General features: G+C 67.2%; 110 protein-coding genes, 1 tRNA gene, 1 other RNA gene and 1 riboswitch (2 of these 113 running past the window's edge). Of the genes, 60 read left to right on the top strand and 52 right to left on the bottom strand.

Annotated features, from left to right (window positions below):
- Together LGM56_RS26625 and plsY are read left to right on the top strand one after the other, a co-directional pair.
- On the top strand, positions 1–187 hold the 3' portion of the coding sequence (locus tag LGM56_RS26625; RefSeq protein ID WP_089495507.1) for an aminoacyl-tRNA deacylase. It extends 305 nt beyond the left edge of the window; 187 of the gene's 492 nt are visible here — the last part of the coding sequence; its start codon lies beyond the left edge, outside the window; the stop codon is at positions 185–187.
- A 108-nt stretch (positions 188–295) separates the two neighbouring features.
- Entirely contained in the window at positions 296–934 is a 639-nt protein-coding gene (gene plsY / locus LGM56_RS26620; RefSeq protein WP_027789279.1) for a glycerol-3-phosphate 1-O-acyltransferase PlsY, read from the top strand.
- 79 nt (positions 935–1,013) lie between these two features.
- Here plsY and LGM56_RS26615 read toward each other — a convergent pair whose 3' ends face one another.
- On the bottom strand, positions 1,014–1,499 hold the full coding sequence (locus LGM56_RS26615) for a YajQ family cyclic di-GMP-binding protein (RefSeq protein ID WP_039368282.1): 486 nt from the start codon (positions 1,497–1,499) through the stop codon (positions 1,014–1,016).
- A gap of 136 nt (positions 1,500–1,635) precedes the next feature.
- On the opposite strand from LGM56_RS26615, the gene murB reads away from it, so the two are divergent.
- On the top strand, positions 1,636–2,685 hold the full coding sequence (gene murB, locus LGM56_RS26610) for a UDP-N-acetylmuramate dehydrogenase (RefSeq protein ID WP_226207156.1): 1,050 nt from the start codon (positions 1,636–1,638) through the stop codon (positions 2,683–2,685).
- A 90-nt stretch (positions 2,686–2,775) separates the two neighbouring features.
- Here murB and argF read toward each other — a convergent pair whose 3' ends face one another.
- A complete protein-coding gene (gene argF, locus LGM56_RS26605) occupies positions 2,776–3,705 on the bottom strand; it encodes an ornithine carbamoyltransferase (protein WP_226207155.1) in 930 nt (309 codons plus the stop codon).
- Positions 3,706–4,119: 414 nt separating this feature from the next.
- Here argF and LGM56_RS26600 point away from each other — a divergent pair, with 414 nt between their 5' ends.
- Positions 4,120–4,440 (top strand): DUF3579 domain-containing protein, encoded by a 321-nt coding sequence (locus tag LGM56_RS26600; RefSeq protein ID WP_021162567.1) that lies wholly within the window; start codon positions 4,120–4,122, stop codon positions 4,438–4,440.
- A 157-nt stretch (positions 4,441–4,597) separates the two neighbouring features.
- Here LGM56_RS26600 and rpsT read toward each other — a convergent pair whose 3' ends face one another.
- Complete coding sequence (gene rpsT, locus LGM56_RS26595; RefSeq protein WP_039368270.1) at positions 4,598–4,870, bottom strand: 30S ribosomal protein S20; 273 nt, start codon at positions 4,868–4,870, stop codon at positions 4,598–4,600.
- A gap of 305 nt (positions 4,871–5,175) precedes the next feature.
- On the opposite strand from rpsT, the gene murJ reads away from it, so the two are divergent.
- Positions 5,176–6,726: a murein biosynthesis integral membrane protein MurJ gene (murJ, locus tag LGM56_RS26590; protein ID WP_046544567.1), complete on the top strand. Its 1,551-nt coding sequence runs from the start codon at positions 5,176–5,178 to the stop codon at positions 6,724–6,726.
- A gap of 8 nt (positions 6,727–6,734) precedes the next feature.
- On the top strand, positions 6,735–7,577 hold the full coding sequence (locus LGM56_RS26585) for a SirB1 family protein (RefSeq protein WP_089426643.1): 843 nt from the start codon (positions 6,735–6,737) through the stop codon (positions 7,575–7,577).
- Between the two features lie 64 nt (positions 7,578–7,641).
- Here LGM56_RS26585 and LGM56_RS26580 read toward each other — a convergent pair whose 3' ends face one another.
- The 5 genes from LGM56_RS26580 to lpxK form a co-directional block, all read right to left on the bottom strand.
- Entirely contained in the window at positions 7,642–8,400 is a 759-nt protein-coding gene (locus LGM56_RS26580) for an SDR family NAD(P)-dependent oxidoreductase (RefSeq protein ID WP_226207154.1), read from the bottom strand.
- A gap of 294 nt (positions 8,401–8,694) precedes the next feature.
- Entirely contained in the window at positions 8,695–9,357 is a 663-nt protein-coding gene (gene adk / locus LGM56_RS26575) for an adenylate kinase (protein ID WP_011352990.1), read from the bottom strand.
- A 208-nt stretch (positions 9,358–9,565) separates the two neighbouring features.
- Positions 9,566–10,351: a 3-deoxy-manno-octulosonate cytidylyltransferase gene (kdsB, locus tag LGM56_RS26570; protein WP_206140182.1), complete on the bottom strand. Its 786-nt coding sequence runs from the start codon at positions 10,349–10,351 to the stop codon at positions 9,566–9,568.
- Positions 10,352–10,461: 110 nt separating this feature from the next.
- On the bottom strand, positions 10,462–10,656 hold the full coding sequence (locus LGM56_RS26565) for a Trm112 family protein (protein WP_010090898.1): 195 nt from the start codon (positions 10,654–10,656) through the stop codon (positions 10,462–10,464).
- Positions 10,637–11,665, bottom strand: a complete 1,029-nt coding sequence (gene lpxK / locus LGM56_RS26560) for a tetraacyldisaccharide 4'-kinase (RefSeq protein WP_174975969.1) — start codon at positions 11,663–11,665, stop codon at positions 10,637–10,639. The genes LGM56_RS26565 and lpxK overlap by 20 nt, the downstream gene beginning before the upstream one ends.
- A gap of 450 nt (positions 11,666–12,115) precedes the next feature.
- Here lpxK and xseA point away from each other — a divergent pair, with 450 nt between their 5' ends.
- Both xseA and sodB read left to right on the top strand, forming a co-directional pair.
- A complete protein-coding gene (gene xseA, locus LGM56_RS26555; RefSeq protein WP_046544571.1) occupies positions 12,116–13,498 on the top strand; it encodes an exodeoxyribonuclease VII large subunit in 1,383 nt (460 codons plus the stop codon).
- Positions 13,499–13,725: 227 nt separating this feature from the next.
- On the top strand, positions 13,726–14,304 hold the full coding sequence (gene sodB, locus LGM56_RS26550) for a superoxide dismutase [Fe] (RefSeq protein ID WP_011352986.1): 579 nt from the start codon (positions 13,726–13,728) through the stop codon (positions 14,302–14,304).
- 107 nt (positions 14,305–14,411) lie between these two features.
- Here sodB and chrA read toward each other — a convergent pair whose 3' ends face one another.
- On the bottom strand, positions 14,412–15,623 hold the full coding sequence (gene chrA / locus LGM56_RS26545; RefSeq protein ID WP_226207153.1) for a chromate efflux transporter: 1,212 nt from the start codon (positions 15,621–15,623) through the stop codon (positions 14,412–14,414).
- A gap of 86 nt (positions 15,624–15,709) precedes the next feature.
- Entirely contained in the window at positions 15,710–16,417 is a 708-nt protein-coding gene (locus LGM56_RS26540) for a Crp/Fnr family transcriptional regulator (protein ID WP_027789289.1), read from the bottom strand.
- Between the two features lie 81 nt (positions 16,418–16,498).
- Here LGM56_RS26540 and LGM56_RS26535 point away from each other — a divergent pair, with 81 nt between their 5' ends.
- The 3 genes from LGM56_RS26535 to LGM56_RS26525 all read left to right on the top strand — a co-directional run bounded on the left by LGM56_RS26535 (position 16,499) and on the right by LGM56_RS26525 (position 18,766).
- Entirely contained in the window at positions 16,499–17,023 is a 525-nt protein-coding gene (locus LGM56_RS26535; RefSeq protein WP_226207152.1) for a DUF962 domain-containing protein, read from the top strand.
- Positions 17,016–18,062: a 2-dehydropantoate 2-reductase gene (locus tag LGM56_RS26530; RefSeq protein WP_226207151.1), complete on the top strand. Its 1,047-nt coding sequence runs from the start codon at positions 17,016–17,018 to the stop codon at positions 18,060–18,062. The genes LGM56_RS26535 and LGM56_RS26530 overlap by 8 nt, the downstream gene beginning before the upstream one ends.
- Before the next feature lie 101 nt (positions 18,063–18,163).
- Positions 18,164–18,766 (top strand): class I SAM-dependent methyltransferase, encoded by a 603-nt coding sequence (locus tag LGM56_RS26525; RefSeq protein ID WP_089495496.1) that lies wholly within the window; start codon positions 18,164–18,166, stop codon positions 18,764–18,766.
- Between the two features lie 22 nt (positions 18,767–18,788).
- Here LGM56_RS26525 and LGM56_RS26520 read toward each other — a convergent pair whose 3' ends face one another.
- Positions 18,789–20,063, bottom strand: a complete 1,275-nt coding sequence (locus LGM56_RS26520; RefSeq protein ID WP_226207150.1) for an EAL domain-containing protein — start codon at positions 20,061–20,063, stop codon at positions 18,789–18,791.
- A gap of 192 nt (positions 20,064–20,255) precedes the next feature.
- On the bottom strand, positions 20,256–21,692 hold the full coding sequence (gene mdtD / locus LGM56_RS26515; protein ID WP_089495495.1) for a multidrug transporter subunit MdtD: 1,437 nt from the start codon (positions 21,690–21,692) through the stop codon (positions 20,256–20,258).
- A 220-nt stretch (positions 21,693–21,912) separates the two neighbouring features.
- Here mdtD and LGM56_RS26510 point away from each other — a divergent pair, with 220 nt between their 5' ends.
- Positions 21,913–22,236 (top strand): DUF2917 domain-containing protein, encoded by a 324-nt coding sequence (locus LGM56_RS26510; RefSeq protein WP_089495494.1) that lies wholly within the window; start codon positions 21,913–21,915, stop codon positions 22,234–22,236.
- Between the two features lie 449 nt (positions 22,237–22,685).
- Positions 22,686–24,077, top strand: coding sequence for a CoA transferase (locus LGM56_RS26505; protein WP_089495493.1), 1,392 nt, complete (start codon positions 22,686–22,688; stop codon positions 24,075–24,077).
- 28 nt (positions 24,078–24,105) lie between these two features.
- On the opposite strand, the gene LGM56_RS26500 is transcribed toward LGM56_RS26505, so the two are convergent.
- Positions 24,106–24,852, bottom strand: coding sequence for a GntR family transcriptional regulator (locus LGM56_RS26500; RefSeq protein WP_089440857.1), 747 nt, complete (start codon positions 24,850–24,852; stop codon positions 24,106–24,108).
- A gap of 166 nt (positions 24,853–25,018) precedes the next feature.
- Here LGM56_RS26500 and LGM56_RS26495 point away from each other — a divergent pair, with 166 nt between their 5' ends.
- Positions 25,019–25,864 carry an aldo/keto reductase gene (locus LGM56_RS26495; protein ID WP_089495492.1) on the top strand — a complete coding sequence of 282 codons (846 nt, stop codon included), beginning with the start codon at positions 25,019–25,021 and terminating at the stop codon, positions 25,862–25,864.
- Positions 25,865–25,924: 60 nt separating this feature from the next.
- A complete protein-coding gene (locus LGM56_RS37045) occupies positions 25,925–27,523 on the top strand; it encodes a hypothetical protein (RefSeq protein WP_413226802.1) in 1,599 nt (532 codons plus the stop codon).
- Between the two features lie 478 nt (positions 27,524–28,001).
- Here LGM56_RS37045 and LGM56_RS26485 read toward each other — a convergent pair whose 3' ends face one another.
- The 5 genes from LGM56_RS26485 to LGM56_RS26465 all read right to left on the bottom strand — a co-directional run bounded on the left by LGM56_RS26485 (position 28,002) and on the right by LGM56_RS26465 (position 33,246).
- Positions 28,002–29,012, bottom strand: a complete 1,011-nt coding sequence (locus LGM56_RS26485; protein ID WP_226207148.1) for a HoxN/HupN/NixA family nickel/cobalt transporter — start codon at positions 29,010–29,012, stop codon at positions 28,002–28,004.
- A 165-nt stretch (positions 29,013–29,177) separates the two neighbouring features.
- A complete protein-coding gene (fusA, locus tag LGM56_RS26480) occupies positions 29,178–31,289 on the bottom strand; it encodes an elongation factor G (protein WP_089495490.1) in 2,112 nt (703 codons plus the stop codon).
- A 217-nt stretch (positions 31,290–31,506) separates the two neighbouring features.
- Positions 31,507–32,007 carry a DUF192 domain-containing protein gene (locus LGM56_RS26475; protein ID WP_089473431.1) on the bottom strand — a complete coding sequence of 167 codons (501 nt, stop codon included), beginning with the start codon at positions 32,005–32,007 and terminating at the stop codon, positions 31,507–31,509.
- Between the two features lie 163 nt (positions 32,008–32,170).
- Positions 32,171–32,386, bottom strand: coding sequence for a hypothetical protein (locus LGM56_RS26470; protein ID WP_011352970.1), 216 nt, complete (start codon positions 32,384–32,386; stop codon positions 32,171–32,173).
- Positions 32,387–32,667: 281 nt separating this feature from the next.
- Positions 32,668–33,246: a pseudouridine synthase gene (locus tag LGM56_RS26465; protein WP_089495489.1), complete on the bottom strand. Its 579-nt coding sequence runs from the start codon at positions 33,244–33,246 to the stop codon at positions 32,668–32,670.
- A gap of 277 nt (positions 33,247–33,523) precedes the next feature.
- Here LGM56_RS26465 and icd point away from each other — a divergent pair, with 277 nt between their 5' ends.
- Both icd and LGM56_RS26455 read left to right on the top strand, forming a co-directional pair.
- Positions 33,524–34,780: an NADP-dependent isocitrate dehydrogenase gene (gene icd / locus LGM56_RS26460; RefSeq protein WP_006478026.1), complete on the top strand. Its 1,257-nt coding sequence runs from the start codon at positions 33,524–33,526 to the stop codon at positions 34,778–34,780.
- Between the two features lie 282 nt (positions 34,781–35,062).
- Entirely contained in the window at positions 35,063–37,291 is a 2,229-nt protein-coding gene (locus LGM56_RS26455; protein WP_089495488.1) for an NADP-dependent isocitrate dehydrogenase, read from the top strand.
- Between the two features lie 123 nt (positions 37,292–37,414).
- Here LGM56_RS26455 and LGM56_RS26450 read toward each other — a convergent pair whose 3' ends face one another.
- Positions 37,415–37,639 carry a hypothetical protein gene (locus tag LGM56_RS26450; protein WP_006490888.1) on the bottom strand — a complete coding sequence of 75 codons (225 nt, stop codon included), beginning with the start codon at positions 37,637–37,639 and terminating at the stop codon, positions 37,415–37,417.
- A gap of 679 nt (positions 37,640–38,318) precedes the next feature.
- On the opposite strand from LGM56_RS26450, the gene LGM56_RS26445 reads away from it, so the two are divergent.
- Positions 38,319–39,926: a multicopper oxidase family protein gene (locus tag LGM56_RS26445; protein ID WP_226207147.1), complete on the top strand. Its 1,608-nt coding sequence runs from the start codon at positions 38,319–38,321 to the stop codon at positions 39,924–39,926.
- Positions 39,927–40,110: 184 nt separating this feature from the next.
- On the opposite strand, the gene LGM56_RS26440 is transcribed toward LGM56_RS26445, so the two are convergent.
- Entirely contained in the window at positions 40,111–40,314 is a 204-nt protein-coding gene (locus LGM56_RS26440; RefSeq protein WP_006478030.1) for a cold-shock protein, read from the bottom strand.
- Positions 40,315–40,860: 546 nt separating this feature from the next.
- Between LGM56_RS26440 and clpS the strand changes: the two genes are divergently transcribed.
- The 4 genes from clpS (at position 40,861) to LGM56_RS26420 (ending at position 45,863) form a co-directional block, all read left to right on the top strand.
- Positions 40,861–41,175: an ATP-dependent Clp protease adapter ClpS gene (clpS, locus tag LGM56_RS26435; RefSeq protein WP_006398529.1), complete on the top strand. Its 315-nt coding sequence runs from the start codon at positions 40,861–40,863 to the stop codon at positions 41,173–41,175.
- Positions 41,172–43,472 carry an ATP-dependent Clp protease ATP-binding subunit ClpA gene (clpA, locus tag LGM56_RS26430; RefSeq protein WP_089495486.1) on the top strand — a complete coding sequence of 767 codons (2,301 nt, stop codon included), beginning with the start codon at positions 41,172–41,174 and terminating at the stop codon, positions 43,470–43,472. Before clpS ends, clpA begins: the two co-directional genes overlap by 4 nt.
- 104 nt (positions 43,473–43,576) lie before the next feature.
- Positions 43,577–44,956 (top strand): amino acid permease, encoded by a 1,380-nt coding sequence (locus LGM56_RS26425; RefSeq protein WP_089495485.1) that lies wholly within the window; start codon positions 43,577–43,579, stop codon positions 44,954–44,956.
- Positions 44,957–45,092: 136 nt separating this feature from the next.
- On the top strand, positions 45,093–45,863 hold the full coding sequence (locus tag LGM56_RS26420; RefSeq protein WP_226207146.1) for a hypothetical protein: 771 nt from the start codon (positions 45,093–45,095) through the stop codon (positions 45,861–45,863).
- 51 nt (positions 45,864–45,914) lie between these two features.
- Here LGM56_RS26420 and dut read toward each other — a convergent pair whose 3' ends face one another.
- The 5 genes from dut to LGM56_RS26395 form a co-directional block, all read right to left on the bottom strand.
- Positions 45,915–46,361, bottom strand: a complete 447-nt coding sequence (gene dut / locus LGM56_RS26415; protein ID WP_057926079.1) for a dUTP diphosphatase — start codon at positions 46,359–46,361, stop codon at positions 45,915–45,917.
- A gap of 55 nt (positions 46,362–46,416) precedes the next feature.
- Positions 46,417–47,628 (bottom strand): bifunctional phosphopantothenoylcysteine decarboxylase/phosphopantothenate--cysteine ligase CoaBC, encoded by a 1,212-nt coding sequence (gene coaBC / locus LGM56_RS26410; protein WP_089495483.1) that lies wholly within the window; start codon positions 47,626–47,628, stop codon positions 46,417–46,419.
- 67 nt (positions 47,629–47,695) lie between these two features.
- Positions 47,696–48,196 carry a signal peptidase II gene (gene lspA, locus LGM56_RS26405; protein WP_069248662.1) on the bottom strand — a complete coding sequence of 167 codons (501 nt, stop codon included), beginning with the start codon at positions 48,194–48,196 and terminating at the stop codon, positions 47,696–47,698.
- Between the two features lie 2 nt (positions 48,197–48,198).
- Positions 48,199–51,036: an isoleucine--tRNA ligase gene (gene ileS / locus LGM56_RS26400; protein WP_089495482.1), complete on the bottom strand. Its 2,838-nt coding sequence runs from the start codon at positions 51,034–51,036 to the stop codon at positions 48,199–48,201.
- 104 nt (positions 51,037–51,140) lie between these two features.
- A complete protein-coding gene (locus LGM56_RS26395; RefSeq protein WP_089440845.1) occupies positions 51,141–52,133 on the bottom strand; it encodes a bifunctional riboflavin kinase/FAD synthetase in 993 nt (330 codons plus the stop codon).
- A gap of 123 nt (positions 52,134–52,256) precedes the next feature.
- On the opposite strand from LGM56_RS26395, the gene purN reads away from it, so the two are divergent.
- The 6 genes from purN to nadC all read left to right on the top strand — a co-directional run bounded on the left by purN (position 52,257) and on the right by nadC (position 59,434).
- On the top strand, positions 52,257–52,919 hold the full coding sequence (gene purN, locus LGM56_RS26390) for a phosphoribosylglycinamide formyltransferase (protein WP_039368183.1): 663 nt from the start codon (positions 52,257–52,259) through the stop codon (positions 52,917–52,919).
- Entirely contained in the window at positions 52,916–54,181 is a 1,266-nt protein-coding gene (locus LGM56_RS26385; protein ID WP_089495481.1) for an RsmB/NOP family class I SAM-dependent RNA methyltransferase, read from the top strand. Before purN ends, LGM56_RS26385 begins: the two co-directional genes overlap by 4 nt.
- 18 nt (positions 54,182–54,199) lie before the next feature.
- Positions 54,200–55,564 carry a mechanosensitive ion channel family protein gene (locus tag LGM56_RS26380; RefSeq protein ID WP_226207145.1) on the top strand — a complete coding sequence of 455 codons (1,365 nt, stop codon included), beginning with the start codon at positions 54,200–54,202 and terminating at the stop codon, positions 55,562–55,564.
- 221 nt (positions 55,565–55,785) lie between these two features.
- Positions 55,786–56,979 (top strand): acyl-CoA desaturase, encoded by a 1,194-nt coding sequence (locus LGM56_RS26375; RefSeq protein WP_089426146.1) that lies wholly within the window; start codon positions 55,786–55,788, stop codon positions 56,977–56,979.
- A 353-nt stretch (positions 56,980–57,332) separates the two neighbouring features.
- Entirely contained in the window at positions 57,333–58,469 is a 1,137-nt protein-coding gene (nadA, locus tag LGM56_RS26370) for a quinolinate synthase NadA (RefSeq protein WP_226207144.1), read from the top strand.
- The gene (gene nadC, locus LGM56_RS26365) at positions 58,469–59,434 is read left to right on the top strand and encodes a carboxylating nicotinate-nucleotide diphosphorylase (protein WP_226207143.1); all 966 of its coding nucleotides are present in this window, start codon (positions 58,469–58,471) and stop codon (positions 59,432–59,434) included. The genes nadA and nadC overlap by 1 nt, the downstream gene beginning before the upstream one ends.
- A gap of 91 nt (positions 59,435–59,525) precedes the next feature.
- On the opposite strand, the gene nadB is transcribed toward nadC, so the two are convergent.
- The 4 genes from nadB to radC all read right to left on the bottom strand — a co-directional run bounded on the left by nadB (position 59,526) and on the right by radC (position 62,702).
- Positions 59,526–61,112 (bottom strand): L-aspartate oxidase, encoded by a 1,587-nt coding sequence (gene nadB / locus LGM56_RS26360; RefSeq protein WP_226207142.1) that lies wholly within the window; start codon positions 61,110–61,112, stop codon positions 59,526–59,528.
- Between the two features lie 160 nt (positions 61,113–61,272).
- Positions 61,273–61,440 carry a 50S ribosomal protein L33 gene (rpmG, locus tag LGM56_RS26355; RefSeq protein WP_006478046.1) on the bottom strand — a complete coding sequence of 56 codons (168 nt, stop codon included), beginning with the start codon at positions 61,438–61,440 and terminating at the stop codon, positions 61,273–61,275.
- A gap of 17 nt (positions 61,441–61,457) precedes the next feature.
- The gene (rpmB, locus tag LGM56_RS26350; RefSeq protein ID WP_004186391.1) at positions 61,458–61,691 is read right to left on the bottom strand and encodes a 50S ribosomal protein L28; all 234 of its coding nucleotides are present in this window, start codon (positions 61,689–61,691) and stop codon (positions 61,458–61,460) included.
- A gap of 237 nt (positions 61,692–61,928) precedes the next feature.
- Positions 61,929–62,702, bottom strand: coding sequence for a RadC family protein (radC, locus tag LGM56_RS26345; RefSeq protein ID WP_089495479.1), 774 nt, complete (start codon positions 62,700–62,702; stop codon positions 61,929–61,931).
- On the opposite strand from radC, the gene LGM56_RS36845 reads away from it, so the two are divergent.
- The 9 genes from LGM56_RS36845 (at position 62,701) to LGM56_RS26305 (ending at position 70,037) form a co-directional block, all read left to right on the top strand.
- Complete coding sequence (locus LGM56_RS36845) at positions 62,701–62,826, top strand: hypothetical protein (protein ID WP_256989988.1); 126 nt, start codon at positions 62,701–62,703, stop codon at positions 62,824–62,826. The genes radC and LGM56_RS36845 overlap by 2 nt on opposite strands.
- An 11-nt stretch (positions 62,827–62,837) precedes the next feature.
- Positions 62,838–63,293, top strand: coding sequence for an FKBP-type peptidyl-prolyl cis-trans isomerase (locus LGM56_RS26340; RefSeq protein ID WP_089495478.1), 456 nt, complete (start codon positions 62,838–62,840; stop codon positions 63,291–63,293).
- A 2-nt stretch (positions 63,294–63,295) separates the two neighbouring features.
- Positions 63,296–64,276 (top strand): 4-hydroxy-3-methylbut-2-enyl diphosphate reductase, encoded by a 981-nt coding sequence (gene ispH / locus LGM56_RS26335; protein WP_011352949.1) that lies wholly within the window; start codon positions 63,296–63,298, stop codon positions 64,274–64,276.
- Positions 64,277–64,547: 271 nt separating this feature from the next.
- Positions 64,548–65,225, top strand: a complete 678-nt coding sequence (locus LGM56_RS26330) for an amino acid-binding protein (RefSeq protein WP_226207141.1) — start codon at positions 64,548–64,550, stop codon at positions 65,223–65,225.
- 211 nt (positions 65,226–65,436) lie between these two features.
- Complete coding sequence (locus LGM56_RS26325) at positions 65,437–66,387, top strand: branched-chain amino acid ABC transporter permease (protein WP_006488946.1); 951 nt, start codon at positions 65,437–65,439, stop codon at positions 66,385–66,387.
- An 18-nt stretch (positions 66,388–66,405) separates the two neighbouring features.
- Positions 66,406–67,575, top strand: coding sequence for an ABC transporter permease subunit (locus LGM56_RS26320; RefSeq protein ID WP_047852538.1), 1,170 nt, complete (start codon positions 66,406–66,408; stop codon positions 67,573–67,575).
- A 23-nt stretch (positions 67,576–67,598) separates the two neighbouring features.
- On the top strand, positions 67,599–68,375 hold the full coding sequence (locus LGM56_RS26315) for an ABC transporter ATP-binding protein (RefSeq protein ID WP_069248652.1): 777 nt from the start codon (positions 67,599–67,601) through the stop codon (positions 68,373–68,375).
- The gene (locus tag LGM56_RS26310) at positions 68,375–69,091 is read left to right on the top strand and encodes an ABC transporter ATP-binding protein (protein WP_089426143.1); all 717 of its coding nucleotides are present in this window, start codon (positions 68,375–68,377) and stop codon (positions 69,089–69,091) included. The genes LGM56_RS26315 and LGM56_RS26310 overlap by 1 nt, the downstream gene beginning before the upstream one ends.
- A gap of 274 nt (positions 69,092–69,365) precedes the next feature.
- On the top strand, positions 69,366–70,037 hold the full coding sequence (locus LGM56_RS26305) for a DUF2278 family protein (RefSeq protein ID WP_089495476.1): 672 nt from the start codon (positions 69,366–69,368) through the stop codon (positions 70,035–70,037).
- A gap of 24 nt (positions 70,038–70,061) precedes the next feature.
- Here the strand turns inward: LGM56_RS26305 and LGM56_RS26300 are convergent, their stop codons facing one another.
- From LGM56_RS26300 to LGM56_RS26290, 3 genes are all read right to left on the bottom strand, one after another.
- Positions 70,062–70,517 carry a GNAT family acetyltransferase gene (locus tag LGM56_RS26300; RefSeq protein WP_089495475.1) on the bottom strand — a complete coding sequence of 152 codons (456 nt, stop codon included), beginning with the start codon at positions 70,515–70,517 and terminating at the stop codon, positions 70,062–70,064.
- Positions 70,518–70,530: 13 nt separating this feature from the next.
- Complete coding sequence (locus LGM56_RS26295) at positions 70,531–71,715, bottom strand: acetylornithine transaminase (RefSeq protein ID WP_069248649.1); 1,185 nt, start codon at positions 71,713–71,715, stop codon at positions 70,531–70,533.
- Between the two features lie 291 nt (positions 71,716–72,006).
- A complete protein-coding gene (locus LGM56_RS26290; protein ID WP_089495474.1) occupies positions 72,007–73,038 on the bottom strand; it encodes a CDP-6-deoxy-delta-3,4-glucoseen reductase in 1,032 nt (343 codons plus the stop codon).
- 107 nt (positions 73,039–73,145) lie between these two features.
- On the opposite strand from LGM56_RS26290, the gene LGM56_RS26285 reads away from it, so the two are divergent.
- On the top strand, positions 73,146–74,183 hold the full coding sequence (locus LGM56_RS26285) for an NAD-dependent epimerase/dehydratase family protein (protein ID WP_089495473.1): 1,038 nt from the start codon (positions 73,146–73,148) through the stop codon (positions 74,181–74,183).
- Here the strand turns inward: LGM56_RS26285 and LGM56_RS26280 are convergent.
- Positions 74,166–74,354: a hypothetical protein gene (locus tag LGM56_RS26280; RefSeq protein ID WP_089495472.1), complete on the bottom strand. Its 189-nt coding sequence runs from the start codon at positions 74,352–74,354 to the stop codon at positions 74,166–74,168. The two genes, LGM56_RS26285 and LGM56_RS26280, sit on opposite strands and share 18 nt — an antisense overlap.
- Positions 74,355–74,456: 102 nt before the next feature.
- Positions 74,457–75,173, bottom strand: coding sequence for a pseudouridine synthase (locus tag LGM56_RS26275; RefSeq protein ID WP_089495471.1), 717 nt, complete (start codon positions 75,171–75,173; stop codon positions 74,457–74,459).
- A gap of 114 nt (positions 75,174–75,287) precedes the next feature.
- Between LGM56_RS26275 and copC the strand changes: the two genes are divergently transcribed.
- The 4 genes from copC (at position 75,288) to LGM56_RS26255 (ending at position 78,282) form a co-directional block, all read left to right on the top strand.
- On the top strand, positions 75,288–75,662 hold the full coding sequence (copC, locus tag LGM56_RS26270) for a copper homeostasis periplasmic binding protein CopC (RefSeq protein WP_226207140.1): 375 nt from the start codon (positions 75,288–75,290) through the stop codon (positions 75,660–75,662).
- Between the two features lie 63 nt (positions 75,663–75,725).
- The gene (locus tag LGM56_RS26265; RefSeq protein ID WP_124583108.1) at positions 75,726–76,226 is read left to right on the top strand and encodes a DinB family protein; all 501 of its coding nucleotides are present in this window, start codon (positions 75,726–75,728) and stop codon (positions 76,224–76,226) included.
- 186 nt (positions 76,227–76,412) lie between these two features.
- Complete coding sequence (locus LGM56_RS26260) at positions 76,413–77,186, top strand: SDR family oxidoreductase (protein WP_039368119.1); 774 nt, start codon at positions 76,413–76,415, stop codon at positions 77,184–77,186.
- 166 nt (positions 77,187–77,352) lie between these two features.
- Positions 77,353–78,282, top strand: a complete 930-nt coding sequence (locus LGM56_RS26255; protein ID WP_226207139.1) for a LysR family transcriptional regulator — start codon at positions 77,353–77,355, stop codon at positions 78,280–78,282.
- Positions 78,283–78,322: 40 nt separating this feature from the next.
- Here LGM56_RS26255 and LGM56_RS26250 read toward each other — a convergent pair whose 3' ends face one another.
- The gene (locus LGM56_RS26250; protein ID WP_226207138.1) at positions 78,323–79,219 is read right to left on the bottom strand and encodes a LysR family transcriptional regulator; all 897 of its coding nucleotides are present in this window, start codon (positions 79,217–79,219) and stop codon (positions 78,323–78,325) included.
- Positions 79,220–79,325: 106 nt separating this feature from the next.
- Here LGM56_RS26250 and LGM56_RS26245 point away from each other — a divergent pair, with 106 nt between their 5' ends.
- Positions 79,326–80,216, top strand: coding sequence for an alpha/beta fold hydrolase (locus tag LGM56_RS26245; protein WP_226207136.1), 891 nt, complete (start codon positions 79,326–79,328; stop codon positions 80,214–80,216).
- A gap of 30 nt (positions 80,217–80,246) precedes the next feature.
- Here LGM56_RS26245 and LGM56_RS26240 read toward each other — a convergent pair whose 3' ends face one another.
- On the bottom strand, positions 80,247–81,146 hold the full coding sequence (locus tag LGM56_RS26240; RefSeq protein ID WP_089495465.1) for an SDR family oxidoreductase: 900 nt from the start codon (positions 81,144–81,146) through the stop codon (positions 80,247–80,249).
- 40 nt (positions 81,147–81,186) lie between these two features.
- Positions 81,187–81,924, bottom strand: a complete 738-nt coding sequence (locus LGM56_RS26235; protein WP_089495464.1) for an SDR family oxidoreductase — start codon at positions 81,922–81,924, stop codon at positions 81,187–81,189.
- A gap of 117 nt (positions 81,925–82,041) precedes the next feature.
- On the opposite strand from LGM56_RS26235, the gene LGM56_RS26230 reads away from it, so the two are divergent.
- The gene (locus LGM56_RS26230; protein ID WP_226207135.1) at positions 82,042–82,944 is read left to right on the top strand and encodes a LysR family transcriptional regulator; all 903 of its coding nucleotides are present in this window, start codon (positions 82,042–82,044) and stop codon (positions 82,942–82,944) included.
- A 50-nt stretch (positions 82,945–82,994) separates the two neighbouring features.
- Here the strand turns inward: LGM56_RS26230 and LGM56_RS26225 are convergent, their stop codons facing one another.
- The 4 genes from LGM56_RS26225 to LGM56_RS26210 form a co-directional block, all read right to left on the bottom strand.
- Positions 82,995–83,162, bottom strand: coding sequence for a hypothetical protein (locus LGM56_RS26225; RefSeq protein ID WP_226207134.1), 168 nt, complete (start codon positions 83,160–83,162; stop codon positions 82,995–82,997).
- 147 nt (positions 83,163–83,309) lie between these two features.
- A tRNA-Leu gene (locus LGM56_RS26220) sits at positions 83,310–83,394 on the bottom strand.
- A 96-nt stretch (positions 83,395–83,490) separates the two neighbouring features.
- Positions 83,491–84,648: an ABC transporter substrate-binding protein gene (locus LGM56_RS26215; RefSeq protein ID WP_089440826.1), complete on the bottom strand. Its 1,158-nt coding sequence runs from the start codon at positions 84,646–84,648 to the stop codon at positions 83,491–83,493.
- 64 nt (positions 84,649–84,712) lie between these two features.
- Positions 84,713–85,654, bottom strand: a complete 942-nt coding sequence (locus LGM56_RS26210; RefSeq protein WP_027785173.1) for a CysB family HTH-type transcriptional regulator — start codon at positions 85,652–85,654, stop codon at positions 84,713–84,715.
- A gap of 216 nt (positions 85,655–85,870) precedes the next feature.
- On the opposite strand from LGM56_RS26210, the gene LGM56_RS26205 reads away from it, so the two are divergent.
- The 6 genes from LGM56_RS26205 to cobA all read left to right on the top strand — a co-directional run bounded on the left by LGM56_RS26205 (position 85,871) and on the right by cobA (position 92,065).
- Positions 85,871–87,550: a nitrite/sulfite reductase gene (locus LGM56_RS26205; RefSeq protein WP_089495450.1), complete on the top strand. Its 1,680-nt coding sequence runs from the start codon at positions 85,871–85,873 to the stop codon at positions 87,548–87,550.
- Between the two features lie 25 nt (positions 87,551–87,575).
- Positions 87,576–88,118, top strand: coding sequence for a DUF934 domain-containing protein (locus LGM56_RS26200; RefSeq protein WP_089495449.1), 543 nt, complete (start codon positions 87,576–87,578; stop codon positions 88,116–88,118).
- The gene (locus tag LGM56_RS26195; protein WP_226207133.1) at positions 88,115–88,867 is read left to right on the top strand and encodes a phosphoadenylyl-sulfate reductase; all 753 of its coding nucleotides are present in this window, start codon (positions 88,115–88,117) and stop codon (positions 88,865–88,867) included. The genes LGM56_RS26200 and LGM56_RS26195 overlap by 4 nt, the downstream gene beginning before the upstream one ends.
- 76 nt (positions 88,868–88,943) lie before the next feature.
- Positions 88,944–89,906 carry a sulfate adenylyltransferase subunit CysD gene (gene cysD / locus LGM56_RS26190; RefSeq protein WP_034192618.1) on the top strand — a complete coding sequence of 321 codons (963 nt, stop codon included), beginning with the start codon at positions 88,944–88,946 and terminating at the stop codon, positions 89,904–89,906.
- Between the two features lie 22 nt (positions 89,907–89,928).
- Positions 89,929–91,245 (top strand): sulfate adenylyltransferase subunit 1, encoded by a 1,317-nt coding sequence (locus tag LGM56_RS26185; RefSeq protein WP_226207132.1) that lies wholly within the window; start codon positions 89,929–89,931, stop codon positions 91,243–91,245.
- Between the two features lie 70 nt (positions 91,246–91,315).
- A complete protein-coding gene (gene cobA, locus LGM56_RS26180; RefSeq protein ID WP_226207131.1) occupies positions 91,316–92,065 on the top strand; it encodes a uroporphyrinogen-III C-methyltransferase in 750 nt (249 codons plus the stop codon).
- 81 nt (positions 92,066–92,146) lie between these two features.
- On the opposite strand, the gene LGM56_RS26175 is transcribed toward cobA, so the two are convergent.
- From LGM56_RS26175 to lptF, 3 genes are read right to left on the bottom strand one after another with little or no spacing between them, the layout of a single operon-like run.
- On the bottom strand, positions 92,147–92,530 hold the full coding sequence (locus LGM56_RS26175) for a sirohydrochlorin chelatase (RefSeq protein ID WP_226207130.1): 384 nt from the start codon (positions 92,528–92,530) through the stop codon (positions 92,147–92,149).
- Between the two features lie 27 nt (positions 92,531–92,557).
- A complete protein-coding gene (gene lptG / locus LGM56_RS26170; RefSeq protein WP_124583051.1) occupies positions 92,558–93,706 on the bottom strand; it encodes an LPS export ABC transporter permease LptG in 1,149 nt (382 codons plus the stop codon).
- Between the two features lie 3 nt (positions 93,707–93,709).
- Complete coding sequence (gene lptF / locus LGM56_RS26165; protein ID WP_226207129.1) at positions 93,710–94,801, bottom strand: LPS export ABC transporter permease LptF; 1,092 nt, start codon at positions 94,799–94,801, stop codon at positions 93,710–93,712.
- A gap of 122 nt (positions 94,802–94,923) precedes the next feature.
- On the opposite strand from lptF, the gene LGM56_RS26160 reads away from it, so the two are divergent.
- From LGM56_RS26160 to LGM56_RS26150, 3 genes are read left to right on the top strand one after another with little or no spacing between them, the layout of a single operon-like run.
- Positions 94,924–96,435: a leucyl aminopeptidase gene (locus tag LGM56_RS26160; protein WP_226207128.1), complete on the top strand. Its 1,512-nt coding sequence runs from the start codon at positions 94,924–94,926 to the stop codon at positions 96,433–96,435.
- Positions 96,436–96,469: 34 nt separating this feature from the next.
- Positions 96,470–96,886 (top strand): DNA polymerase III subunit chi, encoded by a 417-nt coding sequence (locus tag LGM56_RS26155; protein ID WP_039368072.1) that lies wholly within the window; start codon positions 96,470–96,472, stop codon positions 96,884–96,886.
- 25 nt (positions 96,887–96,911) lie between these two features.
- Positions 96,912–97,673: a DUF2486 family protein gene (locus tag LGM56_RS26150; protein WP_226207127.1), complete on the top strand. Its 762-nt coding sequence runs from the start codon at positions 96,912–96,914 to the stop codon at positions 97,671–97,673.
- Between the two features lie 142 nt (positions 97,674–97,815).
- Here the strand turns inward: LGM56_RS26150 and LGM56_RS26145 are convergent, their stop codons facing one another.
- Complete coding sequence (locus LGM56_RS26145) at positions 97,816–98,142, bottom strand: c-type cytochrome (protein WP_089426118.1); 327 nt, start codon at positions 98,140–98,142, stop codon at positions 97,816–97,818.
- 126 nt (positions 98,143–98,268) lie between these two features.
- Positions 98,269–99,942 carry a dihydroxy-acid dehydratase gene (gene ilvD, locus LGM56_RS26140; RefSeq protein ID WP_226207126.1) on the bottom strand — a complete coding sequence of 558 codons (1,674 nt, stop codon included), beginning with the start codon at positions 99,940–99,942 and terminating at the stop codon, positions 98,269–98,271.
- Between the two features lie 135 nt (positions 99,943–100,077).
- On the opposite strand from ilvD, the gene LGM56_RS26135 reads away from it, so the two are divergent.
- Both LGM56_RS26135 and lgt read left to right on the top strand, forming a co-directional pair.
- Positions 100,078–100,992: a LysR substrate-binding domain-containing protein gene (locus LGM56_RS26135; protein WP_089495442.1), complete on the top strand. Its 915-nt coding sequence runs from the start codon at positions 100,078–100,080 to the stop codon at positions 100,990–100,992.
- Positions 100,993–101,081: 89 nt separating this feature from the next.
- Positions 101,082–101,972, top strand: a complete 891-nt coding sequence (gene lgt, locus LGM56_RS26130; RefSeq protein WP_069248621.1) for a prolipoprotein diacylglyceryl transferase — start codon at positions 101,082–101,084, stop codon at positions 101,970–101,972.
- 111 nt (positions 101,973–102,083) lie between these two features.
- Here the strand turns inward: lgt and LGM56_RS26125 are convergent, their stop codons facing one another.
- The 5 genes from LGM56_RS26125 to LGM56_RS26105 form a co-directional block, all read right to left on the bottom strand.
- Positions 102,084–102,824, bottom strand: coding sequence for an SIMPL domain-containing protein (locus LGM56_RS26125; protein ID WP_089426114.1), 741 nt, complete (start codon positions 102,822–102,824; stop codon positions 102,084–102,086).
- Positions 102,825–103,005: 181 nt separating this feature from the next.
- The gene (locus tag LGM56_RS26120; RefSeq protein ID WP_089495441.1) at positions 103,006–103,467 is read right to left on the bottom strand and encodes an EVE domain-containing protein; all 462 of its coding nucleotides are present in this window, start codon (positions 103,465–103,467) and stop codon (positions 103,006–103,008) included.
- A 71-nt stretch (positions 103,468–103,538) separates the two neighbouring features.
- A non-coding RNA gene (gene ssrS, locus LGM56_RS26115) (6S RNA) lies at positions 103,539–103,720 on the bottom strand.
- 81 nt (positions 103,721–103,801) lie between these two features.
- The gene (locus tag LGM56_RS26110) at positions 103,802–104,116 is read right to left on the bottom strand and encodes a cell division protein ZapA (RefSeq protein WP_011352906.1); all 315 of its coding nucleotides are present in this window, start codon (positions 104,114–104,116) and stop codon (positions 103,802–103,804) included.
- Entirely contained in the window at positions 104,113–104,463 is a 351-nt protein-coding gene (locus LGM56_RS26105; RefSeq protein WP_089440812.1) for an ATPase, read from the bottom strand. Before LGM56_RS26105 ends, LGM56_RS26110 begins: the two co-directional genes overlap by 4 nt.
- Before the next feature lie 154 nt (positions 104,464–104,617).
- A riboswitch (cobalamin riboswitch) is annotated at positions 104,618–104,869 on the top strand.
- Between the two features lie 41 nt (positions 104,870–104,910).
- Here LGM56_RS26105 and LGM56_RS26100 point away from each other — a divergent pair.
- From LGM56_RS26100 to cobC, 5 genes are read left to right on the top strand one after another with little or no spacing between them, the layout of a single operon-like run.
- Positions 104,911–106,026, top strand: coding sequence for a FecCD family ABC transporter permease (locus tag LGM56_RS26100; RefSeq protein ID WP_226207125.1), 1,116 nt, complete (start codon positions 104,911–104,913; stop codon positions 106,024–106,026).
- Positions 106,023–106,838, top strand: a complete 816-nt coding sequence (locus LGM56_RS26095; RefSeq protein WP_226207124.1) for an ABC transporter ATP-binding protein — start codon at positions 106,023–106,025, stop codon at positions 106,836–106,838. The genes LGM56_RS26100 and LGM56_RS26095 overlap by 4 nt, the downstream gene beginning before the upstream one ends.
- A gap of 52 nt (positions 106,839–106,890) precedes the next feature.
- Entirely contained in the window at positions 106,891–107,946 is a 1,056-nt protein-coding gene (cobT, locus tag LGM56_RS26090; protein WP_089495438.1) for a nicotinate-nucleotide--dimethylbenzimidazole phosphoribosyltransferase, read from the top strand.
- The gene (locus LGM56_RS26085; RefSeq protein WP_089495437.1) at positions 107,936–108,712 is read left to right on the top strand and encodes an adenosylcobinamide-GDP ribazoletransferase; all 777 of its coding nucleotides are present in this window, start codon (positions 107,936–107,938) and stop codon (positions 108,710–108,712) included. Before cobT ends, LGM56_RS26085 begins: the two co-directional genes overlap by 11 nt.
- The gene (gene cobC, locus LGM56_RS26080; protein WP_226207123.1) at positions 108,697–109,281 is read left to right on the top strand and encodes an alpha-ribazole phosphatase; all 585 of its coding nucleotides are present in this window, start codon (positions 108,697–108,699) and stop codon (positions 109,279–109,281) included. Before LGM56_RS26085 ends, cobC begins: the two co-directional genes overlap by 16 nt.
- A gap of 89 nt (positions 109,282–109,370) precedes the next feature.
- Here cobC and LGM56_RS26075 read toward each other — a convergent pair whose 3' ends face one another.
- Positions 109,371–109,809 carry the end of a cobalamin-binding protein gene (locus LGM56_RS26075; protein WP_226207122.1) on the bottom strand. Its footprint extends 479 nt past the window's final position, so 439 of the gene's 918 nt are visible here — the last part of the coding sequence; the start codon falls outside the window, past its right edge — the gene reads right to left on this strand; the stop codon is at positions 109,371–109,373.

Genomic DNA, 109,809 nt, shown 5'->3' with positions numbered 1-109,809 from the left:
TCTCGTCGGCGGCACGTCGCCGTTCGGCACGCGCAAGACGATGCCCGTCTACGTCGAGGCGACGATCCTCGAACTGCCGACGATCTACCTGAACGGCGGGCGTCGCGGCTACCTCGTCAGCCTCGCGCCGGCCGTGCTCACGTCGCTGCTCGGCGCGCAGCCCGTGCAGTGCGCCAGTGTCGACTGAGGGTTTCACCTTCGTGGCAGGCGGCGCGCGTTCGGTAGAATGGGCGCCGTTTCGGCGTGCCGCGCGCAGCCGTCCCTTTACCGATACGTTGAAAGAAGAGTCCTCCGCATGCAGATCCTGCTCGCCGCCCTCGTTGCCTACCTGATCGGTTCGGTGTCGTTCGCCGTCGTCGTCAGCGGCGCGATGGGCCTGGCCGACCCGCGTTCGTACGGGTCGAAGAATCCCGGCGCGACCAACGTGCTGCGCAGCGGCAACAAGAAGGCCGCGATCCTGACGCTCGTCGGCGATGCATTCAAGGGCTGGATTGCCGTCTGGCTCGCCCGGCGCTTCGGCCTGCCGGACGTCGCGGTCGCATGGGTCGCGATCGCCGTGTTCCTTGGCCACCTGTATCCGGTGTTCTTCCGCTTCCAGGGCGGCAAGGGCGTCGCGACCGCGGCCGGCGTGCTGCTCGCGGTGCACCCGGTGCTCGGGCTCGCGACCGCGCTGACCTGGCTGATCGTCGCGTTCTTCTTCCGCTATTCGTCGCTCGCGGCGCTGGTGGCGGCCGTGTTCGCGCCGGTGTTCGACGTGTTCCTGTTCGGCACGGGCCACAACCCGGTCGCATGGGCCGTGCTCGCGATGAGCGTGCTGCTCGTATGGCGCCACCGCGGCAATATATCGAAGCTGCTGGCGGGGCAAGAAAGCCGGATCGGCGACAAGAAGAAGGCGGCCGCGGACGGCGGCGCGCAGGACGGCGGGAAAGCCTGAGAAAGTGCGGCGCTTGGCCGCAGCCGGGCGCGCCGCGTGTGCGGGGCCCGGCGGGATGACGTGACGTATCGTCCGGCGATCAGTCGCGGAAGTTGTTGAAGTCGAGCGGCGTGTCGGTCACGTCCTTGCGCAGCATCGCGATCACGCTCTGCAGATCATCGCGCTTCGTGCCGTTCACGCGCACGGCATCGCCCTGGATGCTCGCCTGCACCTTGATCTTGCTGTCCTTCACGAGGCGCACGATCTTCTTCGCGAGATCGCCGGTCACGCCTTTCTTCACGGTGACGATCTGCTTGACCTTGTCGCCGCCGATCTTCTCGACCTTGCCGTAGTCGAGGAAGCGCACGTCGACGTTGCGCTTGGCCAGCTTGCCGATCAGCACGTCCTTGACCTGGCCGAGCTTGAAATCGTCATCGGCGAACAGCGTCAGCTCGCGTTCCTTCTGCTCGACGCGCGCGTCGGAGCCCTTGAAGTCGAAGCGCGTCGAAATTTCCTTGTTCGACTGCTCGATGGCGTTCTTCACTTCGATCATGTTCGCTTCGGAAACGACGTCGAACGATGGCATGGCATTCCTCCCTTGAGATGCGGGACCCGGCTCGCGCGCGGGCACTCGCTATAATTGCGGACTGTTTGCCATTTTACCGATGCCCCTCCGTTTGCCCAAGGCCGGCCATGCGCCGCCCGGGCGGACGTGACCGCGAATGCCGATGCCTCCTGACGATTCCGCCCTGTCGCTGCTTCCCGACCATCCGCTCGCCGCGCACAACACTTTCGGCATCGCCGCGACCGCGCGCTTTGCCGCGCGCATCACGCATGCGTCGCAGTTCGAGGCGCTCCATCGCGACCCGCGCGTCGCGAACCTGCCGCAGCTCGTGCTCGGCGGCGGCAGCAACGTCGTGTTCACGCGCGATTTCGACGGCGTCGTGCTGCTCGACGAGATCGCGGGCCGCCGCGTCGTGCGCGAGGACGACGACGCGTGGTACGTCGAGGCCGGCGGCGGCGAGAACTGGCACGCATTCGTCGCATGGACGCTCGAGCACGGGATGGCGGGCCTCGAGAACCTCGCGCTGATTCCGGGCACGGTCGGCGCCGCGCCGATCCAGAACATCGGCGCTTACGGCCTCGAGATGAAGGCATATTTCGACTCGCTGGTCGCGGTGGAGCTGGCGACGGGGCGCAGCGAGCGTTTCGACGCCGCGCGGTGCGCGTTCGGCTATCGCGACAGCTTCTTCAAGCGGGAAGGGCGCGGCCGGTTCGCGATCGTGTCGGTGACGTTCCGGCTGCCGAAGCAGTGGGCGCCGCGGCTCGGCTACGCGGACGTCACGCGCGAACTCGACGCACGCGGCATGGCAGCCGACGCGGCCACGGCGCGCGACGTGTTCGACGCGGTCGTCGCGATCCGCCGCGCAAAGCTGCCCGATCCGCTCGTCCTCGGCAACGCGGGCAGTTTCTTCAAGAATCCGGTGATCGATGCCGCGCAGTTCGATGTGCTGCGCGCCCGCGCGCCGGAAGTCGTGTCATATCCGCAGCCGGACGGGCAGGTCAAGCTCGCGGCCGGCTGGCTGATCGACCGCTGCGGCTGGAAGGGGCGCGCGCTGGGCGCGGCGGCCGTGCACGACCGCCAGGCGCTCGTGCTCGTCAATCGTGGCGGCGCGACGGGGGCCGACGTGCTCGCGCTGGCACAGGCGATCCAGGCCGACGTGCGCGAACGTTTCGGCGTCGAACTCGAGCCCGAACCGGTCTGCCTGTAACGCGGGCTCGGCACCGCTTTTCCCGCGCCCAAACAAAAAGCGCCGATCGTCGATCGGCGCTTTTTTCATGGATGGCCAGTTGCCGGCGCGTCAGTGCTTGAGGCGGCCGAGCAGCAGGAATTCCATCAGCGCCTTCTGCACGTGCAGGCGGTTTTCCGCTTCGTCCCACACGACGCTCTGCGGGCCGTCGATCACGCCGGCCGTCACTTCCTCGCCGCGGTGCGCGGGCAGGCAGTGCATGAAGAGGGCGTCCGGGTTCGCGTGCCCCATCATTTCCTCGTCGACGCACCAGTCGGCGAACGCCTGCTTGCGGGCCTCGTTCTCGGCCTCGAAGCCCATGCTCGTCCACACGTCGGTGGTGACGAGGTCGGCGCCCTTGCATGCTTCGTTCGGATCCTCGAACACCTCGTAGAACGGTGCGCTGTCGGGCGACACGAGCTTCATGTCGAGCGCGTAGCCGGGCGGCGTGGACAGGCGCAGCTTGAAGCCGAGGATCTGCGCGGCTTCGATCCACGTGTAGAGCATGTTGTTCGCATCGCCGACCCAGGCAACGGTCTTGCCGGCGATCGGGCCGCGGTGCTCGTAGTACGTGAAGATATCGGCGAGCACCTGGCACGGGTGGTACTCGTTCGTCAGGCCGTTGATCACCGGCACGCGGGAATTGTCCGCGAAGCGCTTGATGACCTCCTGTTCGAACGTGCGGATCATGATGATGTCGACCATGCGCGAGATGACCTGCGCGGAATCCTCGACGGGTTCGCCGCGGCCGAGCTGCGTGTCGCGCGTGCTCATGAAGACGGCGTGGCCGCCGAGCTGGAAGATCCCGGCTTCGAACGACAGGCGCGTGCGCGTCGAGCTCTTCTCGAAGATCATCGCGAGCGTGCGGTCGTGCAGCGGGTGATAGGTCTCGTAGTTCTTGAACTTGCGCTTCAGGATACCCGTGCGCTCGAGCACGTACTCGTAGTCTTCCAGCGAGAAATCCTTGAACTGCAGGTAGTGACGAATGGTTTTGGCGGTCATGAAGCGAAATACGGCGGGTTGCACCCGGCAGCAAGGCCGGACGGCGCCGCCGTCGGGTGTGGATAACTCAAAGCAGCATAAAGGATTTTCTGTGCTTTGACGAGCCGCCGAGAGAAGCGGGGCACGATCGCCGCGCGCGTCAAGCGACGCAAGGAGGCGGGGTGTCGGGACGGCGCGCGATGGCGCGCTGCGGTATAATTCAAAAGTTTTCTCCAGCCCGGCAGGCAAGCCTCTTCGCGCTCTGCCGGACACAAGCCGTGCGCTGCACAAATCCGGTGCAGTCCGCCGGTGGCGCGCACCGACGTCCCGTTTTCGGGATATCGGAATGCTTGTGCCGCCGTCCGTTTCAGCTTTGTGTTCGCGTATCCAGGCGCCGTTGCCTGGACATCGCCGGGCCGTCACTTGGGTAACCACATGGCTGAAACCCCTCCGACCGAATTCTTCATCCAGGGCATCACGAAAGACGGGAAAAAGTTTCGCCCGAGCGACTGGTCGGAACGTCTGGCCGGTGTGATGGCCTGCTTCGGGCCGGGGGCGAGCGGGCCGAACGCGCGCCTCAAGTATTCGCTCTACGTGCGTCCGACGATGCTCGGCGACCTGAAATGCGTGATCCTCGATTCCCGGCTGCGCGACGTCGAGCCGATGGCGTTCGATTTCGTGCTGAATTTCGCGAAGGACAACAACCTCGTCGTGACCGAGGCGTGCGAACTGCCGGACTACGACGCGAAGAAGTGATGCCGGCGCGGGCGAGGGCGCTTGCCGCGCCCGCCCTCGTGGCAACTGTCACCGGCACGCAGGATGCGCCGGCGACAGGCAACAAAAAAGCCCGCCTAGGCGGGCTTTTTTGCGATCGCAGGAAACAGGAACGCCCGCGTGAGCGGGCGCACCGGATTTACGCTGCTGCCTGCAGACCCTTGACGGCTGCGGCCAGGCGGCTCTTGCTGCGAGCGGCCTTGTTCTTGTGAACGATCTTCTTGTCGGCGATCGTGTCGATCGTCTTGACGGCAGACTTGAACAGCTCTGCAGCCTTTGCTTGATCGCCGGCGTCGACAGCCTTGCGAACAGCCTTGATCGCGGTACGGAATTTCGAGCGCAGCGCCGAGTTGTGCGAATTTGCCTTCGCGGCCTGGCGGGCGCGCTTGCGTGCTTGTGCGGAGTTAGCCATGACGGTTCCTTATCCTGTCCTGTTTCCAGAGCTTGGAGCCTAGACGGCCAAGCGCTGCTTTTCGATCCGTCCCCTGAGAGCGATTGCCCAGGGGCGCATAAAAAACGGTGATTTTAACCGAGGCAGGGACATGAAAACGGCAGTTGCCGTGCATGTACGAGCCTAGAAACCGGCGATTATAGCAACGAAATCAAGCGCGTGGCAAGTTCAACGTGACACCCGCCAAGGACGGCGCCCGAACGCGTGCGCGCTTTTCGGCATCGGCCGCTGGCCGGGCCACGCAACGTCCGTATAATAAGCGCCCCATGAATCTATTCCGAGCCCTGCTGACGGTCAGCGGCTTCACGCTGCTGTCGCGCGTGACCGGACTGGCCCGCGAGACACTGATCGCCCGTGCGTTCGGTGCCAGTCAATACACCGACGCGTTCTACGTCGCCTTCCGTATCCCGAACCTGCTGCGCCGCCTGTCCGCCGAAGGCGCGTTCTCGCAGGCGTTCGTGCCGATCCTTGCCGAGTTCAAGAACCAGCAAGGGCACGATGCAACGAAAGCGCTCGTCGACGCGATGTCGACCGTGCTCGCGTGGGCGCTTGCCGTGCTGTCGGTGGTCGGGATCGCCGGCGCATCGTGGGTCGTGTTCGCCGTCGCGTCCGGCCTGCACACCGACGGGCAGGCGTTCCCGCTCGCGGTCACGATGACGCAGATCATGTTCCCGTACATCGTGTTCATCTCGCTGACGACGCTCGCCTCCGGCGTGCTGAACACGTACAAGAGCTTCTCGCTGCCCGCGTTCGCGCCGGTGCTGCTCAACGTCGCGTTCATCGCCGCGGCCGTGTTCGTCGCGCCGCACCTGAAGGTGCCGGTGTTCGCGCTCGCGTGGGCCGTCATCGTCGGCGGCGTGCTGCAGTTCCTCGTGCAGCTGCCGGGCCTGAAGAAGATCGACATGGTGCCGCTGATCGGACTCAACCCGCTGCGCGCGCTGCGCCACCCGGGCGTGAAGCGCGTGCTCGCGAAGATGGTGCCCGCGACGTTCGCGGTGTCGGTCGCGCAACTGTCGCTGATCATCAACACCAACATCGCGTCGCGGCTCGGGCAGGGCGCCGTGTCGTGGATCAACTACGCCGACCGCCTGATGGAATTCCCGACGGCGCTGCTCGGCGTCGCGCTCGGCACGATCCTGCTGCCGAGCCTGTCGAAGGCGCACGTCGATGCCGATTCGCACGAGTATTCGGCGCTGCTCGACTGGGGCCTGCGCGTCACGTTCCTGCTCGCGGCACCGAGCGCGCTCGCGCTGTTCTTCTTCGCGACGCCGCTCACCGCGACCCTGTTCAACTACGGCAAGTTCGACGCGCACACCGTCACGATGGTCGCGCGCGCGCTGGCGACCTACGGGATCGGTCTCGTCGGCATCATCCTGATCAAGATCCTCGCGCCGGGCTTCTATGCGAAGCAGGACATCAAGACGCCCGTGAAGATCGCGATCGGCGTGCTGATCGTCACGCAGATCTCGAACTACGTGTTCGTGCCGCTGATCGGCCACGCGGGCCTGACGCTGAGCATCGGCGTCGGCGCGTGCCTGAACTCGCTGCTGCTGTTCATCGGGCTGCGCAAGCGCGGCATCTACCAGCCGTCGCCGGGCTGGCTGCGCTTCTTCGTGCAGCTGATCGGCGCGGCGCTCGTGCTCGCCGGCCTGATGCACTGGCTGTCGATCAGCTTCGACTGGACCGGGATGCGTACGCAGCCGCTCGATCGCATCGCGCTGATGGCCGCGTGCCTCGTGCTGTTCGCTGCACTATATTTCGGTATGTTGTGGGTGATGGGCTTCAAATACGCTTATTTCAGAAGGCGCGCCAAGTGACGACCGCAATGACCCGCGTCCTCGACTACTTCAGCACGCTCGTGGCAGACGACGACAGTCTGCCCGTCACGGAAGCGGCGCTGTCGCTGGCGCAGGACGCGTATCCCGACCTCGACCTGCAGGGCACGCTGGCCGAACTCGACATGCTGGCGGCGCGGCTGCGCCGGCGGCTCACGGACGATGCGGACCTGAAGGGCCGCGTCGCCGCACTGAACGATTTCTTCTTCCGCGAGCTCGGCTTCGCGTGCAATCACAACGACTACTACGACCCCGATAACAGCCACCTGAATGCCGTGCTGAAGCGGCGGCGCGGGATCCCGATCTCGCTGTCGGTGCTGTACCTGGAGCTCGCCGAGCAGATCGGCGTGCCGGCGCGCGGCGTGTCGTTCCCCGGCCATTTCCTGCTGCGCGTCACGCTGCCGGACGGCGACCTGATCATCGATCCGGCCAACGGCCATTCGCTGTCCGAAGCCGAGATGGTCGAGATGCTCGAGCCGTACGTGGCGCGCGCGGCCGGCGCGGTCGACAGCGCATTGCGCGCGCTGCTGCAGCCGGCGACGAGCCGCGAGATCATCGCGCGGATGCTGCGCAACCTGAAGACGATCTATCTTCAGACGGAACGCTGGCAGCGGCTGCTCGCGGTGCAGCAGCGGCTCGTGATCCTGTTGCCCGAGCACCTCGACGAAGTCCGCGACCGCGGGTTCGCGTATGCGCGGCTCGATTACCTGCGGCCCGCGCTCGAGGATCTCGAACTGTATCTCGGCGAGCGGCCGGACGCGGACGACGCCACCGTCGTCGAGTCGCAGGTGACCGAATTGCGGCAGCGGATGCAGCGCGACGGCGAGGACTGAGCCGCCGCCACGCTGCCGGAACCCTGAATGAAACGACGCCCGCATCGCGGGCGTTTTTTTGTGCCTATTTCGGCTGCATCCGGATCGCGCCGTCGAGGCGGATCACTTCGCCGTTGAGCATCGGATTCTCGACGATCTGGCGCACCAGCAGCGCGTATTCGGCCGGTTTGCCGAGCCGCGGCGGGAACGGCACCATCGCGCCGAGCGCGTCCTGTACGTCCTGCGGCATGCCGAGCAGCATCGGCGTCTCGAACAGGCCGGGCGCGATCGTCATCACGCGGATGCCGCTGCGCGACAGGTCGCGCGCGATCGGCAGCGTCATGCCCGCGACGCCGGCTTTCGACGCCGCGTACGCGGCCTGGCCGATCTGCCCGTCGAACGCGGCGACCGACGCGGTGCTGACGATCACGCCGCGCTCGCCGTCCGCGGTCGGCGCGGTGGCCGCCATCGCGGCGGCCGCGAGCCGGATCATGTTGAACGTGCCCACGAGGTTCACGTTGATCGTCTTCGCGAACACGTCGAGCGGATGCGCGCCGTCCTTGCCGACGGTCTTCGCGGCGGGCGCGATGCCCGCGCAGTTCACGAGGCCGCGCAGCGTGCCGGCTTGCGTTGCCGCGCTGACGGCCGCCTGCGCGTCGGCTTCGCTCGACACGTCGCAGTGCACGAAGCGGCCGCCCAGCTCGGTCGCGAGCGCGGTGCCCGCCGCGTCGTTGAGGTCGGCGAGCACGACCGTGCCGCCTGCCTGCGCGAGCATCCGCGCGGTGCCGGCGCCGAGGCCCGATGCACCGCCCGTGATCAGAAACACGTTGCCGCGAATTTCCATGGTTGTCTCCGTTGTTGAGCGCCTCTGGCGCGACAGCGCTCAGGGCGCGGCCGTCCAAGGTGGTCACCGCTATCGGCGCTTCGGCGCGGGTTGCGGTTCCGCGCAAAGCGGTTGCCTGGCTCAATGCCGCGCGATGGGCTGAAATGCCGGCGCCCGGGTCACGCGAGCGCCCGCACCCGACCGATTGTACGGGGCGCGCTCGCGCGACGGCGGGACCAGAACGGTCGTGCCAATTCCGCCCGGGCAAAAAAAAGCCGCCCGGAAAGGGCGGCTTGCGGGTGCGCGGTGCGCTGCTTACTTCAGTGCGCCAAACGCGCGCTCGCGGATTTCCTCGACGCTGCCGAGGCCCGAGATCTTGCGGTACTGCGGTGCCTTCAGGCCGTTTTCCTCGCCGCGCTGCGCCCAGTCGCCGTAGTACGTGATCAGCGGCTTGGTCTGCGCTTCGTACACTTCGAGGCGCTTCTTGACGGTTTCTTCCTTGTCGTCGTCACGCTGGATCAGCGGCTCGCCCGTCACGTCGTCATGGCCTTCGACCTTCGGCGGGTTGAACTTGACGTGGTACGTGCGGCCCGATGCCGGGTGCGTGCGGCGGCCGCTCATGCGCTCGATGATTTCCGAGAACGGCACGTCGATCTCGAGCACGTAGTCGATCGCGACGCCGGCTTCCTTCATCGCGTCAGCCTGCGCGATCGTGCGCGGGAAACCGTCGAACAGATAGCCGTTCGCGCAGTCGGATTCCTTCAGGCGCTCCTTGACGAGGCCGATGATCAGCGCGTCCGGCACGAGCTTGCCGGCGTCCATGTAGCCCTTCGCCTCGACGCCGAGCGGCGTGCCGGCCTTCACGGCCGCGCGCAGCATGTCGCCCGTCGAGATTTGCGGGATGCCGAATTTTTCCTTGATGAAGTTTGCCTGGGTGCCCTTTCCCGCGCCGGGCGCGCCCAACAGGATCAAACGCATGGTGATATCTCCAGTATGTAGATTCGTGTGGCGAGACGAAAAAAGCGCCGGCGACGGTGTGCGCGGGGCTTGCCTGGCGCGTGGCGGACCGGTCTGATGCGGCGCGTCGGGTTGGGCGACGCGCGGCTGCCGGCAGGGCCGCGGGCGGGGTCAAGCGAGGACGCGCTGGTCGCGGACGGCTCGCACAATCGCCTGATTATGCCACGGGTTATTTTGATGACGGCTGAAAAAGGGCCTGCACGCGTGCGAGATCGGCCGGCGTGTCGATGCCGGCTTCCGGCGCGGACTCGGTGATCAGCACTGCGATGCGCTCGCCGTGCCAGAGCGCGCGCAGCTGTTCGAGCTGCTCGGCCTGTTCGATCGGCGCCTGCGCCAACGTCGGATAGGTGCGCAGGAAACGCGCGCGATATGCATAGAGGCCGATGTGCCGGTAGACCGGGAAGGCCGGTGCAGGCATGGCCGCGACGTCGGGCCAGTGCGGCTGGTACGCGTCCCGGCTCCATGGAATCGGCGCGCGCGAGAAGTACAGCGCGACGCTCTGCGCGTCGAGCGCGACCTTCACCACGTTCGGGTTGAACACGTCGGCCGCGTCGTGGATCGGGTGGGCGGCCGTCGCAATCGCGCAGGCCGGATGCGCGGCGAGGTGCGACGCTACGTCGCGCACGAGCACGGGGTCGATCAGCGGCTCGTCGCCCTGTACGTTGACGACGACGGTGTCGTCGCGCCACCCGAACGTCGCCGCGACTTCCGCGAGCCGGTCGGTGCCGGACGGATGGTCGGCGCGTGTCAGCACCGCTTCGAAGCCGTGATCGCGGGCCGCATCGAGCACGCTTTGCGCGTCGGACGCGACCAGCACCTGCTGCGCGCCCGCTTCGCGCGCGCGTTCGGCGACGCGCACGACCATCGGCTTGCCGCCGAGATCGGCGAGCGGCTTGTTCGGGAGCCGCGTCGACGCGAGCCGGGCGGGAATGACGGCGATGAAGGGTTGAGTCATCGGGGAGGACGGTGAGGAAAGCGGAGCGGGCGGCGTGTCGGGGGCGGGCCGCCCGGCGGGTCCGGCGCCCTCGCAGCGGACACGCCGCGGCGAGGGCCGGGTCGGGCGGCTTAGCGGCCGGCCGGGTCGACCGGCGTGCCTTCGACGGTCTGGCGCGCCTCGTCGACCAGCATCACGGGGATGCCGTCGCGGATCGGGTAGGCGAGCTTGTCCGCGTTGCAGATCAGTTCCTGCGCGGCACGGTCATAGTGGAGCGGGCCTTTGCAGATAGGGCACACAAGGATTTCAAGCAGGCGAGCGTCCACGGAGTTTCTCCACAACGAGGGCAATGAGGCGAGGGTCGAGCGCGGCTTCGACGGGGACAACCCACAGTCGGGCGTCGCGCCAGGAAGCGCCCAATTTTACTGCATCCTTCTCGGTGATCAGGATCGCATCGACGGCGTCGTCGACGAACGGATTGTCGGCGAACGCGTAGTGGTCGGGCAGCGCGCGCGTCGCGGGCGCGAGACCGGCCGCGCGCAGCGTCGCGAAGAAGCGTTCCGGCGCGCCGATGCCGGCCGCGGCGAGCACGCGCTCGTTCGCGAATTGCGACAGCGGGCGGCGCAGCGCGGGCTGGTCGAGGTGCCACGCGGCGCCCGGCGTGAGCGCGAGCGAATAGGTGTCGGGCCACGGCGGCAGCGCGCCGCTGTACGGATCGTTGACGAGCGTGGCGTCGCGGTGCCGCGACAGCGGCTCGCGCAACGGTCCGGCCGGCAGCAGGAAGCCGTTGCCGCCGAGCCGGTGGTCGAACACGACGAGTTCGACCGTGCGCGCGAGGCGGTAGTGCTGCAGGCCGTCGTCGCTGACGATCACGTCGACGTCCGGATGCGCGGCGCGCAGCGCCTGCGCGGCCGCGACGCGATCCGGGCAGACCCAGACGGGCGCACCGGTGCGGCGGGCGATCAGGAGCGGTTCGTCGCCGCCCGCGCCGGCGCGCGACGCGGGTGTGACGGCGGTCGGCGCCTTCACGTTCGCGCCGTAGCCGCGCGACACGATGCCGGGCGTGAAGCCGGCCGCGCGCAACGCGTCGACGAGTGCGATCACGGTCGGCGTCTTGCCGGTGCCGCCGACGGTCACGTTGCCGACCACCACGACGGGCACGCCGACGTCGACCGGCTTCTTCCAGCCCTGCGCGTAGGCGGTGCGCCGCAGCGCCGCGCACAGGCCGAACACGCAGGCGAACGGCGTGAGCGCCCACGCGAGCGCGCCGCGGCGCTGCCATTCGCGCGTCAGGCGGGCTTCGAGCCGGGCGAGCGGGCCGTCGGGCGCGCTCATCGGGCCGGGCGCGGCATCTCGTGCGCCGCGGCGTGGGACGGATTCGTCAAGGCGGATTCTCCGTTGGGCGGCGCATGCCGCGGGGTCTGCGGAAGGCGGCACTCTAGCGCGCCGCGGGCGGGCGCGGCAAGCGCGACCGGCCGCCGCGACTCGCGGGGCCGGATCGCGGCGGCTTGTGGATAACTCTGTGAAGAACTCCCTGCTCGATGGCGCCAAACGCCCGCCGGGTGGGCTTCGAATCGGATGAGAATCATTCAGAAAGATTTAAAAATATATAAATATCAATGGGTTAGGGTGAATCGTCTGGATTTTTCAGCGGTTTTCGCGCGTTTTAGGCCGATGATTGCCAAAGTGTGGACACCTTCCGAACGTCACGGTACATGCGCCGGGCGCTGGACGTCGCGTGCGTGTCGGACTATCGTGTCGCCGCCAGCATTCATTCGACCGTCCATGCCTTCCGACTCCCCATTTGCCGCACCGGGCGCGACCCGCGGCGGCGACGAAGTGATTCCCGTTTCGGCGCTCAATCGCGCGATTTCGACGATGCTCGAGCGCTCGTTTCCGCTGCTGTGGATTTCGGGCGAAGTGTCGAATTTCACGCGCGCCGCGAGCGGCCACTGGTATTTCTCGATCAAGGACCAGCAGGCGCAGATGCGCTGCGTGATGTTCCGCGGTCGCGCGCAGTACGCGGAGTTCACACCGCGCGAAGGTGACCGGATCGAGGTGCGCGCGGTCGTCACGATGTACGAGCCGCGCGGCGAAGTGCAGCTCAACGTCGAGGCGGTGCGGCGCACCGGGCAGGGGCGCCTGTACGAGGCGTTCCTGCGGCTGAAGGCGCAGCTCGAGAGCGAAGGACTGTTCGCGCCCGAGCGCAAGCGGCCGCTGCCGGCCCATCCGCGCGCGATCGGTATCGTCACGTCGCTGCAGGCGGCGGCGCTGCGCGACGTGCTGACCACGCTCGCGCGCCGCGCGCCGCACATTCCGGTGATCGTCTATCCGGCGCCCGTGCAGGGCGCGGGTTCCGCCGAAAAGCTCGTCGCGGCCGTCGAGACCGCGAATGCGCGCCGCGAGGTCGACGTGCTGCTGGTCTGTCGCGGCGGCGGCTCGATCGAGGATCTGTGGTCGTTCAACGACGAGGCGCTGGCACGCGCGATCGCGGCGAGCGAACTGCCGGTCGTCAGCGGCGTCGGGCACGAAACCGATTTCACGATCGCGGACTTCGCGGCCGACGTGCGTGCGCCGACGCCGACCGGCGCGGCCGAACTCGCGAGCCCGCAGCGCGCGCTGCTGCTGCGCGAGGTCGGCGAGCGCCAGCGGGCGCTCGCGCGCGGCATGGAACGCCGGCTCGAACAGCGCGCGCAGCAGCTCGACTGGCTCGCGCGCCGGCTGGTGAGCCCGGCCGAGCGGCTGCAGCGGCAGCGCACGCACGTCGAGCAGCTTGCGGTGCGGCTGGCGTCGGCGGCGTCGCGGCCGGTGCGCGACGCGCGCGCGCGGTTCGCGCTCGCGCAGCTGCGCTGGCAGCGCGCACGGCCTGATCCTTCGCAGGCGCGCCAGGCGCTCGCGGGGCTGTCGCAGCGTCTTGCGCTGGCCTTGCAGCGCCGTCATGAACGCGACACGGCTCGCGTGTCAGCCTGTGCGGCACGGCTCGAGGTGCTGAGCCCGCAGCGCACGCTCGAGCGCGGCTATGCGGCGCTGATCGATGCGCAGACGGGCCGCGCGGTGCGCACGCCGAACGCGCTGAAGCCGCAGCGCCGCCTGACCGTGCATCTCGCGGAAGGCTCGGCCGACGTGTCGATCGCCGACGTGCAGCCGCGGCTGACCGATACGATCTGACGTAACGGGTGCGAGTGGCGCGAAGGTTGTCGCAACGGACGCATCGTGCACGGGAACGGATGCTGCTCATCGTCGGGTTCGTCCTGCCGGACGTTGCGCAAACATCGCTTTTCCGCATACCGCGGATAAATGGCCCGTGAGTTTGCGGGGTTATTCGTCCTCGCCTACAATCGGACGCTCGGCAGCATCCAACACAGCCTCCCTACATACTCAACGAAGGAATCGCCATGGCTCATACGCTCCCGCCGCTCCCGTACGCTGAAGACGCACTCGCGCCGACCATCTCGCTCGAGACGATCCAGTACCACTACGGCAAGCACCATCAGGCTTATGTGACGAACCTGAACAATCTGATCCCGGGCACGGAATTCGAAAACCTGTCGCTGGAAGAGATCGTGAAGAAGTCGTCGGGCGGCATCTTCAACAACGCCGCGCAAATCTGGAACCACACGTTCTTCTGGAACAGCCTGTCGCCGAACGGCGGCGGCGCACCGACGGGCGCGCTGGGCGACGCGATCAACGCGAAGTGGGGTTCGTACGACGCATTCAAGGAAGCGTTCACGAAGGCTGCAGTCGGCACGTTCGGCTCGGGCTGGGCATGGCTCGTGAAGAAGGCTGACGGTTCGCTCGACATCGTGTCGACGAGCAACGCAGCAACGCCGCTGACGACCGCCGACAAGGCACTGCTGACGATCGACGTGTGGGAACACGCGTACTACATCGACTACCGCAACGCACGTCCGAAGTTCGTCGAAGCGTTCTGGAACATCGTGAACTGGGACTTCGCAGCGAAGAACTTCGCGTAAGGTCCGGCGCCTGCGTGCCGCTACGGCGCGCGGCACCCAGCAAGAAAAGCCCTCGAAACGAGGGCTTTTTTGTTTTTGACGCGCTGGAACGTGCCGCGCGTACCGGGTCAGGCCAGGAGGCCGAGCCCCCAGCCGAGCGCGGCGCTCGCGATCACGACGGCCCACGGCGGCACGCGCCAGAACACCAGCGCGACGAACGCGACGAGCGCGGCGGCCAGATCGCGCGGCGCCGCGATCGTGTCGGTCCAGACCGGGTGATAGAGCGCGGCGAGCAGCAGCCCGACGACGGCCGCGTTCACGCCGGCGAGCGCGGCCTGCATGCGCGTGCTGCGGCGCAGGCGTTCCCAGAACGGCGCGGTGCCGGCCACCAGCAGGAACGACGGCGCGAAGATCGACACCAGCGCGATCGTGCCGCCGAGCCAGCCGTTCGGCGCGTTGCGCAGCGACGCGCCGAGGAACGCCGAGAACGTGAACAGCGGCCCCGGCACGGCCTGCGCGACGCCATATCCGGCCAGGAACGCCGCATCGCCGACCCAGCCGGGCGCGACCACGGCCGCCTGCAGCAGCGGCAGCACCACGTGACCGCCGCCGAACACGAGCGCGCCGGTGCGGAAGAACGCATCGATGACGGCGAGCGTATCGGCGCGCAGCGTACGGGCCGCGAACGGCAGGACGACGAGCAGCGCCGCGAACAGCGCGAGCCACAGCACGCCCGCGCGAGGCGACACGTGCAGCGGCAGTGGATCATGCGCGCCACGCGGCGGCTGCGGTAGCAGCACGAGGCCGGCCAACCCGGCCGCGACGATCACCGCAACCTGGGTCCACGCGGCCGGTGCGAGCAACGCGACGCAGGCGGCCGCGGCCATCAGCGTGACGCGGCGCGCATCCGGGCACAGCGTGCGCGCCATGCCCCACACGGCTTGCGCGATCACGGCGACCGACACGATGCGCAGCCCGTGCAGCGCACCGGCTTCGATCGGCGCGCCCGTTGCATGCACGCCGAGCGCGAACAGCATCATCAGCAACGCCGACGGCAGCGTGAAGCCGAGCCACGCGGCGAACATGCCCGCGTAGCCGGCGCGCGCGAGGCCGATCGCCATTCCGACCTGGCTGCTCGCGGGCCCTGGCAGGAACTGGCACAGCCCGACGAGATCCGCGTACGTGCGCTCGGTGAGCCAGCCGCGCCGCGTGACGAATTCGGTGCGGAAGTAGCCGAGATGCGCGACCGGGCCGCCGAACGACGTGAGGCCGAGCCGCAGGAACGCGATGAACACAGGCCACGGATGGCGCGAGGGGGCGGAGGCGGTCGATGTGCTCAAGGCGAGGCGGGCGGATGAACGGACGAGCCGCCACGATAGCGCAACGCGGTCACGGCGGGGAGGTCGCGTGGCGGTGGTGCCGAACCTCAGCGCATGCCGTCGGGCAACCCGCTCGCGCGCCGCAGCGCATCGACGTCGACGAGCTCGATCTCGCCGACGTGCAGCCGCACGACGCCGTCGGCCTGCAGCGCCTTCAGCAACTGGTTGGTGGTCTGCCGCGTCAGCGACAGCATCGCCGCGAGCTTTTCCTGCGACAGCCGGATGCGGGTGCGGCCGGCGCTGATCCCGCCGTAGCCGTCGGCGATCATCAGCAGCCGGGCGGCGAGCCGCTGCGCGGCCGGCATCACGCTCATCGATTCGACGGTCAGGAAGCTCAGACGCAGTTTCTGCGCCATCAGCAGCGCGAATTGCCGCCAGTATTGCGGCGTCGCATCGAGGATCGCAAGCAGCGCGGCCTGCGGGACGTGCAGCAGCAGCGCGTCGTCGAGTGCGATCGCGTCGTGGGTGCGAGGCTGGCCGTCGAACAGCGCGATTTCGCCGAACCAGGTGACGGGCTCGGCCACCGTCAGCAGCGCTTCCTTGCCCTGCGGGTCGACCGCACCTATCGTGAGTGAACCGGCCAGTACCGCGTACAGCCCGCACGGCGGGTCGCCGCGCCGGAACAGCGCATGGCCGGCCGGCAGCCGGCGCAGCGCCGCGCGGGCGAGCAGGTCCGCGCGCAACGCGGGCGGCAGCGCGGCGAACCACGGGTTCGCTTCGATCTGCGGCAGGTAGGGGGCGAGCGAAGAGGGCATGGGCACGCGATGTCGGGTAGCTGACAGAGGTTCTCGGGCGTGACGCGCATCATAGCGCTCAACCATCGACCAGGAGACGCGATGAAGACGCTCGAAGACCATCTTGCCCAGTATGCGGCCTACCATCGCGACGCGCGCAACATCGCGACGCATCTGGTCGGCATTCCGATGATCGTGTTCGCGGTCGAGGTGCTGCTGTCGCGGCCGGCGCTCGGGATGCTGGCCGGCATCGCGCTGTCGCCGGCGCTGCTGCTGGCGTTCGCGTTCGCGCTGTTCTACCTGCGTCTCGACCTGCGGTTCGGGATCGTGATGACCGCGCTGTTCGCGCTCGGCCTGTGGGCCGCGCAGGCGCTCGCGTTGCTGCCGACCGCGCAATGGCTCGCGATCGGTATAGGCGCGTTCGTCGTCGGCTGGATCGTGCAGTTCGTCGGACACTGGTTCGAGGGGCGCAAGCCCGCGTTCGTCGACGATCTGATCGGCCTGATGGTCGGGCCGCTGTTCGTCGTCGCCGAGGTCGCGTTCTTCGCGGGGCTGCGCGGCGACGTGCGCCGCGAAGTCGAGCGGCGGGCCGGCCCCGTGCACGGCGGCGCGCATTCGCATGTCTGACGCCCCGGTCTGCGTGTTCGGCGCGGGCGCGGTCGGCTGCTATCTCGGTGGACGGCTGGCGGCGGCCGGCGCGAATGTGACGCTCGTCGGCCGCGCGCGGATCGGCGACGCGATTCATCGGCACGGGCTGACGCTGACCGACCAGCGTGGCTACCGCGCGACGCTCGCGCCGGCGGACGTCGTGTTCGAGACCGATCCGGCGGCTGCGGCCGCCGCGCGGCTCGTGCTCGTGGCGGTGAAATCGGCCGCGACGCGCGAGGCCGCGGCGCAGCTTGCCGGTGTGCTGCGGCCCGGCACGGTTGTGGTCAGTTTCCAGAACGGCCTGCACAACGCCGACGTGCTGCGCGAAGCGCTACCGCAAGCCACCGTGCTGGCCGGCATGGTGCCGTTCAACGTGATCGAGCGCACGCCCGGTGCGTTTCACCAGGGTTCGGCCGGCGCGCTGGCGGCCGAAGCCTCCCCCGCGTTGACGCCGTTCGCCGGCGCATTCGCGCGTGCCGGGCTGCCGCTCGCGCTGCATCGCGACATGCGGGCCGTGCAATGGGCGAAGCTGCTGCTCAACCTGAACAACGCGGTCAACGCGCTCGCGAACCTGCCGCTGCGAGACGAACTCGCGCAACGTGCGTACCGGCGCTGCGTCGCGCTTGCGCAGCGCGAAGCGCTGCACTGGCTGGCGCAGGCCGCGATCCGGCCCGCGCGGCTGACGCCGTTGCCGGCCGGATGGCTCCCGGCCGTGCTCGATTTGCCCGATCCGGCGTTTCGCGTGTTCGGCGGCCGGATGCTCGCGATCGACCCGCTCGCGCGTTCGTCGATGTCCGACGATCTTGCGGCGGGGCGGGCGACGGAAGTCGAGTGGATCAACGGCGAGGTCGTGCGGCTGGCCGCGCGCTTCGGCGGGCAGGCGCCCGTCAATGCGCGACTGTGCGCGCTCGTGCACGACGCGGAACGTGCGGCGGCGCGCCCGGCCTGGCTCGGCGATGCGCTGTGGGCCGAGCTGAGCGCGCAAGCGCCGCACGCGGGCGACGTGCGGGCTGCGTAGGGGCTGCACGACTCGCGGCATGGGCGTGCGTGATGCCGCACGGAGTGTGCAACGGCTAAGATGCGGGGTGCGTCATACGACGCCTATGCGGAGCCGTCACCATGGTGGATCGTCCGACTCTCGATGCCTACGACGCCCATGCCGCGCAATACGCGCAGGACTGGCTCGACCAGGCTGCGCCCGACGACATGTACACGCTGCTGGAGCAGCATTTCTCGCCGGGGCCGACCGCGGACGTCGGCTGCGGGGCCGGGCGCGATACGGCCTGGCTTGCGTCGCGCGGCTTCGACGTGCGCGGCTACGACGCGAGCGCCGCGCTGCTCGACGAGGCGCGGCGCCGCCATCCGGATCTCACCTTCGAGCTGGCCGCGCTGCCGGCGCTGGCCGGCGTGCCGTCCGGCGCGTTTCGCAACGTGCTGTGCGAAACGGTCGTCATGCATCTCGAACAGGCGGAGGCGGCCGCTGCCGCCGCGCGACTGGCCGAGCTGCTGATGCCGGGCGGCACGTTGTACATGAGCTGGCGGGTGGCCGGAAACGGCGCGTTGCGCGACGAGCGCGGCCGCCTCTACACCCCGCTCGATTCGGCGCGGATGCGGGCGGCGCTCGGTGCCGGTACGCAAGTGATCGACGAGCACGAGGTCGTCAGCGCATCGTCCGGCAAGCGCGTGCACCGGCTGATCGTACGCAAGGCTGCCGCGGCCTAGGTAGGGCGGCGCGGCGGCGCGCTCATTCGCGGTTGAGTGCCGCGTCCCAGTTGATGTCGACGCAGAGCACCTGCATGCCGGTCGCGACCGGCGCGGCGATCGACGCGGTCACGCACAGGTGCGCCTCGTTGATCGACAGGTAGGGCGCCGTCAGGTGCACACGGCCCGGCGCGCGCATCGCGTCGATGAAGTACGGGCGGCGTTCCCAGCTTGCCCCTTCGGAATGCAGCAGCGGCCGGAAACGCTTCGCGCGCTGCGAGACGCTGCCGCGTGCGAGCACGTTGTCGCCGATCTGGCGCCCCGAGGCGTCGAGCAGGAAGCAGCGTGCGGTCTCGGGCAGCCCGAGCACGGCTGCGGCCGCGTCGGTCAGCGATTCCCCCGCGACGAGCTTCTGGCTCGCTTCCTCGAGCGCCGCGACGTACGGCGCGAGCCGTTCCGCCTGCGTGCGCTCGCGTTTCGCCACGCGCAGCCGCAACGCGGCCGACAGCGTATCCATGCAGCCCGCGGCGGCCTGCGGCTGCACCGGTTCGACGCTTGGCCCCGCGAAGTACTGGCCCTGCACGAAATCGACGTCGCACTCCAGTGCGATCAACGCGTCGCGTTCGGTCGCGAGCCCGCCCATCAGCACGAGCTGACCGGATTCGTGCAGCAACGACACCAGCCCCGGCAGCACGCGTTCGAGATGTGAGTGCTCGCTCGCCTGCGCGAGGATGCCGCGGTCGAGCGTGACGATGTCGGGATGCAGGTGCCACACGCGGTCGATGTTCGAATGCTTCGCGCCGAACCCGACCAGCGCGATCAGGAAGCCGGCCTTGCGCAGCCCGTCGACGATCGCCGCGTAGCGCGGCGTCTCGCCGCCCGCCTGTTCGGGCACCTCGAGCACGACGCGATGCGGCGGCAGCCCGAGCGCCTTCAGGTTCGCGAGCAGCGCGTCGCTGTAGACGGTGTCCATCAGCGCGGCCGGATGCAGGCTCAGGAAGAGCCATTCGTCGTGGCTGTCGAAGGCGTGGAAGTTGCCGAGATGCAGCGATTCGGCGAGCCGGCCGAGCTCGAGCAGGTCACCGCGCCGCGCCGCCTGCGTGAATACCTCGTGCGACGCCACCTGGCGGCTTTCCTCGTCGTGCGCACGCAGCGACGCGTGATAGCCGATCGCGCGGCGGTGCGACACCGAGAAAACGGGCTGGAACACGCTGAACACGGTGTAGCCGCCGTACAGCACGGTGCGCCGGTTCCCGTCGTCGCCGGCGACGGGGCGGGGCGGCTGAAAGCCGGGGGGATCGATTTCGATCATGCTCATGATGTCGGCCGAAGGAGGACTGCCAGTTTACCTAGAGAATAGGCGAGCAAGAAGCGTGCACGGCATCGTACCCCGTGCGGCGGCGCGTCGCGGCCGAGCCCCGCGGGGCATGGCCGGTGTTTCAGATGCGCCTCGCAGGGCCGCGCTGCACCGTGATGGTGCGCGCCGACCCGGTTCGGCGCGCGCCACGCATCACGCGCGCTCGGACGGGTCGGTCTTGCGCGCGGTGCTGCGGATCTCGGGCGCGAGCTGCGCGAAGATCCACGCGGAAGCCGCCGTGATGATGCCGACACAGATGAACGTCGCATGGAACGCCGGCAGCGTGTTGCTCGGCGTCACGGTGCGCAGCATGCCCGTGAACGTCGCGAGGAGCGCCCCCGCGACCGTGACGCCGAGGCTCATCGACAGCATCTGCACGAGCGAGAACAGGCTGTTGCCGCTGCTCGCGCCGCCCGTGCCGAGATCCTTCAGCGTCAGCGTGTTCATCGCGGTGAACTGCATCGAGTTGAAGCCGCCGAACAGCGCGAGATGCACGACCTTCACCCAGACGGGCACCGTGTCGCGCATCAGCGCGAAGCTCGCCATCATCACGCCGACCATGATCGTGTTCGCGAGCAGCACCTTGCGGTAGCCGTGCCGCTCGATCAGGCGCGTGATGATCCGCTTCGAGAACATCCCGGCTGCGGCCACCGGCAGCATCATCAGCCCGGCCTCGAACGCCGAGTAGCCGAGGCTCACCTGCAGCAGCAGCGGGATCAGGTACGGCATCGCGCCGCTGCCGATTCGCGCGAACAGGTTGCCGAGCAGCCCGACGCTGAAGGTATGGATCCGGAACAGCTCCAATGAAAAGATCGGTTGCGGCGCGCGCACCGCATACAGGCCGTACGCGACGAAGCACGCGAGGCTCAGGATCAGCAGCACGAGCACGGCCGCGTGCTGCATCCCGAGATCGGCGAGCCCGTCGAGCGACAGCGAGATCGCGACCATGCCGATCGTCAGCAGCAGATAGCCCTTCAGGTCGAAGCGGCCGACGGCCGGGTTGCGTGAATCGGGCATCGAATAGAAGGTCGCGATGCAGCCCGCGACGCCGACCGGCACGTTGATCAGGAAGATCCAGTGCCACGACGCGATCTTCACGAGCCAGCCGCCGAGCGTCGGCCCGATCAGCGGGCCGATCAGGCCGGGAATCGCGACGAACGACAGCGCGGCCAGGTAGCGCTCGGCCGGAAAGGTACGCAGCACCGCGAGCCGTCCGACCGGCAGCAGCATCGCGCCGCCGACCCCCTGCACGACGCGGAACGCGACAAGTTGCGTGAGCGTATGCGCATTCGCGCACAGCAGCGAGCCGAGCGAGAACACCAGGATCGCGCTGAAGAACACACGCCGCGTGCCGAAGGTGTCGGCGAGCCAGCCCGAGACCGGGATCATCACCGCCATCGTCAGCGAGTACGCGATCACGACCGACTGCATCCGCAGCGGCGATTCGCCGAGGCTCGCGGCCATCGACGGCAGCGCCGTGTTCACGATGGTCGCATCGAGCGTCTGCATGAAGAAGCCCGTTGCGACGAGCCAGAGCATCACGGTGAGATTCTTTTCGCCGGGGGCGGCGGCAGGCGGACGCTGGAACATGGGGGCGGGAGGGTGGCGCGGGACAGCCGACATTGTAGGGAAAGCCGTCCCGTCGTGCCGGTTCGGCGCAAGGAAGGCGCGAAGTCCGCCGACAGGCGCCTCCCGTCCCTGTCGATCGACCAGTACAGTTCGGCCAAAAGTGTCTGCAGCCGTATCTGTCCGTGTGCTGCCACTGTCCGAAATACTGATGCCATCGGATCCGTGCGACCAGGAGGCTGCCATGCGCGAACTGCGACTTTATGTGATCGATGGCGACGAGCCGGCCGGTCGGTGGCGGATCGTCGATCGCACCTCGCTGGAGGTGGCCGACGGCGAGGTCTGGGTGACGATCGAGGGCTTGCCCGACGATCACTGGCTTGGCGCCGGGGCTGCGCTGATGCTGACGCCCGGCATGCGCGTATGGGTCAGCGCGGGGTCGCAGGGCGCGACGTTCGCGTTCGGTCCGCTCGAGGTGCCGGCGAGGCGCGCCGCGCAGGCGTGGTGGAGGCCGCTCGTCGCGTGGCGAGACGGCCGGCGCCATGCGCCCGCGTCGTTGCCGACGTAGCGCGCCCGGGGCGGGATCGGCGCTCCGTGCGTGCCGTGTTCGAGCGCATGTGTGATCCAGCCGGCCGTGTGGTCATGCGGCGATCTAAGTGATCTGCGGGTCTGGCTTCGGTACGTCCCGGTCGAGCGAACGTTCGACGCTGGCGCGCGAGCGTTTCGCGTCGGCACGGCAGCGTGCCGACAGCCGCATTCGATTCGCGTGATGGTAGCGGCACCCGGTTGCGCGATCCGGTAGTAAGCGCAGCAGGTCGCGGTTCACGCGTGCAGCGGGCACGCCGGTATCGAGGGTACCGGCAGGTTTCCAGCGCACTGAAAGGCGTGAGGTCGGCCGTTTCTGCCGGAACGCAGGGAATACGACCGTATGTGCTGTGCGGATTCGTGCAATCAGGATTGCTCGCGACTGCCGCCGATCCTAGACTCGATGTTGTCTTTCTCACCGCCCATTCCGCCATGACACCCGAACTTGCTTTGGCGCATCTATGGCGACTCGCACACGGCGACCCCGGCGCGTTGGCCCGTGCGACCGTAACGGGGCAGGACCCGACGTTGCCTTCGACCTTCCGGGTCGGCACGCTGGCCGCGGCGACAATCGCGGCAGCCGGGCTCGCGGCGGCCGAATGCCACCGGCTTCGCACGGGTGTTGCGCAATCCGTCGACGTGTCGGTGCGCGACGCGCTCGTCGCATTCCGCAGCGAACGCTACCTGCGCGTGGACGATGGTCCGCCGCCGGAGTTGCGTCATCCGGTGACGGGCTTCTTCGAGACGGGCGACGGCCGCTGGATCCAGCTGCACGCGAACTTCCCGCATCACCTGAGCGGCATTCTCGACGTGCTTGGCTGTAGCGCGCAGCGGGACGATGTCGCCGCGGCGATCCGCACGTGGGACGGCGCGGCACTCGATACCGCGCTGGCCGACGCCGGGCTGTGTGCCGCATTGATCAGAACACCTGACGAGTGGGCGTCGCTCGAGCAAGCGCGCGCGATCGCGTCGCTGCCGCTGTTCGAGATCGAGCGGATCGGCGATGCACCGGTCGAGCCGATCGGTCGAGGCGAAGCCGGCCAGCCGCTCACGGGTGTGCGTGTGCTCGATCTCACGCGCATCATCGCGGGGCCGGTCGCGGGCCGCACGCTGGCGTCACATGGCGCGCAGACGCTGCTCGTCAACGGCCCGCACCTGCCGAACATCGCGCCGCTCGTGATCGACAACGGGCGCGGCAAGCGTTCGACGTGGATTGACCTGCGTGATGCCGCGGGCATCGATACGCTGCACGCGCTCGTACACGACGCGGATGTGTTCCTGCAGTCGTACCGGCCCGGCGCGCTCGCGGCGCGCGGCTTCGCGCCGCACGCACTGGCGATGCGGCGGCCCGGCATCGTGTACGTGTCGATATCCGCGTACGGGCATGCGGGGCCGTGGGCGCAGCGGCGCGGCTTCGACAGCCTCGTGCAGTCGGCGAGCGGGATCGCATGGCAGGAGCAGCAGGCCGCGCACGCGGACGCGCCGCGCCACCTGCCGTGCCAGGCGCTCGATCACGCGACGGGGTATCTCGCGGCGTTCGGCGCGATGATCGCGCTCGCGCGGCGGGCGAGCGAAGGCGGAAGCTGGCACGTGCGGATGTCGCTCGCGCAGACGGGACGCTGGCTGCAGTCGTTCGGCAACGTGCCGGACGGCCTGGGTGCGCCCGATCTCGCGGCCGCCGACGTGCGCGACCGGTTCGATCGCATCGCATCGCCGTTCGGCATGCTCGATAGCGTGCGGCCGGCCGAGCGCCTGTCGGCCACGCCGCCGGCGTTCGAACGGCCGCCCGTGCCGCCCGGCACCGACGTCGCGCGCTGGCTGTAAGCGGAAAGCGGCGGCCGCGCGGCCGGCGTTACTTGCGCAGCTCGACGACGAAGTCGTAGTAATCGTTGCGGCAGTAGGTATCGGTCAGTTCGATCGCGCGCTGGTCCGACGTATAGCCGATCCGCGTGATCAGCAGCAGCGCGTCGTGCGGCGCGATGCCCATCTGCTCGGCGATCTCGTCGGTCGCGTTGACCGCGCGGAAATGCTGCAGCGCGCGCACGATCGGCGTGCCGCGCGCTTCGAGATAGCTGTACAGCGAGCCGCCGATCGCCTGCGGATCGGGAATCAGCGTCGCGGGGAACGTCGAGTTCTCGACGGCCATCACGATGCCGTCGGCGAGGCGCAGGCGTTTCAGGCGTGTAACGGATGCGGCCGGCGACAGCCCGAGCTGGATCACTTCGTCGCGGTTCGCCGGCTGGATCTCGCGCGCGAGCCATTGCGAGCTCGGCTTGAAGCCGCGCCGTTCGAGCATTTCGCTGAAGCTCGACAGTCGCGACAGCGGATCCTCGTAGCGCGGCTGGATGAAATTGCCCGCGCCCTGCGTGCGACGGATCAAACCCTGCTCGACGAGCAGCGCGATCGCCTTGCGTGCGGTGATGCGCGACACGCCGAGCGCATCGGACAGCACGCGCTCGGAGGGCAATGCCTCGCCGGCTGTCCAGCGGTTGTCGTGGATCGCGTCGCCGAGCTTGCGGGCGAGCTGCAGGTACAGCGGCGTGTCGTTGTCCGGGTCGGGGCGCAGGTCCTGCCACCGGTCGTCCGTGGGTGCCTTCATGGAATGGGTATCGATCAGGTTGCGGCCATTCTAAGTCATCATGCGGTGCCGTTATAGCCGGTTTTTGCCGTGCAATAGGCCGTCAGCGTGCCGATTGACTACACTGACACGTCGTATTCCATGCTTTGGCCGCGCTGCGCGGCCACGAACCCGCAACGAGGAACGCATGACAGACACGATCGCCACGGTCGTCCTGCCGGACGGCGAGACGATTCCGAAGCTCGGTCAGGGCACCTGGGAAATGGGTGAGCGGCCCGCCCGCCGAGCGGACGAGATCGCCGCGCTGCGCGAAGGCATCGAACTCGGGATGACGCTGGTCGATACGGCCGAGATGTACGGCGACGGCGCGACCGAGGAACTGGTCGGAGAAGCACTCGCGGGCCTGCGCGACGACGTGTTCCTCGTCAGCAAGGTCTATCCGCACCATGCGAGCCGGCGCGGCGTCGTTGCCGCGTGCGACGCGAGCCTCAAGCGCTTGCGCACCGATCGTCTCGATCTGTACCTGCTGCACTGGCGCGGCTCGGTGCCGCTCGAGGAAACGGTCGAGGGCTTCGAGGCGCTGCAGCGCGCGGGCAAGATTCGTCGTTGGGGCGTGAGCAACTTCGATACGGCCGATATGGAGGAACTCGTCGAAGACGCGGGCGGCGGTGCCTGCGCGACCAACCAGATCCTCTACAACATCGCGCGGCGCGGCCCGGAATTCGACCTGCTGCCCTGGCTCGCCGATCACCGGATGCCGGCGATGGCGTACAGCCCGGTCGACCATGGGCGGTTACCGAAGCGTTCGCCGCTCGACGAGATCGCGCGGCTGCGCGGCGTGTCGGTGATGCGCGTCGCGCTGGCATGGGTGCTCGCGCAGCCGGGCGTATTCGCGATCCCGAAGGCATCGAGGATCGAGCACGTGCGCGACAATCGCGCCGCGCTCGATTTCGAATTGAGCGATGACGAGCGCGCGCAGCTTGACGCGTATTTCCGTCCGCCGCGCAGCAAGCGCGCGCTCGAGATGCTCTGACGGCACCCGGTCAGGCAACGTGTCCGGTCAGTGATTGCCGCCGGACGAGCCGCCGTTGCCGTGACCGCCGCCATTGCCGTTGCCGGTGCCGTGGCCATTGCCGACACCGTTGGGCCCGCCATTGCCGGCGCCACCACTGCCGTTGCCATTGCCGTTGCCGCCGCCATTGCCGTGGCCACCGTTGCCGTTGCCTTCACCGTTGCCCGAGCCGCCGTTGCCGTTGCCACCGCCATTGCCATTGCCATTGCCGTGACCACCGTTGCCGTGGCCGCCACCGTCGCCACGGCCACCGCCATTGCCATGGCCACCGCCGTCGCCACCGCCGTTGCCACCGCCGTTGCCGTGACCGCCGCCGTCGCCATGGCCACCGCCGTTGCCGTGGCCGCCACCGTCGCCGTTGCCACCGCCGTTGCCGTGACCGCCGCCGTCGCCATGGCCACCGCCGTTGCCGTGGCCGCCACCGTCGCCATGGCCACCGCCATTGCCATGGCCACCGCCGTCGCCGTTGCCACCGCCGTTGCCGTGACCGCCGCCGTCGCCGTTGCCACCGCCGTTGCCGTGACCGCCGCCGTCGCCATGGCCACCGCCGTTGCCGTGACCGCCGCCGTCGCCATGGCCACCGCCGTTGCCGTGACCGCCGCCGTCGCCGTGGCCACCGCCGTTGCCGTGGCCACCGCCGTCGCCATGGCCACCGCCGTCGCCATGGCCACCACCATTGCCATGGCCGCCACCGTCGCCGTGGCTACCGCCGTCGCCATGGCCGCCGCCGTCGCCGTGGCCACCGCCGTCGCCGTGGCCACCGCCGTCGCCGTGGCCGCCACCATCGCCATGGCCGCCACCGTCGCCGTGGCCACCGCCATCGCCGTGACCACCGCCGTCACCATGGCCGCCACCGTCGCCGTGGCCACCGCCATCGCCATGGCCGCCACCGTCGCCGTGGCCACCGCCATCGCCGTGACCACCGCCATCGCCGTGACCACCGCCGTCACCATCGCCACCGCCTCCGTGTCCGCCATGGCCTCCGCCACCGGAAGTACCGCCACCGGAAGTACCGCCACCGGAAGTACCGCCACCGGAAGTACCGCCACCGGAAGTACCGCCACCGGAAGTACCACCGCCGGAAGTACCACCGCCGGAAGTACCGCCACCGGAAGTACCGCCTCCCGACGTACCACCACCAGAAGTGCCACCGCCGGAAGTACCGCCACCGGAAGTACCGCCACCGGAAGTGCCACCACCGGAAGTGCCACCACCGGAAGTGCCACCACCGGAAGTGCCACCACCGGAAGTGCCGCCACCGGAAGTGCCGCCACCGGAAGTACCGCCACCGGAAGTACCGCCACCGGAAGTACCACCACCGGAAGTACCACCACCGGAAGTGCCGCCACCACCGGAACTACCGTTACCACCGTTGCCGGACGAGTTGCCTCCGCGACCCGTGCCGCTCGTCCCGCCGGACGTTCCGCCTGTCGTTCCACCGACACCGGCAGGTCCGACGGCACCGTTGCCGTTATTTCCCCCGCTACCGTTGCCGCTGCCACTACCGTTGGCCGGCCCAGGGCTGCCGCTACCACTGCCGCTCGGGCCGGCCCCGTTCCCGCCGATACCATGACCGGCATAGACCTGCACCGCACACCCAGCCGGATTGGCTGCGCATGACGTAGCGTCCGCGACCAGCGTCATGATGGTGTCCGAGCCGGCGTTCGCGCCGGGCGCGGAATCAGGCGTGGTGGTTTGTGCGACGGCATACGAGCAGCAGCACGCAAACGCGGCCGCGGCCAGCAAGGTTGCACGAGGGCGCCGTCCCGCCGGGCGGGACGGTTGTTTCGTCTTATGCATCATGGCCTCCCCATGCGCGCGACGCCTCGTTGCCGCGCGGCTAGCTACGTGTAGTGCAGGGAGCCATAAAAGATTCGTTATCCTATCGGTGGCCGATTGCCTTAGGGCCGGCGCTTGACGCCAGCCGCGAACGCGAATCGGCACGCGGGCCCGCCGTGCGAATCCCTATGTGCGAGATTCGTGCCATCGGCCGCTTGTGCCCGTCGCGCAAGGCGCGTGCGGACACGCGACGCACGCACGCGGCATCGTCGGGGGGATTTTGTTTCCGGAATGAAACGTCCGACCGTTCGCGCGTCGCTCAGCGCGCAGGCGCATCGGCCGCACGCTGCCAGCGGTGGAACAGGATCGACGCGATCCAGCACACGAGGAACAGCGCGACGATGCCGTAGCCGATCGAGCCGAAGCGTTCGCCGAGCGCATCGAGCGTGTCGCGCACGGGGCCCGTCAGCGCCAGCTTGTCGGCCAGCAGGCCGGCTGCCTCGATCCCGCCGATCGCCAGTGCGACGGCCGCCGACACGAACGTGATGCTCGCGTTGTAGAGCAGCTTGCGCCGCGGATCGTCCATCGCCCAGCCGTACGCATGAATCATCAGCACGTTGTCGGTCGAGTCGATCAGCGTCATGCCGGCGGTGAACAGCGCGGGAAACAGCATGACCGTATAGACCGGCAGCCCCTGGCTCGCCTGCGCGGCGGCGATCGCGAGCAGGCCGATTTCGGTTGCAGTATCGAAACCGAGCCCGAACAGCACGCCGACCGGATACATGTGCCAGCTCTTCGACACGAACCGGAACAGCGGACGCAGCAGCCGGGACACGAGCCCGGCAGGGCGATGCACATGCGCGGCGCCGTGCGCATGCCCGTGCGTGCCGCGATAGCGTCGCCACACGTCGCGCAGGATCACCAGGTTCACGCACGCGAGCACGAGCAGGAAGGTGGCCGACACCGCCGTGCCGATCGTGCCGCCGATCTCGCGGAATGCATCGAACCGGTCGCGCAGCGCGAACGCCGTCAGCGCGATGCCGAGCGTCGCGACGATCACGATCGTCGAATGGCCGAGCGAGAAGAACAGCCCGACGCTCACCGGACGCTGGCCTTCCTGCATCAGCTTGCGCGTCGCAACGTCGATCGCGGCGATGTGATCGGCGTCGACCGCATGACGCAGCCCGAGTCCGTATGCGATCGCCGCGGTGCCGAGCAGCAGCGGATGATCGCGCAACACGGCGAGCGCCCACAGCCACACGGCGACGTTCGCGGCGATCAGGCCGGCATAGAGGATCAGCAGGCGGCGCAGGGCAGGGGTGGGCGGCATCGGGATGGTTCCATCTGATGAATCGCGATGCATTGTGGCACGCGAAAAAAAACCGGGTCGTGCCGATCAAAAAGGGCGGCGTGCATGGTGCGCGCGAATGAAAAAAGGCCCGTCCGGAACCGGACGGGCCTTGCCTGCAAGCAGCCGCGCGCGAGCGCGCCGCGCTTACTTCACTTTCGCGTTGATCACGCCTTCCGATACGTTGGCCGGCGTTTCCGCGTACTGCTTGAACTCCATCGTGTAGGTCGCGCGGCCCTGCGTGGCCGAACGCAGCGACGTCGAGTAGCCGAACATTTCCGCGAGCGGCACTTCGGCGCGCACGAGCTTGCCGCCGCCACCCGCGATGTCCTCCATCCCCTGCACGATGCCGCGACGGCTCGACAGGTCGCCCATTACGTTGCCCATGAATTCCTCGGGCGTCTCGACCTCGACGGCCATCATCGGCTCGAGCAGCACGGGCTTCGCGCGGCGCATCGCTTCCTTGAATGCCATCGAGCCGGCCATCCGGAACGCGTTTTCGTTCGAGTCGACGTCGTGGTACGAGCCGAACGTCAGGTGCACCTTCACGTCGACGACCGGGTAGCCCGCGAGCACGCCGCTCTTCAGCGTCTCGGTGATGCCCTTGTCGACGGCCGGGATGAATTCGCGCGGAATCACGCCGCCCTTGATCTCGTCGAGGAACTCGTAGCCCTTGCCGGGGTTCGGCTCGAGCGTGATCACCGCGTGGCCGTACTGGCCGCGACCACCCGACTGCTTGACGAACTTGCCCTCGACGTCGGACGCCGTCGTGCGCACCGTCTCGCGATACGCGACCTGCGGCTTGCCGACCGTCGCCTCGACGCCGAATTCGCGCTTCATCCGGTCGACCAGGATTTCGAGGTGAAGCTCGCCCATCCCCGAAATGATCGTCTGGCCGGATTCTTCGTCGGTCTGCACGCGGAACGACGGATCTTCCTGCGCGAGGCGGTTCAGCGCCAGGCCCATCTTTTCCTGGTCGGCCTTCGTCTTCGGCTCGACGGCCTGCGAGATCACCGGTTCCGGGAATTCCATCTTCTCGAGGATGATCGGCTTCGCCGGATCGCACAGCGTGTCGCCGGTGGTCGCTTCCTTCAGGCCGACGGCCGCCGCGATGTCGCCCGCACGCACTTCCTTGATTTCCTTGCGCTCGTTCGCGTGCATTTGCAGGATCCGGCCGAGCCGTTCCTTCTTGTCCTTGGTCGCGTTGAGCACCGTGTCGCCCGATTCGACGACGCCCGAATACACGCGGAAGAAGATCAGCTGGCCGACGAACGGGTCGGTCATGATCTTGAACGCGAGCGACGAGAACGGTTCGTCATCGCTCGGATGGCGTTCCGCCGGTTTTTCCGGATCGGCGAAGTCGTGGCCGAGGATAGCCGGCACGTCGACCGGCGACGGCAGGTAGTCGATCACCGCGTCGAGCATCGCCTGCACGCCCTTGTTCTTGAACGCGCTGCCGCACAGCATCGGCACGATCTCGTTCGCGATCGTGCGCTTGCGCAGCGCCGCCTTGATCTCGTCCTCGGTCAGCGATTCATGGTCGTGCAGATACTTCTCGAGCAGTTCCTCGCTCGCTTCCGCCGCGGCCTCGACCATCTTTTCGCGCCATTCGTGCGCGAGCTCGACGAGGTTTGCCGGGATGTCCTCGTACGAGAACTTCACGCCCTGGCTTTCGTCGTCCCACACGATCGCCTTCATCTTCACGAGATCGACGACGCCCTGGAAATGATCTTCCGCGCCGATCGGAATCTGGATCGGCACGGCGACGCCTTTCAGGCGCTCGCCGATCTGCTTCTGCACGCGGAAGAAATCGGCGCCGATGCGGTCCATCTTGTTGACGAACGCGATGCGCGGCACCTTGTACTTGTTGGCCTGGCGCCAGACGGTCTCGGACTGCGGCTGCACGCCGCCGACCGAGTCGTAGACCATGCACGCGCCGTCGAGCACGCGCATCGAGCGCTCGACTTCAATGGTGAAGTCGACGTGCCCGGGCGTGTCGATGATGTTGATCCGGTGCTCGGGATAGTTGCCGGCCATGCCCTTCCAGAACGCCGTGGTCGCGGCCGACGTGATCGTGATGCCGCGTTCCTGCTCCTGCTCCATCCAGTCCATCGTGGCCGCGCCGTCGTGCACTTCACCGATCTTGTGGCTCACGCCGGTGTAAAACAGGATGCGCTCGGTCGTCGTGGTTTTGCCGGCATCGATGTGAGCGCTGATCCCGATATTGCGATAGCGCTCGATGGGGGTTTTGCGGGGCACGTGAACCTCCTTAGGTTCGGATGTAAGCGGGCCGACGGTGGCGGCCCGGACTGGACAAGCGAGACTTAAAGCATAGCGCTTGCGCGTGGCTTTTGCAGATGCGGCCGGCGGCGGCGGAATCAAGCCGGGCGCCCCCGCCGGCGGGCGAAAAAAAAGCCGGCGCGCAACGGGCGGCCGGCTTCGGTCGGTGCGCGGCACGGTGCCGCGGCAATGGCCGTTACTGGGCCTTCGGCAGGCCTTCGAGCTTCATGCCGGGCTTGATGCCCTTCGCCGCGAACCAGCCCTTGCTCATTTCGAGCGCATAGACGCCGTTGTTGCGCGGGCAGTGGTTGTCGGTCGTCTCGGCCTTCATCTCGTCGATGTCGGTGATCGTGCCGTCCGCGCGGATGAACGCGATCGACAGCGGAATCAGCGTGTTCTTCATCCAGAAGCAATGCACCGCGTTCTCGTTGAACACGAACAGCATGCCTTCGTTCGGCGCGAGCTGCGAACGGTACATCAGCCCCTGTTCGCGGTCGGGGTCGTTCGCGGCGACGGCCGCGTCGATCACGTACATGCCGGCGCGCAGCTTCACGCGCGGGAATTCGCTCGGCTGCTTGGCGCCGGGCGGCACTTGCGCGCCGGCGGCCTGCATGCCGAACGCCATGACGGCGAGCGCGGCGGGAAACACGGCGGCGCGCGCAAGGCGGCCGAGCGACGAGCGCAGGGAGAATTGCACAGCAAGGCTCCTATCTGGAAAACGAGACCCGCATGGTACGCGATGCGTGTCGTCGGGCACAAAAAGAAAAAGGCAGATCGCCTTGCGGTGATCTGCCTTTCAACGCCGTAAGAACGGCAAGACTGCGTGTTCTTGACTGCGTTATTTATTACAGCAGGCTTACTTAGTTCGAAGCAGCTGCCGGTGCTGCTGCGTCGCTCGCTGCAGCCTTCTTCGATGCCTTGTGGTGCTTCTTAGCTGCGTGGTGCTTCTTGGCAGCGTGCTTAGCCGGTGCCGAAGCAGCTTCAGCAGCAGCCGGAGCAGCTTCCGGAGCCGATGCTTGTGCGAAAGCAGCCGTTGCGAAGAGACCAGCGACCAGAGCAGCGATCAGTTTGTTCATGTTGTGTTCCTCAGCTTTAGTTAATTAACCAAATGACCCGGCAATAGGAGTCATGTCGTCTAACGGTGCCATCCACCTTTCGGTTGACAGACGCTTCGAGAAATTTCTCATTGCGCTGCGGGCGCCGAATCGTATTCGATAAAAACGTCGCTTTCGTGACGCAAACACGGGTTCGGCTGCCAATGCCGGATAGCTAAGGTTGGCATCTGCGTGATTTAACGCGCGATCTTCGCAGCCGGTTGACGAAAAAGATGACGAAAAATTCGCCCATCCCGAATTCGTCATCCGGCGGGCGCGAAACCCTCCCACGGCGCGCGTGGCGACAGCGCGATTGTTTCTCCCGGTGCAATGCCGAGCGCGAATATATCCAGTGCGCCGATGCCGACACGCACCAGGCGCAACGTCGGGAAGCCGACGGCCGCCGTCATCCGGCGCACCTGCCGGTTCTTGCCCTCGGTGATCGCAAGCTCGATCCACGTCGTCGGGATCGCGGCGCGGTAGCGGATCGGCGGATTGCGCGGCCACAGCGTGTCGGGCGGTTCGATGAACTCGGCGCGGCATGGACGCGTCACGTAGTCGCCGAGGTCGACGCCGCGCGCGAGCGCCTTCAGGTCGGCGGGGCCGGGCGCGCCCTCGACCTGCGCCCAGTAGCGCTTGACGAGCTTGTGGCGCGGCTCGGCGATGCGCGCCTGCAGCGCGCCGTCGTCGGTGAGCAGCAGCAGCCCCTCGCTGTCCGCGTCCAGCCGGCCGGCCGCGTAGACGCCGGGCGTTTTGACCCAGTCGCCGAGCGACGGGCGCGTCTCGTGCGCGGAAAACTGGCAAATCGTGCCGAACGGCTTGTTGAGGGCGATCAGGTTCATGGCGGGGCGTCCGCCCGGCGGGCCGCGGGAAGCGGGGGCGGGCGGTCTATGGCAAATGGCGGAATCTTAATGCATAATACGGAACGGCAAGTCCTCTGTCTTATATAAGACATAAGTGGGGTCTTGATACGCAGTGCCGCGCTTCATGCCGAAGTGCCCGGTTGGGGCGCTAGAATAGCGGCTCGCTGTTGCCGTCACGGGGTGGCCATGCCGCGCCCCCGCCGCGCGCGCAGCTTCGACCAGCATCACCTGCTCAGCCACGTCACTGGAGTCGATCATGCCGTATCAGCACATCAAGGTTCCGGAAGGCGGTGACAAGATCACCGTCAACAAGGACTTCTCGCTCAACGTTTCCGATCAGCCGATCATTCCCTATATCGAAGGCGACGGTACGGGCTTCGATATCACGCCGGTCATGATCAAGGTCGTCGACGCGGCGGTCGCGCATGCGTACAAGGGCAAGCGCAAGATCCACTGGATGGAGATTTTCGCGGGCGAGAAGGCGACGAAGGTGTACGGTCCGGACGTGTGGCTCCCGGACGAAACGCTGCAGGTGCTGAAGGAATACGTGGTGTCGATCAAGGGGCCGCTCACGACCCCGGTCGGCGGCGGCATCCGTTCGTTGAACGTCGCGCTGCGCCAGGAACTCGACCTGTACGTGTGCCTGCGCCCGGTGCAGTACTTCAAGGGCGTGCCGTCGCCGGTGCGCGAGCCGCAAAAGATCGACATGGTGATCTTCCGCGAGAACTCGGAAGACATCTACGCGGGCATCGAATGGGCCGCGGGCTCCGAGCAGGCGAAGAAGGTGATCAAGTTCCTGCAGGACGAGATGGGCGTGAAGAAGATCCGCTTCCCGGAAACCTCGGGGATCGGCGTCAAGCCCGTGTCGACCGAAGGCACCGAGCGTCTCGTGCGCAAGGCGATCCAGTATGCGATCGACAACGATCGCAAGTCGGTCACGCTGGTGCACAAGGGCAACATCATGAAGTTCACGGAAGGCCTGTTCCGTGACGCCGGCTACGCGCTCGCGCAGAAGGAATTCGGCGGCGAGCTGATCGACGGCGGCCCGTGGATGCGCGTGAAGAACCCGAAGACGGGCAACGAGATCGTGATCAAGGATTCGATCGCCGATGCGTTCCTGCAGCAGATCCTGCTGCGCCCGGCCGAATACGACGTGATCGCCACGCTGAACCTGAACGGCGACTACATCTCCGACGCGCTGGCCGCGCAGGTCGGCGGCATCGGGATCGCGCCGGGCGCGAACCTGTCGGATTCGGTCGCGATGTTCGAAGCGACGCACGGCACCGCGCCGAAGTACGCAGGCAAGGATTACGTGAACCCCGGTTCCGAGATCCTGTCCGCGGAAATGATGCTGCGCCATCTCGGCTGGACGGAAGCAGCCGACACGATCATCGCCGCGATGGAGAAGTCGATCCTGCAGAAGCGCGTCACGTACGACTTCGCGCGCCTGATGGAAGGTGCGACGCAGGTGTCGTGCTCGGGCTTCGGCGAAGTGCTGATCGAGAACATGTAAGACCCCATCCGGGGTGGGCCGGCAGGTTGCCGGCCGCCCCGGCGCCTACTGCCGGCGCCGGAGCGTTTCGTGGATGGCAGGTTTGTTGGCAGGGCGGTCCGGCATGCGGGCCGCGGCGCCGCGATGCGGCCCGGAGCCCCTGCAAGGTAGAACATGACGGCCCTCGCAACACCACTGCCCGGCTGAGCCGGCGCGCCCCTTTCGCGACCGACCCGGTCGCTCCCCGCCGGTTACCCGCCGGCGCTCCCTGTTCAACAATCACGTAGCAATGCTTTGACCACCATGTCCACTTCGCCCAAGATCATCTACACCCTCACCGACGAAGCGCCCGCGCTCGCGACCTATTCGCTGCTGCCGATCGTCAAGGCCTTCACGCGCTCGTCCGGCGTCGCCGTCGAAACGCGCGACATCTCGCTCGCCGGCCGCATCATCGCCGCATTCGCGGACGTCCTGCCGCCCGAGCAGAAGGGTTCCGACGATCTGGCCGAACTGGGCCAGCTCACGCTGAAGCCGGAAGCGAACATCATCAAGCTGCCGAACATCAGCGCATCGGTGCCGCAGCTGAAGGCCGCGATCGCCGAACTGCAGGCGCAGGGCTACAAGCTGCCGGCCTACCCGGAAGATCCGTCGACGGACGAAGAAAAGTCGGTCAAGGCGCGCTACGACAAGATCAAGGGCAGCGCGGTGAACCCGGTGCTGCGCGAAGGCAACTCCGACCGTCGCGCGCCGCTGTCGGTCAAGAACTACGCACGCAAGCATCCGCACAAGATGGGCGCGTGGAAGGCCACGTCGAAGGCCCACGTCGCGCACATGACCGAAGGCGACTTCTACGGCAGCGAGAAGTCGGCGCTGATCGCCGATGCCGGCAGCGTGAAGATCGAACTCACGACGACCGACGGCGCGAAGAAGGTGCTGAAGGAAAAGACGGCCGTGAAGGCCGGTGAAGTGATCGACGCATCGGTGATGAGCCGCAACGCGCTGCGCAGCTTCATCGAAGCGCAGATTGCCGATGCGAAGGCGCAGGACGTGCTGTTCTCGGTGCACCTGAAAGCGACCATGATGAAGGTCTCGGACCCGATCCTGTTCGGTCACTTCGTGTCGGTGTTCTACCGCGACGCGCTCGCGAAGCACGCAGACGTGCTGGCGCAGGTCGGCTTCAACCCGAACAACGGGATCGGCGACCTGTACGCGCGCCTGAAGGACCTGCCGGCCGACACGCGCGAAGCGATCGAAGCCGATGTCAAGGCCGAATACGCAGTGCGTCCGCGCCTGGCGATGGTCAACTCGGACAAGGGCATCACGAACCTGCACGTGCCGAGCGACGTGATCGTCGACGCATCGATGCCGGCGATGATCCGCGATTCGGGCGGCATGTGGGGCCCGGACGGCCAGCTGTACGACGCGAAGGCCGTGATTCCGGACCGCTGCTACGCCGGTGTCTACCAGGCTGTGATCGAGGACTGCAAGCAGCATGGCGCGTTCGATCCGGTCACGATGGGCAGCGTGCCGAACGTCGGCCTGATGGCGCAGGCGGCTGAAGAATACGGTTCGCACGACAAGACGTTCCAGATCCCGGCGGACGGCGTCGTGCGCGTCACCGATGAAGCGGGCAACGTGCTGCTCGAGCATGCCGTGGAAGCGGGCGACATCTGGCGCATGTGCCAGACGAAGGACGCACCGGTGCAGGACTGGGTCAAGCTCGCTGTCAACCGCGCGCGCGCGACCGGCGCACCGGCCGTGTTCTGGCTCGATCCGGCGCGTGCACACGACGCGCAGATCATCGCGAAGGTCGAGCGTTACCTGAAGGATCACGACACGAACGGCCTCGATATCCGCGTGATGACGCCGGTCGAAGCCACGCGTTTCTCGCTCGAGCGCATCCGGGCGGGCAAGGACACGATCTCGGTCACCGGCAACGTGCTGCGCGACTACCTGACCGACCTGTTCCCGATCATGGAACTCGGCACCAGCGCGAAGATGCTGTCGATCGTGCCGTTGATGGCCGGCGGCGGGATGTTCGAAACGGGTGCGGGCGGCTCCGCGCCGAAGCACGTGCAGCAGTTCGTCGAGGAAGGCTTCCTGCGCTGGGATTCGCTCGGTGAATTCCTCGCGCTGGCCGCGTCGCTCGAACACCTCGGCAACGCGTACCAGAACCCCAAGGCGGTCGTGCTCGCGAAGACGCTTGACCAGGCGACCGGCAAGTTCCTGGACGAGAACAAGTCGCCGGCGCGCAAGGTCGGCGGCCTCGACAACCGCGGCAGCCACTTCTACCTGTGCCTGTACTGGGCGCAGGCGCTGGCCGAGCAGACCGAGGACGCGGCGCTGAAGGCGCAGTTCGAAGGCGTGGCGAAGGCGCTGTCCGACAACGAGGCGCGCATCCTGGAAGAGCTGGCGGCCGCGCAGGGCAAGGCGCAAGCCATCGGCGGCTACTACCGTCCGAACGTCGACCTGACGAGCCAGGCCATGCGCCCGAGCGTGACGCTGAACGGCATCGTCGACGCGGTCGCCTGACGCAGGCCGCGCGATCGCGCGGGCCGATGCGTGTGCCGGCGCGGCGGGCATTGCTGCCTGCCACCGGCAACAAAAGAAAAACGCCCCGGACGCCCGGGGCGTTTTTCGTTGCGGGTTTGTCATTCAGACGTGAACGATTTCCCATTCGGCGATTTCGTGCGGCACTTCGAGCGTTGCCGTGTCCAGTTCGGACAGTTGCTCGCAGTCGCCGCGGGAGATGTGGTCGGCTGCCACTTCGGGGCACGAGAATGCGCCGAGCAGGGCGTTGCCGAACGTCGCTTCCCAGCCGCCGTTACCCGGCAGGATGTAGAACGACCCGAGCGCTGAACCAAAGCGAAATCCCTTCATTTCCGTTCTCCCTTTCTGATCACACGCGATTCTGGTGTGCCGCCCGCCGGCTTGGCCGGCTGTGGCCCGACTGGCTGCTTGCGCCCGGTTCCGTATCGAACGTCGTGGCGAAGCGTCAGTGCTTGGAACAAAGTCTACGTCCGCGGCCCGCTCGGATGGTGCATGTAGAACGCCTTCACTAAACAAAATTTCCCTTTTAAAAACAAATAATTATTTTCATCATTTTGTATTGCGGAACGTTTTTTGGCATCGCGAAACGGGGATTTTGTGCCCTGCACCACGAATTTTTATAACGCAGAGACTTGTTCCGCATCGTGAAATATTGGCGGGTTTGCGGATCGGTGAAGTGGCCCGCGTCGTGGTGGGGCCGAACGGCAGGCGCGAGGCGACTGCCTGGGAACTGCCAGGGGCAGGGTTGAAGGGCGCTTCGGCCGTGAGCGAAGCGCCGTGCATCGCCGATCGACGATGCGGGCCGATGCGTGCCATTCGGGTGCGGCGTGGTCGAACCCTGCGGCGTATCGCCGCCCGGCCGGCCGCGGCGCGTCTCGATTTGGCCCTGCGGTTATGATGACGCGGGCATCAGGATTTGCGTCGCGCACCGGCGCTTCGGCCGGCCGGCGCGGGCGTCGCGGGCGTCGCGGCGGCCGCGCGACCCAGCATGGATAACGAGGAACGATTGATGATACGGAGAACCTTCCTGTCGCGCGCCATCGGTGTCGCGGCTGCGTCGCTGTTCGCGCGCGCCGCGTGGGCGCAGCATGCAGGTCACGCCGGCATGGCCGGCATGGCCGGCATGGACTCGATGGACGACATGCCCGGCATGTCAGGGATGGCGGGGCACGGGCAGCACGGCAAGTCCGCACCGGCCGCGCTCGCGGCCGCCGACGCGTTGCCGGCCGGCGCGCCGCTCGCGGCGCTGCGCACGCTCGCGAACGAAAGCCGCGAGCCCGGCACGTTCCGGGCCACGCTGGTGGCGCAGCCCGTGGCGCGCCCGATGCTGCACGGTGCACGGCCGACCACGTTCTGGCAGTTCGGTGCGGGCACGCAGGGCCCCGTCGTCGGTCCGCTGATCGACGTGCGCGAGGGCGACACGGTCGAGATCAAGTTCGTGAACAAGCTGCCGCAGCCGTCGACCATCCACTGGCACGGCCTGCCGGTGCCGCCCGACCAGGACGGCAATCCTTCCGATCCGGTCGCGCCCGGCGCGTCGCGCGTGTACCGCTTCACGTTGCCGAAGGGGAGTGCCGGCACCTACTGGTACCACCCGCATCCGCACATGATGACGGCCGAACAGGTCTTCCGCGGGCTCGCAGGTCCGTTCGTCGTGCGCGCCGTGGACGATCCGCTGGCGGGCTGGCCCGAGCGCAACCTGTTCGTGTCGGACCTGAAGCTTGCGCGCGACGGCACGATTGCACCGAACGACATGATGGACTGGATGAACGGTCGCGAGGGCCAGTTCGTGCTGGTCAACGGCGCCCGCCGGCCGCGGATCGATGTCGCGGGCGACGAGCGCTGGCGCGTGTGGAACGCGTGCAGCGCGCGCTATTTGCGCGTCGCGTTCGACGACGGCCGCGCGTTCGAGCATGCGGGCACCGACGGCGGCCTGTTCGACGCGCCGCGCCGCGTCAAGTCGCTGTTGATCGCGCCGGGCGAACGGGCGGAGCTGCTGGTCCGCGCCGGCGACCGGGCGTCGCGCGCCGTGCTGCAGGCGGCCGAATACGACCGCCGCAAGATGTCGATGTCGCACGATGACGGACACGGCAGCCTGCCGCCCGATCCGGCGCTGGCACTGGCCGACGTCGCATTCGCGCCGGCCGCCGCACGTGCGCTGCCGGCGACCCTGCGTACGGTGCCGTCGCTCGGCGAACCGGTCGCGCACAAGACGGTCGCGTTCGGCGAGGAGATGGACATGGACGCGATGATGAAGGGGGCCGCGCACGGCCGTCCGGCGGGCATGCGCTTCACGATCAACGGCGACACCTACGCGCCGCATCGCGCGACGCTGACGAGCCGCCGTGGCGACGTCGAGCGCTGGACGATCCGCAACGGCACCGACATGGATCACCCGTTCCACCTGCATGGCACGCAGTTCCAGGTGATCGAGCGCGAGTCGGGCGGTGCGCGCACGAGCGAACCGTTCCGTGCATGGCGCGATACGGTGAACGTGCGCAGCGGCGAAACCGTGACGATTCTCGTCACGCAAGACATGCCTGGAGAGCGCATGTTTCATTGTCACATTCTCGAACACGAGGATCTCGGCATGATGGGCACGCTGAAGGTCGTGTAACGAGGTGGAGATTATGTTTCACGCGCGGGATGAGTATCCGATCTGCGCGCGCGACAAGACAATGTGTGTTCAATTATCGGGATTGAACGAAAAGGCCGGCCAATCGATTATCGATTGGCCGGCCTCAAATAAAGAAACCCGGCGCAAACCATGCGCCGGGTTTCTTCGTCTGATATCCGGTGCCTTATGCGGCCTGGATGTTCGACGCTTGCTTGCCCTTCGGTCCTTGAACGACGTCAAAGCTCACCTTCTGGCCTTCCTTCAGCGTCTTGAAGCCATTCATGGTGATAGCCGAGAAGTGCGCAAACAGATCCTCACCGCCCTCGTCGGGAGTGATGAAACCGAAGCCCTTCGCGTCGTTGAACCACTTAACGATACCAGTTGCCATTTCCTACTTCCCCTGTCACACAGTCGCTGCTACTTACCACGAGCACGCTCGAAAAGCTAAACGACCGGAAAACACAGCCGTTCCCCCCTCACAAGCTCACCTTCGGCCTCTTTCATTTTGCCAACCGGCAAATTGAAAAAAGTGCCAGCTTGATTGTTGGCGCTCTTTATTGGAGTGTCAAGTGGAATTTTTAGACGTTTAGAGGGACGTTGTAAAGAACCCATTTTCAGGGTTTTTCCGGCTTTGCTTGGCAGCACGCGGCCAAGCGCGCGGTCTTGAAAAGCCGCATAATCGGCTCATATACCAGGCTCGAGTGACACGCGTTCGAGTCGTCCCGGCTTGTGGGATACTGGATGCGGACACGACGTTCCGGTGCGGTTCCCCCTGACGGTTCGTGTTCCGCGCCACGCGTGAAAGCCGGCACCGCAGCCGGCTTTCGTATGGCACGAAGAAGATCGCGTGTTCCGGGATTCCGGGGAGGGCGCCGGCCGGTCGGTCGGGTAATGGCAGGATTGCGGGCCTGTCCGAGTTGTTTAGAATGGGTGTATGGCGATTATCCCGGACAAGCAGGACAGCACCGTCCTGGAACGCAAGCAGCAGAAGCTCAAGCCGCCTTCGATGTACAAGGTGGTGCTGCTGAACGACGACTTCACGCCGATGGAATTCGTCGTGATGGTGGTCCAGGAGTATTTCAAGAAGGATCGCGAGACGGCCACTCAGATCATGCTGAAGGTCCATCGTGAAGGGCGAGGGGTTTGTGGGGTCTATACGCGGGACATCGCGTCGACCAAGGTTGAGCAAGTCGTTACCCATGCGCGGCAGGCCGGGCATCCGCTGCAGTGCGTGATGGAGGAAGCATGATTGCCCAGGAATTGGAAGTCAGCCTGCACATGGCGTTCATGGAAGCACGCCAGGCGCGCCATGAGTTCATCACGGTCGAGCATTTGCTGCTGGCCCTGCTGGATAATCCGACGGCGGCCGAGGTGTTGCGCGCGTGCGCGGCAAACATCGAGGACTTGCGTCAGAACCTGCGCAATTTCATCCACGACAACACACCTACCGTCCCGGGTACCGACGATGTCGATACCCAGCCGACGCTCGGTTTCCAGCGCGTGATCCAGCGCGCGATCATGCACGTCCAGTCTACGTCGAACGGCAAGAAGGAAGTAACCGGCGCGAACGTGCTGGTCGCGATCTTCGGCGAGAAGGATTCGCATGCCGTGTACTACCTGCAGCAGCAGGGTGTCACGCGCCTCGACGTCGTGAACTTCATTTCGCACGGCATCGCGAAGACGAACAGCGGCGAAGCCGCGAAGTCGTCCGACGCGAATGCGGAAAGCGAAGACGCGAATGCGCAGAAGGAAACGCCGCTCGCGCAATTCACGCAGAACCTGAACCAGATGGCGAAGGACGGCCGCATCGATCCGCTGATCGGTCGCGAGCCCGAGGTCGAGCGCGTGGTCCAGGTGCTGTGCCGCCGCCGCAAGAACAATCCGCTGCTCGTCGGCGAGGCCGGCGTCGGCAAGACCGCGATCGCGGAAGGGCTCGCCTATCGCATCACGCGCGGCGAAGTGCCGGACATCCTCGCGAACGCGCAGGTCTACTCGCTCGACATGGGCGCGTTGCTCGCGGGCACCAAGTACCGCGGCGACTTCGAGCAACGGCTGAAGACGGTGCTGAAGGAGCTGAAGGAGCGTCCGCACGCGATCCTGTTCATCGACGAAATCCACACGCTGATTGGCGCGGGCGCCGCGTCGGGCGGCACGCTCGATGCGTCGAACCTGTTGAAGCCGGCGCTGTCGTCGGGCGTGCTCAAGTGCATCGGCGCAACCACGTTCACCGAGTATCGCGGCATCTTCGAGAAGGATGCGGCGCTGTCGCGGCGCTTCCAGAAGGTCGACGTGACGGAGCCGAGCGTCGAGCAGACGGTCGCGATCCTGCGCGGGCTGAAGTCGCGCTTCGAGGAGCATCACGGCGTCAAGTATTCGTCGGGTGCGCTGTCGGCCGCGGCCGAACTGTCGGCGCGCTTCATCACCGACCGTCACCTGCCGGACAAGGCGATCGACGTGATCGACGAAGCGGGCGCGGCCCAGCGCATCCTGCCGAAGTCGAAGCAGAAGAAGACGATCGGCAAGAGCGAGATCGAGGAAATCATCTCGAAGATCGCGCGCGTGCCGCCGCAGAGCGTGTCGCAGGACGATCGCAGCAAGCTGCAGACGCTCGACCGCGACCTGAAGAGCGTCGTGTTCGGCCAGGATCCGGCGATCGACGCACTGGCTGCCTCGATCAAGATGGCGCGCGCGGGTCTCGGCAAGATGGACAAGCCGATCGGCGCGTTCCTGTTCTCCGGCCCGACGGGCGTCGGCAAGACCGAAGTGGCGCGCCAGCTCGCGTTCACGCTCGGCATTGAGCTGATCCGCTTCGACATGTCGGAATACATGGAGCGTCACGCGGTGAGCCGCCTGATCGGCGCGCCGCCGGGCTACGTCGGGTTCGACCAGGGCGGCCTGCTGACCGAAGCCGTCACGAAGAAGCCGCACTGCGTGCTGCTGCTCGACGAAATCGAGAAGGCGCATCCGGACATCTTCAACGTGCTGCTGCAGGTGATGGACCACGGCACGCTGACGGACAACAACGGCCGCAAGGCGGATTTCCGCAACGTCATCATCATCATGACGACGAACGCGGGCGCCGAGTCGATGCAGAAGGCGACCATCGGGTTCACGACGCGCCGTGAAACGGGCGACGAGATGACCGACATCAAGCGCCTGTTCACGCCGGAGTTCCGCAACCGCCTGGATTCGATCATCAGCTTCCGCTCGCTCGATGAGGAAATCATCATGCGCGTGGTCGACAAGTTCCTGATCCAGCTCGAGGAACAGCTGCACGAGAAGAAGGTCGACGCGCTCTTCACCGACGCGTTGCGCAAGCATCTCGCGAAGCACGGCTTCGATCCGCTGATGGGCGCGCGACCGATGCAGCGGCTGATCCAGGACACGATCCGCCGTGCGCTGGCCGACGAACTGCTGTTCGGCAAGCTGCTGAACGGCGGTCACGTGACGGTCGACGTCGACGAAGGCGACAAGGTGCAGTTGTCGTTCGACAAGCTCGGGAACCCGCCGCACAAGCCGAACGAAGAGGCGGTCGAAGTCGAGTAGGCGATAATCGGGTAGTTCATGCGAACGGCGCGGGATGTTTTCCGCGCCGTTTCGTTTTATCTGGCGCCGGCGGCGCGGTGGTGGTGCAGGGGAGTGGCAACGCAGTGACACAACAACAACGGACGTTCGACGACATCGTCGCGCGCGAACAGGGTTTGCGCCATGCGCTGACGTCTGGGCAGATGGCGATGATCGCGATCGGCGGCGCGATCGGCACGGGGCTGTTTCTCGGCAGCGGATTCGCGATCGGGCTCGCCGGCCCGAGCGTGCTGGTCTCGTATGCGATCGGCGCACTGATCGCGCTGCTGCTGATGGGCGCGCTCGCGGAAATGACGGTCGCCCATCCGACGGCCGGCTCGTTCGGCGCGTATGCCGAGCACTATGTCGGCCCGCTGGCGGGTTTCCTGGTGCGCTATGCGTACTGGTTCGCGGTCGTGTTCGCGATCGGCACCGAGATCAGCGCGATCGCCGTGTTCATGAAGTACTGGTTCCCGGCGGTGCCCGGCTGGTACTGGGTGATCGGCTTCTCCGCGCTGCTGATCGCCGTGAACCTCGCGAGCGTCACGCTGTACGGCACGGTCGAATACGCGTTCTCGCTGCTGAAGATCGCGGCGATCGTCGTGTTCATCGTGCTCGGCGCCTATCTCGTGTGGTCGGCGCCGGCCGCATCGGGCGTCGGTTTCGCGAACTACACCGCGCACGGCGGCTTCATGCCGAAGGGGCCGTGGGGCACCTGGGTCGCGGTGATCGTCGCGATCTTCAGCTACATGAGCATCGAAGCGGTCGCGATCGCGGCCGGCGAGGCGCGCGATCCGCAGCACGCGGTCACGCGCGCGTTCCGCTCGACCGTGTTCCGGCTCGTGCTGTTCTACCTGCTGACGCTGTCGCTGATGCTCGCGATCGTGCCGTGGACGCAGGCCGGCACCGACGAAAGCCCGTTCGTGAAGGTGATGGCCGCGACTCATGTGCCGTATGCGGCAGGCGTGATCAACTTCGTGCTGTTGATCGCGGCGCTGTCGGCGATGAACAGCCAGCTTTACGTGACGACGCGGATGATGTTCAGCCTGTCGCGCGCGCGGCTCGCGCCCGCGGTGTTCGGCCGGCTCGGCACGAACGGCGTGCCGCGCGCGGCGCTGTGGATCTCGACGAGCGGCGTCGCGGTGGCGGCCGTGCTGGTTGCGCTGGCGCCCGACACCGCGTTCACCGTGATGATGGCGATCGCGATGTTCGGCGCCCTGTTCACGTGGCTGATGATCTTCGTCACGCACCTGCGCTTCCGTTCGCAGTATCGCGGCCCCGCGCTCGCGTTCCGGATGTGGGGGCATCCGTTCGGCAGCCTGCTCGGCGCGGGGCTCGTCGCGGCGATCCTGTTCACGACCGCGTTCACGCGCGAATTCCGGATGACGATGGTGGTCGGCGTCGTGTTCGTCGTGCTGCTCACGCTTGCGTACGCGCTGCATTACCGCCACCAGCACGCGCGTTGAGGGGCGCGGCGCGGCCCGCACGCGCCGATTTCCCGTTCGCTAAGGTTGCGTTAAGCCCGCGGCGATTAAATTCGATCCTGTCTGCACGGCCGGCCGGCATGCGCCGGCTTGCCGCTTTCCTGCAAAAGGGGTTCGAATGAACAAACTTCCCGAAATTACGCTCGCGTTCTGGATCATGAAGATCTGCGCGACGACGCTCGGCGAAACTGGCGGCGACCTGCTGTCGATGACGCTGAACGTCGGCTACGCGGTGAGCTCCATCCTGCTGTTCGGCTTCTTTCTCGTGACGCTGGGCGCGCAGATCAGGACGACACGCTATCGCCCGGCGATCTACTGGGCCGTGATCGTCGCGACGAGCACGGCCGGCACGACGATGTCCGACTTCATGGACCGCACGCTCGGCCTCGGCTATGCGGCCGGCTCGTCGATTCTCGTCGCGATCCTGCTGGCGATCTTCGCTGTGTGGCGCCTCAGCGGCGAATCGCTGTCGGTCGACCTGATCCGCACGCGCAAGGTCGAACTGCTGTACTGGATCGCGATCCTGTTCTCGAACACGCTCGGCACTGCGCTCGGTGACTTTCTCGCGGACAGCTCGGGGCTCGGCTTCGGTGGCGGCGCGCTGCTGATCGGCGGGCTGCTCGCGGTGATCGTGCTGGCGCACTATTTCACGCGGATCTCCGGCGTGCTGCTGTTCTGGGCCGCGTTCGTGCTCACGCGCCCGTTCGGCGCGACGGTCGGCGACCTGTTGACGAAGCCGGTGGCGAAGGGCGGCCTCGCGCTCGGCACGATCGGCTCGTCGGCCGTGCTGCTCGGCGTGCTGGTCGCGATGGTGATCTACGCGATCGTGGCTCATTCGCGGCAGCGCGACCTGACGCCCGCGCGGATCGCACAACCCGTCGAGGAATGACGGCGAAGGATTGAAAAAAAGGGGCCGCGGCCCCTTTTTTCGTTGCGTCGTTCAGTGACGGCCGGTGCTGCCGAAGCCGCCCTCGCCACGATCGCTTTGCGCGAAGTCGTCGACGATGTTGAACTGCGCCTGCACGACCGGCACGATCACGAGCTGGGCGAGCCGCTCGAACGGATTCAGCACGAACTCGGTCTGGCCGCGGTTCCACGTCGAGACCATCAGCTGGCCCTGGTAGTCGGAATCGATCAGGCCGACGAGGTTGCCGAGCACGATGCCGTGCTTGTGGCCGAGGCCCGAGCGCGGCAGGATCAGCGCCGCGTAGCCGGGATCGGCGAGATGGATCGCGAGGCCGGTCGGCACGAGCGTCGTCTCGCCCGGCTGCAGCGTGACCGGTGCATCGAGGCACGCACGCAGGTCGAGGCCCGCGCTGCCGGTGGTTGCGTAGGCGGGCAGGTAGTCGCGCATGCGCGCGTCGAGGATCTTCAGGTCGAGTTTCATGCGGTCGTCGGATGAGTCGGGAAGGGCGCGGCGGCAACGGCCGCCGCGCGGGAGATCAGATCAGGCGGTTGTCGGGCAGGCGCTTCGCGATTTCCGCGACGAGCGTGTGCGCGAGTTCGTCCTTTGGTGCGCGCGGCAGGCGCGTGAGGCCGGCGGCCTCGAACAGCACGACTTCGTTGTCGTCGCGGCCGAACGTCAGCGGGCCGAGGTTGCCGACCAGCAGCGGCACGTTCTTGCGCTTGCGCTTCTCGTCGCCGTGCACGTCGAGGTCGCCGCTTTCGGCCGCGAAGCCGACGCAGAACGGCGGATCGGGCAGCGCCGCGACCGATGCGAGGATGTCGGGGTTCTCGACGAACGCGAGCTCGGGCATCTTGCGGTCGGCCGTCTTCTTCATCTTGTGCTCGGCCGGCTGGGCGACGCGCCAGTCGGCGACGGCAGCCACCGCGATGAAGATGTCGGCATCGGCGACCGCATGCATGACCGCGTCGTACATCTGCTGCGCAGTCTGCACGTCCTGGCGGTAGACGCCCCACGGCGTGTCGAGCGCCACCGGCCCCGCGACGAGATGCACGTCGGCGCCGGCCTGCTGCGCGGCGCGCGCGAGCGCGAAGCCCATCTTGCCGCTCGAGCGGTTCGTGAGGCCGCGCACCGGGTCGAGCGGTTCGAACGTCGGGCCGGCCGTGATCAGCACGCGCCGGTGCGCGAGCACCTTCGGCGCGAAGTGCGCGACGATCGCTTCGTAGATCGCCTCGGGCTCGAGCATGCGGCCGTCGCCGACTTCGCCGCACGCCTGCGCGCCCGAATCCGGGCCGAGTACCGACACGCCGTCCGCGCGCAGTTGCGCTGCGTTGCGCTGCGTGGCCGGGTTCTGCCACATCTGGCGGTTCATCGCGGGAACGACGAGCAGCGGGCAGTCGCGCGCGACGCACAGCGTCGACAGCAGATCGTCCGCGAACCCGTGCGCGAGCTTCGCGAGGAAATCCGTCGACGCGGGCGCGATCACGATCGCATCGGCTTCGCGCGACAGGTCGATGTGCGCCATGTTGTTGCCGACGCGCGCGTCCCACTGGCTCGTGTAGACGGGCCGGCCCGACAGCGCCTGCATCGTGACGGGCGTGATGAACTGGGTGGCGGCTTCGGTCATCGCGACCTGCACGGTCGCGCCGGCCTTCACGAGCAGCCGCGTGAGCTCGGCGATCTTGTAGCAGGCGATGCCGCCGGTCAGGCCGAGAACGAGGTGTTTTCCTGCGAGTTCTGCGTGTGCCAACTCAGGCCTCCAAGGGTCAAACGGAACGGCCGGCGCGAAGCCGGCCGTCGACGCCGAGTATGCGCGCTTAGCGCGAGCCGCGCACGCGACGCAGTTCGTCGTAGATCAGCAGCACCGCGCCGACCGTGATCGCGGAATCGGCGAGGTTGAACGCCGGGAAGTGCCAGGCGCCGAGATGGAAATCGAGGAAGTCGATCACATGGCCGTAGACGAGCCGGTCGATCACGTTGCCGAGTGCACCGCCGAGGATCATCGCGAGCGACAGGCTGAACAACCGCTGCTGGCCGTGACGCTTCAGCAGGAAGCAGATCACGAGCGTCGCGGCGATGCCGAGCGCGGTGAACGCCCAGCGCTGCCAGCCGCCCGCGGTCGACAGGAAGCCGAACGCGGCGCCGCGGTTGTACACCAGCACGAGGTTGAAGAACGACGTCAGCTCGTGCTGCGCGCCGTACGCGAACGTCTTCAGGATCGCGATCTTCGACAGCTGGTCGAACAGGATCACGATCAGCGAAATGCCGAGCCAGGGCGCAAGCGCGCCGCTGGCCGGTTTCGACAGGGTCTTCGCCATGGTTAAGCAGCGCTCCGGATTTCGCCGTTTTCGAACAGGTTGGAGAAGCAGCGGCCGCACAGCGTCGGATGATCGGCATGCGCGCCGACATCTTCACGGTAGTGCCAGCAGCGCTCGCACTTCTGGTACGTCGACGCAGCCACGTCGACGCTTTCCTGTGCTTCGTCATCGACCCTGACGACCGTCGCGGCCGACGTGATCAGCACGAACTTCAGATCGTCGCCGAGGCTCGTGAGCGCGTCGTAGCGTGCGCCGCTCGCGTGCACCGCGACTTCGGCCTGCAGCGACGAACCGATGCGGTTCGCGGTGCGTGCTTCCTCGAGCGCCTTCGTCACGTTGCCGCGCACCTCGCGCAGCAGCGCCCACTTCTCGATCAGCGCGGCCGAGCCGTCGACTTCCGGATACGCGTAGTAGGTTTCCGTGAAGATCGTGTCGCTGGCCGGCTGGAACACCTTCCACGCTTCTTCCGCCGTGAACGACAGGAACGGTGCGAGCACGCGCAGCAGGCCGTGCGTCAGGTGGTACAGCGCCGTCTGCGCGGAACGGCGTGCGCGCGAATCGGCCGCGCTCGTGTACAGGCGGTCCTTCAGCACGTCGAGGTAGAAGCCGCCGAGATCTTCCGAGCAGTACGTCTGCAGCTTCGCGACGACCGGGTGGAATTCGTACTTCTCGTAGTGGCCGAGCAGCTCAGTCTGAAGCTGCTGCGAGAACGCGACCGCATAGCGATCGATCTCGAGCCATTCGTCGACCGGCACGGCGTGCTGCGCGAAGTCGAAGTCCGACAGGTTCGCGAGCAGGAAGCGCAGCGTGTTGCGGATGCGGCGGTAGCCTTCGGTCACGCGCTTCAGGATCTCCTCGGAGATCGCGAGCTCGCCCGAGTAGTCGGTCGACGCGATCCACAGGCGGATGATTTCCGCGCCGAGACGGTTCGCGACTTCATGCGGGTCGATGCCGTTGCCGAGCGACTTGCTCATTTTGCGGCCTTCGCCGTCGACCGTGAAGCCGTGCGTCAGCAGGCCCTTGTACGGCGCGCGGCCGTCGATCATCGACGCCGTGAGCAGCGACGAGTGGAACCAGCCGCGGTGCTGGTCCGAGCCCTCGAGGTAGAGGTCGGCCGGGAACTGCAGCTGATCCTTGTGCGAGCCGCGCAGCACGTGCCAGTGCGTCGTGCCCGAATCGAACCACACGTCGAGCGTGTCGCGGTTCTTTTCGTACAGGTTCGCGTCGTCGCCGATCAGCTCGCGCGGGTCGAGCGTCTGCCACGCCTCGATGCCCGACTGCTCGACGCGCTTCGCGACTTCCTCGAGCAGCTCGAGCGTGCGCGGATGCAGCTCGCCGGTTTCCTTGTGCACGAAGAACGCCATCGGCACGCCCCACTGGCGCTGGCGCGACAGCGTCCAGTCGGGACGGTTCGCGATCATGCTGAACAGGCGCTGCTTGCCCCACGACGGGTAGAACGCGGTCGCGTCGATGCCTTCCAGCGCGGTTTCGCGCAGCGTCTTGCCGCCGTCGCGCGGCGTCACGTCCATGCCGGCGAACCACTGCGACGTCGCGCGGTAGATGATCGCCGTCTTGTGGCGCCAGCAGTGCATGTAGCTGTGCTTGTAGTGCTCGCTGCGCAGCAGCGAGCCAGCCGCGTTCAGCGCGTCGACGACCTTCGGGTTCGCGTCCCAGATCGACAGGCCGCCGAACAGCGGCAGCGATTCGATGTAGCGGCCGTCGCCCATCACCGGGTTGATGATGTCCGAGTCGGTCATCCCGTGTGCCTTGCAGGACACGAAGTCCTCGATACCGTATGCGGGCGACGAGTGCACGACGCCGGTACCCGTGTCGGTCGTCACGTAATCGCCGAGGTACACGGGTGCGGTGCGCTTGTAGCCGGGGTGAGCCGACGCGAGCGGGTGGTGGAAGCGCAGGCCCGCGAGCTTCACGCCCGGCGCGGTCGCCACGACGCGGCCCGTCAGCTTGAAGTCGGTCATGCAGGCTTCGACGCGTTCTTCCGCGATGATCAGCAGCCCGCGCTCGGTGTCGACCAGCGCGTAGACGATTTCCGGATGGAGGTTCAGCGCCTGGTTCGCCGGGATCGTCCACGGCGTGGTGGTCCAGATCACGATGCCGCCTTCGGCGCGCGGCAGCGCCGGCAGGCCGAACGCCTGCGCGGTCTTTTCCGGCTCCGCGAACGCGAACATCACGTCGATCGTCGGATCGGTGCGGTCCTTGTACTCGACTTCCGCTTCCGCGAGCGCCGAGCCGCAGTCGAAGCACCAGTTCACCGGCTTCAGCCCGCGATACACGTAGCCCTTCTCGATGATCTTGCCGAGCGCGCGGAGCTCTTCCGCCTCGTTCACGAAGTTCATCGTCTTGTACGGGTTGGCCCAGTCGCCGAGCACGCCCAGGCGCTTGAAGCCGACCTTCTGCTTCTCGATCTGCTCGGTCGCGTACGTGCGCGCCTTGCTCATCACTTCGGCCGCCGGCAGCGACTTGCCGAACTGCTTCTCGATCTGGATTTCGATCGGCATCCCGTGGCAATCCCAGCCCGGCACGTACGGCGCGTCGAAGCCGGCCATGTTGCGCGACTTGACGACGATGTCCTTCAGGATCTTGTTGACGGCGTGGCCGAGGTGGATGTCGCCGTTCGCATACGGCGGGCCGTCGTGCAGGATGAACTTCGGCCGGCCGGCGCTGGCCGCGCGGATCTTCTCGTAGATGCCGCGCTCTTCCCATTCCTTGACCCACTGCGGCTCGCGCTTGGGCAGGTCGCCGCGCATCGGGAACGGCGTGTCGAGCAGGTTGACCGGATACTTGGCCTGCGGTTTCGAATCGGCTTTCTTGTTGCTCATGATGGAATCGCTATCTCAATCTCGGGGGACGCGCGAGCGTCGTGAATCGGGTATGCGCGCGACTGGGCGGCGCGAGGGTGCGGCGCGGGGCGCCGCCGTCCGGATCAGCTAATTCGGTCGGTGGCCGACGTCGCGAAGCCCGTGGCGCGGCTGCCCGGCGCACGGTCGCGCTCGATGAAGTACGCACGCGCATTCGCGACGTCCAGCGCGATCGCGCGCGACAGCGTCTCGAGATCGTCGAATTTCGCCTCGTCGCGCAGCTTCTTCAGGAATTCGACGCGGATGAGCTTGCCATAGGCATCGCCGTGCCAGTCGAGCAGGTGGACTTCGAGCAGCACGCGGCCCGAATCGTCGACGGTCGGGCGCAGGCCGAGGCTCGCGACGCCCGGCAGCGGGGCGGGGCCGAGGCCGTGCACCTGCACGACGAAGATGCCCGCGAGCGCCGGCCGCTTGTGTGCGATCGGCAGGTTCAGCGTCGGGAAGCCGAGGTCGCGGCCGAGCTTCAGCCCGTGCGCGACGTGGCCGCTGATCGCATAGCCATGGCCGAGCGCCTGCGCGGCCGCGTCGAGATCGCCGGCCGTGAGCGCGGCGCGCACGCCCGAGCTCGAGATGCGCGTGCCGTCGCTGCCGGCCACCGTACCCATCTGCTCGACCTCGAAGCCGTATTGCGCGCCGGCTGCCTGCAGCGTGTCGAAGGTGCCCGCGCGTTTCGCGCCGTAGCAGAAATCGTCGCCGACCATCATCCAGCGCGTGTGCAGCCCGTTCACCAGCGTGCGTTCGACGAACGCCTGCGGCGACTGGCTCGCGAACGTGTGGTTGAAGTGCTCGACGACCACGCGGTCGACGCCGTGATCGCGCAGCGCCTCGAGCTTGTCGCGCAGCATCGCGATGCGCGGCGGCGCGCCGGCCGGGTTGAAGAATTCGCGCGGGTGCGGTTCGAACGTCATCACGCACACGGGCAGGCCGCGCGCGTCCGCTGCCGCGCGCACGCGCGCGAGCAGGGCCTGGTGGCCGCGATGGACACCGTCGAAGTTGCCGATCGTCAGCGCGCACGGGGCGCGGCTCTCGGCGTTGGGCAGGCCGCGGAAGACTTTCACGATAGCGGATGCAGCGTCGGGGGAATGGGCGGTGGGATGCCGCAAAGCAGAAGATTATAAACGTTCGGGCGGGCCGGCGGCCGAGAAGGGGGGAAACGCGGGGGCGAATGGTAAAATTCGCGGATGAAAAAACTCGTGATCCTGATTTCCGGTCGCGGCAGCAACATGGAGGCCATCGTCCGCGCGTGCGCGCAGGAACGCTGGCCGGCCGAGGTTGCGGCCGTGATCGCCAACCGGCCCGACGCGGCCGGCCTGGCATTTGCCGCGTCGCACGGGGTGGCGACGGCGGTGGTCGACCACCGGTCGTTCGACGGCCGCGACAGCTTCGACGCGGCGCTCGCCGCCGAGATCGACCGATTCGCGCCCGATCTCGTGGTCCTCGCCGGCTTCATGCGCATTCTCACGCCCGCATTCGTCAGACGATATGAAGGCCGGCTGCTGAACATCCATCCGTCGCTGCTGCCGAGCTTCAAGGGCATCCACACGCACCAGCAGGCGCTCGACGCAGGGGTCGCGCTACATGGCGCGAGCGTGCATTTCGTCATTCCCGAACTCGACAGCGGCGCGATCGTCGCGCAGGGCGCGGTGCCCGTGCGCGCGGGCGACGACGCGGCCGCGCTCGCGCAGCGTGTGCTGACGGTCGAGCATGTGCTGTATCCGCGCGCGGTGCGCTGGTTCATCGAGGGGCGTCTGCGCCTCGAGAACGGCCGTGCAGTGGTGGCGCCGGAAGAGGCGCGCTGGATTTTCGCGGATCAACCGCATACCGAAACGAGTGAGGGCGTATGAAACTGCACGGATTCCTGATCGGCCAGACCGAGACTTTGTTGGCCGAGGTGCTGAAGTTCGCCGGCCCCGCCGATGCGACGACGAGCCGGTTCTTCCGCGCGCATCCGAAGCTCGGGCATGCCGAGCGCGGCGTGATCGCCGAGGCCGTGTTCGCGGTGCTGCGCCGCAAGATGGAGTTTTCGCATCTCGCCGAGAGCGGCACGGGCACGCCCGCGCGACGCCTCACGCTGCTCGGCCTGATGCAGACGGCTGGCCGCAATGCGCTGAAGCCGTTCCTGTCCGACACCGAGTCCGCATGGCTCGAGCACGTGTCGAAGATCGATCCGGCGAGCCTGCCGGTGCGCATCCGCACGAACCTGCCCGACTGGATCCACCAGGCCTTGTCGGCCCGTTTCGACGCCGACGAGCTCGCGCAGCTCGCGGCGGCGCTGAACTACCCGGCGCCGCTCGACCTGCGCGCCAACGTGCAGAAGGCCAGCCGTGACCAGGTCATCGACGGGCTGCGCGCGGAAGGCATCGATGCGGGCGCGACGCCGTTTTCACCGTTCGGCGTGCGCGTGGTCGGCAAGCCGGCGCTGACGCGCCTGAGGCTGTTCGAGGAAGGCGCGATCGAGGTGCAGGACGAAGGCAGCCAGCTGCTGTGTTCGCTGGTCGCGCCGCGCCGCGGCGAGATGGTCGTCGATTTCTGCGCGGGGGCGGGCGGCAAGACGCTCGCGCTGGGCGCGATGATGCGCTCGACCGGGCGCCTCTACGCGTTCGACGTGTCGGAGAAGCGCTTGGCGAAGCTGAAGCCGCGCCTCGCGCGCAGCGGCCTGTCGAACGTGAACCCCGTGCTGATCGACAGCGAACACGATGCGAAGATCAAGCGGCTCGCCGGCAAGATCGACCGCGTGCTGGTCGATGCACCGTGCAGCGGGCTCGGCACGCTGCGCCGCAACCCGGACCTGAAGTGGCGCCAGACGCGCACCGCGATCGACGAGCTGACGCCGAAGCAGGCGTCGATTCTTGCGAGCGCCGCCCGCCTGGTGAAGAAGGGCGGCCGGCTCGTCTACGCGACCTGCAGCGTGCTCGACGCCGAGAACGAACGTATCGTCGAACAGTTCCTGGCCGACCATCCCGACTTCGTGCTGGTGCCGGCGCAGAAGGTGCTGGACGACCAGCGCATCGAGCTCGAGACGGGCGACTACCTGTCGCTGTGGCCGCATCGCCACGCGACCGACGGCTTCTTCGCCGCGGTGCTCGAACGGCGCGCTGCGCAGTAACGGCGGGCTGGACGGACGATGGAGAATCTGCAGAGCCGCCTGCTGTCGCACCGGCTGGCATTGGTCATCCGCGATTTCCACCAGCCGGTGATGATCTGGCAGGCGGCGATCCTCATCGGCGCGCTGTGCTTCGCATGGGTGGCTGCGCGCTTCGTGCACGGCCGGATCGACGCGCGCCGCCGGGCGGCCGGACGTGCGCCCGGCGCGGGCGCGCAAAGCCTGAAGCGCGCGTTGTTCCCGCTGTTCGGCGGCCTGTTCGTGGGCGGCGCGCAGCTCGCGTTCGACCCGTTCATGTCGACGTCGCTGCTGTCGCTCGCGCTCGTGCCGCTGTTCGGCATCGGGCTGATCTACGTGCTGTTCTTCTTTGCGCGGCGCGTGTTCGCGCGCGACGGCCACACGCATGCATGGCTGTCGATCGTCGAGAAGATCGTGTCGACCGTCGTGTGGGCCGCGATGGTGCTGACCGTGCTCGGCATCCAGCGTGACGTGCTCGGCTGGCTCGACAGCGTGCAGTTCCGTGTCGCCAATGCTCATCTCACGCTGCTGTCGGTAATTTCCGGCGCGCTGTGGGTGTGCGTGACGCTGATGGTCGCGATGTGGCTCGGCTCGGTGCTCGAGGATCGCCTCACACGTGCGAGCACGCTCGACGCGAACCTGAAGGTCGTGCTGTCGCGGGTCGGCCGCGCGCTGCTCGTGTTCGCGGCGATCCTGATCGGGTTGTCGCTGGTCGGCATCGACGTGACGGTGCTCGGCGTGTTCGGCGGCGCGGTGGGTGTCGGCCTCGGTTTCGGGCTGCAGAAGATCGCCAGCAACTACGTGTCGGGCTTCATCATCCTGCTCGACCGCTCGCTGCGGCTCGGCGACGCGATCAGCGTCGGCGGTTTGCAGGGCGTGGTCACGCAGATCCGCACGCGCTACACGGTCGTGCGCGGCCTCGACGGCAACGAGACGCTGATCCCGAACGAAAAGCTGATCACCGACGTCGTGCAGAACCAGTCGTCGTACCTGACGCGCGGCTACGCGAAGGTCGCCGTGCAGGTCGCGTACACGAGCGACGTCGAGCACGCGCTCACGCTGCTCGCCGATGCGGCCAACGGCGTGCCGCGCGTGCTGGCGGAGCCTGCTCCGACCCCGTATCTGGTGAGTTTCGGGGCGGACGGGATCGACCTGGAGCTCGGTTTCTGGATCGAGGATTCGGCGAAAGGCACGTCCGGCGTGCGTTCGAGCGTGAACCGGAACATCTGGCGCCTGTTCAGCGAGCACGGGATTTCGATTCCGTTCCCGCAGCGCGAGGTGCGCGTCGTCGGGTTGCCCGACGCCTTTCCCGCCACGGGTGTGACGGCCGGCAACGGCGCCGCGGACGGGCACACACCGGCGGCATGACGCGCGCTGGTCGTCAATCGTATCGACCCCGCGGCCGGAACCGGATCGCGGGCCTTTCCCAGTCCGCCCATGGACTGGGTTTGTTGCGTCAGGGCAAGAAAATGTTCATTTTTTACAAAGACTTGGAACGGTTGAAGTAAAATTCTGGTCTACACGCGGTATGCTTTCATTTTTCTGACGCTCGGCGCGTGCCGGCGTCGCTCTCATCACAGGTAACTGCCTTGTTGAATTCCCTGCTCGATTTTCTTTCCCACGGGCTCCTGCATTTTTCGTGGTGGCAGGTCGCGTTGTTCGCGCTCGCCGTCACGCACGTCACGATCATCGGCGTGACGGTCTACCTGCACCGCTGCCAGGCGCACCGCGCGCTTGAGCTGCATCCGATCGCGAGCCACTTCTTCCGCCTCTGGCTGTGGATGACGACCGGCATGCTGACCGGCCAGTGGGCCGCGATTCACCGCAAGCACCACGCGAAGTGCGAGACCGAGGAAGATCCGCACAGCCCGCAAACGCGCGGCATCTGGAAGGTGTTCCTCGAAGGCGCCGAGCTGTATCGCGCGGAAGCGAAGAACGAAGAGACGATGCGCAAGTTCGGACACGGCACGCCGAGCGACTGGGTGGAGCGCAATGTCTATTCGAAATACCCGATTCTCGGCATCAGCCTGATGATGGTGATCGACGTCGCGCTGTTCGGCGTGATCGGCCTGACCGTGTGGGCCGTGCAGATGGTCTGGATTCCGTTCTGGGCGGCTGGCGTCGTCAACGGCTTCGGTCACTTCTGGGGCTATCGCAACTTCAACTCGGCCGACGCGAGCACGAACCTGTTCCCGTGGGGCATCGTGATCGGCGGCGAAGAGCTGCACAACAACCACCACACGTTCGCGACGTCGGCGAAGCTGTCGAACAAGTGGTACGAGTTCGACATCGGCTGGATGTACATCCGCATCATGTCGGCGTTCGGTCTCGCGAAGGTGAAGAAGGTCGCGCCGACGCCGCGCCTGAACAAGCCGAAGACGGTGCTCGACCAGGAAACGCTGCAGGCCGTGCTGTCGAACCGCTACGAAGTGATGGCGCGCTACGGCAAGGCCGTGAAGCGTGCGTACCGCCAGGAGCTTGCGCACCTGAAGGAAATCGGCGGCGAGAAGTACCAGATGATGCGCGGCGCGCGCAAGTGGTTCCACAAGGACGCCGACGGCCTCGACGAGCCGCAGAAGAAGCTGCTGCCGGAAATCTTCGCGAACAGCCAGAAGCTGCAAACCTACTTCCAGCTGCGCCAGGATCTCGCCGCGATCTGGGATCGTTCGACCGCATCGCGCGAACAGCTTCTCGCGCAATTGCAGGATTGGTGCCATCGCGCAGAACAAAGCGGCATCAAGGCGCTGCAGGAATTTGCGACGCGCCTGCGCCGCTACGCCTGATTCGAAATCGATTAGAATCTAAGGACGTCAAAAACCCCGCGTTGGCGGGGTTTTTTATTTGGTCCGCCGGTTTTTGAATGGTGATCGGCAGGGCCGGATTGGTATGAGGCTTGGGGCAACGTGGAAGTGTTGCTCCGGGGCGAACGCAGGGGATGGGATCGGAGTGGGCGCTAAGGCGCTAACGCTGGTCGACCGCGAAGCATGGGATCAGAGTAAGCGCTAAAGCGCCAACTCTGATCGACCGCGAAGCATGGGACCAGCGTAAGCGCTAAAGCGCTAACGCTGGTCGACCGCGAAGCATGGGACCAGCGTAAGCGCTAAAGCGCTAACGCTGGTCGACAGGAGATATGGAGATGCAATCGACGATCAAACCCGTCGAGTACGACCGGCCCGTTGCAGCAGGGACCGTGTGCGGCGTGGGGCAGGCCTGGGCCAAGGTGCCCGATGCACCGTCCGCCGAAGAGCGGGCCGCGCTGAAAGCGCGCATCAAGGCATTGCTCGTGCGCGAAAAGGCCGTGCTGGTCGCGCACTACTACGTCGACGCCGAGTTGCAGGAACTCGCCGACGAAACCGGCGGCTGTGTCGCCGATTCGCTCGAAATGGCCCGCTTCGGCCGTGACCACGACGCCCAGACGCTGGTTGTCGCCGGCGTGCGCTTCATGGGCGAAACCGCGAAGATCCTGAGCCCGAACAAACGCATCCTGATGCCCGATCTCGACGCGACCTGCTCGCTCGACCTCGGTTGCCCCGTCGACGAATTCTCGGCGTTCTGCGATGCGCATCCCGACCGTACCGTCGTCGTCTACGCGAATACCAGCGCCGCCGTGAAGGCGCGCGCGGACTGGATGGTCACGTCGTCGATCGGCCTCGAGATCGTGGCCGACCTGCACGCGCGCGGCGAGAAGATCATCTGGGCGCCGGATCGCCATCTCGGCAGCTACATCCAGAAGAAAACCGACGCGGACATGCTGTTGTGGCAAGGCTCGTGCCTCGTTCACGACGAATTCAAGGGTATCGAGCTCGACCTGCTGCGCGCCGAGTATCCGGACGCGAAGGTGCTCGTCCACCCGGAATCGCCGGAAAACGTCGTCGCGCAGGCCGATGTGGTCGGCTCGACCACGCAGCTGATCGATGCGGCGGTCAAGCTCGACGCGACGCACTTCATCGTCGCGACCGATCTCGGCATCTTGCACAAGATGCAGCTTGCGGCGCCCGGCAAGACCTTCGTCGCCGCGCCGACGGCCGGCAACAGCGCCACCTGCAAGAGCTGCGCGCACTGCCCGTGGATGGCGATGAACGGCCTCGCGAACCTGGCCGACGTGCTCGAACGCGGTCACAACGAGATCTTCGTCGATCCCGCGATCGGCGAGCGCGCACGCCTGCCGATCGACCGGATGCTCGATTTCGCGGCCGCGCACAAGAAGCGCGTGCAGGCGAGCGGCGATCTGCAGCGTGACCAGCAACTGTTCGCGAACGTGGGGGCTGCGTAATGAATAGCCCCCACGCTCACATTCGTTCGCTGGCCCCCGAGGGGGCGGCCACCCCCCTTGGGGGCGGCTCGGCGGAAGGCGGCGCGAGCGCCGCAGTATCCCCGCTCTTCAACATCGTCCGCGAGCAGTACGGCGCGGCATTCGACGATGCGATCGCGCGCAACGTGGCCGATGCGATCGCGGAAGACGTTGGCACCGGCGACCAGACCGGGCGGCTCGTACCGGGCGGCGGACGTCGCCGTGCACGCATCATCGTGCGCGAGGAGGCCGTGCTGTGCGGCGTGCCGTGGTTCGAGGCTGTGATTGCCCGGATCGATCCGGCGATCGTCGTGCAGTGGCGCTATCGCGAAGGCGATCGTATGTCGCCCGATTCGACCGTCTGCGAACTCGAAGGGCCGGCGCGCGCGCTGCTGACGGCCGAGCGCAACGGATTGAACTTCTTGCAGCTGCTGTCGGGCGTCGCGACCGCGACGCGTCGTTATGTCGATCGCGTCGAAGGCACGCGCGCGAAGATCCTCGATACGCGCAAGACGCTGCCGGGCCTGCGGCTCGCGCAAAAGTATGCGGTGCGCGTCGGCGGCGGTGAGAACCAGCGCCTCGCGCTGTATGACGGCATCCTGATCAAGGAAAACCACATCGCGGCGGCAGGCGGTGTCGGCGAGGCACTCGACGCGGCGTTTGCGCTGGACTCGGGCGTGCCCGTGCAGGTCGAAGTCGAGACGCTTGCACAACTCGATACGGCGCTCGCACATCACGCGCAGTCGGTGCTGCTCGACAACTTCACGCTCGACATGATGCGTGAAGCGGTGCGCGTGGCGAACGGCAAGGCCGTGCTCGAAGTGTCGGGCGGCGTCAATTTCGATACGGTGCGTGCGTTCGCGGAAACGGGGGTCGATCGCATCTCGATCGGCGCGCTGACGAAGGACGTGCGCGCGACGGACTATTCGATGCGGATCGTCGACTGACCGAACGCGCTCGATCAGACAAAAAAGCCGTTGGCGCGCAAACGCCAACGGCTTTTTTCCTGTGCGGCCGCAACCGGGAAGGGTGTGCCGCTCAACGACGCGCGCGCGGCGTGAGCACGCTCGGCAGCGCCTTCGGCAGCGAGTTCGGCCAGTCGCGGCTGTAGTGCAGCCCGCGGCTTTCGCGGCGCGAGTGCGCGCTCTTCACGATCAGCGTCGCCACGTCGACGAGGTTGCGCAGTTCGAGCAGGTCGCGCGTCACGCGGAAGTTCGCGTAGTACTCCTGGATCTCGTCGCGCAGCAGCGACAGCCGGTGCTTCGCGCGTTCGAGGCGCTTGTCGGTGCGCACGATGCCGACGTAGTTCCACATCAGGCGGCGCAGCTCGTCCCAGTTGTGCGCAACGACGACTTCCTCGTCCGCATCCGACACACGGCTTTCGTCCCACGCGGGCAGCGTGGCCGGCGTTTCGGCATCGAAGCCGGCCGCTTCGATCGCCTCGGCCGCCGCGCGGCCGATCACGAGGCATTCGAGCAGCGAGTTGCTCGCGAGCCGGTTCGCGCCGTGGAGCCCCGTATACGACGTTTCGCCGACCGCATACAGGCCCGCGAGATCGGTGCGCCCGGCGAGGTCGGTGACGACGCCGCCGCACGTGTAGTGTGCGGCCGGCACGACGGGAATCGGCTCTTTCGCGATGTCGATGCCGAATTCGAGGCAGCGCGCGTGGATCGTCGGGAAGTGTTCGCGCAGGAACGCTTTCGGCTGGTGGCTGATGTCGAGATACACGCAGTCGATCCCGCGCTTCTTGATCTCGAAGTCGATCGCGCGCGCGACGATGTCACGCGGCGCGAGTTCGGCGCGCGGATCGTGCGCGGGCATGAAGCGCGTGCCGTCGGGCAGCTTCAGCAGGCCGCCTTCGCCGCGCACGGCTTCGGAAATCAGGAACGACTTCGCATACGGATGGAACAGGCAGGTCGGGTGGAACTGGATGAATTCCATGTTCGACACGCGGCAACCTGCGCGCCACGCCATCGCGATGCCGTCGCCGGTCGCGGTGTCGGGGTTCGTCGTGTACAGGTAGACCTTGCCGGCGCCGCCCGTGGCGAGCACCGTATGCGGCGCCTCGATCGTGATCGTGCGGTCGTTGTCGACGTCGAGCGCGTACAGGCCGTGACAGCGGCGGCCGGGCAGGCCGAGCCGGTCCGACGTGATCAGGTCGATCGCGTGGTGGTTTTCGAAGAACGTGATGTTCGGATGCTGGCGTGCACGCGCCGACAGCGTGGCGAGCACCGCATGGCCGGTCGCGTCGGCCGCGTGGATGATCCGGCGGTGGCTGTGGCCGCCTTCGCGCGTGAGGTGGAAGCCGAGCTCGGCCGCGTCGTCCTTCGTGAACGGCACACCCTGCGAGATCAGCCATTCGATCGCTTCGCGGCCGTGCTCGACGATATAGCGCGTCGCGCCTTCGTCGCACAAGCCGCCACCGGCGACCAGCGTGTCGTCGACGTGGTTCTCGATGCTGTCCGCCGAATCGAGGACTGCCGCGATGCCGCCTTGCGCGTTATCGCTCGCGCCCTCCATCATCGACCGTTTCGCGATCAGCGCGACACGTCGCGTGCTGGCCAGGTTGAGTGCGACCGACAGCCCTGCCAGGCCGCTGCCGACGATCGCCACGTCGAATTTCATGCTGCATCTCCATCGTTACGCTTTTGATCTTGTGCGTTCCGGCAGCCGTGGCCGCGGAAAGGGGAGAGCATACCGCGTCGCGCCGGAGCGTGCGCGCAAAACAAAAAGCCCCGCATGTGCGGGGCTTTTCGGTCGCCGTCAGGCTGGCAGAAACCGGAGATTACTTGATCTTGGTTTCTTTGTATTCCACATGCTTGCGGACGACGGGATCGAACTTCTTGATCGCCATCTTTTCCGGCATGTTGCGCTTGTTCTTCGTGGTCGTGTAGAAGTGACCCGTACCAGCGGTCGACTCAAGCTTGATCTTGTCGCGTGCGCCTTTTGCCATGATTGTGCTCCTTGGGCTTAGGCTTCGCCGCGTGCGCGCAGGTCAGCGAGCACGGAATCGATGCCGTTCTTGTCGATCAGGCGCAGGCCGGCGTTCGAGACGCGCAGGCGCACCCAGCGGTTTTCGCTCTCAACCCAGAACCGGCGGTTTTGCAGGTTCGGCAGGAAGCGACGCTTGGTCTTGTTGTTGGCGTGGGAAACGTTGTTGCCGCTCATCGGCGCTTTCCCAGTTACTTGGCATACGCGTGCCATGAGAGCACTCCTAATACGCTAAATTCGGGGTTCGATCGCCGATGAAGGTTCCATCGTACCGCCACGTGATCCATGGCTGCACTCAGAACGCCGAAGCCCTTACAGACAAGGCCCTTCGATGGCTAGAACTGGTTGGAAAAAAGACAGACGGCGATTCTAGCAGAAAAAGTTCAGAAAAATCAAACCTAATTTCGCATCGCCGTTGCGGCGCCGTTGGGCGGGCCGCAACCGCACAGTCTACATCCAACCGGCCCGTGCGAACGAAAAAGTATCACTGGTGCCGATCACGACGTGATCGAGCAGCCTGACATCGACGAGCGCGAGCGCGTCGTGCAGCACGCGGGTCAGGCGGCGATCCTCCGCGCTCGGCTGCACCGCGCCCGACGGATGGTTGTGGGCAACGATCAGTGCCGCCGCGTTGTATGCGATCGCGCGTCGCACGATCTCGCGCGGGTAGACGGCCATGCGCGTCAGCGAGCCGCGCGTGATTTCCTCCATGTCGATCAGGCCGTGGCGCGCGTCGAGGTAGACCGCGGCGAACACTTCGTACGGACGCGCGCCGATCTTCAGCCGCAGGTAGTCCTCGACCGCGCCGGGCGAATCGATCGGCTTCTTCTCGTGCGCTTTCTCCTTCAGCATGCGACGCGCGATCTCGATGACGGCGACCAGTCGCGCGGCGCGCGCGGGGCCGATGCCGGGGTGTGCCTCGAAATCGCCGGTGGTCGCCTCGAGCAATCCGTGCAACGACTTGAACTGCTTGACCAGTGCGCGGGCGGTGGTGAATACGTCGTGCCCGGGCTTGCCCGTGCCGAGCAGCAGGGCGACCAGTTCGTCGTCGGTCAGCGCCGCCGGCCCGCGCTCCAGCAGTCGCTCGCGTGGCCGCTCGGGCCGCCAGCCGCGCAGGCGGCGCTTGCGCCGGTGGATCGGGATGACGCGGCCGGGCGGATCGGCCGGCAGATCGGTGCTGTCGCGGCATTCGACGGGCGGCAAGGCTGGGCAGGGTGACAGCATGCTTGAAACTCCATTGGCGGCGGGCGGTGTGCGCGACGTCGTCGCACTTTCCGCCTTGCGCGCTCAGGTGACTTACAATATTGGTTTTGCGCCGGGCCTTTCGGCCGTATCGGGCGCCGACTGAACGAGTAATTCATGAGCCTCATCGATCTATCCGAAGTGAAGCCCGGTTCCCACGTCACATTGCATTACCGGCTGGCACTCGCCGACGGCGCCGATATCGTCAACACCTTCACCGACAAGCCGGCCACGTTGCTGCTCGGCGCGGGGCAACTGGCGCCGTCGCTGGAACAGATTCTGATCGGCCTCAGGGTCGGCGACCATTCGACTTTTCAGCTAGCCCCCGACCAGGGGTTCGGTCCCCGGAATCCCGACATGCTCCAGCGCGTGACGCTGTCGACGCTGCGCGAGAACGGGATGGTCGGCGACGATTTCACGCCGGGCGAACTGATCGAGTTCAACGCGCCGGACGGCGGCCGATACGCGGGGGTGCTGAAGGAAGTCAGCGAAACCTCGGCACTGTTCGACTTCAATCATCCGCTCGCGGGCCAAGCGCTCACGTTCGAAGTGAAAATCATCGGAATCCTGTAATCATGAGCACCACCGATACGCTGTCCGGGCAGACCGTCGCCGCCGATGCCGAAATCCTGCTGGCCCAGCCGCGCGGTTTCTGCGCGGGCGTCGATCGCGCGATCGAGATCGTCGAGCGCGCCATCGCGATGCACGGTGCGCCGATCTACGTCCGTCACGAGATCGTCCACAACAAGTACGTGGTCGAGGATCTGAAGAAGAAAGGCGCGATCTTCGTCGAGGAACTCGAGGAAGTGCCGGCCGGCAATACCGTGATCTTCAGCGCGCATGGCGTGTCGAAGGCCGTGCGCGACGAGGCCGACGTGCGCGGGTTGCGCATTTACGACGCAACCTGCCCGCTCGTCACGAAGGTGCACGTCGAAGTGGCGAAGATGCGCCAGGATGGCGTCGACATCGTCATGATCGGGCACAAGGGCCATCCGGAAGTCGAAGGCACGATGGGGCAGGTCGAGCGCGGCATGCATCTCGTCGAGAGCGTCGAGGACGTGCAGAAGCTCGAGCTCGCCGATCCCGAACGCATCGCGCTCGTCACGCAGACGACGCTGTCCGTCGACGACGCGGCCGAGATCATCGGCGCGTTGAAGGCCAAGTATCCGAAGATCCGCGAGCCGAAGAAGCAGGACATCTGCTACGCGACGCAGAACCGCCAGGACGCCGTGAAGTTCATGGCGCCGCAGTGCGATGTCGTGATCGTCGTCGGCAGCCCGAACAGCTCGAATTCGAGCCGCCTGCGCGAAGTGGCCGAGAAGCGCGGCGTGGACGCGTACATGGTCGATGCACCCGACCAGATCGATCCGGCATGGGTCGCAGGCAAGCGTCGCATCGGCGTGACGGCCGGCGCGTCGGCCCCCGAAGTGCTCGCCCAGGCCGTGATCGCACGGCTGCGCGAACTCGGTGTGCGCAATGTGCGCGCGCTCGACGGTATCGAGGAAAACGTGTCGTTTCCGCTGCCGCGCGGGTTGAACCTGCCGCCCGCCGCCTGATTGCCGCATCGCACCCGCGGAACACCGAAGCGCGCCTGACGGCGCGCTTTTTTTTTTCCTGTCGAATTCGCAATCGCAACCATTATTCGGATCAATGGTGCAACCGGGTTGCTCTGCGCGCTTCCAAGCGCCTCTCAAAATTGGTTGCAATGCAGGAAAACCCCATCGAATCAGGATTATTGGCGTCCTATAAATGGAGTTACAATGCGCCCGTTTTCAGGCCTGAATGGCTTTGAAATCGGGATTTTGGCAAGGCGCGGGAGACCACTCAATGCATGTGAAGTTGGCTTACGCCATGTCCGTCGCCGCACCGGTTGCAATGCTTGCCGGCTGCAGCAAAAAGAGCGACGACGAGGCGGGGAGGGAGGCTGCGGTGTTCGCGGCACCGCCGGCCAGCGGCGTGCGCGTCGCCGGAACCGGTCGTGCGGCACCCTTTGCGTGCCGCATCGCGCAATGGGGCAAGGACAAGGTAAACGGGGCACGTTTGGCGATCGAGGAAATCAACGCGGTTGGCCTGGCGAACGGCCAGGCAGCGGGCACGCAGGGTGCAGCACAGCAGGCCGCCGGTCGTGGCGTGACAGCGACCGTGCGCGCCGATCGACGCAGGCCGGCACGGGTGCCCGGCGATGCGGGCAGCGTGCCGATGTCGCCGGTCCCCTTTCATTTCGATTCGACGAAACAGCGCGTTGCCGCGAGCAATGACGTCGCGGCGCGCGGTCTGGTTCGTACGAAGGATTCCGACGTAGTCCTGACGAATGTCGGGCGCGGCGTTCGCGGTGCCTCGCGAGGCACCGCGGCACGGAATCCGATCCGCCCGAGTGCGGGGCTCGCCTCGCCCCGGACGGGAAAAGGCACGGATGCCGGGCAACCGGACGATGGCCGTCTCGGCATGCTGCCCTACGACTTCAAGGAGGCCACGAACACCGTCCTCGATGTCGTGACGATTTAGCGACGGGACTCATGACGGCACCGGAACAGTGCGGTGCCGTTTTTGTATCCGCTCCGGCGGCAGGTCCGGCCGTACAGGCCGGGCGGCGCGCGCCGGGACGATCCACCCTTACCGGTATCGACTAGTACCCGCAGTGTCGCCGAGAAGGCGCGATTCCTCGCTTACCCGCGGGGCGCAACGTCCTCCGGCAGCACGGGCCAAGGAGCTTTAAATGGATATTTTCGTCCAGCAGGTTCTCAACGGGCTGGTGCTCGGCAGTGTCTACGCCATCATCGCGTTGGGTTACACGATGGTGTACGGCATTCTCGGCATCATCAACTTCGCGCATGGCGACGTGCTGATGATCGGCGCGATGGTCGCCCTGTCGGCCATCACCGTGCTGCAGAACCATTTCCCCGGACTCGGCAACGTCGCGACGCTGACGATCGGCCTGGGTATCGCCGCAGTCGTCTGTGCATTCGTCGGCTTCACGATCGAACGGGTCGCCTACCGGCCGCTGCGTCGCGCTCCGCGCCTTGCCCCGCTGATCACCGCGATCGGCGTGTCGATCCTGCTGCAGACCGCCGCGATGATCATCTGGTCGCGCAACCCGCTGCCGTTCCCGCAATTGCTGCCGACCGATCCGATCAACGTGATCAAGGCCACCGACACGACGCCCGGCGCCGTGATCTCGGTGACTGAAATCGTGATCATCGCGGTGGCGTTCATCGTGATGGGCGGCCTGCTGCTGCTCGTGCACAAGACCAAGCTCGGCCGCGCGATGCGCGCGATCGCCGAAAGCCCGAACACCGCGAGCCTGATGGGCGTGAACCCGAACTTCGTGATCTCGGCGACGTTCATGATCGGCTCCGCGCTCGCCGCGCTGGCCGGCGTGATGATCGCATCCGAATACGGCAACGTGCACTTCTACATGGGCTTCATCCCCGGCATGAAGGCATTCACGGCCGCGGTGCTGGGCGGGATCGGCAACCTCGGCGGTGCGATGGTCGGCGGCGTGCTGCTCGGCCTGATCGAGCAGCTCGGGGCCGGCTACATCGGCAACCTCACGGGCGGCGTATTCGGCAGTAACTACCAGGACGTGTTCGCCTTCATCGTGCTGATCATCGTGCTGGTGTTCCGTCCGTCCGGCCTGCTGGGCGAACGTGTCGCGGATCGCGCGTAACGGAAGGGAGCAAACAACATGACATCCATTCAACCGATCGAATCCTCGACGTCGCTCGTCGAAGAGCGCAACACCACCAAGACGGTCATCATCGGCCTCCTGACCGCGGTCTTCGTGATCGCGGCGCCGATCATCATCGGCTCGGCCGGCGGCAACTACTGGGTCCGCGTGCTCGACTTCGCGATGCTGTACGTGATGCTCGCGCTGGGCCTGAACGTGGTGGTCGGCTTCGCCGGCCTGCTCGACCTGGGTTACATCGCGTTCTACGCGGTGGGTGCGTACACGGCGGCATTGTTGAGCTCGCCGCACCTGAGCTCGCAATTCGAGTGGATCGCGGCGCTCGCGCCGAACGGGCTGCACATCCCGTTCCTGATCATCGTGCCGATCGCGATGGCGCTGGCGGCGACGTTCGGGATCCTGCTCGGCGCGCCGACGCTGCGCCTGCGCGGCGACTACCTGGCGATCGTGACGCTCGGCTTCGGTGAAATCGTCCGGATCTTCATGAACAACCTCGACCGCCCGGTGAACATCACCAACGGCCCGAAGGGGATCACGGGCATCGATCCGGTGCACATCGGCGACTTCAGCCTCGCGCAGACGCACTCGCTGTTCGGGATCCAGCTGCCGTCGGTCTACATGTACTACTACCTGTTCGTGCTCTGCTCGCTGCTGGTGATCTGGGTGTGTACGCGCCTGCAGCACTCGCGTATCGGCCGCGCATGGGCGGCGATCCGCGAAGACGAGATCGCGGCGAAGGCGATGGGCATCAACACCCGTAACGTGAAGCTGCTCGCGTTCGCGATGGGTGCGTCGTTCGGCGGCCTGTCGGGGGCGATGTTCGGTTCGTTCCAGGGCTTCGTGTCGCCGGAATCGTTCACGTTCTGGGAATCGATCGTCGTGCTGGCCTGCGTGGTGCTCGGCGGCATGGGCCACATCCCGGGCGTGATCCTGGGCGCGGTGCTGCTCGCGATCTTCCCGGAATTCCTGCGCTCGACGATGAGCCCGCTGCAGCACGCGCTGTTCGGTCATGACATCGTCGATACGGAAGTGATCCGTCAGGCGCTGTACGGCCTCGCGATGGTCGTCATCATGCTGTATCGCTCGGAAGGCCTGTGGCCCGCGCCGAAGCATGAGGACAAGATCGCGAAACTGGCGAAGCGCGCCAGCAAGAAGCCGGTGCGCGCTTAATCGACGGACAAGGGGATACACACATGAGCGACAAACAAATCCGACTGTCCGTGCAGGGCGTGAACAAACGCTTCGGCGGCCTGCAGGCGCTGTCCGATGTCGGTCTGCAGATCAGGGAAGGCGAGATCTACGGCCTGATCGGCCCGAACGGCGCCGGCAAGACGACGTTCTTCAACGTGATCACGGGCCTCTACACGCCGGACTCCGGCGAGTTCAAGCTCGACGGCACGGAATACAAGCCGACCGCGGTGCATCAGGTCGCGAAGACAGGCATCGCGCGCACGTTCCAGAACATCCGCCTGTTCGGCGGGATGACGGCCCTCGAGAACGTGATGGTGGGCCGCCACGTGCGCACCAAGCACGGGCTGCTCGGCGCGGTGTTCCAGACGCCGGCCGAACGCCAGGAGGAGCGCGAGATCAAGGAACGCGCGATCGAGCTGCTCGAATACGTCGGCGTGCTGCAGTACGCGGACTACACGTCGCGCAACCTGTCGTACGGCCACCAGCGCCGTCTCGAGATCGCGCGCGCGCTGGCCACCGACCCGAAGCTGCTCGCGCTCGACGAGCCGGCGGCCGGGATGAACGCGACCGAGAAGGTCGAACTCACGCGCCTGCTCGACAAGATCCGCTCGGATGGCCGCACGATTCTCCTGATCGAGCACGACGTGAAGCTCGTGATGGGGCTGTGCAACCGGATGACGGTGCTCGATTACGGCAAGGTGATCGCCGAGGGTCTGCCGCAGGACGTGCAGAAGAATCCGAAGGTGATTGAGGCATATCTCGGCGCAGGGGTGCACTGATGGCAGCGGCAATGTTGAAAATCAAGGGCTTGCAGGTCAACTACGGCGGCATCCAGGCCGTCAAGGGCGTTGACATGGAAGTCCGTCAGGGCGAGCTCGTGACGCTGATCGGCGCGAACGGCGCGGGCAAGACCACGACGATGAAGGCGATCACGGGGCTGAAGGCGTATTCGGCCGGCGACATCGAGTACGAGGGCAAGTCGATCAAGGGCATCCCGACGCACGAGCTGCTCAAGCGCGGCCTCGCGATGGTGCCGGAAGGCCGCGGGATCTTCGCGCGGATGTCGATCGTCGAGAACATGCAGATGGGCGCGTACCTGCGCAACGACGGCGAGCAGATCAAGAAGGACGTCGACCGCATGTTCGGCTTCTTCCCGCGCCTGAAGGAGCGTGCGACGCAGCTCGCGGGCACGCTGTCGGGCGGCGAGCAGCAGATGCTGGCGATGTCGCGCGCGATCCTGTCGAAGCCGAAGCTGCTGCTGCTCGACGAGCCGTCGATGGGCCTGTCGCCGATCATGGTCGAGAAGATCTTCGAAGTGGTGCGTGAAATCTCGAAGGAGGGCATCACGGTGCTGCTGGTCGAGCAGAACGCGCGCCTCGCGCTGCAGGCGGCCGACCGTGGTTACGTGATGGATTCGGGCACGGTCACGATGGAAGGCGATGCGAAGCAGATGCTCGACGATCCGAAGGTGCGGGCTGCGTACCTGGGTGAATGAGTGAGTGAATGAGCGGGCCCGGTGGCGCGCGACGGCAGATGCCGGCCGCGTCGCACACGGGCTTTCGAAAGGCTGTCACGGGATGCCGTGACAGCCTTTTTTTTCGTGTCATGCGATTCCGGTCGAACTTGTGTGGGCGGCCGCGACTCCATTCGACTGTTGCGCCGCGCACGCGGCGCGGGAACGATGGGGGCGGCCGCTCGTTGCCGGTCGCCTGCAAACCGACACATGGGCCGTGTAACATCGGCGGCCCATCGGGACACGGAGAGCGCGCATGAGTCTGGACTACGGTTTCGTGAAGGCGAAGGTGACATCGGTGGCGAAGCTGAAGGGCTCGCCGCATGGCAGCGAGATCCAGTACCACATCCACCTGACGCTGGCGTTGCCCGGCGGCGACTGGGACGTCGCGATCAACGTCGGCACCAACGACGCGGACGACCTGCTGAACTACAAGCTCGTCTACGATTTCCACCACCCGATCACGCAGACGCTCGCGGCCGCGGCCGAGGGCTACACGGACCTGACGGGGCAGGCGGCATTGCCCGCGCTCGACTACCTGCGCAGCGACATCCTGAACGAAACGGGCGCATGGCGCCCGAGCGCCGTGATGGACGGCACGGAGAATCAGGAGCCGATCCCGTCGCTGCTGCGGCTGGTGAACACCGCGCAGTCGCAGGGGCTCGACGTCGTCGTGTTCGGCCGCTCGTATTCGGAAGGCAACGGCATCCACGACACCCACATGAACCAGGGGTCGACCGGCGCGAACTATCTGCACCGCGCGGGCGACGACCACAACGATCACAACGACATCTGGCAGGACGGCGCGCTGATCGTGCGCGTGAGCGATACGCAGTGGGCCGCGTATTTCGCCGCGTTCGAGCAGCAGGCCGTGCCGACCGACGCGCTCGGCAATCCGCTGCCGGGCGCGGGGCCGATCACGCGCTGACGTGGCGGGCGGCCGGCCTCTGCTTCACGCGGCCGGCAGCGTCTTGCCGAACGAGATGCGTTCCTCGACGCGATAGCCGAGCGCCGCGTAGAAGCGGCACGCATCGTCGTTGCCGGGCAGCACCTGCAGATTGATCTTCAGGCAGCCGCGCGCGGCGAGCGCGCGTTCCGCATGCGCGATCAGCGCGCGGCCGATGCCGAGCCGGCGTGCGTCGTTCGATACGCCGAACGAGTAGAGCCAGCCGCGATGCCCGTCGAAACCCGCCATCAGCGTGCCGACCACGCGCGCGCCGCTGGTCGCGACGAAGAACAGTTCCGGCTGCGTCGCGAGCTTCAGCTCGATCGATCGGAGCGGATCGCGGTGCGGCGGCGCATCCGCGTCTTCGTACTGCGGGAATGCGTCGCGCCATACCGCGAGCACGGCATCGGTGTCGGCGCGTTCGAACGGGCGGATTACAACGGCATCGGCGGCGGCATCCATCGCGGCGGTCTCCTTAGAGCGTGTCGAGCACCGACCGCAGCATCGCCATCATCTGGTCGATTTCCTCGGTCGTCACGTTCAGTGCGGGCATGAAGCGCAGCAGGTTCGGCCGCGCGGCGTTCAGCAGCAGGCCGTCGGGCTGCATGTCGCGGGCCTTCTCGACGATCTGCGGGCCGATGTCCTTGCCGAGCAGCAGCGCGCGCAGCAGGCCTTCGCCGCGTTCGCCTTCGAAGCCGCGCTCTTCCGACAGCTCGAGCAGCTTGCGCTTCAGGTATTCGCTGCGCGCACGCACGCCTTCGAGGAAGCCCGGTGCGACGAGCTGCGAGATCACCGAATAGCCGACCGCCGTCATCAGCGGGTTACCGTTGTACGTGCCGCCCTGGTCGCCGGCCTCGAACACCGCGAACTCGGCCTTCGACAGCAGCGCGCCGAGCGGGGCGCCGCCGCCGATGCCTTTCGCGAGCGTCATGACGTCCGGCTCGATGCCGGACAGCTCGTACGCGAACAGCGTGCCCGCGCGGCCGCAGCCGCTTTGCACTTCGTCGACGATCAGCAGCAGGTCGTGCTGCTTCGTCAGCGCGCGCAGCGCCTGCATGAATTCACGCGTGGCCGGAATCACGCCGCCTTCGCCCTGGATCGGCTCGAGCATCACCGCGACGGTCTTGTCGGTGATCAGCTTCTCGACCGAGTTGATGTCGTTCAGCTCGGCCTTCGGGAAGCCCGGCACCTGCGGCGCGTAGATCGTGTCCCAGCCCGGCTTGCCGCTGGCCGACATCGTCGCGAGCGTGCGGCCGTGGAAGCTGTGGTCGAACGTGATGATCTCGTACGCGCCGTTCTTGAACTTGCGGCCCCACTTGCGCGCGAGCTTGATCGCGCCTTCGTTCGCTTCCGCGCCGCTGTTCGTGAAGAACACCTTGTCGAACACGCTGTGCTGCGTGAGCAGGCCCGCGAGCTTCGCCATCGGTTCGTTGTAGAACGCCGGCGACGGGTTCAGCAGCTTTTCCGCCTGCGTCTTCAGCGCGTCGACGATGCCTTCGTTGCAATGGCCGAGGCTGTTGACGGCCCAGCCCTGGATGAAGTCCAGATAGCGCTTGCCCGTGTGATCGTAGAGCCACGAACCCTTGCCGTGCGTAAACACGATGTCGGGGCGGTTCGTGATGTACATCAGCGAGTCGATCGGATAATCGTTCAGGGGCATGGCAGCAGACTCCAGCGGACGTTGAAAGGGAAACAGGCAATAAAAAAGCCACGGAAGGCCGTGGCTGGTGGGTCGAACAGCTTGTGCGTAACCGGTGAAGCGGTGTGGGTTACGCGCGAGTCCGTGACGAGCCTGCGGCATCCGGGCGGAGCGGCGAGCGGCGACGTCGAAGGGCGGACAGGAAGCAGTTCATGTGCGCAAGCATAAGGCATCCCGCGCGTCACTGTAAACCGCCGCGATGCCACGGATGTGACATCGCGGCGCGCAGTGCCGCACGCGGGTGCGCGGGCCTCAGACCGGATGCGCGAGATCGGCGGCGCTCGTGAACGAGTCCGCGTAGAACTCGTCGGCCGGCAGCGCGTGGTGCTGCGTGAAGTCGCGCTGCGCGGATTCGACCATCACCGGCGCGCCGCACGCGTACACCTGGTGGCCCGACAGGTCGGGCAGATCCTCGATCACCGCGCGATGGACGAAGCCGGTGCGGCCCGTCCACTGATCGCCGGCGTCCGGCTCGGAGAGCACCGGCACGTACTTGAAGTTCGGGATCTCGCGTGCCCACTGCTCGGCCAGTTCGCCGAGGTAGATGTCCTTCTTGCGGCGTGCGCCCCAGTAGAGCGTCATCGGGCGCGTGATGCCCGTGTGCTTCACGTGCTCGATGATCGCCTTGATCGGCGCGAAGCCGGTGCCCGATGCGAGCAGCACGATCGGCTTGTCGGAATCCTCGCGCAGGAAGAACGTGCCGAGCGGGCCTTCGAAGCGCAGGATGTCGCGCTCCTTCATCGCGCCGAACACGTGGTCGGTGAACTTGCCGCCCGGCATGTGGCGGATGTGGAGCTCGACCGGGCCTTCCTCGTGCGGCGCGCTCGCCATCGAGTAGCTGCGGCGCGAGCCGTCCTTCAGGATGAACTCGACGTACTGGCCCGCGAGATACTGCAGGCGTTCGTTGGCGGGGAGCTGTAGCTTCACGACCATCACGTCGTCGGCCTTGCGCTCGAGCGCGGCGATCCGGCACGGCAGCTTCTTGACCTGCACGCCGTCGACGCCGGCGATTTCACGCACGTCGATTTCGAGATCGCACTGTGCCTTCGAGCAGCACAGCAGCGCGAGGCCGCGGGTGCGCTCGTCGTTGGACAACGCCGACGCGGCGTGCGGGCCCTGTTCGATCTGGCCCGACACGATCTGGCCCTTGCACGAGCCGCACGCGCCGTTCTTGCAGCCGTACGGCAGATGGACGTTCTGGCGCAGCGCGGCCGCCAGCACGGTTTCATCCGACTCGACCTGGAATTGCCGGCCGCTTTGCTTGAGAGTGACGTTGAATGCCATAGAACCAAACTAGAACAAAATGGGGGGACCGTGCATGTCGGGCACGGCAGCTACAATGCAAACCCGTTGCGCGTCGCGCAACGGTGGCTACTGATTTCGCAACCAACATGATCGCGACTCGAATCCTGCGCCGGCCGCGCGCACTGATCGTCGGCTGCGGCGACGTCGGCATGCGCTGCGTCGCGCAATGGCGCGACGCGCGCCGCAACCTGCGGATCTTCGCGCTGACGAGCCATCCGGCCCGTCGCGACGAACTGCGCGCCGCGGGTGCAACGCCGATCGTCGGCAACCTCGATCGCCGGGCGACGCTTGGCCGCCTCGCGGGCCTGGCCCGCACGATCCTGCATCTCGCACCGCCGCAGTCCGATGGCCGCGACGACCGGCGCACGCGTGCGCTGATCGCCGCAACGACCGTGCCTGCGCGACGGCCACCGGTGCCGCCGGCCTCGGCGGTCGGCCGGCTCCGAACGCTGCGCACCGCTACCCGACAGGCCGGCGCGCCCGTTCGGGCAGCGCGTATTGTACCCGACGGCCTTCGTGCGCCGAGGCTCGTCTACGCCAGTACGACGGGCGTTTACGGCGATTGCGGCGGCGCGCGCATCGACGAGACGCAGCCGCTGCGCCCCGCGAATCCGCGCGCGTTCCGGCGCGTGTCGGCCGAGCGGCAACTGCGTGCGGCGACGGTGCGCGGCGTGCTGTCCGCGCGCATCGTGCGGATTCCCGGGATCTACGCGGCGAACCGTCTGCCGGTCGCACGGCTCGAGCGCGGCACGCCGGCGCTCGAACCGGCCGACGACGTCTACACGAACCACATCCACGCGGACGATCTCGCGGCGATCCTGCGCCGCGCGGCCGAACGCGGCAAGCCGGCGCGCGCCGTGCACGCGTCGGACGACAGCGAACTGCGGATGGGGGAGTATTTCGACCGGGTCGCGCAGGTGCTCGGCCTGCCGAGGCCGCCGCGCGTCAGCCGCGCGGACGCCGAGCGTCAGCTCGAACCGACACTGCTGTCGTTCATGCGCGAGTCGCGGCGCCTGTCCAACGCACGGCTCAAGGCCGAATTGTGCGTGACGTTGCGCTATCCGACCGTAGATGATTTCCTTCAAACGCTCGCGCCGGGCAGCGCGTCAGGTGAGCGCCGGTAACGCCTCGATCAGCAGGAAGCACAGCAACGCGCCGATCAGCGCGCCAATCAGGTTCGGATGATATTTGTGCTTCCGGTGCATCGTGGCCAGCAGGCCGCCGATCACGATGACCCCGACGACCGCGAACGCGATCATCACGTACGACAGTTCAAAAGTATGGTTGCTCATGATGTCTCCCCTGCATCGCTGCTCGTACAGCTTGTGATTTCAGTATAGCGGGGGAACATGCGGCCGAGATGCGGTCGAACGTCGAACGGTCGTGCGGATTTTCCCTTACAGGGTTTTGACGGTATTGCGCAGCGCCGAAAGGTCGGCGTCATCGAGCCAGCGCCACGCGCCGGGCGCGAGATCGTCCGGCAGCGTGAAGCCGCCGATGCTTTCGCGATGCAGCGCTTCGACGCGATTGCTCGCCGCCGCGACCATGCGCTTGACCTGGTGATACTTGCCTTCGAGGACGGTCAGCGCGAGTGCGTGCGGGTCGCGCGCGTCGGCGGCGACCGCCGCGATCGGCTTCGGCTCGCCGTGCAACTGCACGCCGGTGCGCAGCGTGTTCAGCTGCGTGTCGTCGAGCGGGTGGCGCACGGTTGCCACGTAGGTCTTCGGCACCTTGCGCTTCGGCGACGTGTACGCGTGCACGAACTGGCCGTCGTCGGACAGCAGCAGCAGGCCCGTCGTGTCCTGGTCGAGACGCCCGACGCACTGCACGCCACGCGCGACGAGCGGCGCAGGCAGCAGGCTGAACACGCTTGCGTGGTGTTGCGGGTCGCGTGAGCACTCGTAGCCGGCCGGCTTGTTGAGCGCGAGATAGGCGCGTGCGTGGAACGGCCACGCCGTATCGTCGACCGAGAACACGAGGCCGTCGGTATCGAACGCGGCGTCGGGGTCGGTCGCGCGGGCGCCCGCCACGCTGACGCGGCCGGCTTCGATCAGGCCGCGGCACTGGCGGCGCGAGCCGAAGCCCTGGGTGTAGAGAATGCTTTCGAGATCCATAGCGCGCGCATTCTATCAAGCGACGGCGCGCGACCGGCATGAACGTGCATGCGCTGGTAAGCTGCCGGTACGCCGCGCGGGGCGCGGCGCCCGTTCATTCTTCACGGAAAGTCCATGCCTTTTGCTTCGTTCCCGTTCGGCCGCCACGCCGCTGCCGTCATCGTTGCCGCGACCGTCTCGTCGGCCGCGTTCGCGCACGCGCACCTCGCGAAGAGCGATCCGGCGGCGGGCGCGTCGGTGGCTGCCGCACCGGCCGCCGTCACGATCGACTTCACCGAGCCGCTGGAGCCGGCGTTCAGCTCGATCGTCGTCGTCGACGGCGACGGCAAGACGGTGTCGGACGGCCGTGCGCGCATCGACGCGTCGAATCGCAAGCGGATGTCGGTGCCGCTCACGGCGGCCGGCACCGGCGCCTATACGGTGAAATGGGTGGCCGTCGCGGCCGACGGGCACCGCACGCAGGGCGCGTACGGCTTCAGCGTGAAGTGACGCAACGGTGGCGGCAGGCCCGTCCCAGGGCTGCCGTCGCCCCTATCCGACAGGGAGTCCCGCATGAATCCGACGACGCTCGACGCACTCGCCGATTTCCCCCGTCAGCTCGAAGCGCATTTCGCGGCCGTCCCCGACGGCTACGCGCGCTGGACGCCCGATGACTGGGCCGGGATTCCAAGCGAGCATTTTTCGCCGCTCGGGCAGCTCTGCCATGTGCGCGACATCGAGATCGACGGCTATCACGTGCGGCTGCGGCGGATGCTCGACGAAGACCGGCCGCTGCTCGTGTCGATCGACGGCGACGCACTCGCGATCGAGCGCCGCTACAACGATGCGTATGCGTCCGACGTGCTGGCGGCGATCCGCGAAGCGCGGCGCGAGACGCTGGACCTCGTGTCGCGTCTCACGCCCGAACAGCTCGCACGCACCGGGGAATTCGACGGCTACGGTTCGCTGACCGTGCGCGGGCTCGTCCACTACCTGTGCAGCCACGACCAGCAGCACCTGGCCGGCATGCAGTGGCTGCTCGGCAAGATCGACGCGACGCTGTATGCGCGCTGAGCGGGCGCCGGGATAGGCGTCAATCGATCGAGGGCGGATTCCGGCGCGGTTGTCGGTGCGGCAGGCTGCACACCCGCGCTTCGATTGGATCGTTTTTCTGGATAATCCATCCAGCGTTGCCCGGCTGACCGGCGCGTCGCGCGTGCCTACACTCCAAGCTTCGTTCAACGAGAAAAGGAGTCAACCGTGGCAACTCATACGCTCGCAGACAAGGTCGTCCTGATCGCAGGCGGCGCAAAGAATCTCGGCGGCCTGATCGCGCGGGATCTGGCGAGCCACGGTGCGAAGGCCGTGGCGATTCACTACAACAGCGCGGCGTCGCAGGCGCAAGCCGAGGAGACGGCCGCCGCGGTGCGTGCGGCCGGCGCGGAAGCGGCTACGTTCCAGGGCGACCTGACGACGGCCGCCGCGGTCGAGAAGCTGTTCGACGACGCGAAGCAGCGCTTCGGCAAGATCGACATCGCGATCAACACGGTCGGCAAGGTGCTGAAGAAGCCGTTCACCGAGATCAGCGAGGCCGAGTACGACGAGATGTTCGCGGTCAACAGCAAGTCGGCGTTCTTCTTCATCAAGGAAGCGGGGCGGCACCTCGAGGATCACGGCAAGCTCGTCACGCTCGTGACGTCGCTGCTCGGCGCGTTCACGCCGTTCTATGCGGCGTACGAAGGGTCGAAGGCGCCGGTCGAGCATTTCACGCGCGCGGCGTCGAAGGAGTACGGCGCGCGCGGGATCTCGGTGACGGCCGTCGGGCCGGGGCCGATGGACACGCCGTTCTTCTACCCGGCCGAGGGCGCCGATGCGGTCGCGTACCACAAGACGGCGGCCGCGCTGTCGCCGTTCAGCAAGACGGGCCTGACCGACATCGAGGACGTCGTGCCGTTCATCCGCCATCTCGTCACCGACGGCTGGTGGATCACGGGCCAGACGATCCTGATCAACGGCGGCTACACGACCAAGTAACCGGCCCGGCAACGGGCCGCGCGGCGCACCGCAATGGCGCGTTTGCGTGGACAATGGACGGGCGCGCGGCTTCGCGGCTGCGTGCCCGTTTTCTCTGTGCCGCCGACCCTGGCCGCGACGTGCGACGGCTGGCGGCGGCGTTCGTCCGAACCTACGTTCCCCGCCGATGGACAAGCTGGATCAGGTCAGAATCTTCCTGCAGGTTGCCGAGATGGGCAGCTTCATCAAGGCCGCGCATGCGCTCGACGTGCCGCGCGCGACCGTGTCGGCGGCCGTCCAGCAACTGGAGACGGGGCTCGGCACGCGCCTCTTGCACCGCACGACACGCCAGGTGCAGCTGACCGCCGACGGCGCGCTGCTGCTCGAACGCGGCCGGCGCCTGCTCGCGGAGGCCGACGAACTCGACCGCCTGTTCCGCCGCCGCGACCGCGACGTGATCGGCCGGCTGAACGTCGACGTGCCGAGCCGGATCGCGCGCCGCATGGTGGCGCCCGCGCTGCCGTCGCTGTTTCACCGTTATCCGAAGCTGCAACTGTCGCTCGGCTCGACCGATCGTTCGATCGACCTGGTGCAGGAGGGCGTCGACTGCGCGATCCGCGTCGGGCGGCTTGCCGACAGCAGCCTCGTCGTTCGGCCGCTCGGACAGTTCACGCTGATCAATTGCGCGAGCCCCGACTACCTGCGCGAATGCGGCGTGCCCGAGCATCCGGATGCGCTCGCGCACGGACACTGGGCGATCGGCTATGCGTCGCCGACGACCGGGCGCGAACTCGACTGGGAATACTGCACGGACGGCCAGCGGCACACGCTCATGCTGCCGAGCCGGGTGATCGTCAACAATGCCGAAACCTATATCGCCAGCTGCATCGCCGGGATGGGGCTGATCCAGATTCCGCGCTTCGACGTCCAGCATCTGCTCGACAGCGGCGCACTCGTCGACGTGATGCCCGGCCACCGCGCCGCACCGATGGACGTGTCGGCCGTGTACCCGCACCGGCGCCATCGTTCGCGCCGGCTCAATGCCTTCATCGAATGGTTCGGGGAACTGATGGCGAGCGCGCTGACGCATGGCGGGGAGGAGACGGAGGGCGACTGACCGGCACGGCCGGATCGCGTCACGTGCCGTCGTGCCTGTTTCAGCCGGGCGGCGCCGCGAACTGCCGGCTGCGCCCGGTTTCCCGCACCGCATCGATCAACGCCGCGGCGGCGCCGTCCGGTTTCGCCGCGAATGCGTAGAAACGCGCGGCCGGCAGCGCCGGCAGGCCGTCCTGCGGGCCGCATTCGCGCAAGCCGTCGCGCAACTGGCTGCGCGCCAGCGCGGTGACCGCGAAGCCCGCGAGCGCGGCCGACACGCAGCCGGCCATGCTGCTGCTCTCGAACAGCACGCGGAACGGCCGCAGCGCGGCGGCGAGTGCCGCCACGGCGGCTTCGCGATAGACGCATGGCTGCGGAAACAGCGCGAGCGGCACGTCGTCGCCGGCGTCGAGCGTGCGATCCGACGCGAACGCCCACACGAGCGGTTCTTCCCACAGCAGTTCGCCCGGCGTGTCGACCTGCCGGCACTGCTTGCCGAACACGACGTCGAGCCGGCCGAGCGTCTGCTCGCGCAGCAGCGACGCGGTGATCCCGACCTTCAGCTCGATCGACGTGCGCGGGTGGCGGTCGCGGAACGTGCGAAGCACGTGCGGCAGCCACGCACCCGCGAAATCCTCCGATGCGCCGACCCGCAGCGGCCCGTGCGCCGGCGCGCCGCGCAGCCTTGCGCGCACGTCGCGCTCCATGTCGACGATGTTGCGTGCGTACGCGTACAGCGTGTCGCCGGCCGGTGTGAGCGCGATGCGACGGGTGGTGCGCGCGAGCAGCACCGTACCGGCCGCCTGTTCGAGCCGCTTGATGTGGCCACTGACGGCGGATGGCGTCAGCGCGAGCCGTTCCGCGGCCGGCGCGAATCCACGGCTGTCGACGACTTCGAGGAAGGTGCGCAGCAGCGTGATGTCGAGCGAGGTCGACGCGGGATCGGTCAGCGGTTTCATGGATCAATTCAACGCGATACTCGAAGAATGAACCATGATACTCCGTGAATCGTGATGAAAGGCCGGCCTACCATCGTGCACTCGGATCCACCCAACGGAGTGCACGATGACGACCTATGCGCATGCGACGACCGCGTCGCTCGACCTTGCCTATCTCGAATGGAACCCGCGCGGCGAGCGCGTGGCCGTGCTGCTGCACGGCTGGCCGGACAGCCCGGTCGGCTGGGACGCGGTCGCGGATTTGCTCGCCGCGCACGGCTACCGCGTGCTCGCGCCCGCGCTGCGCGGTTTTGCGCCGACCCGCTTTCGCGATGCATCCGTGCCGCGCAGCGGCCAGCTCGCGGCGCTCGGGCGCGACCTGCTCGACTTCGTCGATGCGCTCGGCATCGAGCGGCCCGTGCTGGTCGGGCACGACTGGGGCGCGCGGGCGGCCGCGAACGCGTGCGGGCTGCGCGAAGGCGCCGCATCGCATCTCGTGATGCTGTCGGTCGGGTACGGCACCAACGATCCGGGGCAGCCGCTGTCGCTGCAGCAGGCGCGCAACTACTGGTATCACTGGTTCATGGCGACGCCGCGCGGCGAGCAGGCGTTGCGCGACGATCGTCGCGCGTTTGCCCGCCTGATGTGGGATACATGGTCGCCGCCGGGCTGGTATCGCGACAGCGATTTCGACGCGGCCGCCGCCGCGTTCGACGGGCCCGACTGGATCGACGTCGTGCTGCATTCGTACCGGCATCGATGGGGATTCGCACCGGGCACGCCGGCCTATGCCGACGACGATGCGCGGCTGAATCCCGCGCCGGTGCTGGCGTTGCCGACGCTCGTGCTGCACGGCGGCGCGGACACCTGCAATCATCCGGACAGCTCGGCCGGGCGCGAGCGGTTCTTTGCGGGGCGCTACGCGCGGCAGGTGCTGGACGGCGTCGGCCACTTTCCGCAGCGCGAGGCGCCGGCGGCAATCGCCGACGCGATCCTCGGGTTCTGCGAGCCAGGCTGAGGCGCACCGGCGTGGCCGGCGCACGGTGGATCAGCCGCCGACGCGGGCCGCGAGCAGGTCGGCGAGGCCGAGGTTCCTGAACATCTCGCGGCGAATCCGGTCGCCGACGCGGAACACTTCCTCCGCGCCGTCCTGCGACGGATCGACGAACACGCGGTACGGGCGCTTGCCGGCCGGGGCGGCGACGATGCCGGCAATGGCTGTCGCGACGGTGCCGGCATCGGCGTCCGCCGGTTCGAGCGCGGCGAGGCCTTGAAGCGCCTGTTCGGCGACACCCGCATAGGGGCCGTCGACGTAGGCGGCCTGAATGGCCGCATCGGCCGGCTTGCCTGCGTGGGCGAAGTGATTCGTGCCCTGGGTGAAGGCGCCCGGCACGACGATCGACGTCTCGATCCCCCAGCGGGCCAGTTCGGCCGCATAGGACACCGCGAGCGAATCCATCGCGGCTTTCGCGGCGAAGTAGGGTGCGAGGAACGGCGGCGTACCGCCGCGCGCGGACGACGACGACACCCAGACGAGCAGCCCGCGCCCCTGGCGGCGCAAGTGCGGCAGCGCCGCGCGGTTGACGCGCTGGGTCGACACGACGTTGATGTCGTAGAGCTCGCCGATCTGCTCGGGCGTGAACGCTTCGGCCGGGCCGAACACCATGTGGCCGGCGTTGTGGACGATGACGTCGAGGCGGCCGGTGTCCGCGATCACGCGATCGATGGCGGCGCCAACGGACGCGTCGTCGCCGACGTCGAGCTCGACGGTGCGCAGGTCGACGCCGTGTTCCTGCGCGTAGGCGGCGATGGCGGTGACGCGCGGCGCGTTGCGGCCGGTGCTGTCGCGCATCGATGCGTAGACGGTATGGCCGGCGCGGGCGAGCGCCTGGGCCGTCAACAGGCCGAAGCCGCTGGACGCGCCCGTGACGAGAATGACTTCCTTCATGATCGATCTCCGGTAAGCGGTGGGCATGGCAGGTGGCCGGTCAGCACATGCCGCCGTTTGCGCGCAGGACCTGGCCGTTGACCCACGCGCCGTCGGGGCCGGCGAGGAACGCGACGACGCTGGCGATGTCGGCGGGCTGGCCGAGCCGCTCCAGCGGATTCAGCTTCGCGAGCCGATCGACGAGTTCGGGGCTCTTGCCCTGCAGGAACAACTCTGTCGCGACCGGCCCCGGCGCGACGGCGTTCACGCTGATGCCGCGGCCGCGCATCTCCTGCGCGAGCACCTGCGTCAGGCTTTCGACCGCCGCCTTGCTGGCGACGTACACACCGTAAGTCGGCATGCGCATGCCGATCACGCTGGTCGACAGGTTGATGATGCGTCCGCCGTCGCGCACCCGCCTGGCCGCTTCGCGGCAGACGTTGAACGTGCCTTTCACGTTGATGGTGATCGTTTCGTCGAAGAGCGCATCGTCGCAGTCGGCGATGGTCGCCAGCTTCATCACGCCCGCGGAGTTGACCACCACATCCAGACCGCCGAATGCTTGTTTTGCGGCGTCGAACAGCGCGACCACGGCCGCCGGATCGGCGACGTTCGCCTGCACCGCGATAGCATGGCCGCCGTCGGCGACGATCGCGTCGACCACGTCCTGCGCGGGGCCGGCGCCGCCGGCATAGTTCACGACGACGCTGAAACCGTCGCGGGCGAGACGGCGGGCGATTTCCGCACCGATGCCGCGCGACGAGCCCGTGACGAGGGCGACCTGTTCCGATGTGCTCATGTCCTGCTCCTTGGTTCGTGAGTGCCGTGCGTTCCGGCGACAGGACTAATGTAGGCTCCCTCGATCAATAAAAATAATGAATAATGATCAGATCAAGAATGACTGAAAGTATGTCTTATGGCATTCGACAGCAGGCTTTTGAGCGGGATCGGCGTGCTCTCGGCGGTGATCGAGGCCGGCACCTTCGCGCGCGCCGGCGAGGCGATGGGGTTGACGCAGCCCGCGGTGAGCCGTGCCGTCGCCCGGCTGGAGGAGCGCGTCGGCATCCGGATCTTCAACCGCACGGCCCGTGCGATCACGCTGACCGACGAAGGGCGGCGTTTCTATGAAGCGGTCGCGCCGCTGCTGGCCGGCATCGAGGACGCGGCGATCGACGCCGGCCAGTCGAAGGCGCGTGTCAGGGGGCGGCTGCGCGTCAACGTCGACGCGACTTTCGGCCACTACGTGCTGGCGCCGAAGATGGCGGAGTTTCTCGACCGCTTTCCCGACCTGTCCGTCGAGATCAGCGTGCGCGACCGGATGGGCGACCTCGTCGCCGACGGGTTCGACGTGGCGGTGAGGTTCGGCATTCCGGACCCGTCGTCATACCGTGCGCGGCTGCTGCTGGAAACGCGCGTGCTGACCTGCGCGTCGGCGGCCTATGTCGCGCGCCATGGCGAACCGCGGCACCCGCGGGATCTCGCGAGCGGGCATCGCTGCGTGCTGATCCGCGATCCGGTGACGGGGCGGCCGTTCGAATGGGAATTCCATCGCGGCAAGGAGGTGATGCCGTTCGATGCCGCCGGCCGGCTGATGGTCAACGATACGGGCATGCTGCTCGGCGCGTGCCTCGGCGGCGCGGGGATTGCCCAGCTGCTGGAACTCTATGCGCGCGACATCCTTGCCGACGGGCGGCTGGTGCTGCTGCTGCCGGAATGGGCGGACGAGACGTTTCCGCTCTACGCGTATCACCACGCGTCCAACCTCGTTTCCGCGAAGGTGCGCGTGTTTCTCGACTTCGTGCGGGCGTTGATGGCCTGAGCCCGAGCCTGAACTCGGCTCGGCGTGCCGACGGCGGCTTTCCCGTCCATTCATTCGGTGCGATGCGGAATGCTGTCCGGGAACGGGTAGGGCGCGTGCGGGCCCGGCCAGTCGGGCACCGGCGGCGCGGTCAGAATGTCGCAGCCGGTCAGCATGAGCGACAGCGCCACGGCGAGCGCGCGGCGGCAGAGCGGAAATGAAATCGGGCGCATGGACATGGCGTGCCTCCGTGCCGCGCATCCTCATGACGCTTGGACTGTTGCGCGGGGCACGCGTTGCGGCGCGGGCGGCAAAAACAAAAAACCCGCGAAGCGGCGACCTTGCGCGGGTGTCGGCAGGCGCAGCGCTTCACGCTGCGAGAATGCTGGTGCCCAGGGCCGGAATCGAACCGGCACGCCTTGCGGCGGGGGATTTTGAGTCCCCTGCGTCTACCAATTTCACCACCTGGGCTTGATCCTGGCCGCGCATGCGATGGTGCGCGGCGAAACGCGGATTATGTCCGAAATCCCGCTGCCGGGCAAGCTGCCCGGTTGCGGGCCGTGCACGTCACTGACTGAGGTAGACGAATCGGCCCTGCTTGACGATCCCCATCACGCTTGCGCGCTGGTCGAGTCCCACATGATCCTTGTCGCTCGTGTTGACGACACCGTTCGGCACGACGAGCTCGTGCGCGCGTTCCAGCTCGCGCCGCAGCGCCGCGCGAAACGCGGGCGTGCCGGGCTGCGCGGCCTTCAGCGCGCGGCCGACCGCGTCGGCGAGGCGCGGGTAGACGCCCGCCGCGTCGCCCGCGAACTGCGTGACCGTGCCGGCGCCGTACTTCGCTTCGTACGCGTCGACGAACGCGAGCGCGGCCTTGCGGGCCGGATGATCGGCCGGCAGCGTGCGCGCGACGACCACCGGCTGGGTCGGGAACAGCGTCCCGTCGACATCCTTGCCGCCGAGCTTGATGAATTCCGGTGTCGCGATCCCGTGCGTCTGGTAGACCGGGCCCTTGTAGCCGCGCTCGATCAGCGTGCGCTGCGGCAGCACGGCCGGCGTGCCCGAGCCCGCGATCAGGATCGCGTCGGGTTTCGCTGCGATCAGCTTCAGCGCCTGGCCCGTGACGCTCGCGTCGGTGCGGTTGAAGCGCTCGGTCGCGACCACGCGGATCTTGCGCAGGTCCGCGAAGCGCGTGAACTCGTTCAGCCAGCTGTCGCCGTAGCTGTCCGCGAAGCCGATGAAGCCGACCGTCTTCACGCCGTGGTTCGCCATATGGCGCGTCATCACGTCGGCCATCGCGCGGTCGCTCTGCGCCATCTTGAACGCCCAGGTCCGCGCGCCTTCCTGCGGCTCGACGATCGCGCCCGAGCCGACCAGCGTGATCATCGGCGTCTGCCCGGCGGCCACCGCGTCGAGCGCCGCGAGCGCGGCCGGCGTGATGTTCGGCCCGACCACGACGTCGACATGATCCTCGTCGACCAGCTTGCGGATGTTGCGCACCGCGGTGCCCGGGTCGGATGCGTCGTCGAGCACCGTTACCTGCACGGGCTGCCCGGCGATCGTCTTCGGCCACATCAGGATCGCGTTCTTGCTCGTGATGCCGATCGCGGCGGCCGGGCCGGTCGACGACAGGTCGACGCCGACCTTCAGGTCGGCATGCGCGGCGGCGCAGGCCAGCACGAGGGCGCCGGCAGTGGCGCGGCGCAACAGGGCGGGAAGCGTCATGCGGAATTCTCCGTCGGACAGCAAAAAGGGGCGCGATGGACGCCCCCGTGTTTATACACGCCGCTCAGAGTTCGTACGATTCGGATTCGCCCTTGAGCGCCTGCTCGATCAGCTTGCGGTTCAGCGTCGGCGACAGCAGTTCGACCAGCGTATACACATAGCTGCGCAGGTAGGCGCCCTGCTTGAGCGCGACGCGCGTCACGTTGCTGCCGAACAGGTGGCCGACCGGGATCAGCCGCAGGCCGCGGTCGCGCTCGGGATTGAACGCGATGTCGGCCATGATGCCGACGCCGAGGCCGAGCTCGACGTAGGTCTTGATCACGTCGGCGTCGATCGCCTCGAGCACGATGTCCGGCGACAGCCCGCGCAGCGCGAACGCATGGTTGATCTTCTTGCGGCCCGCGAACGCATCGTCGTACGTGATCAGCGGGTACTGCGCGAGATCGTCGAGCGTGACCGGCTTGCGTTCGAGCAGCGGATGGTCGGCCGGCACGACGGCCGCGTGGTGCCACTGGAAGCAGGGCAGCGACACGAGTTCCTTGTAATCGGAGATCGCCTCGGTCGCGATCGCGAGATCGGCCTGGTCGTGGATCACCATCTCGGCCACCTGCGTCGGGCTGCCCTGCAGGATCGACAGGTGGACCTTCGGGAAGCGCTTCTTGAACTCGGCGATCGCGGCCGGCAGCGAGTAGCGGGCCTGCGTGTGGGTCGCGGCGATGGTCAGGTTGCCCTGATCCTGCGCGGCATAATCCTTCCCGACCCTTTTAAGGCTTTCAACCTCCTGGAGAATCCGCTCGACCGACGCGAGGATGATCCGGCCCGGCTCGGTGAGCGAGCGCACGCGCTTGCCGTGCCGCGTGAAGATCTCCACGCCCAGCTCGTCCTCGAGCTCGATGATCGCCTTCGATACCCCCGGTTGCGACGTGTAGAGCGCCTTGGCGGCCTCGGTGAGATTGAAATTCTGCCGGACGGCCTCGCGCACGAAGCGAAATTGGTGCAGGTTCATTTATAACCCTTCCGCATATCAACAGAATTTTTTAGTCGTTTGAAATATAAGGCGAGTTTATTACGATTCACCGGAGTTTTTCAAATATGGATATCTGTTTTCGTCATTAGCAATCCAGCCGGGCAGCGGAAGGCCGGCGATAGCGGCGGAACGGAGATTCGGGCGCGACGTGGCTAGGACGTCGCGCGGTCACCACGAAAACCCTGGGGTCCCCGAATGTATCAGTACGACCAATACGACCAGACGATCGTCGACGAGCGTGTCGCGCAGTACCGCGATCAGGTGCGCCGCCGGCTGTCGGGCGAGTTGAGCGAAGACGAGTTCCGTCCGCTGCGCCTGCAGAACGGCCTCTACATGCAGCGCCACGCGTACATGCACCGCATCGCGATTCCGTACGGCAACCTGCGCAGCGACCAGCTCCGGATGCTGGCGCGCATCGCCCGCGAACACGACCGCGGCTACGGTCACTTCTCGACCCGCTCGAACATCCAGTTCAACTGGATCAAGCTGGAAGAAACGCCCGAGATCCTCGCGAAGCTCGCGTCGGTGCAGATGCACGGCATCCAGACGTCGGGCAACTGCATCCGCAACATCACGGCCGACCAGTTCGCCGGCGTCGCGCAGGACGAAGAGATCGATCCGCGTCCGTGGTCGGAAATCCTGCGCCAGTGGTCGACGTTCCATCCCGAATTCGCCTGGCTGCCGCGCAAGTTCAAGATCGCGGTGTCGGGCTCGAAGGACGACCGTGCGGCCGTGCAGATCCACGACCTCGGCGTGTACCTGAAGAAGAACGCGCAGGGCGAAGTGGTCGCGAGCATCCTCGCGGGCGGCGGCCTCGGCCGGACGCCGATCATCGGCGCGGTGATCAAGGAAGACCTGCCGTGGCAGCACCTGCTCACCTATTGCGAAGCCGTACTGCGCGTGTACAACCGTTACGGCCGCCGCGACAACCTATACAAGGCGCGCATCAAGATCCTCGTGAAGGCGCTGTCGCCCGCGAAGTTCGCGCAGCAGGTCGAGGAAGAGTGGCAGCACCTGAAGGACGGCCCGTCGACGCTCACGCAGGCGGAAGTCGACCGCGTGTCGCAGTACTTCCAGCCGCCCGTCTACGAGAAGCTGGCCGACACCGACGCATCGTTCGAACAGCACCTGCTCGAGAACAAGGCGTTCGCGCGCTGGGTCGAGCGTAACGTCGCCCCGCACAAGGTGTCAGGCTATGCCGCCGTCACGCTGTCGCTGAAGGATCACCGTATCGCGCCGGGCGACGCGACCGACCAGCAGATGGATCTGGTGGCCGACTGGGCCGACGCTTACTCGTTCGGCGAGCTGCGCGTGTCGCACGAGCAGAACCTGATTCTCGCGAACGTGAAGAAGCGCGACCTGTTCGCGGTGTGGGAAAAGGCGAAGGCAGCCGGTTTCGCGACGCCGAACATCGGCCTGCTGACCGACATCATCGCGTGCCCGGGCGGCGACTTCTGCTCGCTCGCGAACGCGAAGTCGATCCCGATCGCGCTGGCGATCCAGCAGCGTTTCGACGATCTCGACTATGTGTACGACCTCGGCGACCTGTCGTTGAACATTTCCGGTTGCATGAACTCGTGCGGTCACCACCACGTCGGCAACATCGGCATCCTCGGCGTCGACAAGGACGGCGCCGAGTGGTACCAGGTGTCGCTCGGCGGCGAGCAGGGCACGGGCCGGAACGGCGCGCGCCTCGGCCGCGTGATCGGGCCGTCGTTCTCGGCGGAAGAAGTGCCCGACGTGATCGCGAAGCTGATCGACACGTTCGTCGAATCGCGCGTCGACGGCGAGCGCTTCGTCGACACGTACGACCGCATCGGCATCGCGCCGTTCAAGGAGCGCGTGTATGCGGCGCGCCAGGCAGTGAACGCGTAACCAACCGGGTAGAAGGAATTAGCAGATGGCTTCGATTATCAAGAACCGCGCAGTGATCGACGATGCATGGCAGGTCGTGCGCGCGGCGGAAGACGGCGCACTGCCCGCGGTCGACGCGTTGCCGGCCGGCAAGGTGCTGGTGCCGTTCGCATTGTGGCAGGCCGAGCGCGCGGCGCTCGTCGCCGCGAAGACGAAGGACGAGCTCGGCGTATGGCTCGCACCGGACAGCGAGCCGGCCGATCTCGTGGCCGATTTCGGCGCGATTTCGCTGATCGCCGTCGAGTTCCCGCGCTTCGCGGACGGCCGCGGCTACAGCATCGCGCGCCTGCTGCGCGAGCGCCACGGCTGGACGGGCGAACTGCGCGCGATCGGCGATGTGCTGCGCGACCAGTTGCTGTACATGTCGCGTTGCGGCTTCGACGCATACGCGGTGCGCGCCGACAAGGACATCCACGACGCGCTGAATGCGTTCACGGAATTCACGCAGCGTTACCAGGGCGCGTTCGACCAGCCCGAACCGCTGTTCCGCCGCCGCGGCGCGACGCCCGACGCGAAGGTGAGCGCATGAGCACCGCGACCGCTACCGCGCTGACGCCGGAACTCGCCGCGAAGGTCGAGCGCCTCGACGCGCTGCTCGCGCAGATCGGTGCCCGTCACGAGCAGGTGAAGTTCGCGAGCAGCCTCGCGGCGGAAGACATGCTGCTGACGCATGCGATCCTGTCGAAGGGCGTGCGGATCGGCATCTTCTCGCTGAACACGGGCCGCCTGCACGCGGAAACGCTCGGCATGATCGACCGCGTGCGCGAGCGCTACGGCTACGAGATCGAGCAGTTCCATCCGCAGCAGGACGCGGTCGACCAGTATGTCGCCGAGCACGGCCTGAACGCGTTCTACGAGAGCGTCGAGCTGCGCAAGTCGTGCTGCCACATCCGCAAGGTCGAGCCGCTGAATCGCGCGCTCGCGGACGTCGGCGCATGGGTCACGGGCCAGCGCCGCGAGCAGTCGGTCACGCGTGCCGAGCTGCACGAGGAAGAGCAGGACGAAGCGCGCGGGATCGCGAAGTACAACCCGCTCGCCGACTGGACGGAAAGCGACGTGTGGGCGTACCTCGAGGCGTTTGACGTGCCGGTGAATCCGCTGCATGCGCGCGGCTACCCGAGCATCGGCTGCGAGCCGTGTACGCGGGCGATCCGTCCCGGCGAGGACAGCCGCGCGGGCCGTTGGTGGTGGGAGTCGCGCGATACGAAGGAATGCGGCTTGCACATCACGACGATCACGCCGATTCCCGCGGACGCCGCTGCCGGCGCCACGCACTGAAAGCCTGACAAGAAACTGAATATTGCGCCGCCTGCGACAGCGGGCGGCACGAACCCAGAAGAGAAGGACTGAAATCATGAGCACGACGCTCGAGCAATCCGCCTTTGCCCCGCCCGCCGGTGCCGACAACCGCATGGGCCACCTCGACTGGCTCGAAGCCGAGTCGATCCACATCCTGCGCGAACTGGTCGCCGAATGCAGCAAGCCGGCGCTGTTGTTCTCGGGCGGCAAGGATTCGGTCGTCGTGCTGCATCTGGCGCTGAAGGCATTCGGCCTCGGCGCGAACCGCAAGACGACGCTGCCGTTCCCGCTCGTGCACATCGATACGGGCCACAACTACGAAGAAGTGATCGACTTCCGCGATCGCCGCGCGCAAGAACTCGGCGCCGAACTGGTCGTCGGCCACGTCGAGGATTCGATCAAGCGCGGCACGGTCGTGCTGCGCCGCGAAACCGATTCGCGCAATGCCGCGCAGGCCGTCACGTTGCTCGAGACGATCGAGCAGCATGGCTACACGGCGCTGATCGGCGGCGCGCGCCGCGACGAAGAGAAGGCGCGTGCGAAGGAACGCATCTTCTCGTTCCGCGACGAATTCGGCCAGTGGGATCCGAAGGCGCAGCGCCCGGAACTGTGGAGCCTGTACAACGCCCGCTTGCACAAGGGCGAACACCTGCGCGTGTTCCCGATCTCGAACTGGACCGAGCTCGACGTGTGGCAGTACATCGCGCGCGAAAACCTCGAACTGCCGTCGATCTATTACGCGCACCAGCGCGAGATCGTGCGCCGCAACGGGCTGCTCGTGCCCGTCACGCCGCTCACGCCGATGCGTGACGGCGAGACGAGCGAGCTCGCGCAGGTGCGCTTCCGCACGGTCGGCGACATTTCCTGCACGTGCCCGGTCGAGAGCGACGCGGACGACGTCGAGAAGATCATCGCCGAGACGGCGGTGACCGAGATCACCGAGCGCGGCGCGACCCGGATGGACGACCAGGCCTCCGAAGCCGCGATGGAACAGCGCAAGAAGCAAGGTTATTTCTGAAGCACACGAGGACATTCACATCATGAGCATCATCGAGAACACCGAAGACCTCGGCGTGCTGCGCTTCATTACCGCAGGCAGCGTCGACGACGGCAAGAGCACGCTGATCGGCCGCCTGCTGTACGACAGCAAGGCCGTGCTGTCCGACCAGTTGTCCGCGCTGTCGCGTGCGAAGAACAAGCGCACGGTCGGCGACGAGCTCGACCTCGCGCTGCTGACCGACGGCCTCGAAGCCGAGCGCGAGCAGGGCATCACGATCGACGTCGCGTACCGCTACTTCGCGACCGCGAAGCGCAAGTTCATCATCGCCGATACGCCGGGCCACGAGCAGTACACGCGCAACATGGTGACGGGCGCATCGACCGCGCACGCGGCGATCGTGTTGATCGACGCGACGCGCATCACGGTCGAAAACGGTGTCGTGCAACTCCTGCCGCAGACCAAGCGCCACAGCGCGATCGTCAAGCTGCTCGGGCTGCAGCACGTGATCGTCGCGATCAACAAGATGGACCTCGTCGACTACAGCGAAGCGCGCTTCAACGAGATCCGCGACGCATACGTCACGCTCGCGAAGCAGCTTGGCCTGAGCGACGTGCGCTTCGTGCCGGTATCGGCGCTGAAGGGCGACAACATCGTCGGCGCGAGCGAGCGCATGCCGTGGTACGCGGGCGAGCCGCTGCTCGACGTGCTCGAATCGCTGCCGGTCGAGACGCAGGCGCATGACGCGCTGCGCTTCCCGGTGCAATGGGTCGCGCGCCAGGACGGCAGCTCGGCGGACGATTTCCGCGGCTACATGGGCCGGATCGAGTCGGGCGAAGTGAAGGTCGGCGACGAGATCGTCGTGCTGCCGTCGAACCGCACGGCGACGATCGCGGAGATCGTCGCGCCGGTGCCGGGCGGCACCGCGTCCGTGCCGCACGCATTCGCGGGCCAGACCGTGACGATCCGCCTCGCGGAAGACGTCGACGTGTCGCGCGGCGACATGTTCGTCACGTCCGGCGAGCCGGTCGAGCCGGCGAAGAAGCTCGAAGCCGATCTGTGCTGGTTCGACGAGACGCCGCTGTCGCCGCAGCGCAAGTACCTGCTGAAGCAGACCACCAGCACGGTGTTCGCGAAGATCGGCGGCGTCAAGCAGGTGCTCGACGTGCACACGCTGTCGCACGCGACCGACCGTCACGATCTGAAGATGAACGACATCGGCCGCGTCGCGCTGACGCTGCAGAAGCCGATCGTGTGCGACACGTACGACGCGCATCCGGGTACCGGTGCGTTCGTGCTGATCGACGAGGCGACGCATCACACGGTCGCCGCAGGGATGATCCGGGCGTTTTCGGCATGACCGGGCAACCGCGCCGCTTCGCGGCGGCGCGGGCCGGAGCCGACGCCCGCTGGAAGGCGAAGCGACAAACATGGGCAAGGTGTATCTGATCGGAGCAGGGCCGGGCGCGGCCGACCTCATCACGGTGCGCGGCGCGCGGCTGCTCGAGCAGGCGGACGTCGTGCTGCATGACGCGCTCGTCGAGCCCGCGATGCTCGACTACGCGCCGAATGCGCGCCGGATCGCCGTCGGCAAGCGCTGCGGGCAGCGCTCGACCGCGCAGCACTTCATCAACAAGCAGATCGTCGATGCGGCACGCGAGCATGCGTGCGTCGTGCGGCTGAAGGGCGGCGACCCGATGCTGTTCGGTCGTGCCGAAGAGGAGATGCGCGCGCTGGAAGCGGCCGGCATCGACTACGAGGTCGTGCCGGGCATCACCGCGGCGCTGGCCGGGGCGGCGACGCTGAAGCGTTCGCTGACGTTGCGCGGCGTATCGCGCAGCGTCGCGTTCGCGACGCACAGCCGCGCGCCGGGCAGCGACGAGATTCGCGAAGCCGCGCGCGCCGATTCGATGGTCTATTACATGGGCCGCGACAGCGCGCCCGGCATCGCGCAGGAGCTGATCGACGCGGGCCGTGCGCCGGCGACACCCGTGGCGATCGTCGAGGCGTGCAGCACCGCGCGCGAACGCACGCTGACGCTGACGCTCGCGCAGATGGCGGCGGGCGACGCGCAGGCGTGGCTCGATCCCGCGGAACCGAGCCTGCTGATGATCGGCGATGCATTCGCCGAGCGCGCCGGGCAGGCGAAAGCGGGCGATGCGCTGCAAAATGCGGCCTGAGCGGAATCCGGCTGGGGTCCCAAACGAAAAAAGCGCTGGCGGAAGCCGGCGCTTTTTCTTTGTGGGCCGTGACTGCGTGATTTACGCGCCGTCGCCGATCTGGTCGATGCAGTAGCGCGCGATCGCGTCGAGCACGCCGTCGTCTTCGCCGACGGCCGTCGCGCAGCGGATCTCGACACCCGGATGCACGGCGCGGCACGCGTCGACGAGCTGCGGCAGGTCGCGGCGGACATGGCCGCCCTGGCCGAAGAACACGGGCACCACGGTGATGTGCGTGCAGCCGGCCGCGACTTGCGCGGCGACCGCGTCGCCGAGCGACGGCGTCATCAGTTCGAGGAACGCGAGCGACACCTGTGCGGCGGGGGAGGGGGCGCCGCGCAGCCGCGCGGCGAGCCGCTCGAACGGCTCGGCCCAGCGCGGGTCACGCGCGCCGTGGCCGAACAGGACGATGCCGTGCGAATTCATGTCGAAGCCTCCGTCGTGACGCGGCGCTCAGTGCCGGTCGACCCACTTGAGCGCGAACAGGCCGAGCGCGAGATAGATCAGGCCCGGCGTCGCCGCGGTGAGCGGCGCGGGCCACGTGTTCAACGTGCCGATGTGCGAGAACAGCGTGTTGAGGAGCTGGAAGCTCATGCCGAGCATGATGCCGCCGAACACCTTCACGCCGACCACGCCCGCACGCGTGTGCAGGTACGCGAACGGCAGCGACAGCACGAGCATCACGAACACCGCGAACGGATACAGCAGCTTGCGCCACAACGCGATGTCGTAGCGCTGCGTGTCCTGCTGGTTCTCGTGCAAATGCTGGATGTAGCGGAACAGGTTGATGATCGACATGCGATCCGGCGACACGAGCAGCACCGACAGGATCTGCGGCGTCAGGTCCGAGCGCAGCCGGTATTCGGGCAGCGATACCTGCTGCGACCGGTACACGGGGTTCAGCGCGTCGGCCGGCTGGCCGCTGATCGGCTTGATCGGCGTCAGCTCGGTTTCGTTGACGCCCTTCAGCAGCCAGTGGCCGGGCGGCTCGTAGCGGCCCGTCTGCGCGATCCGCACGTTGCGCAGCTGGAATTTCGAATCGAATTCATAGATGCGCACGTTGCTGATCGTCGAGTCGGGCGACAGGCTGCCGACGTTGACGAAGCGCGTGACCTGCTCGCCGTTCTCGCGGGCCGCGAGCGTGTCCTTCACCCACACACCCGACTGGAAGTTCGACGACACCGACGCGCCGAGCGCCTGCAGCCGCACGCGTTCGGACAGCTGGTCGGCGTACGGGCCGACGAATTCGCCGATCAGGTAGGTGATGATCACGAGCGGCACGCCGATCTTCAGCAGCGAGCGCAGCGCCTGGTTGGTCGCGAGGCCCGACACGCGGAAGATCGTGAATTCCGAGTTCGCGGCCATCTGCGCGAACACGTAGATCGCGCTGATCAGCGCGGCGACCGGGATGATTTCGTAGAAGCGCGACGGGGTCTGCAGCGCGACGCGCAGCACCGCGTAGCCGAACTTGTAGTTGCCGTGCCCGACCGAGTTCAGTTCGCTGATCAGGTCGAAGAAGAAGAACAGGCCCGAGAACGCGAACAGGATGAAGACGAACGTGACGTAGATCTGTCGCGCGAAGTACTTTTCATAGAGCCGCATCGATCATGCTCCCGAGCGGCCGAACAGCGCGCGTGTAAACAGCGGACGATTGCGCACGCGCAACCAGAAGATGAACGCGACGATCGCCGCGACGACCAGATGCAGGCCAACGAGGCCGACTGCGAACGACATCTTGCCCTGCTCGATCTGCGACTGCACCACGTTCAGCAGGTTCGAGTACGTGAGGTAGATCAGCACGGCCATCACGAGGTTGATCGTGCGGCTGCGGCGCGGGTTCTGGTACGACAGCGGAATGCCGAGCACCATCAGGTTGATCGCGATCAGCGGCAGCCCCGCGCGCCACGCGAATTCCGCGAGGTTGTCGTTCGTCGGGTTGCGCAGCAGGTCCGGCGTCGGCGTGCTGTTGGTGGTCTGCACGTTGGTGACCGGGGTGCTCGTGATCTTCACGCCATAGCGCTCGAACTCCATGATCTTGAAATTCGGCTGGCCGGGCGTGCCGTCGTAGCGGCGGCCGTCCTCAAGGACCACGAAGCGGCTGCCGTCGCGCGTTTCCGTGTGCCCCGTCTGCGACACGACCACGTTGACCTTGCCGTTCTCGGTCGAGGTCACGAACACGTTCTGCACCTTGCTCTGGTCGGGCGTCATCTTCTCGATGAAGAACACGCGGTGGTTCGAGGCCGATTCGCGGAACTGGCCCGGCGCGAGCAGCGAGATCTCGTCGCGCTGCTGGAAGCGCGCCTTGATCATCTTGCTTTGCTGGTTCGACCACGGCCAGCCGACGAACGCGAAGAAGGCGATCAGCAGGATGATCGGCGTGGCGAACACGCCGATCGGCTTGATGAGGCGCGTGAGGCTCACGCCGGACGCGAGCCACACGACCATTTCGGAGTCCCGGTACCACCGGGTCAGCACGAACAGGATCGACACGAACAGCGTGACGACGAGCATCACGGCGAGGTAGCCGATCACGGTGAGGCCGATCAGCACGAGGACGTCCCGCGGATCGATTTCACCGGACGCGGCGTAGCCGACGATGCGGATCATCATCGTCGTGAGCATGATCGTGAGCAGCACCATGAACACGGCGCCAGCCGTATACGCAAGCTCGCGCTGGAGGGAGCGTTCGAAGATCATTCTTGATGAGAAGAGGGCGGGAGGCTGCGCACGCGTGGTGGAGCGCTCGCGCCGCCACGGGAAAAATAGCGGATAATTGCGGCTTTCATCCTTAGCCCAGATTTTATCCGAGGACAAGCGCGATGGACTTTAGCATAAAAGGCTGTGATTGGAGCAAAGGCGAGGCGAAGGGGTTCCTGACCGGGAAGTCCGACTGCATCGTGCTCGGCATCTTCGAGGCGCAGACCCTGTCGGGCGCGGCGCTCGATATCGACACGGCCACCAAGGGGCTGATTTCGCGCGTGATCAAGGCCGGCGACATGGACGGCAAGCGCGGCAAGACGCTGTTCCTGCACGAAGTGTCGGGCATCGGCGCGTCGCGCGTGCTGCTCGTCGGCCTCGGCAAGCAGGATGCTTTCAATCAGAAAGCCTATAACGATGCCGTGACGGCCGCATGGCGCGCGCTGCTGGCGACCAAGGTCGTCCAGGTCACGTTCACGCTCGCGCAACTGCCGGTCGACGAGCGCAGCTCCGACTGGGGCGTGCGCGCGGCAATCCTCGCGCTGCGCAACGAGACCTACCGCTTCACGCAGATGAAGAGCAAGCCGGAGCTGGCGTCGCACACGCTCAAGCGCGTCGTGTTCAGCGTCGATCCGTCCGACGAAAAGGCCGCGAAGGTCGCGGTCAAGCAGGCCGTCGCGCTCGCGAACGGGATGGATCTCACCCGCGACCTCGGCAACCTGCCGGGCAACGTCTGCACGCCGACCTACCTCGGCAACACCGCGAAGAAGATCGCGAAGGATTGGGGCCTGAAGGCCGAAGTGCTCGGGCTCAAGCAGATCCAGGCGCTGAAGATGGGCTCGTTCCTGTCGGTCGCGCGCGCGTCGGTCGAGCCGCCGCAGTTCATCGTGCTGCACTACCAGGGCGCCGCGGCGAAGGCCGCGCCGGTCGTGCTGGTCGGCAAGGGCATCACGTTCGACACGGGCGGCATCTCGCTGAAGCCGGGCGAGGGCATGGACGAGATGAAGTACGACATGTGCGGCGCGGGTTCCGTGCTGGGCACGATGCGTGCGGTCGCCGAGATGGGCCTGAAGATCAACGTCGTCGCGATCGTGCCGACCTGCGAGAACATGCCGGGCGGCAACGCGACGAAGCCGGGCGACATCGTCACCAGCATGAAGGGCCTGACGATCGAGGTGCTGAACACCGACGCCGAAGGCCGTCTGATCCTGTGCGACGCGCTCACGTATGCCGAGCGCTTCAAGCCGGCTGCGGTGATCGACGTTGCCACGCTGACGGGCGCGTGCGTGATCGCGCTGGGCGGCCACAACAGCGGCCTGTTCTCGACGGACGACGCGCTCGCGGGCGAGCTGCTCGACGCGTCGCGCGAGGCGAACGACCCGGCATGGCGCATGCCGCTCGACGACGAGTACCAGGATCAGCTGAAGTCGAACTTCGCGGATCTCGCGAACATTGGCGGGCGTCCGGCCGGCGCCGTGACGGCCGCGTGCTTCCTGTCGCGCTTCACCGACAGCTATCCGTGGGCCCACCTCGACATCGCGGGCACCGCATGGAAGGGTGGCGCGGCGAAGGGCGCGACGGGCCGTCCGGTGCCGCTGCTCGCGCAGTTCCTGATCGACCGCGCCGGCCAGTGATGGCGGTGTTGACGACGCTGCGGGTACGCGGGCAATGACGCGGATCGATTTCCACTCGAACGTCGGCGATTCGCTCGCGTACGCGTGCCGGCTGCTGCGCAAGGCCTACCTGGCCGGGCAGCCGGTCGTCGTGCTCGCCGAGCCCGCGCGCCTGCGCGCGCTCGACGAGCGGCTCTGGACGTTCTCGCCGCTCGATTTCATCCCGCATTGCGGTGTCGACAGCGAGCACGCCGCCGGCACGCCGATCGTGCTGGCCGCGGATCTCGACCGCGCGCCGCATCATCACGTGCTGCTGAATCTCGGCGCAGCCGTGCCCGCGCAGTTCGCCCGCTTCGAGCGCCTGCTCGAAGTGGTCGGCAATGCGCCGGACGAGCTGGCCGCGGGCCGCGATCGCTACCGGTTCTACCGCGACCGCGGTTACGCGCTGAACAACTACAAGCAGGGCAGCTAGCCGCAACCGTCAACGGAGTGTTCCCGTGACCGAAGCCGATTCATCCTCGATCCCGACGCTGACCGACGTGCTGGTGCCGGGCAAGCCGGTGCCAGCGCGCTCGCCCGCGCCAGACGTACCGCAGCCGGCGGCCAACGCGGCGATTCCGGTGCTCACCGACGTGGTCGTGCCGCACGCCGCAGATGCGGCGCCGGCCGATTCCATCCAAAGTGAACGCGACCCCGATTCCGTCGTGGTCGAATGCGTGCCGACGCCGCACGTGCCGGGGGTCGAACTGCCGGGCGACGTGGCGACGGTTGCCGCGGCAGCGATGGGCGAGACCGACGCGCCGGCCGAACCCGGCGCCGCGGAGCACGTGGTCGCCGAAGATTCGGCGGCAATGCGCGCGCCGCTGCAATCGTCGCTGGCCGACGCCGATGTGCCGCTACCCGCGTTCGTAGCGGTGGCGCACGAGGCGGTGGGGCACGCGCGTGAAGTGCACCTGCCGGAGGCCGTCGTACCAGTCGCTGCGCTGCAGCCGGAAGCGCAGGCTGCAGCCGGGCTGACGCCGGAAGATGCACAGCACATCGCCGAGCGCCTGCGCAATCGCCTGACGAACTATCTTACTGGGGAAGGGCGCGACGCGATCGAAGCCCGCTGTCGCGATGCGCTGCATGAGCACTCGGCCTGGCTGGTCGGCCAGATCACGCGCGAAGTGGCGCTGGCGCTGGAAACCGAGGTGATGGACTGGGTCCGCGACGCGGTCGACGAAGAGATCGCACGACGCCGCGCCGGTCATTCCGGCTAAGCAACGGGCGTTTCGCTGAAAAGCGGGGTGCGATTCCAGTAAAGGCCGGTGAAGCTACCGGCGGGGTACTGCACGGGTGAGTCGGATATGCCCGCCAGTCGCCGGAATCCGGCAGGTTGGCTATTCGGCCCGGGCGTTCGGATCAGCGCACCGACAGCACCCATTGCGCGAGCGTGTGGGCTTCGCTGTTCGTCAGTTGCGTATTGGCGGGCATCGGCACGCCGCCCCATACGCCGACGCTGCCTTTCACGATCGACTGGGCAAGGTAATCGACGGCGTCGCCGCGCGGCGCATACTTGCCGGCGATGTCGTGGAACGACGGGCCCATCAGCGGCTTGCCGATCGCGTGGCAGGCCATGCAGTTCTTGCGCTGGGCCAGCGCGAGCCCGTCGGCCTGGTCGGCGCGCGCCGCTGCCCCGCTGCCGATCAGCAAGGTGGCGAGCAGGACGCGCAATATCGAGTGTTTCATGCGGTTCTCCGCCGGCGGGGACGGCCGGCTACATGGTCCGCGCATTATAGAAGCAAAGGGAAAGCGCGTTTTGCGCGTTCCCCGGCGGCCATGTTTATCGGGGTCGCATGGCTTGACGTGCCCGGATCAACCCGTAACGGCGCCCTGGTTCGCCGGGCGGGCGAGCGCCGCGAATTTCGCGAGCACGCCGCGCGTGTAGCGTGGCGCCGGCTGTTGCCATGCGGCGCGGCGGCGCGCGAGTTCCGCATCGTCGACGTTCAGTTGCAGCAGCAGCCGATGCGCGTCGATCGTGATGGAGTCACCCTCTTCCACGAGCGCGATCGTGCCGCCGACGAACGCCTCGGGCGCAACGTGGCCGACCACCATCCCCCAGGTGCCGCCCGAGAAGCGGCCGTCCGTGATGAAGCCGACCGATTCGCCGAGCCCCTTGCCGATGATCGCCGACGTCGGCGCGAGCATTTCCGGCATGCCGGGGCCGCCCTTCGGGCCGAGGTAGCGCAGCACGAGGATGTCGCCGGCGCGGATCCGGTCGCCGAGAATCGCATCCATCGCGCTTTGCTCGTCGTCGAACACGCGTGCCGGGCCCGTGATCACCGGGTTCTTCAGGCCGGTGATCTTCGCGACCGCGCCGTCTTCCGCGAGATTGCCCTTCAGGATGGCGAGGTGGCCTTCCTTGTACAACGCGCGGTCGATCGGGAAGATCACGTCCTGGTCCGCGCGCGGCACGCTCGGCACGTCCTTCAGCTCGTCGGCGAGCGTGCGGCCGGTGATCGTCATGCAGTCGCCGTGCAGCAGCCCCGCGTCGAGCAGGAGCTTCAGCACCTGCGGAATCCCGCCGGCCCGGTGCAGGTCGGTCGCGACGTACTTCCCCGACGGCTTCAGGTCGCAGATCACGGGCACGCGCTTGCGGATGCGCTCGAAGTCCTCGATCGTCCAGTCGACCTCGGCCGCGTGCGCGATCGCGAGGTAGTGCAGCACCGCATTGGTCGAGCCGCCCGTCGCCATGATCACCGACACCGCGTTCTCGATCGACGCCTTCGTGATGATGTCGCGCGGCTTCAGGTCGCGCTTCACGGCTTCGACGAGCACGCGCGCCGATTCGGCAGCCGAATCGACCTTCTCCTGGTCGGGGTTCGCCATCGTCGACGAGTACAGCAGCGACATCCCGAGCGCCTCGAACGACGAGCTCATCGTGTTCGCGGTGTACATGCCGCCGCACGACCCCGACGTCGGGCAGGCGTTCTGCTCGACGCCTTCGAAATCCTCCTGCGACATCCGGCCCGCGGTGAACTCGCCGACCGCCTCGAACGACGACACGATCGTCAGGTCCCGGCCTTTCCAGTTGCCGGGGCGGATCGTGCCGCCATACACGTAGATGCCCGGCACGTTCAGGCGCGCGAGCGCGATCATCCCGCCCGGCATGTTCTTGTCGCAGCCGCCGACCACCACCACGCCGTCCATCCATTGCCCCTGCACGCAGGTCTCGATGCAGTCGGCGATCACCTCGCGCGACACGAGCGAGTACTTCATGCCTTCGGTGCCCATCGACATGCCGTCCGAAATCGTCGGCGTGCCGAAGATCTGCGGGTTCGCATCGGCCGCCTTCACGGCCGCGACGGCCGCGTCCGACAGGCGCTGCAGGCCGGAATTGCACGGCGTGATCGTCGAATGGCCGTTCGCGATGCCGATCATCGGCTTGTCGAAATCGTCCTTCTGGTAGCCGAGTGCGTAATACATCGAGCGGTTCGGCGAGCGGGCCACGCCTTGCGTGATGTGCTTCGAGCGACGGTTGTAAGCCATGGGGGACTCCATCGTTGTCTGGGCAACGCCGTCGAGCGGCGAGCCGGTACGGATCAGTCAAGCATGGAGTGTCCGGATTGGGATGTCCAATATATTATTTGTCGCTTATTAAGTCGTTCTTCGAATGAGAGAGCCATGGCCGATCCGACTCCCGACCTGCGCCAGTGGCGCTATTTCGTGACCGTCGCCGACGAGCGCCATTTCGGCCGCGCGGCCGAACGCCTGTCGATGACGCAGCCGCCGCTGTCGCAGGCGATCCGTGCGCTCGAGGATGCGCTCGGCGTCGCGCTGTTCGCGCGCACCAAGCGCTCGGTGGCGCTGACGGCGGTCGGGGCGGCGCTGCTGCCGGACGTGCGCCGGCTGCTTGCAGCGGCCGATGCGTTGCCGCCGCTGGCGCGACGGCTCGCGCGCGGCGAGGCCGGCTCGCTGTCGCTCGCGTTCGTGTCGACCGCCGATTACGGGCTGCTGCCCGCGCTGCTGCGGGCGTTCGGTGCGCGCTATCCGCAGGTGCGGCTGCAACTCGCGGAGGCGACGAGCGACGTGCAGATCGACGAGCTCGTCGCGGGGCGCATCGACGCGGGGCTCGTCATTCCGCCCGTGCCGCCGCGCCACGCGGCCGGGCTGTCGTACCTGCCCGTCATGCGCGAGCCGCTGGTGGTGGCGATGCCGGCGGCGGCGAGCGATGCGCCGGAAGACGAGCCCGTCCGTCTCGCCGAGGTTGCCGCGTTGCCGCTCGTGATCTTTCCGCGTCGTCTGGCACCCGGCTTTTATGACATCATTACGGGCTGCTACGGCGCGGCGGGGGCAACGCCGCACATCGGCCAGGAGGCGATCCAGATGCAGACGATCGTCAGCCTCGTGTCGGCCGGCATGGGCGTCGCACTGGTGCCGCAATCGCTGCGTAACCTGCGGCGCACCGGCGTGGTCTACCGGCCGCTTGCCGATCACGCGCCGGTCGTCGAGACAGGCCTCGTGTGGCGCACCGGTGACGTGAGCCCCGTGCTGGCCGGCTTCATCGATGTCGTGCGCGCGCAGGGCCTCGCCACGTGACGTGAACGATGACGCGCCGGTGCCGTCCAACGCGCGGTGCGGCGCGTTTGCGACGGCCGTACCGCATTCGAAAACTTCTTCGCTAACCCATGATCATTCACCCGAATTTCGACCCCGTTGCGATCCATCTCGGGCCGCTGGCCGTGCGCTGGTACGGGCTCATGTATCTCGTCGGCTTCATCGCGGCGATCGTCGTCGGCCGGATCCGGCTGAAGCTGCCGCACGTCGCGGCGCAGGGCTGGACCGCGAAGGACATCGACGACATGATGTTCTACGGCGTGCTCGGCACCGTGCTCGGCGGCCGGCTCGGCTATGTGCTGTTCTACAAGGCCGATTTCTACTTCTCGCATCCGCTCGACGTATTCAAGGTGTGGGAAGGCGGCATGTCGTTTCACGGTGGCTTCCTCGGCGTGACGCTCGCGATGATGTTGTTCGCGTGGCAGCGCAAGCGCCACTGGCTGCAGGTCACCGACTTCGTCGCGCCGATGGTGCCGACGGGGCTCGCGGCCGGCCGGCTCGGCAACTTCATCAACGGTGAGCTGTGGGGCCGCGTGACCGACCCTTCGGCACCGTGGGCGATGCTGTTCCCGGGCGCGATGCGCGACGATGCGGCATGGTTGCCGAAGCATCCGGAGCTCGTCGAGAAGTGGCATCTTGCCGACGTGTTCATGCAATACCAGATGCTGCCGCGCCATCCTTCGCAGCTCTATGAAATCGCGCTCGAAGGCATCGCGCTGTTCTTCGCGCTGTTCTTCTTCGCGCGCAAGTCGCGGCCGATGGGCGCCGTGTCCGCGCTGTTCCTGATCGGCTACGGCCTCGCACGTTTCACGGTCGAGTTCGCGCGCGAGCCCGACGACTTCCTCGGCCTGCTCGCGCTGGGCCTGTCGATGGGGCAGTGGCTGTCGCTGCCGATGATCCTCGCGGGCGTCGCGCTGATGGTCTGGGCGTATCGCCGCCGCGCGGCGCATGCCGCTGCGTGACGCGATGTCGATGCACGTGCGATCGGCGCGTGCATCGGCGCCATGCAGGTCAACGCAAAACGCCGGCCCTCGGGCCGGCGTTTTTCATTTCGGACTGCCGTGCGCTGCGCGTTACTTCATCTGCACGGAGCCGTTGACGGTGACCGACACGGTGGCCTTGCCGCCTTCGACCGCGATCGGCGCGCTCATCTTCGCGCTGTCCATCGGCGCCGCGGCCATCGCCATCATGCGCGGGTACGGCTGTACGTTGCGGCCGCCGCCGACGTTCACGTCGCGGATCGTGTAGCTGCCGTAACCGAATGCCTTCGCGGCTTCGTCGGCGCGGGCGCGGAACGACTTGATCGCTTCGGTCGTCAGCTTTTGCTCGGCCGCGCGCTGCGCTTCGGGCGACAGCGAGAACTCGACGTTCGCGACCTGCATCAGGTTCGACAACTGGCCCGCAAGCTTCGACGCGGCAGCGAAATCGCGCGATTCGAGCGCCACTTCAGTACGACCGCGCCATGCGGAGATCTTGCCGTCACGATCGGTGCTCGGGTACACGGAGAATGCGCCCGTGTGTGCAGTGACGCCCGATACGCCCTTCGCCTGCGACAGCGCTGCATCGGCGCGCTGGTTCAATTGCGCGGTGAGGCTGCCTGGATCCTTGGCCTGCTGCTCGTAGAACAGCGTGATGTGGATGATGTCCTGCGGCACGTCCGCGCTGGCCTGCGACGACAGCGACAGCACGCCTGCCGGCTCCGGAAAGTGCGGGTTCGCGGTTTGCGCGTGCGCGGCGGTCGACGCGAGCGTCAGCGCGGCGGGAACGGCGGCGGCAAGGGCGAGCGACAGCGCGAGTGCGGATTTCTTGGTCATTGTTGGACTCCTGGTGCGAGGGCGTGCACGCGGATTGCGCGTGCACGACGCGGGCGTACCGCGCGACAAAAAAAACGACAGCCGGCCCGATCGGCCGACAGCGGTTGCTTAGGCCGCGCGAACGTGCCGCGAGTTCCGTTGCGGCAGTGCATCCTGACCAGATTTGACCTTTGGCGTGCGCCTACTTCATCAGCTTTTCGGTGATGAAGCGCCATTCGGCGCGCGTGACCGGCGTGATCGACAGCCGGTTGCCGCGCGCGAGCACGCGCATGTCGGCGAGTTCGTCGTGTTCGCGCAGCGCCGCAAGCGGCACGAGCGGCGTCTTTTTCACGTAGCGCACGTCGACGAGCAGCCAGCGCGGTGCTTCCTGCGTCGACTTCGGGTCGTAATAGGGGCTTGTCGGATCGAACTGCGTGGGGTCGGGGTAGGGCGTCGACGACACTTCGGCGAGGCCCGCGATGCCCGGCTCGGGGCAGCTCGAGTGATAGAACAGCACGCCGTCGCCGATCTTCATCGTGTCGCGCATGAAATTGCGCGCCTGATAGTTGCGCACGCCGGTCCACGGCAGCGAGCGCTGCGGTGCGTTGGCGAGATCGTCGATGCTTGCTTCGTCCGGTTCGGACTTCATCAGCCAGTATTGCATGGATCGTGATCGACGCAGAAAGAGGCTGCTACAAAAGAAAACGGCACCGGGCTTCGCCCGATGCCGTTGGATAGGCCCCCGCCTTGGCCGCTAGGCCGGCATCCTGAACCTGAGGTTCAGAATTGGTCGCAGTTAGCAGCACTTCGGGTACATCAGACAGAGTGACGCGCGCGCCCGTGCTACAAATTTCCGCAACCGTGCACATGGCATTGGTTCAAGGAATATATGACCTTGGCGAACCAGGCAGGGAAGCTGACTGAACTGTGATTCGATGCGCCAATTTGACCACCGTTGATCGCCGAGATCAAGGGGAATCGACGCATCGATTGAAACGTTACTGCGTCTCGTGCTGTGCGAGCACCGCGCCGAGCTGTTCGTTCATCTGGTGCATTGTACGACGGATTTCCTCCGCGGGAAATGCTTCACCGTGCCGCACGCTCGTTTGCAGCCGCAGCAATTCGGACGCGAGCGACAGCGCCGCCATCACGGCGATGCGATCGGTGCCGCGTACCGAGCTGTTCGAGCGGATTTTCGACATTTCGGCGTCCACGCGCGCGACCGCTTCGAGCAGTGCCGCTTCGGTCTCGGCCGAGCAGGCGAGCCGATAGGCCTGACCGAGAATCGAGACTTCGATCTGCTTGGTGCTCATGCATGTTCTCCATGGCTGGCCGCGTCATCGCCATCCGTACGCGCCTGCGCATCCAGCAGGTCGAGCTGGTTGTCGGCTTGCTCCGCATTTTTCGAGCGCGGCAGCTTTTCGAGAATCGCGTTCAGTTTCACCTGGGCGTCGTCGATCTTTGCCGACAGCGTGTCACGCTCGGCCGCAAGTGCATTGCGTTCATCGCGCAGTTGCGCGAGTTCCGCGCGGACAGCGTCCGCATCCGCGCGCAATTGCGCGACCTGCTCCTCGAGCGCGAGCCGTTCCGAGTGATAGCGCTTGTTCAGCGAAATCAGACGGCCAATATTTTGAGATAGGGTTTCGAGTTCGTTGAGCATTTGCTGCGTCCTCTAAAGACCCAGCATTTTAGCGCGGAATAACGCGCAATCCGACATCTGTAACGTTTCCAGTCGTAACACCCCTGCTTCTTGCCGCGAATCAGCGCGTCCCGTGCGTGTCCGGACGCTTCCTTGACGCTCGCGCGACCCGCTCCTAAACTGGCGCCGCCTCGGTGCTCGCGCGTGGAACGCGCGGTTAAACGGGAAGCAGGGCGCGGGCGCCGGAAGCCTGCCAACCTGCGCTGCCCCCGCAACGGTAAGCGGCCGCGTCTCGTGACGCAGGCCGGCTCGGGCGCGTTTCGCGTGCAGCTCCTGCATGCGGACGCGGGCCACTGCGCGTCATCGCGCGGGAAGGCGAGCCGGACCGCCGCCAGCCCGGATACCGGCCGAGACGGGGAGCCCGCACGGGCTTCGTGACGCGCGGCCTGCGGGGAGGCGGGGCGCGCAATGCTTCACGGAACCTTCTTCGATGCTGACCCCAATCGTCCGCGCGGCGCTCACGTCACGACCGGCCCGCTGCCGCAAGCGGGGGCGCGGTACGTCGTGTGCGGCGCCGTGCGCGGCATGAGCGCCGCGCGCGCCACCGCGATCTGGGCCGCGCTGGCGGCGGCGGTCGCGCTGCTGTTCGTCGCGTCGCTGTCGATCGGCAGCGTGCCGATGTCGCCATGGCAGGCGCTCGCGTCGCTCGTGCCGCATGGCGGCGACGCGCTGTTCGCCGATATCGTTCGCTCGCTGCGCCTGCCGCGCGCGCTCGCCGGCTTCGCATGCGGCGCGTTGCTCGCGCTGGCCGGCGCACTGCTGCAGGTACTGTTGCGCAATCCGCTCGCGGAGCCGTACGTACTCGGCGTGTCGGGTGGCGCGGCCGGCTTCGCGCTCGTCGCGATGATCGCGGGCGGCGCGTGGTGGCTCGTCGATGCGTCGGCGTTCGCCGGCTCGATCGTGTCGGTCGCACTCGTGCTCGGTCTCGCGCGCCGCGAGCTGGGGCGCGGCGATTCGCGCGACGCATCGCCGCGTTTGCTGCTCACGGGCGTCGTGATCGCGGCGGGGTGGGGCGCGATCGTCACGCTGCTGCTGTCGCTCGCGCCCGATGCACGGTTGCGCGGAATCATCTTTTGGCTGACCGGCGACCTGAACGGCGTGACCGCGCCGTGGTTCGCGTGGGGTGCGTTGTTGCTGGCCGCCTGCGTCGCGCTGCCGGCCGCGCCGCAACTGAACGTGCTGCTGCGCGGCGACGCGACCGCGCTCGCGCTCGGCGTGCCCGTTGCGCGCCTGCGCGTGCGGATCTATCTCGTCGCGTCGCTGGCCGCCGCGGCCGCGGTGACGACGGCCGGCACGATCGGCTTCGTCGGCCTCGTCGTGCCGCATGCGCTGCGGCTCGCCTTCGGCAACGACCAGCGCATGCTGCTGCCGGCCGCGATGCTCGCGGGCGGCGGCGGCGTGATGGCGGCCGACCTGCTCGCACGCACCGTGATTGCGCCCGCGCAACTGCCGGTCGGCGTGATGACCGCGCTGATCGGCGTGCCGGTGTTCCTGTGGATGTTGTTGAGGAGGCCGATGCGATGACGGGGGCCGCACTGCACGCCACGGCCGGCGACATGAACTACGCGGCCGTCGGCCTGACGCTGAAGGCCGGCGCGCGTACGCTGCTCGACGGCTTCACCCAGGTGTTTCGGCCCGGCGAGATCTGGTGCGTTGCCGGGCCGAACGGCGCGGGCAAGACGACGCTGCTCGCGACCCTCGCGGGGCTGCAGCCGCCGGCCGGCGGACACGTCGAGATCGACGGCCGGCCGCTTGCCGCATGGCCACCCGAGCAGCTCGCGCAGCGCCGCGCGCTGATGCCGCAGCAACTGCACGACGCATTCAGCGCGACCGTGTTCGACACGGTGCTGCTCAACCGCTTTCCGTATCTCGGCGGCTGGGGCTGGGAGCGCGATGGCGACCACGCGGCCGCGCGCGACGCGCTGGCGACATTCGACCTGACCGCGCTCGCGTCGCGCGACGTGCTGTCGCTGTCGGGCGGCGAGCGGCAGCGCGTCGCGCTGGCCGCGACGCTGTGCCAGGACGCGCCGTCGATGCTGCTCGACGAGCCGCTCGCGCATCTCGACCTGCATCACCAGATCGATTGCCTGACCGCGCTGGCCGCATGGGTCGACGCGGGCCCGCGCACGGTGCTGTTCTCGTGCCATGATCTCAATCTCGCGCGGCGTTTCGCGACGCATGCGCTGTTGCTCGACGGCCGCAGCCACGCGTGGGCCGGCCCCGTGCACGACGTGCTGACGCCCGAGCGCGCGAGCGACGCGTTCGGCTATCCGCTCGTGCTGATCCGCGAGAACGGCCGCGATGCGCTGCTGCCGGCGTGGCCCGAGCGACAATGACCTTTTCCTTTCCGATGCGCGGCGCACACCGCGCCAACGACACGGCTTTTCGATGACGACCCCGACCCCCTTCCCGCCCGCGATCGCGCCGCTCGACGAGGTGCTGCGCAAGCGCCTGCAGCACGTGATCGACCACAAGACCAAGCCGCCCGGCAGCCTCGGTCAGCTCGAGGCGGTCGCGTTGCAGATCGGCCTGATCCAGCACACCGAGCGGCCGGTCCTGCAGCGTCCCGTGATGATCGTGTTTGCCGGCGATCACGGGATTGCCGCCGAGGGCGTGAGTCCTTATCCGCAAGCGGTGACCGCGCAGATGGTCGCGAACTTCCTCGCCGGCGGCGCGGCGATCAACGCGTTTTCGGGCGTGGCGCAAAGCACGCTCGAGATCGTCGATGCGGGGGTTGCGTCGCCGCTGCCGCTGTCCGACCGGCTCGTGTCGCTGCCGGTCGCACGCGGGACGCGCAACTTCGCCGCAGAGCCGGCGATGACGCGCGACGAGGCGATGACGGCGCTCGCCGCCGGCGCGGCGCGCGTGCGCCTGCATGCGTCGCTCGGCACGAACGTGATCGGCTTCGGCGAGATGGGAATCGCGAACACGTCGTCGGCCGCGTGCCTGATGAGCCGCCTGCTCGGCGTGCCGATCGACGCGTGCGTCGGGCGCGGCACGGGCCTCGACGACCAGGGTCTCGCGCACAAGCGCGCGGTGCTCGGCCGTGCGCTCGTCAAGCACTCGCACGCGATCGCGCCGCTCGATGTGCTCGCGACGTTCGGCGGCTTCGAGATCGCGATGATGACGGGCGCGTATCTCGCGGCCGCGAGCGAGCGGATGACGATCCTCGTCGACGGCTTCATCGCGACGGCAGCGCTGCTGGTTGCCGAGCGCATCGCGCCCGGCGTGCGCGACTACTGCGTGTTCTCGCATACGTCGCACGAGGCCGGGCACCGGCGCATGCTCGAGCATTTCGGCGCGAAGCCGCTGCTCGCGCTGGACCTGCGGCTGGGCGAAGGCACCGGTGCCGCGCTCGCGCTGCCGCTCGTGCGGGCGGCCGCCGCCTTCCTCACGGAGATGGCGAGCTTCGAGTCCGCCGGCGTCGACAATCGTGACGCCTGATCGCGCGCGCGGCGTGCGGGCCGAACTGCGCTACTTCTTCGTCGCGCTCGGCTATTTCACGCGCGTGCCCGTGCCGCGCGCGATCGGCTACGCGGCCGGCGATCTCGACCAGGCCGCGCGCTATTTCCCGCTCGTCGGCGCATGCGTGGGCGTGTGGGGCGCGCTCGTGTATCTCGCTGCGCTGCGCGCGCTGCCGCCGTCGATCGCGGTCGGGTTGTCGATGGCAGCGACGCTGCTCGCCACGGGCGCCTTCCACGAGGACGGCCTGGCCGACAGCTGCGATGCGTTCGGCGGCGGCTATACGCGCGACGACGTGCTGCGCATCATGCACGACTCGCGGATCGGCACGTTCGGCGCGGTCGCGCTCGTGATCTCGCTCGGCGTGAAATGGCAGGCGCTTGCGTCCATGTTGCCGTTGCGCGCCGCGTGGACGATGATCGCCGCGCACGCGGCGAGCCGCGCGGCGGCGGTGAGCCTGCTGATGACGCTCGACTACGTGCGGCCCGAAGGCAAGGCGAAGCCGGTCGCGCAACGGATGGGCGCACGCGCGGCATGTGTCGCGGCGCTGTTCGGATTGCCCTGGCTGTTCTGGCCCGACTGGCGCATGGGTGTCGCCGCATGCGTTGCGCTCGTGCTCGTGCGCGCGTGGGCCGCCCGCTATTTCGTGAAGCGGATCGGCGGCTATACGGGCGACTGTCTTGGCTTCACGCAGCAACTGTGCGAACTGGCGATCTATCTCGTGGTGCTCGGATGGACGTCGTCCTGATTCGTCATCCGGCCGTCGGCATCGAGCCGGGCATCTGCTACGGACGCAGCGACGTGCCGCTCGCCACGCCGGCCGAGGCCGGGGCGAAGGCGGTGCGTACGCATCTGTCTGCTATCGGCGCGCCGCTTCCCGAACAGGTCTGGACGAGCCCGCTGACGCGCTGCGCGTCGGTGGCCGAACGGCTCGCGCAGGCATGCGACGTGCCGTTGCGGCGCGACGCGGACTGGCAGGAAATGGATTTCGGCGCGTGGGAAATGCGGCGCTGGGACGATATCGATCGCGCGGCGCTCGATGCGTGGGCGGCCGACCTGATGCATGCGTGCGCGCATGGCGGCGAAAGCGTTGCGCGGTTTGCCGCGCGGGTTGCGCGGCGAGCCGACGCAGTGGCGCAGTTCGACCGGCCGCAGTGGGTCGTCACGCATGCGGGCGTGATCCGCGCGTTTGCATCGCATGTGTTGCGCGTGCCGCTCGATACATTGCTGTCGCGATCCGTACCGACAGGGGGGGGCGTCTGGCTGCGCGCGGATGCTGCCGCGCGAACGTGGGACGTGATGCACTGGGACGAATAGGCGCGCTGGCCACTGCGTGTGAACGACGGAGCGCGCGGTCAATTCGTCTCGGGCATCTGGCACGCGATGACCGCGCAAGTCACCGGAAATCAGCGCACCGCCCGCCGCGCACGCGCGGCATCGAGAGCCTCGCACAGCGCGGCCGCGCCCTGCGCGATCCGCGGCGCCGGCCGTGTGAGCACATCGCCGTCGATCGCGAACAGGTTGTGGCGTGCCACGGCCGTCAGTGCGGGCCACGTGCGCCAGCGCGCCAGGCTCGGCAGTGGTTCGTCGGCGCGCGTCGTACCCGCACTCGTCGTCACGATCGCCTCCGGATTCGCCGCGAGCACGGCCTCGTCGGTGACGGTCGGCACGAGCGGCTTGAGCGATGCGAACACGTTGCGGCCGCCGCACAGCTCGATCACGTCGTTGATCAGGTGCGCACCGTTGAGCGTCATCAGCGGCCGATCCCAGACCTGGAAGAACATCGTGACAGGCGCTCGCGCAGCGTAACGCGTGCGCAGCGTCGCGATGTCGCGCGCATAGGCG

Source organism: Burkholderia sp. AU38729 (assembly GCF_020419725.1).
Lineage (GTDB): Bacteria > Pseudomonadota > Gammaproteobacteria > Burkholderiales > Burkholderiaceae > Burkholderia.
The sequence above is the reverse complement of the archived record's forward strand: the minus strand, read 5'-3'. Positions and strand labels throughout refer to the sequence as shown.

What these genes read in the sequence shown, in the direction of transcription:
- plsY (WP_027789279.1), top strand. Translation starts at nt 296, where the DNA reads ATGCAGATCCTGCTCGCCGCCCTCGTTGCCTACCTGATCGGTTCGGTG.
- LGM56_RS26615 (WP_039368282.1), bottom strand. Translation starts at nt 1,499, where the DNA reads ATGCCATCGTTCGACGTCGTTTCCGAAGCGAACATGATCGAAGTGAAG.
- murB (WP_226207156.1), top strand. Translation starts at nt 1,636, where the DNA reads ATGCCGATGCCTCCTGACGATTCCGCCCTGTCGCTGCTTCCCGACCAT.
- argF (WP_226207155.1), bottom strand. Translation starts at nt 3,705, where the DNA reads ATGACCGCCAAAACCATTCGTCACTACCTGCAGTTCAAGGATTTCTCG.
- LGM56_RS26600 (WP_021162567.1), top strand. Translation starts at nt 4,120, where the DNA reads ATGGCTGAAACCCCTCCGACCGAATTCTTCATCCAGGGCATCACGAAA.
- rpsT (WP_039368270.1), bottom strand. Translation starts at nt 4,870, where the DNA reads ATGGCTAACTCCGCACAAGCACGCAAGCGCGCCCGCCAGGCCGCGAAG.
- murJ (WP_046544567.1), top strand. Translation starts at nt 5,176, where the DNA reads ATGAATCTATTCCGAGCCCTGCTGACGGTCAGCGGCTTCACGCTGCTG.
- LGM56_RS26585 (WP_089426643.1), top strand. Translation starts at nt 6,735, where the DNA reads ATGACCCGCGTCCTCGACTACTTCAGCACGCTCGTGGCAGACGACGAC.
- LGM56_RS26580 (WP_226207154.1), bottom strand. Translation starts at nt 8,400, where the DNA reads ATGGAAATTCGCGGCAACGTGTTTCTGATCACGGGCGGTGCATCGGGC.
- adk (WP_011352990.1), bottom strand. Translation starts at nt 9,357, where the DNA reads ATGCGTTTGATCCTGTTGGGCGCGCCCGGCGCGGGAAAGGGCACCCAG.
- kdsB (WP_206140182.1), bottom strand. Translation starts at nt 10,351, where the DNA reads ATGACTCAACCCTTCATCGCCGTCATTCCCGCCCGGCTCGCGTCGACG.
- lpxK (WP_174975969.1), bottom strand. Translation starts at nt 11,665, where the DNA reads ATGAGCGCGCCCGACGGCCCGCTCGCCCGGCTCGAAGCCCGCCTGACG.
- xseA (WP_046544571.1), top strand. Translation starts at nt 12,116, where the DNA reads ATGCCTTCCGACTCCCCATTTGCCGCACCGGGCGCGACCCGCGGCGGC.
- sodB (WP_011352986.1), top strand. Translation starts at nt 13,726, where the DNA reads ATGGCTCATACGCTCCCGCCGCTCCCGTACGCTGAAGACGCACTCGCG.
- LGM56_RS26540 (WP_027789289.1), bottom strand. Translation starts at nt 16,417, where the DNA reads ATGCCCTCTTCGCTCGCCCCCTACCTGCCGCAGATCGAAGCGAACCCG.
- LGM56_RS26535 (WP_226207152.1), top strand. Translation starts at nt 16,499, where the DNA reads ATGAAGACGCTCGAAGACCATCTTGCCCAGTATGCGGCCTACCATCGC.
- LGM56_RS26530 (WP_226207151.1), top strand. Translation starts at nt 17,016, where the DNA reads ATGTCTGACGCCCCGGTCTGCGTGTTCGGCGCGGGCGCGGTCGGCTGC.
- LGM56_RS26525 (WP_089495496.1), top strand. Translation starts at nt 18,164, where the DNA reads ATGGTGGATCGTCCGACTCTCGATGCCTACGACGCCCATGCCGCGCAA.
- LGM56_RS26520 (WP_226207150.1), bottom strand. Translation starts at nt 20,063, where the DNA reads ATGAGCATGATCGAAATCGATCCCCCCGGCTTTCAGCCGCCCCGCCCC.
- mdtD (WP_089495495.1), bottom strand. Translation starts at nt 21,692, where the DNA reads ATGTTCCAGCGTCCGCCTGCCGCCGCCCCCGGCGAAAAGAATCTCACC.
- LGM56_RS26510 (WP_089495494.1), top strand. Translation starts at nt 21,913, where the DNA reads ATGCGCGAACTGCGACTTTATGTGATCGATGGCGACGAGCCGGCCGGT.
- LGM56_RS26505 (WP_089495493.1), top strand. Translation starts at nt 22,686, where the DNA reads ATGACACCCGAACTTGCTTTGGCGCATCTATGGCGACTCGCACACGGC.
- LGM56_RS26500 (WP_089440857.1), bottom strand. Translation starts at nt 24,852, where the DNA reads ATGAAGGCACCCACGGACGACCGGTGGCAGGACCTGCGCCCCGACCCG.
- LGM56_RS26495 (WP_089495492.1), top strand. Translation starts at nt 25,019, where the DNA reads ATGACAGACACGATCGCCACGGTCGTCCTGCCGGACGGCGAGACGATT.
- LGM56_RS26485 (WP_226207148.1), bottom strand. Translation starts at nt 29,012, where the DNA reads ATGCCGCCCACCCCTGCCCTGCGCCGCCTGCTGATCCTCTATGCCGGC.
- LGM56_RS26470 (WP_011352970.1), bottom strand. Translation starts at nt 32,386, where the DNA reads ATGAACAAACTGATCGCTGCTCTGGTCGCTGGTCTCTTCGCAACGGCT.
- LGM56_RS26465 (WP_089495489.1), bottom strand. Translation starts at nt 33,246, where the DNA reads ATGAACCTGATCGCCCTCAACAAGCCGTTCGGCACGATTTGCCAGTTT.
- icd (WP_006478026.1), top strand. Translation starts at nt 33,524, where the DNA reads ATGCCGTATCAGCACATCAAGGTTCCGGAAGGCGGTGACAAGATCACC.
- LGM56_RS26455 (WP_089495488.1), top strand. Translation starts at nt 35,063, where the DNA reads ATGTCCACTTCGCCCAAGATCATCTACACCCTCACCGACGAAGCGCCC.
- LGM56_RS26450 (WP_006490888.1), bottom strand. Translation starts at nt 37,639, where the DNA reads ATGAAGGGATTTCGCTTTGGTTCAGCGCTCGGGTCGTTCTACATCCTG.
- LGM56_RS26445 (WP_226207147.1), top strand. Translation starts at nt 38,319, where the DNA reads ATGATACGGAGAACCTTCCTGTCGCGCGCCATCGGTGTCGCGGCTGCG.
- LGM56_RS26440 (WP_006478030.1), bottom strand. Translation starts at nt 40,314, where the DNA reads ATGGCAACTGGTATCGTTAAGTGGTTCAACGACGCGAAGGGCTTCGGT.
- clpS (WP_006398529.1), top strand. Translation starts at nt 40,861, where the DNA reads ATGGCGATTATCCCGGACAAGCAGGACAGCACCGTCCTGGAACGCAAG.
- clpA (WP_089495486.1), top strand. Translation starts at nt 41,172, where the DNA reads ATGATTGCCCAGGAATTGGAAGTCAGCCTGCACATGGCGTTCATGGAA.
- LGM56_RS26420 (WP_226207146.1), top strand. Translation starts at nt 45,093, where the DNA reads ATGAACAAACTTCCCGAAATTACGCTCGCGTTCTGGATCATGAAGATC.
- dut (WP_057926079.1), bottom strand. Translation starts at nt 46,361, where the DNA reads ATGAAACTCGACCTGAAGATCCTCGACGCGCGCATGCGCGACTACCTG.
- lspA (WP_069248662.1), bottom strand. Translation starts at nt 48,196, where the DNA reads ATGGCGAAGACCCTGTCGAAACCGGCCAGCGGCGCGCTTGCGCCCTGG.
- ileS (WP_089495482.1), bottom strand. Translation starts at nt 51,036, where the DNA reads ATGAGCAACAAGAAAGCCGATTCGAAACCGCAGGCCAAGTATCCGGTC.
- purN (WP_039368183.1), top strand. Translation starts at nt 52,257, where the DNA reads ATGAAAAAACTCGTGATCCTGATTTCCGGTCGCGGCAGCAACATGGAG.
- LGM56_RS26385 (WP_089495481.1), top strand. Translation starts at nt 52,916, where the DNA reads ATGAAACTGCACGGATTCCTGATCGGCCAGACCGAGACTTTGTTGGCC.
- LGM56_RS26380 (WP_226207145.1), top strand. Translation starts at nt 54,200, where the DNA reads ATGGAGAATCTGCAGAGCCGCCTGCTGTCGCACCGGCTGGCATTGGTC.
- nadA (WP_226207144.1), top strand. Translation starts at nt 57,333, where the DNA reads ATGCAATCGACGATCAAACCCGTCGAGTACGACCGGCCCGTTGCAGCA.
- nadC (WP_226207143.1), top strand. Translation starts at nt 58,469, where the DNA reads ATGAATAGCCCCCACGCTCACATTCGTTCGCTGGCCCCCGAGGGGGCG.
- nadB (WP_226207142.1), bottom strand. Translation starts at nt 61,112, where the DNA reads ATGAAATTCGACGTGGCGATCGTCGGCAGCGGCCTGGCAGGGCTGTCG.
- rpmG (WP_006478046.1), bottom strand. Translation starts at nt 61,440, where the DNA reads ATGGCAAAAGGCGCACGCGACAAGATCAAGCTTGAGTCGACCGCTGGT.
- rpmB (WP_004186391.1), bottom strand. Translation starts at nt 61,691, where the DNA reads ATGGCACGCGTATGCCAAGTAACTGGGAAAGCGCCGATGAGCGGCAAC.
- LGM56_RS36845 (WP_256989988.1), top strand. Translation starts at nt 62,701, where the DNA reads ATGCTTGAAACTCCATTGGCGGCGGGCGGTGTGCGCGACGTCGTCGCA.
- radC (WP_089495479.1), bottom strand. Translation starts at nt 62,702, where the DNA reads ATGCTGTCACCCTGCCCAGCCTTGCCGCCCGTCGAATGCCGCGACAGC.
- LGM56_RS26340 (WP_089495478.1), top strand. Translation starts at nt 62,838, where the DNA reads ATGAGCCTCATCGATCTATCCGAAGTGAAGCCCGGTTCCCACGTCACA.
- ispH (WP_011352949.1), top strand. Translation starts at nt 63,296, where the DNA reads ATGAGCACCACCGATACGCTGTCCGGGCAGACCGTCGCCGCCGATGCC.
- LGM56_RS26330 (WP_226207141.1), top strand. Translation starts at nt 64,548, where the DNA reads ATGCATGTGAAGTTGGCTTACGCCATGTCCGTCGCCGCACCGGTTGCA.
- LGM56_RS26325 (WP_006488946.1), top strand. Translation starts at nt 65,437, where the DNA reads ATGGATATTTTCGTCCAGCAGGTTCTCAACGGGCTGGTGCTCGGCAGT.
- LGM56_RS26320 (WP_047852538.1), top strand. Translation starts at nt 66,406, where the DNA reads ATGACATCCATTCAACCGATCGAATCCTCGACGTCGCTCGTCGAAGAG.
- LGM56_RS26315 (WP_069248652.1), top strand. Translation starts at nt 67,599, where the DNA reads ATGAGCGACAAACAAATCCGACTGTCCGTGCAGGGCGTGAACAAACGC.
- LGM56_RS26310 (WP_089426143.1), top strand. Translation starts at nt 68,375, where the DNA reads ATGGCAGCGGCAATGTTGAAAATCAAGGGCTTGCAGGTCAACTACGGC.
- LGM56_RS26305 (WP_089495476.1), top strand. Translation starts at nt 69,366, where the DNA reads ATGAGTCTGGACTACGGTTTCGTGAAGGCGAAGGTGACATCGGTGGCG.
- LGM56_RS26300 (WP_089495475.1), bottom strand. Translation starts at nt 70,517, where the DNA reads ATGGATGCCGCCGCCGATGCCGTTGTAATCCGCCCGTTCGAACGCGCC.
- LGM56_RS26295 (WP_069248649.1), bottom strand. Translation starts at nt 71,715, where the DNA reads ATGCCCCTGAACGATTATCCGATCGACTCGCTGATGTACATCACGAAC.
- LGM56_RS26290 (WP_089495474.1), bottom strand. Translation starts at nt 73,038, where the DNA reads ATGGCATTCAACGTCACTCTCAAGCAAAGCGGCCGGCAATTCCAGGTC.
- LGM56_RS26285 (WP_089495473.1), top strand. Translation starts at nt 73,146, where the DNA reads ATGATCGCGACTCGAATCCTGCGCCGGCCGCGCGCACTGATCGTCGGC.
- LGM56_RS26275 (WP_089495471.1), bottom strand. Translation starts at nt 75,173, where the DNA reads ATGGATCTCGAAAGCATTCTCTACACCCAGGGCTTCGGCTCGCGCCGC.
- copC (WP_226207140.1), top strand. Translation starts at nt 75,288, where the DNA reads ATGCCTTTTGCTTCGTTCCCGTTCGGCCGCCACGCCGCTGCCGTCATC.
- LGM56_RS26265 (WP_124583108.1), top strand. Translation starts at nt 75,726, where the DNA reads ATGAATCCGACGACGCTCGACGCACTCGCCGATTTCCCCCGTCAGCTC.
- LGM56_RS26255 (WP_226207139.1), top strand. Translation starts at nt 77,353, where the DNA reads ATGGACAAGCTGGATCAGGTCAGAATCTTCCTGCAGGTTGCCGAGATG.
- LGM56_RS26250 (WP_226207138.1), bottom strand. Translation starts at nt 79,219, where the DNA reads ATGAAACCGCTGACCGATCCCGCGTCGACCTCGCTCGACATCACGCTG.
- LGM56_RS26245 (WP_226207136.1), top strand. Translation starts at nt 79,326, where the DNA reads ATGACGACCTATGCGCATGCGACGACCGCGTCGCTCGACCTTGCCTAT.
- LGM56_RS26240 (WP_089495465.1), bottom strand. Translation starts at nt 81,146, where the DNA reads ATGAAGGAAGTCATTCTCGTCACGGGCGCGTCCAGCGGCTTCGGCCTG.
- LGM56_RS26235 (WP_089495464.1), bottom strand. Translation starts at nt 81,924, where the DNA reads ATGAGCACATCGGAACAGGTCGCCCTCGTCACGGGCTCGTCGCGCGGC.
- LGM56_RS26230 (WP_226207135.1), top strand. Translation starts at nt 82,042, where the DNA reads ATGGCATTCGACAGCAGGCTTTTGAGCGGGATCGGCGTGCTCTCGGCG.
- LGM56_RS26225 (WP_226207134.1), bottom strand. Translation starts at nt 83,162, where the DNA reads ATGTCCATGCGCCCGATTTCATTTCCGCTCTGCCGCCGCGCGCTCGCC.
- LGM56_RS26215 (WP_089440826.1), bottom strand. Translation starts at nt 84,648, where the DNA reads ATGACGCTTCCCGCCCTGTTGCGCCGCGCCACTGCCGGCGCCCTCGTG.
- LGM56_RS26210 (WP_027785173.1), bottom strand. Translation starts at nt 85,654, where the DNA reads ATGAACCTGCACCAATTTCGCTTCGTGCGCGAGGCCGTCCGGCAGAAT.
- LGM56_RS26205 (WP_089495450.1), top strand. Translation starts at nt 85,871, where the DNA reads ATGTATCAGTACGACCAATACGACCAGACGATCGTCGACGAGCGTGTC.
- LGM56_RS26200 (WP_089495449.1), top strand. Translation starts at nt 87,576, where the DNA reads ATGGCTTCGATTATCAAGAACCGCGCAGTGATCGACGATGCATGGCAG.
- LGM56_RS26195 (WP_226207133.1), top strand. Translation starts at nt 88,115, where the DNA reads ATGAGCACCGCGACCGCTACCGCGCTGACGCCGGAACTCGCCGCGAAG.
- cysD (WP_034192618.1), top strand. Translation starts at nt 88,944, where the DNA reads ATGAGCACGACGCTCGAGCAATCCGCCTTTGCCCCGCCCGCCGGTGCC.
- LGM56_RS26185 (WP_226207132.1), top strand. Translation starts at nt 89,929, where the DNA reads ATGAGCATCATCGAGAACACCGAAGACCTCGGCGTGCTGCGCTTCATT.
- cobA (WP_226207131.1), top strand. Translation starts at nt 91,316, where the DNA reads ATGGGCAAGGTGTATCTGATCGGAGCAGGGCCGGGCGCGGCCGACCTC.
- LGM56_RS26175 (WP_226207130.1), bottom strand. Translation starts at nt 92,530, where the DNA reads ATGAATTCGCACGGCATCGTCCTGTTCGGCCACGGCGCGCGTGACCCG.
- lptG (WP_124583051.1), bottom strand. Translation starts at nt 93,706, where the DNA reads ATGCGGCTCTATGAAAAGTACTTCGCGCGACAGATCTACGTCACGTTC.
- lptF (WP_226207129.1), bottom strand. Translation starts at nt 94,801, where the DNA reads ATGATCTTCGAACGCTCCCTCCAGCGCGAGCTTGCGTATACGGCTGGC.
- LGM56_RS26160 (WP_226207128.1), top strand. Translation starts at nt 94,924, where the DNA reads ATGGACTTTAGCATAAAAGGCTGTGATTGGAGCAAAGGCGAGGCGAAG.
- LGM56_RS26155 (WP_039368072.1), top strand. Translation starts at nt 96,470, where the DNA reads ATGACGCGGATCGATTTCCACTCGAACGTCGGCGATTCGCTCGCGTAC.
- LGM56_RS26145 (WP_089426118.1), bottom strand. Translation starts at nt 98,142, where the DNA reads ATGAAACACTCGATATTGCGCGTCCTGCTCGCCACCTTGCTGATCGGC.
- ilvD (WP_226207126.1), bottom strand. Translation starts at nt 99,942, where the DNA reads ATGGCTTACAACCGTCGCTCGAAGCACATCACGCAAGGCGTGGCCCGC.
- LGM56_RS26135 (WP_089495442.1), top strand. Translation starts at nt 100,078, where the DNA reads ATGGCCGATCCGACTCCCGACCTGCGCCAGTGGCGCTATTTCGTGACC.
- lgt (WP_069248621.1), top strand. Translation starts at nt 101,082, where the DNA reads ATGATCATTCACCCGAATTTCGACCCCGTTGCGATCCATCTCGGGCCG.
- LGM56_RS26125 (WP_089426114.1), bottom strand. Translation starts at nt 102,824, where the DNA reads ATGACCAAGAAATCCGCACTCGCGCTGTCGCTCGCCCTTGCCGCCGCC.
- LGM56_RS26120 (WP_089495441.1), bottom strand. Translation starts at nt 103,467, where the DNA reads ATGCAATACTGGCTGATGAAGTCCGAACCGGACGAAGCAAGCATCGAC.
- LGM56_RS26110 (WP_011352906.1), bottom strand. Translation starts at nt 104,116, where the DNA reads ATGAGCACCAAGCAGATCGAAGTCTCGATTCTCGGTCAGGCCTATCGG.
- LGM56_RS26105 (WP_089440812.1), bottom strand. Translation starts at nt 104,463, where the DNA reads ATGCTCAACGAACTCGAAACCCTATCTCAAAATATTGGCCGTCTGATT.
- LGM56_RS26100 (WP_226207125.1), top strand. Translation starts at nt 104,911, where the DNA reads ATGCTTCACGGAACCTTCTTCGATGCTGACCCCAATCGTCCGCGCGGC.
- LGM56_RS26095 (WP_226207124.1), top strand. Translation starts at nt 106,023, where the DNA reads ATGACGGGGGCCGCACTGCACGCCACGGCCGGCGACATGAACTACGCG.
- cobT (WP_089495438.1), top strand. Translation starts at nt 106,891, where the DNA reads ATGACGACCCCGACCCCCTTCCCGCCCGCGATCGCGCCGCTCGACGAG.
- cobC (WP_226207123.1), top strand. Translation starts at nt 108,697, where the DNA reads ATGGACGTCGTCCTGATTCGTCATCCGGCCGTCGGCATCGAGCCGGGC.